This is a genomic window from Pseudoalteromonas sp. MM17-2, from assembly GCF_022347945.1.
GTDB lineage: Bacteria > Pseudomonadota > Gammaproteobacteria > Enterobacterales > Alteromonadaceae > Pseudoalteromonas > Pseudoalteromonas ruthenica.
The window spans coordinates 1-112,660 of sequence record NZ_JAKRFV010000003.1 but is presented as its reverse complement, the minus strand read 5'-3'; the positions used below and the strand labels follow the sequence as shown (position 1 = coordinate 112,660).

The window sequence follows — 112,660 nt, the reverse complement described above, 5'->3', positions numbered from 1 at the left end:
ATGACACGCCTGAGTGTTTAAACCTTGCGATCACAGGAAATGATAGACCTGGTATAGTGCAAGAATTAGCCGCAGTGATACGTCACAAAGGCGCCAACATCACGCACCTGACGTCGAAGCAACAAAGCGCGCCCAACTGGGGTTCGCCCTTATTCAGTGCGGTTGCTACGGTTACCTTGCCAGCGGGAATGCAGCGCGATGTTGTGATCGACGCTCTGGAATCAATCACTCCAGATGTTATCGTTGATATAGAAAGCTAAAAACAATTTGTATCTACTAAGAAGATGACAGCGCTGTTATGTCATCTTCTGGTCATACTGCGGTAATAAATTAATACACTCACGCAGACTCTCTTCTACACTGAGTGTATTATGAAACCGGAACATATTGTTATGCAGGCGAGCTACTACCCCAAAGAGCTCAGTTGGCTTTCTTTTAACGAGCGCGTACTGCAAGAGGCAAAAGATAAAAACAACCCTATCATTGAACGCATTCGCTTTCTGGGCATATTTTCCAACAATCTTGATGAATTTTTTCAAGTGCGCGTTGCTGACGTAAAACGCCGAATCCTGCTGAACAAACTTCCTGATGCAAACTTCGATGAAGATGAAGCCCTGATGCAGCAAATTCAGGACAAAGTACTTAAGCTAGGGCAAGACTTTAACGTTATCTATGATGATATCTTAGTGGCCCTCAACGAGCACAATATTCATGTTGATCGACCCGAGCAACTCAGTGAGTTTCACCAGCAATGGCTGTTAGCATATTTTAAATCTGAAGTATTAGAGCACCTGTCGCCCATTCTGCTTGATCAAAACAAAAACTATTCCGAGCATATCAACGACACCATGACCTATTTATTTGTCGAAATGCGTCATGAAAAAAGCCATTATGCACTGTTGGAAGTACCGACCAACCGACTACCACGTTTTGTGCAATTACCTGCGGAAAAAACCCGCCGCCACAAAACTATCGTCCTGCTTGATGACATCATTCTCTATTATCTTGAACAGGTATTTGCCAGCTTTTTTAGCTTTGACGCCATTCGTGGTTTCGCCATTAAGCTCACTCGTGATGCTGAATATAACCTCGACGATGAAATCGAAGAAGGCCTGTTGGATAAAATGTCAAAAGGTCTAAAACAGCGGCTGCGCTCAGAGCCTGTGCGTTTAGTGTACGACAGTGCCTTGCCCGGGGAGATGCTTAAAGCACTGAGGCGACGCTTGGGGATCACTCGCTATGATGCCCTGATCCCAGGCGGCCGCTATCGCAACTTTCGCGACTTTTTAGCCTTTCCCAATGTCGGCCGGCGCTACCTTGAGAACCGCCCACTGGCAACCATTCGCTCACACACTTTTGATCATTTCACAAGCGTATTTGATGCCATTAGCCATCAAGACATTCTGCTGTATTACCCCTACCATACCTTCAATCACTTTTTGAACTATGTGCGCCAAGCATCTTTCGACCCCGACGTATTACATATAAAGGTCAATATTTATCGCGTTGCCAGTCAGTCTCGGTTAATTGGTGCGCTGGTGAATGCGGCAAAGAATGGCAAGAAAGTCACCGTTATGGTGGAGTTAAAAGCGCGCTTCGATGAACAAAATAATATCCAATGGGCAAAGAACTTGGACGAAGCAGGGATCAAGGTGATCTTTGGCATCCCTTCTCTCAAAGTGCACTCCAAACTGTGCGTGATTCATCGCAAAGAGCACGGGCAGATTGTGCAATATGCACATATTGGCACCGGCAACTTCCATGAAAAGACAGCAAAAATATACACTGACTTTAGCTTATTCACACGCGATCCTGAGATATGTGAAGAGTGCGATAACGTGTTTAAGTTTATCGAGCACAGCTACAAACACTTTAAGTTTAAGCATCTGATGGTCTCACCTGTGAATGCGCGTGAGCGTATCGATGAGTTGATTGATGAGCAAGTAACGCTAGGAAAGAAAGGTCACATTTTTATCAAGGTCAATAACTTAGTTGATAAAGAGTTAATTGATAAGCTGTATATCGCGGCCCAGGCAGGGGTTAAAATAAGGCTGATCATTCGTGGCATGTGCTCTTTGGTCCCCGGCATCAAGGGGTTCAGTGACAATATTAAAATCATTAGTATCGTAGATCGTTTCCTAGAGCATCCTCGGGTGATGGTCTTTGGCAGTGTTGAGCATACCCAGGTATTTATTTCATCCGCTGACTTGATGACACGTAACCTTGATCACCGGGTAGAAGTGGGCGTCCCTGTTTATGATCGCAACTTACAGCAGGTAATCATCGATATACTCGAGCTACAGTGGCGCGATCGCAGTAAAGCCCGTGTGATTGACGCCGAGCAAAGAAATCATTACGTTCGTCGAGGGAACAAGAAAAAAATCCGCTCGCAAATTGCCATTCATGATTACTTAAAGAAATGGGAAAGCAATCGTGCACACCAATGATGTCACTACTTTCGCTGCTGTCGATTTAGGCTCCAACAGCTTTCACTTGTTGCTAGCAAGAGAGGTTGATGGTCGTTTAGAGGTGTTACACAAAGAAAAGCAGCGCGTATATCTTGCCGCAGGCCTTGATAACAACGACTGCCTGAGTGATGAGGCCATAGAAAGAGCGGTCAGCGTTTTACGGCAATTTGCTCGCACTCTCATCGATTTTCCTGCCGCCAACGTTAAGGTGGTTGCGACCTATACCTTACGCCGGGCGCGCAATATCAAAAGCTTCATGCGCCGTACTCGTTCGGTGTTTCCATTTCATATCGATGTTATTTCTGGTCAAGAAGAAGCGCGCCTCATTTATCAAGGCGTTGCCCAACATGTACACCACGAGGGGCTGCGTTTGGTGATTGATATCGGTGGTGGTAGTACCGAGCTGGCCATCGGAGAGCATCACCAACACCTGCGTTTGAGTAGCAGGAACATGGGCTGCGTGAGCTATTCGCAACAGTTTTTTGCTGACGGACGTATCTCAAAAAAGCGCTTTAAACGCGCTATTGTTAAAGCTGAGCAAGAGTTAGAGTCTATCGCGAATAGCTTCACCCAATTAAATTGGCAACATGTACTGGCCACCTCAGGCACAGCGAAAATGCTCAGCGCCCTGTGCCATCAAGGTGACTTAACCCAGCCACTCACCCAATCAGCATTGGCAACCTTGATTGAAGCGAGCTGCAACTCAGGCCATATAGAGCGATTGGAATTTGCCGAGCTCAGCGAAGAGCGGCGACCCACTTTCTGTGGTGGCCTAGCGATTCTTTACGCCGTGATGACGTTTTTTGACATTGATGCACTCACCTACTGTGACTTTTCACTGCGCGAGGGCATTCTTTACGAGCTCACAGAGCTGCACGCGCACAAAGATATACGTGTTGCCACGATAGCCAATATTTCCACTCGATATGTGGTTGACAGTGAACATGCGGCCAATGTCAGTGCCACCTTGCAATGGCTCTTTCCTCATATTGAGCAGCCTTGGCAGTTAACCCATGAGGATGATCTCCCCGTGCTTTTATGGGCAGCTCAGCTGCATGAGGTCGGCTTAAGCATAAACTCATCTGGATTACATAAACACAGTGCCTACATTATTGCTAATAGCCAACTTCCGGGGTTTACCCAAGAGCAACAGCAGTTACTTGCATGTCTTATTCGCTTTTACAGAAAAAAAATTAAGCTCAAAGCGTTGCCTGAGTTTATTGCGCTTCCTTCACTAACGTTGAAGCGCATGATTGCCCTATTTCGCCTTGCTGTATTAATGAATCAAAAGCGCCAAGCCAAGCAAAAGCCTGACTATAAAATCAGCGCAGAAAGTCATGCGCTCACGTTGCAACTTGGCAAGCAGTGGCTGTCTGATAACACCTTGCTCGCTGCCGACCTTGAGGCCGAGCAGCAACAATGGAAAAAGCTAGGGCTAGATTTAAACGTCTTTTAGGCGATTAGCGCTTTGCATCATTTGTTGTAGCGCATTTTGTTCAGTGAGCAGTATTTGCGAAAGCACGTCTTTACAATCTTCAATCTCTGCACGCTCGGTCAGGTACTGATACAGATCGATAACCTGTTGATGTTTTTTGGCTAGGTAGTTTTGTACTTGCTGCTCATCATGGGCCATATCGGCACTTAATGATTCGAAGTCAATCAGCTCTGGATTTTCGGCAAAGTACTCATAGCACCAGGTATTTAACGCGTTAGAGCTGGTTAATATTTTAAAACTAGCAACGTCAGCAGCAAGCTTCCCCTCATACCCACTTAGATAATCTAACAGCATGGCACAGCGCTTATCGCTGCTTAAGCCGAGCTGTTCAAAATTGGCAGCAAGTCGGTTGTGAAATTCCACTGTCCAATCCAGTACATGATTAATCTTTTTAACTTGCATATAGCCTCCTTTAAATAGTGTTTTATACACAGCAAGTTTCATGCACAAAAAAAGCCCGCTGTCACACGGGCTTCTTAATACAATGGGTACCCACTGTTAGGTAATTATTTCACCCTAGGGTGTAAAAGATCCAAAGACCCATTACCAACATGATGGCGTTCTCAGAAAAGCTGACGGCCCCTAGAGGGACTGATTGATTACCACCAACACACGCACAGTTGAGGTCACGCTTATCGATATATACGGCTTTAAATACCGATATGCCGCCAATGAGACCGGCAAAAGTCGCGATCACAGCCGTCGCCCATGGCCATAAGCCACTGAGCATCCCCAATCCGGCGGCAAGCTCTAAAAACGGATAAATGTACCCATAAGCAGAGAGCTTCATGGTCAGTAGGTCATACTGTTTAAAGCCATTAACAAAACTGCCTATATCCATCAATTTTAACAGCGCCAATAAACACAGTGATGCGCCCATAAAGCTCATCACTAAGGTGGTTAATTGCCATCCCATATGCCCAGCGCTTAGCGCAAGGGCGATAGCAAAAGCGGTGCTAAATACTGCAATAACGGGCGTATAGCTTTGCTCATCGTCTTGTTCATCGCTCTGTACACCAAAGTGCTGCTGTAAATCATCGAAGCCGCCAATACGCTCACCATCCAAGATGATTTGCGGTGTAGTGCCAACATCGAAACGAGATTTAATTGCTTGCTCCTCTTCCTTATCGGCAAAAACATGATCTTCATAGTCAACATTCTGGCTATCAAGGAGCGCAATGGCCTTTTCACCAAATGGACAACTCGGTTTGCGATAAATATGATTATTACTCATCTCGACTCCGTGTTTGTGTGTTTTACCCGCCATAAAAAATACACAGCCGGGATAACGATCAGTGTCAGCAACAATGCACTTGCCATGCCACCGACCATGGGCGCGGCAATGCGGCTCATTACCTCACTGCCGGTACCGCTGCCATAGAGTACGGGTAACAGCCCAATAATAATGGTCGCAACCGTCATCATTACAGGGCGCACTCGCAATCCAGCACCGGTTTTAATCGCTTGGCGTAACTGAGCCGGTGTTAATAGCCCATGCTGGAGCTTGGCCTCATCATAAGCTTGATTTAAATACACCAGCATAATCACGCCAATTTCTACGGCGACACCAGCAAGAGCGATAAAGCCCACCCCCACAGCCACCGACAGGTTGAATTGCATTAGGTAAAGCAACCACACCCCACCGATAAGCGCCAATGGCACCGTGCCCATGATAATGGCGACCTCAGCAAAACGACGAAAGTTTAAAAACAACAAAATAGCGATAATAGCGAGGGTCAAGGGCACCACATAACTGAGCTTGGCTTTCGCCCGCTCCATATATTCATACTGACCCGCAAAACGCAGTGAGTAGCCAGGAGGTAACTCCAAAGACTGCTGCAGATAGGCTTTAGCTTCACTGACATAGCTGCCCATATCGACGTTATTGATATCGACAAATGTCCAGCCATTAATGCGCGAGTTTTCGCTTTTGATCCCCGCAGGCCCTGAAGTGACGCGAATGTCGGCAACATCATCGAGCTGTAATTGCACCCCAGTAGGAGTAATAATGGGCAGCCTCCCTAAACTTTGTGGCGAATCACGATAGCTTTGCGGAAAACGCAGGTTAATGGGGTAACGCTGTTGCCCTTCGATGGTTTGCGTTAGGGTTTGCCCCCCTACCGCAGTGGCAATCATGCTTTGCACTTGCGCCATAGACAGCCCATAGCGGCCAAGCAGCGCGCGGTCAAAACGAATATCTAAATAGCGTCCTCCTGCCACCCGCTCAGAGTACACCGAGGCGGTGCCGGGAAAGTCTTTCAATAAACGCTCAATATCCTGACCTATTTCTTGAATTTTATTTAAATCTGGCCCCGCCACTTTGATCCCCACCGGGGTTTTAATACCGGTGGCGAGCATATCGATCCGAGTTTTTATCGGCATCACCCAAGCATTGGTTAACCCAGGAAATTTAACGAGGGCGTCTAACTCTTCCTTAAGCTTATCGATGGTCATGCCCTCACGCCACTGGCTCTTTGGCTTAAACTGAATAAAGGTTTCAATCATGGTCAATGGTGCAGGATCTGTGGCGGTATCAGCGCGGCCTATTTTACCGAATACCGATGCCACCTCGGGCACGGTGCTGATCAATTTATCGGTTTGTTGCAGTAGTTCACGCGCTTTACCGATTGATAACCCTGGATAAGTGGTGGGCATGTACATTAGGTCACCTTCATCCAAAGGCGGCATAAATTCGCTCCCCAGCTTACTCAGTGGGTAGGAGGTTGCCCCACCCACTGCCAGCACTAATAACAAAGCAATTTTAGGGAAACGCAAAACGCCACTGAGCAGTGGCCGATAAAGCGCAACCAATAGCCGGTTTAATGGGTTTTTATTCTCACTGACTACTTTGCCACGAATAAAGTAGCCCATAAGCACAGGGACCACGGTAATAGCAAGACCAGCAGCGGCAGCCATTGCATAGGTTTTGGTGAACGCCAACGGCGCAAACAAGCGCCCCTCTTGGGCTTCAAGAATAAACACCGGCAAAAAGCTCACTGTGATAATTAGCAAGCTAAAAAATAGCGCCGGCCCCACTTCGGCCGCCGACTGCGCAACAATACGCCAGCGGTTATCCTTGTTCAGCGGCTCTCGCTCCATGTGTTTGTGCATGTTTTCTATCATAACAATGGCGCCATCGGTCATTGCTCCAATGGCGATAGCAATTCCGCCCAAGGACATGATATTGGCGTTAATCCCCTGCATATACATGACGATGAACGCCACTAAGATACCCAGAGGTAAGGTAATCACCGCCACCAGCGAAGAGCGCAGGTGAAAAAGAAAGGCCGCGCACACCAATGCCACAATGATAAGCTCTTCAAGCAACTTATCAGCTAAGTTATCAATAGCGTTGCCGATGAGATTTGAACGATCGTATACCGGGACAATTTCCACGCCTTCAGGGAGGCTGCCACGCAGTTCATCTAGGCGCGCCTTAACACCATCAATCGTACGCTGAGCATTCTCACCAAAGCGCATCACCACGATACCGCCTACAACCTCACCTTGACCGTTAAGTTCAGCTATACCCCGGCGCATTTGCGGCCCCAGCGTCACTCGCGCCACATCGCGCAGCAGCAGCGGCACACCATTGTTTTGAATCCCCAACGGCGTTTGCGCTAGTGCGTCAGTAGATTGAATATAACCGGTGGCAGTGACCATATACTCGGCTTCGGCTTGTTCTATCACAGAGGCGCCAATCGCCTGATTGTTATCTTTTACCGCCCGTGCCACCATCGCCACTGGAATGTCGTAGGCGCGCAATTTTTGCGGGTCGAGCTCAATTTGATACTGCTTAACCATGCCACCGACCGTGGCCACTTCGGACACCCCGTGCACCGCTTGCAGTTCGTACTTTAGCAACCAATCCTGAATACTGCGCAGCTCACTTAAATCATGGCTGCCAGTGGTGTCAGTGAGGGCGTAAATGTACACCCACCCGACCCCGGTGGCATCGGGGCCCAGGCGCGGCTGCGCGCTACTCGGTAAGTCTCCCTCTACTTGTGACAAATACTCTTGTACGCGTGAGCGGGCCCAGTACATATCGGTGTCATCATCAAAAATGATGTATACGTAAGAGTCGCCAAAGAACGAAAAACCGCGCACGGTTTTTGCCCCTGGCACTGACATCATGGCGCTGGTAAGTGGAAAGGTGACCTGATCTTGTACCACCTGAGGGGCTTGACCAGGGTAGCTGGTTTTGACAATCACCTGCACATCGGACAGATCTGGAATTGCATCGACCGGGGTGTTCTTTAAGGTATATAAGCCAGCCCCGGTGAGCATCAAGGTCATTAAAACCACTAAGGTACGGTTTTTTATCGACCAATGAATAATAGCCGCGATCATGATGCACCTTCCTGCTCGCTTAGGATCTCAATATCGGTGATCACAAATTGCCCTGCGCGTATCTCAAAACGAAAGCGGACTTGCATACCTTCACTGAGAAAATCAGTGGCCAGCCCAGCATCTAGTTTGAAATCCATGGTCGTCGCTTCGCGATTCCATTTTGCAATCGGACCTCGCGCGATACGCACGGTACGCTCAGCGTGATTAATGGCTTTCACTTCGCCGTACACCCTAGCATAGGCATAATCGCGTTTATCCAAGCGTGCCAGCTCAGCTTGTTTATTTGACTCAGAATCCAGTAAGAACTGACCCGAGGTCACTATTTCTTGGCCAGGCTCTAAGCCAGCGAGAATCTCAACCCATGAATCGGCCACGCGACCGGTGTGCACCGCGACCGATTTAAAGCGTCCATCGCCGAGAGCCAGCACCACACGCTGCCCTTGCGCGGTATTAATTACCGCTTGCTGGGGCACACTCAAGGTCGGGGCGTTATTACTGGCACCAATGACAACTTTGGCAAACATATTCGCCTTGAGCGCACCATTTGGATTTGCAAAGCGCAATCTCACTTGGGCTGTGCGCGTCGTCGTATCAAGGCTGGGGTAGACGTATTCAACGCTGCCACGCCAGCGCATTTGTGGTAAGTAATCCAGCGTCATAACCGCGTCTGCGCCTTCGTTTAAATACGGCAATTGACGCTCATGGACATCGACAATCACCCATACTTGGTCGGTTGCGGCGATATCCATTAATGAATTTTCGGGCTTAACGTAAAAACCTTCGCGCACATTAAGCTGCTCAATCACACCATCTTGTCGCGCATAATAGGTGATATTCTGCTGCACCTTGCGTGTTTCGGTGAGCTCTTCGATAAAGCTGGGGGCAATTTTAAACGCTTTCAGGCGAGCGACTGCGGCGCTGCGCAGCACCTCGTCTTGGCTATTAAGGGCAAGAATAAATTCCTTTTGAGCGTTGACTAAATCAGGGCTATACAAAGTATATAAAGGCTGGCCCTGACTGACTTTCGCGCCTGCAGATTTAACATAAAGCTGTTCAACCCAACCAGCCACTCGCGGGTGCACATGAACCATGGCTTCTTCATCGTAGCGAATATTGCCAAACGATGTAATCGAGTTAACCAGTTGCCGCTTTGACACCTGCGCACTGCGAACACCGAGGTTGTTCTCAACACTGGCGCTAATGGCAATGACGCCCGGCTCATCTTCAGGCTCGTCATACACCGGCACCAAATCCATCCCCATAGGAGATTTCCCCGGACCATCGCGGCGATAGCTGGAGTCCATTGGCGCGACCCAGTAGAGCGGCTGTTTCTCAGCGCTTTGTTGTTCTTCGGTTGATGATGCTGGTGCACCATCGTGACTTACTTGAGTCACACCCCAAGTAACTGCAGCCGCAATACCCATCGCGAGTGCATACTTCACTAATTGTTTCATTTTGCTTACCTAGAAATAGAGATATCAACAGTATGTTGCTGTGCGCCGGACGCACTGGTGCTAGGTCAAGCGATAATAGGGGGTCTAAATAGGCTGGTGGCGAGTCGCGTCGGAGCACGACTCGGTTGTAGATGTGACTTCGTCGCAACAACGGTACTTGCAACAACCATGCTGTTGGCTATGAAAGCTTGCGCATGACACAAACTATCTGGGCAGGTGCACTGCATATCCTGCTCGCAACAGTCATGTTGACTGGGCTGGCTATCGGCCATAACCGCGTGATGCGCCATCATCGAACTCATAGCATCATTTTGCTGTTGCATATGAGTACACTGGCTTTGCACCGACGCACTCACCGGCGTACTAGCTAAAACTAGCAGCAATAAGGTGATGATGTAATGCGTCACTTTCGCCATAGTGAATGAAAGCCTTGGTTAGGTTATTTGCTATGTGTTTGCAGCTCGCGCCGCATCTCTTGGTTAATCAGTATACTTGATATAATCGACATCAGGCAATACGCGAAAAACAACCAAAAACCAATGTGCAGTTGCGCGTTCATATCCACAAGCTGCCCAAAGTGGTCATCAGCATTGCCTCCCAGGTAGGTAATAATTAGCGCTAAAACAAAGACATCGGCCATACTCCACTTACTTAGCAGAGCACTTAGCCAATGTAGCTTTAAACGCCATTGCCGTGTGTTTATCACCATTGCTAATAATTGTAAGCAGGTTTTAAACAGCGGTATAAGCAGTGAAAATGCTCCCACTAATACTGCGACCAGCACGTTGTCATGGTGATAGAGTTCACTCACCGTCCCCCAAATACTGCGCGTTTTGCCGTAGGCGTCTATTTGCCCCTCGAGCTTATCTAGTCCCAGCATTTTTGACAGCATACTGAGCATACGCCGACTCTGCGAGTCGGATTCAGCTACCAAGGCATCCACTGCGGTATTGGCTAGTTGTGACTTTTCAATTTTTGCCTCGATAGTCAACGCCGGCTGAGTAACCGCCACCGCAAGAAGCGCCAAGGACCCAAGCAAAAACAATATGATAACAATGCGACCCACAAATGCGCTCCAAATTTATAACTCAAGGTCAGCATACTGTGTCGCTAGTCGCTAAGCAATTCCATGGTTTTATCGCAGTAAATTCGCGATTGTGACAGCGCTGCATACAATACCTGCGGTTCACTGGCTGGGCGAATGGTTTGCAAAATTTCCTCGGCGAGTGGCCACTGGCATTGTTCGCATGCGTACGCCAAGTTAAGAGCTTGGCCCAGCATTCCTTGGGCATTAAGCAAGGCACCGCTGAGCGCCCCATCAAGGGAGAATTCCTTGGCCAAGTTTTCCAGCGACACATCCAACACGGCATCAAGTACAGATAACAGCCCAAGAAGATAACCCTGCTCTACCATCGCCTTGCCTGCTGGCGACACTAATTCGGCAATAAGCTGGGCACGCATTAACCCGAGCTTAGTCAGCTCTGCGGGTTTTTGGGCGCCTAGTTCTCCCAGTGCGAGAACACGAATAAAGCGACGAATACTTTGCTCACCAAGGTAAGTCACTGCCTGTTGTAGGGAACTGATATTGGCGCGCGTACCACTGAGGCCATTAGCCATTCTTAATATCCGCGCAGTCAACGAAACATCGACACTAATGCGTTTGGCGATTTCTTTGAAATCAATTTCAGCGCTCATGGTTAATTGCAGTAATTCAATTATTACACGCTTGGCAGGGCTAATATTTTTAAATTCCAGCATCGCGGGTTTGGCAAAAAAATACCCTTGTAACAGATCGGCTCCGGCCCCCACTACTGCTTTTGCTTGCTCATGGGTCTCTATGCGCTCAACAATAATTTGTGCTTGTGGATACACCATGCGCAATTTTTTTATCAGCATCACTGTACTGATAAGTTTTGGCTCCATTTCAATTTTAATGTAATCCACCAGCTCTAACAGTGGCTGCCACTTGGGATCTTGATCATAGTCATCCAGTGCAAATCGGTATCCTTTTTTCTTCAAGGCACTGACGACATGAACAAGTTCAGAGACTCCTCGGCTGCGCTCAACAATCTCAATCACCGTGTTATCTTTAGGAAGTAGCTGGGGGATTTGCTCAAGTAATGCGTCTGTGGCCAAGTTTAAAAAAGCAGGTAAGCCGGCACTGACTTTTTCGAGCCCTTGCAACAAAATAAGGTCGAAAAACATGCGACCCGTGGCTTTTGAGTCTCCCATCCCTTGAGGGAAGCAATTTTGTGGCGAATCCCGATAGAGAAGTTCATAAGCAACTAGTTCGCCGGTGCTTGAGAATAGCGCTTGCCGGGCGACATATTGCGCCTCCAGCTGTGAAGGGGTCTGGGAGTCTGATTGTTGCATTTACCACCTGTCGCTAAACTCTTCGCTCTATTACTGATATAACGCTTAATCGGTGAGTTGTCACTGTAAACTTTCACTTTCTTCTTTTCACACCTGCGCAATAGTTAAATTACCACTATGCTAGTTAGTAAATAGCTTAATTTCTTAAAACGAATGCGGTTCTACGTAGTTTGCTTATCTGTCATGGCCTTGCTGATCTCTTCATTGGTCAGTGCCCAACCTTTAAAGTACAATGTCAATGCCAGTGGAAGTTGGTACCCCTATGCTACGCAAAGCGCAAAGCACCCAGGCATTGTTCGCGAATACATCGCGGCAGTGATGAGCGAAGCAGAGATTGCCAGCCAGCATGTCAGCTTGCCACCTAAACGCACCGTTCAGTCCATTCAAGCAAAGCAGCTGGATTTTGAAGTCATCAGTCCCAGTTGGCTTTCCCAAGCGCAGCGCCACGACGAAAAGTTTGTATTCTCTGCACCACTGTTTCCTGTCGATGAGTATCTAGTAGCCCTGACATCTAAAGTACATCAATACCAAACACGCGACAGCATTTTTCGCCAAACAGTGGGGACGGTAAGAGGGTATTACTATCATGATGATGATAGGTTCGAACGTATGGATTTTAATAGCGAACGAGAGTTGATCCTAGCTCTGCATCGAGGTCGCATTGATGTGGCGATCATCGGCGATTTACCGGCTAAATATTGGGCTCATCGTTTGGGTGTTGATATCGTTTTAGGGGCTCGCCACTCAAGCGGACAGATGCATATCCGCTTGCTGCGCGAACATCAGCCGCTATTACCTCGAGTGAATCAAGCAATTGAGGAGCTAAAAAGCCAAGGTTTCTATGAGAAGCTAAAGCAGCGATATATCGCGCTTTACCTGTAAAACATTACCTTTTGTAAGGTTATTTTGGTTATAATTGCCATTTCTCCCTACCAAAAGTTAACTATGAGTATTGAACAGACCCTCAAACAGCGTAGTAATAACACCTGCGAACTATGCGCCAGTCAAGATAACCTCAGCGTCTATGCGGTACCACCTGAAGGCGAAGCCCATTCAGATAAAGCTATTTTAGTCTGTGCCACCTGTGCAGCGCAGCTTAATGGTGATGAGCAACTCAGCGCAACCCATTGGCATTGTTTAAATGACAGTATGTGGAGCCCAATCCCAGCAGTACAAGTTGTAGCTTGGCGGTTGTTGAATCAATTAAGTACCGAGCACGGCTGGGCCATGGACATGCTTGATATGCTGTATTTGGATGAACCAACACAGCAATGGGCTCAGGCTGCCATTGCTGAAGAAGAAGATGTTATTCACCTCGACGCCAATGGCGTGCGCTTAAATGCAGGTGATACCGTGACACTTATTAAAGATCTAGATGTAAAAGGCTCAAGCTTGGTGGCGAAACGTGGCACCGCCGTGCGCAATATCAGCTTGACCTCTAACCCTGAACACATCGAAGGACGTGTAGACGGACAGCGCATAGTCATTTTCACGCAATATGTAAAAAAATAAAAACCCCTCAGTGTCATGGCGATGTACTACATTAAGTACCTATTAATGCATATTTTCTTACACTTTCGTTAGCATTTAAGGAGTTTATGTAATGAGTATGAATGTCACTTTACCCGCCGTGGCTCTGACCACACTTCTACTTGGCGCTTGTAGCAGCTCAGTTGAGCCGCAACAGCAAAATATAGCTCCTGCGGTGCAGAGCAAAACCATGCAGGTTCAGGTTATGTACCGCGACCGCAGTTTGCTTCCGCCTGGGGCTGAGCTAAAGATTACCTTGGCCGATGTTTCCTTGATGGACGCACCCGCAAAAGAACTGGCAAGTAAAACCCTGCCCTTGGAGGGAGCGCCCCCGTATAACGTTGAGCTCACCTTTGACTCGTCTGAAGTAATAGCCAATATGCGTTACAGTGTGAGTGCCAAAGTCACGCGTAATGGCGAGCTACTCTACATTACCACTGAGCACAACGATCCCTTTGGCACCGTGCAGTCACAAAGCCCAATCAAAGTCATGATGGAAAAAGTTGCGAAGCCCGATGTGTCTCTGACTAATACCTATTGGAAGGCCATCACCTTGAAAGGTAACAAGGTACAAGTAACTGAACGTGAGCCGCATATGCAGTTTCACGATGATGGTAAAGTAAGTGGTTACTTAGGCTGCAACAACTTTACTGGCCAATATGTTAAGGGACAACATTTCGGTTTGCGTTTTAAAGCAGTCGCTAGCACCAAGAAAATGTGTACGGACTCGATGGCGCAAGAAAGTGCAATGAGTGAAGCGTTAATGAACACGTTCAGCTACGACATCATGGGTGAAAAACTGGTTTTGCGTGACGAGCAAGGGAGCAACTTAGCCACCTTTCAAGCTGTCTATTTCAACTAAAGAAGCTACTGGGTTAACGCTTATGTTTTAGCACCGCGTTAGCCCTAAATCGCGGCCAGCCTAGTGAAGGTTAGTTGCTCACCTTTAAGTAAGTATCAAGTTTTTTGCCATCTAGGGGCTGCGCATAGTAATAACCCTGCCCTTCGTGACAACCAATGGATTTTAAAAATTGCAGCTGTTGTTCGGTCTCAATGCCCTCTGCAATAACCCGTAAATTCATTCTTTTAGCTAACGAGACCACTAGCTCGGCGATTTCACCGTTATCCTGTTCGGGGATTCCTTTAACAAAAGCTCGGTCTATCTTGAGCCGATCAAAGGGTAACTTGTGTAAGTAACTTAACGAGCAAAATCCAGTGCCAAAATCATCAATCGCCACATCAATACCGTAACTTTTGAGCTCATTAAGCGTGCGTGTAACCTGCTCAAACTCGTCCATAACAACGCTTTCGGTGATTTCCAACTCTATTTTATCACTGGGTACGGCAAAGCGCGCCAAGGTTTGCGCAACGCTCTGAGCATAATCAGACGCTTTAAACTGTGGCACCGAGACATTCACCGATATTTGCATATCAACGCCATGCTGGGCTAGCTCTCGCTGTTTGGCACAGGCCTGTTCAAGCACCCACTGGCCAATCTCTATAATCATCCCCGCGTCTTCAGCCAAAGGCACAAATACGGCCGGAGAAATAAACTGACCTTGTCCTATCGGCCAACGCAATAGTGCCTCACAACCATAAGGCTGCGCCGTTGCCAAATCTACTTGCGGTTGGTACCACACCTCTAGTTTGCCATCTGCAAAGTCTTCCCGTAGGCGTCTTATCATCGCCAATCGATGGCTCACCTGCTCTTCCATTTGTTTATCAAAGTAGCAGTAACTATGGCTAATATCGGCTTTAGCATGGCTTAACGCGATCGACGCTCGCTTTAAGGTGCCCAGCGCAGAGCTGTCAAAATGAGGCTGAGTGCATAATCCGAAGGTAAAATTTAAATGCAGCTGATGCTCAGCCGCGATAAAGGGCGCGCGCAACAACTGTTGTAATTGCGCAAAGGTGAGTTGCTCCTCATTACTTACTACAGCGAAGAGATCTGCGCCAAGCCGCGCTACGACTTGCGCCTGTTGATGCTGCCCTTGCAAACGCTGCGCCACAGCAACTAACAGTAAATTACCAATATCGTGGCTGAGCCCTTCATTGATGTCGGCAAACCGGGCAATATCAATCAGTACTAAATAATCGTGGGCGTTGGTGTTTTTTTGTAAGCGCTCCAAAGCGGCGATAAAGCCGTTACGTGAACATAACCCCGTAAGTGAGTCTTTAAACGCAACATTACGTAACCTCTCCACCAACAGTACGTTGTCGAGGCCTACGCCCACATTGGTCAAAAGTAGGTCAATGTATTGCATCAGCGCATGCTCAATAATGTGTTCACCTTCAAGGCAAATGACATACTGCTGTTGTTTGGCACGAAAGAAAAAGCTCACCGAGTGTTCGTCATGCTGGTGCTGAGCTAATTTAAAACTGGCTTTGACCTGCTCCTTTACAGAGGCCGTTAAAGCGCTTTTATCAAGATGTTGGTGATGCACATTTTGATACTCACCGGTGCCACCATAAACAATCTCCACACCGTCATCATCTAATCCACACACCACCCCTTGTTGCGGACCCGCTGTAAAATGAGCAAGGTGTTTGATCGCTGCGCGACTCAAAGGCAGTAATTGACTAAAATTCAGTATTTGCTCGCTTGCCAGCAGCACTTGGGAAAGGGCATGACTTTGCATAGATAATTGCGTTACCTGCTGGTGCGAGCGCAAGGCCGTTACCATGGTAGTGGCAAGCTTCGAGCGGGTCAGTTCAGTTTTAGTGCGGTAGTCATTAATATCATATTGACGGATGATCTGCTCTTCAGGGGCATAACCTGGCTGCCCTGTACGCAACACAATGCGTACCACGTGATTTTTTAACTCTTCACGCACCCGTTTGGCAACAATTAACCCGGCATCGTCGCTTTCCATAACAACATCAAGTAACACCACCGAAATAAGCGGATTGTCACGCAAAATATCAACCGCTTGCGTACCATTAAAAGCGTGATGAAAGCGCAACCCCTTACCGTTGAGCTCAAAGTTAGACAAGGCTAACTCCGTCACTGAGTGTATTTCAGAGTCGTCATCAACAATGAGCACATCCCAAAACTCTTGGGGTTTAGCCGGCTCCTCGTCAAATTCTTCATTAAGAAAAATAAAATCACTACTTGGCGAAGACATAGCCTTCCTTCGAAACCGTAAACAATCGAATATTCACTTACTTAGATGAGCAATATTCACAACTACGGAGATAGAAAATTAAGTTCTAACAGTATAGTCTAATCTTTTGACTATGCTTTTTGTGTTTCTGCGCAGAGGTACTGTGATAACCCTAGCACGCAATGTAATAAAAACTCTAGTTTTACTCGCGCTCATACTGGTGCTGATTGGCCTTATCGCCAAGCAACATTATCGCGTTGAGCGCAGTATTACTCTGGATGTTCCGAGCGCAGCGATAAAGCCTTGGCTGTGGGATTTAACTCAGTGGCAACAATGGCTAGCGCTGCGCCAATTCGACCAACAAGCTCGTTTAGAAGTCCGTGCGCAAGCCCAGGGAGTTGGCGCTCATTTAGGCTGGCAAGGGCAACGCTCCCGAGGGGAACTAAGTATTGTCAGTGACAGTGCATCTACTCTCAACTATCAATTACTGGTCAATAACGAATACCTTTCGCATGGCCAGTTTCAATTAATCAGTTCAGGGGAGCAGACCCGTATCTTATGGCAGCAACAAGGTGAAATCACCCTACCCGTCATTGGCCCCTATTTAGTCTGGTTTACCGAACATACCCTCGCTAATACCATGACTCATAGCCTAAATAATTTAAAAACAGTGGTGGAATTGGAGCACAAGGATGAGCAGTAAAACCTTCACTGCGCAAACCAAACTGGCGCAACTTATTGCCCAACGAGTTGGTTTTAAGATAAAAAAACAGCGCAACTCTTTACCTGTCCCGGCCCAAGAAGGGGGCTATTCCCGCCAAGGGGCTCGCCCCAGTGGGTTTGTATTCGACCAACGGGTGCCTCTTGCAGAGCGAGCCCTTAAACGTGAAGAGCTCAAGCGCCTAAGACAGCAACACAATATAGAGTCGATTCTCGCCCAGGCCATGCAATACTGCCCAGACACTAAAACTGATGGCTATGTTGACCCTGATTGGTTTGAACGCTTTATGTCGCTTGCCGAAGACTCCGCAACAGCGTCCATGCAGCAGTTATGGGCAAAGATTCTTGCTGGAGAAACACTGGCTCCGGGGACCTTTAGTATCAAGAGCTTGCAAACCCTAAAGCAAATGACCCAGCGCGAAGCATTGGCTATACAAAAAGCCGCTGCATTGTGTGCTCAGCTCGACTTCGATCATTCTCATATTATTTTATTGGGTTATTACAAGCGCCCGTCGTTATTCGACTTACTGCGCAAAGGCAATAAGGAGCAACTCAACTTGGCAAAGGCGGGACTCAGTTACCCGCAAATATTGACCTTGATGGATTGCGCTGTGCTGTATCGCAAAGAAATTGAGTCAGCGAACTTTCGCGCCAAGCAGCAGCTAAAACTGCGCTTTTACGATACCTCATTAACGCTCACAGCCAAAAACAGTGACTTAGTTCTGAGCTACTACAAATTCACCCAAACGGGTGATGAATTAAGGCGGTTGCTGCGTGCCACATTAAGCCCTACGTTTAAGCAAGCAATAGAGCAAGCACTGCAGCGTGACTTCGATTTAGAGTGGTCATAAATACAAAAAAAGCGGCCTGCGCCGCTTTTTCAAAGTTTACTATTTAGAAGTGAACTTGTAGCCCTGCAAAGGGGCCTGAAACATCAATATCAGTATTGATATCATCAACATCATCAAGTTCAATCAACATCGCTCGGTAGCCTGCACGTACAGCCACATCCACCGCTAGATTATCAATAAATTCCCACTGCACGCCGACTTGGTAGTCATGCACGGTACTGTCATCTAATGCGAAAAAGCTGCCCTCAGCAAATGCGCTCAAGCCAGTAAAAGGTAAGCCCACTTCACCGCGACCATACACTAGTGGCACAAACCCTGAGTAATCAACGCGCACAGACGAACTATTGTCGACCTGGGCAACATAAATATCGCCGTCAAACTGTTTCGCGCTCAAACCTAAATCAATCGACACCGCATCGTTATCAAAAATCTCATAGTAAAGCACATAATCGGTATGACTAAGCTCTGCATTGGTCATGATGTTGCTGCCTACAGCAAAATCGACTCCCTCAAATTCAAAGGTTTGGTTAAGCAATGCTCCGCCGCTGATGTCCATCTCGGTGTAACGTAGCTTGACGTTAGGAACCAAAGGAACTGGATGCTCCAATGCTGCGTAGTAGCTGGTGAAGGTTTCATCATCGAAGTTGAAATCTTGCTGCGCATAGCCTTTGCTGCCAAAGCTACCTTCTGGCTCAGCCTGCCAACCTTCGGCCCCCACATAAAGGCCTAACACGGTATCGGCATGGGCCATTGGCGCCATCGCTGCAAGCGATAAACCTGCAGCCACAAAGTATTGTTTCATCATCTACCCTTTTTATCCTTGTGCGAGTAACTCGCTTAACTCAATTAGTGCCGCATTAGCACGAGAAATATAATTTGCCATCACTAACGAATGGTTAGCTACAAGGCCAAAGCCACTGCCGTTAAGCACCATAGGGCTCCACACAGGCTCTTGTGTTGCTTCCAGTTCGCGAATAATTTGCTGGACGCTTACCTTAGCATTTTTCTTTTCCAAAACATCGGCAAAATCGTGCTCAATAGCGTGCAGGAAATGCAGCAACGCCCAGGTAGCTCCCCGAGATTCATAAAACACATCGTCAATTTCCCACCAAGAGGTGCGCACCTCTTGCTGCATGGGTGTATATGTCGCTTGATGTGCTTCGCGATCGCCAGCCAAATCGGTATTAACACGCTCTTGTCCCACGCTGGCGCTGAGACGTTGGCTGAGGCTACCCAAACGCTTTTCAGCCTCTTTTACCCAAGTACGTAAATTATCTGCACGGGCATAAAACTGACTTTGTCTGTCATTACTGTCCGCGATTTGACTGCGGTAGGCAATCAGGTAATCAATGCCTTTTTGATACTCACCTTCGGCACTGGGCCACATCCAAGCAGTGCTACTGATATTAAACTGCGGTTGCGCTTTTTTCAGTGACGGGTGCTCCGTGGATTGCGACTGTGAACGGCTAAAGTCTTTACGCATCGACAACGCTAAATCACGGGTCATCTCCAGCGCTCCGTATTCCCAGGCCGGCATGTTGTCCATCAACACGCTGGGTGGAGCCATATCGTTACTAAGGTAGCCGCCCGGTTTGTCGAGTAATGTTTGCGCGACGTTAATCAACGTCGACGTGGTCACATAACCTGTTACTAAGCGCTCATTTCGTTCGCTCGCTTGCTGTTTTGCCTTTTCTACGACATCGAAGCGATCGGGCTCAATGCTCCAATAAACGGCAATGAGATAAAATAATAAAAACAATGCAGCAATGGCTGCGGCAATCTTTCCTTTATGCTGAGACATAATAACTCCTAGTGATGATGGTGCTGATGTTCATCGCTGTTATTGTCTTGCGACTGTTCAAGCAAGTTATAGATGCGTGCCTGTGTGAACAGACGGTCGCCATCGGCAAAATACAGGGTCATTTTCAGTTGCTCACCGGCTACCAGTTTCTGACTTGGTGCAAATAGCATTAAGTGTAGTCCACCGGGTTGAAATACCTGTGTTTGGTGCGCAGGAACCTGTAACTCTTCAAGCTTACGCATTTGCATCATGCCATTTTTATGTTCATGAGTATGAATCTCCACACGCCCGAGGGTCTCGATCTCGACCTTTTTCAGTACGCGGTCATGATCGCTGTGGTTCATTAACGTAAGGTATCCTACCGAGCTCTCGCTAGCAGGTAAGAAGGTCCGCACCTTGGCTTCACTTACCATAAGTTCGCCATGAGCAGCACTGTGAAAACTGAGCAGTAACGACACTGCACAGATGAGGGTACCTAGGGTTGTACGCAGCATAGCGCTTCCTTGTTATGTTACTTTAACTGTACCCTAATATAGCTTAATGACGCCTGAGTGTCTGTAATAAAATCAGTGTACTAGCCGCAAATAGAGCGTTATTTGCAGCCATGGTTGTACATGTTTATATGGCTAAACCACGATGTGCTCGTCAAACACGAAATGACAAATAAGGTAGATAGCTGCCACCAGCACTGGGGCATTTAAGAACAAGATAACCATCGCTACGCGGGTGAGCCAAACAGGTAGGTTATGACGTTTCGCAAACCCGGCACACACACCCGATAACTTCTTATCCAAGGCATCGCGATAAAAGCGTTGATAGCTAGAGTCTCGCATGGGAATACTCCTATTAGTTTAATTCACTAAGTGAGCATCAAGTTACATGCCAAAACTCATCACATTGAAAAATAAAGGATTTTGATTTGTATCATCTTTATGTAATTAGCAAAATAGCTATTTTTTAGTATATTTAGCAATAAAGTTAGCGGACAAAGCTCAGTGCTGTGACTAAAGTATCGGCCGTAGCATCTTGCTTGTGGCCATTTTCAGATAAATGACGACGGTAACCACGGGCACCTGGCATGCCCTGAAATAACCCCAACATATGCCGAGCAATATGCCAGAAGCGCGCGCCTTGGCGCATCTCGTCATCAATATAGCTAAGCATTTTTTCTGCCACTTGATGGCGGCTCAGTGTGCAACCCTCTAAGCCATATAATGCGGCATCTACTTCGGCCAGTAAGTAAGGGTTACTGTATGCTTCTCGGCCAATCATTACACCGTCAACATGCGCCAAGTGATGTTCACATTCAGCGATGGTTTTAACCCCCCCATTGATGCTGATATGAAGGTGGGGAAAATCTTTTTTAAGCTGATACACACGCGGGTAGTCAAGGGGGGGAACCTCACGGTTTTGCTTCGGGCTCAAACCTTGCAGCCACGCCTTACGGGCATGAATGATAAAATCATCGCAGCCGACCTTGTGAATCGCCTCTATCAACGCCAGCAAGAACTCGTAACTGTCTTGCTCATCAATGCCGATACGGGTTTTTACCGTCACGGGAACGTCAGTGACCGCCTTCATTGCATCCACCCCCTGTGCGACTAGCTCAGGCTCAGCCATTAAGCAGGCGCCAAAGCGACCATTTTGCACGCGGTCCGACGGACAGCCCACATTTAAGTTGATTTCCGCATAACCTCGTTGTGCCGCTAACTTCGCGCAATGAGCCAACTCGTCAGGGTTTGAGCCACCCAATTGCAATGCCACTGGCTGCTCATGCTGGTTAAAGTGCAGATAATCGCCCTTGCCATGGATAATAGCGCCGGTGGTGATCATCTCGGTATATAGCACCGCCTCTTTGCTCATAATACGATGAAAACTACGGCAGTGGCGATCAGTCCAATCCAGCATTGGCGCGACACTGAAGCGACGAAAAGCCGATTGTTGCCAAGAAGGGGTGAGTTGAGTCTGTGTTGTCGCTTCGTTCATAAACCTGTGCCTGCATTACCAAGAAAACCAACGGGCTCTTTGCGCCGAGTTGTGGGCGCGCAATTATACGTCAATCACACCCTGATTGGTATTACCTAAGCCAGTACCGACTTTCACAGCAACCCGCAACTAAAGAGATGCACTGATTTTACCTTTGAGTATTAATGGTTTTTCGCGCAGCTCTGCGCGTTATCAGGGGTGCAGTAATGAAAAGGTAAGTAATATTGCTCTTGTTCAGGAAGGTGTTGGTGCTTTACTGCATCATAAAGTAGCTGTGCGCCCTTACGGCCCATTTCATAAGGGTTTTGACCTATATTCATGGTGCCAAGGCCGCTCGCTAACGCTTGCAATTGCAGTGTTTCAGTATCGGCAGAGATAATCACTCGCTGCTTCTTAGCTAGCTGCTGTTTAAACTCTGTCATCACCTGTTGATAATCAGGATTAAACTGTGCAAAGCCAGCGACGGCAACAAAGATTGTCGGCTGCGGATAACTGATAATGGTGCGTAATTGCTTGAGGGCATCATCGCGACGCCCAGCAGTGAAAAGCGGACAACGAGGATGCTCCAGCCAACCATTCTCACCGTTCAAACGTTTGGTACTCCCTGACAAGGCATAACGCACGCCGTCGATGCGCTTGTTTAAGTTCGGCGTAGTGTGATGTCCCGATTGAATACACAAGGTTTGTAGGTGCTCTCGTTTAAACTGCTTTGCCGCCTCACCAAGTGCCACGCCAAAATCAAAGTTATTAGTGCCCACATAGGCTAAACGATAAGCTTGGTGTTGTGGTGCCAAGTCTGAGTCAAAAGTGATCACCGCAATCCCTTGCTCCTGAGCCTTTTTTAGCGCTCTGTTGACCAAGTGCTGCGAGTCGGTGGTAGACACCAATATGCCGTCCACGCCTTGAGCAACTAAATCTTTCACTACCAGTGCTTGGGTACGAGCGTCTTGGTAGTCATAAGCGCCATCATAAATACAGCGCAAATCGGCTTGGCGCTGGGCAAAGTCTTGGCAACCTTTGAAGGATTGTTCATAAAAGCTGTCGTTCTTGGTTTTGCCTACGACGGCAAAGGTGTACTGGCCATAAGCAACAAAAGACAACATCGCGCAGAGCGCCGAAATAAGCACTAATGCTGATGAGCGAAGATTAAAACAGTGCAAAATAATTCCCAGTACAACTACCCAAGAAACTTTGGTTTAGAGTAGCTCATCCGGCATTAAAGGCAACATTTAGTTCACAAAACAAAAACAACTGCTGATTATTTAAGCCACTGTACTCAAAAGTGAATATAGAATCCACGAGCCAATCAGCCAACCAATAAGTGGTGTGGTGCCCTCAATAATAGCAAATATCAGTCTAGATCATTTTAAGAGCTGCTTTAGCCCAATCGCGCCCTTCGCAAGGCTGAAGCCTTGCCTACAATACACCCGACAAAATCGGTAGGTTGGACTTTAACCCAATCACGTCCTTTGCAAGGCTTCAGCCTTGCCTACAATAAACCCAACAAAATCGGTAGGTTGGGCTTTAGCCCAACACAGATAATCTTGCAACTCAGTATCCAGCATGAGCGATGTCAGCCATGCAAACAGGCGTAATTCGAGATACAGTGCCAGGTCTAACCCGGTAAACGGAATAATCTATGGAACTGTCAGCCTATTTACCCCAGTTATTGTCCATCGCTACGCTAGCAACGATCATGGCTATTAGCCCCGGTGCCGACTTTGTCATGATCACCCGTAATAACCTAGTATATGGGCGTCGTGCCGGTTTTATTCGGCGCTGGGCGTGGGGTTAGCGATTTGGATTCACCTTGCTTATTCCATAGCCGGCGTGGCGCTGCTCATTGCCCAATCGGTGGTGCTATTCACGGTGATAAAATACATCGGCGCAGCTTACTTAATTTACCTTGGCTATCAGAGCCTGCGAGCAAAGCACCATATCGCCTTGGAGCTCGCGCCCAAGGCAGCGCCCAACAAGGCGTTATCCGCCATCTCGGCTCTGCGTCAAGGTTTTATAACTAATGCCCTAAACCCCAAAACCACGTTGTTCTTTTTAAGTATATTTACTCAGCTGGTGAGCGCCGATACGCCCACTGCCATCCAGCTTGTGTATGGGCTTATTATTTCTTTGGCACACTTACTGTGGTTTGTGTTGGTAGCCATGTTTTTAGCCACCCCGCATTTGTACACGCCCTACAACGTTATCAACGGCTTATCGAAAAAACCTTGGGTGTCATATTAGTCGACTTAGGCGTTCGCGTTGCCACACTCATCCAATAAGTAGCTTAGTTTTGGCAGCGGCCGCGAGTTACAGCGCGAAGTAGTCCTTAATGCCACCGAGAATGTTTGTCACCGCCACGGAGCTCAGGATCAGCCCCATGACTCTGGAGATAATGCTTGCACCGCCATCACCAATGAGGTTATGTACGTAGCGCGCCAGCAAAAGTAACAATAACACCACGCCTAAGACGCTAAGCATCATTGATGAGTTAATGGCCTGCTCGACCCAAGTATATTCATTATTACGAGTCATCAGCACCGCCCCTAGCATAGCCCCTGGGCTGGCTATTGATGGGATGGCTAAAGGAAATATGGCGGTTTCTGTGGAGTCGCGCACACTTTTAATTTCCGACTCGGGCTTGCCTTCACCAAAAATCATGGTCAGCGCAAACAGCAGCAGTACAATGCCACCGGCAATCTGGAACGCCGCAAGCGGAATACTAATAGCGTTGAGCAACAACTCACCGACAACGACAAACAGCAACAGTACTAACGCCGATACCAGCACCGCTTTGTAAGCTACTTTGCGCTTAAATGCGGCATTTTCGCCGCGCGTAACGGCAATAAATACCGGCACTGTGCCTATGGGGTCAATTACCGCAAAAAAGAAAATAAAGGTGGCCAGTAATTCGTGCACACTTGCTCCTGAAAATTAAAACAAAATTATACCTCTCTCATGCAGACAGAGATAGTAATTTTTATGCGTCATAGTATGCTAGTATAGGTGGCGTTAAGATGAACGAAGGTTAGCTATGAATGTAGATGCGCTTGTCAGTAAAGCTAAAAGAATGTGCGACAGCAAAGGCGCTCGCTTTACTCCCATCCGTGAAAAAGTATTCCGTTTACTTGCCAGCACTAAAAGCGGTGTTGGTGCGTATGACTTATTAGAGCAATTAAAAGTGACAGAAACCAGCGCAAAGCCTGCGACGGTCTATCGCGCACTGGACTTTTTAGCTGAACAAGGTTTTATTCATAAAATAGAAAGCACCAACGCGTTTATGTTATGCCACCATTTTGATTCAATTCATCCGGTGCAGTTGCTTATCTGCGATCAATGCGGTCACGTAGACGAGCTGCACTCGAGCGTGCTGTCGCATGAGTTAAGTGAGCTCGCCTCACAAAGCGGCTTTAGTGTAAGCTCGCAAACTATTGAAGCGCATGGCATTTGTAAACGCTGTCAATCTTAGTAACAACTTGCTAGGGTAAAACACGTGCTGCAAGAACAGCAAAATTCACCTTCTGCGAACAAAGGTATGGACAATGAACGTCGAGTTTATTAACCCTTTTCTTTCTTCTTTGGTCAATGTGTTGGCCACGATGGCACAAACTGAACTAAAACCGGGTAAACCTCGCGTTAAAAAGGACGAGGTCGCGGCGGGCGATGTGTCAGGGTTAATCGGTATGGTTGGCCCACAAACAAAAGGCTCACTCTCTATCACTTTCGATGAAAGCCTAGCGCTTACCATCATGGAACGTATGCTAGGCGAGCGTCCCAGTGCCATTAATGAAGAAGTGACCGACATGGTTGGCGAAATCACCAACATGGTTACCGGTGGCGCCAAGAACTTATTGGGTGAAAAAGGCTACGACTTTGATATGGCGACACCAGCAGTGGTATCAGGCACTGGCCACACCATTACCCACAAATGCGAAGGAACCACAATTATCATGCCTTTCACCTCAGGTGATGGCAATGCCCACATCGAGATCAGCTTCGACACCTTATGAGTTGGCAACAACACAGCATTACTTTAAGCGCAAAGCGCCGGGGCTTTCATCTAATTGATGAGGAAATTCTGCGCGCGCTGCCGCAAATTCAAGATTATCAGGTTGGCCTGCTGCATTTAATGCTGCAACACACCTCTGCAAGTTTGAGCATTAACGAAAACGCCGATCCCACTGTGCGCCAAGATATGGAAGCGCACTTTAACTGGGCCGCTCCCGAGCGCCAACCTTTTTATCGCCACACCTACGAAGGTGATGACGATATGCCCGCGCACATTAAAGCCAGTACTTTAGGGTGTGAACTCACCTTGCCTATTAGTCATGGCCAGCTGCAGCTAGGCACATGGCAAGGTATTTACCTGGGTGAACACCGCGACCAAGGTGGTTCTCGTCGTATTGTTGCCACCTTGCAGGGACAGCTAATGGCCTCTAAATAGCCTTATTTTTCACGCTATCTACACTGATATGCGCTGTGCACAGACTTTAGCTAAGGTTGGCATGACATAAGGCGGCGTAGACCTGTCACTGTGTAGCAAAGAAAAACGCCAAGGCTCCCCCAGTAATAGCTCTTCATCCTGAGCCCATAATCGCAACTAGGAATATGCGCCGCTGTAACAGCGCTGAAAATAAAAGGCACTCAGTACTTAAGAACGATAACGCCTTGGACCGTATGCAGCATGCGGCTTTCATTGCCCCAATAAGTTGTTGCCTTACAAGCGATTACAAAAACTATACTTTCCTCACTTACACGCTATAGTTATAGCCATTCTCGGATAAAGTAATCAAAAACGGTCCATTATCTTAATAAGGAAATGATCATGTCTGAACAAGCCCCTGAAATCCAAGTCCCCTGTGAGCCTGGTAATGTTTCGGTCCAAGAGCAACTAGAGCTGATCCCAAGCGTTAACGAGCCTTGGCAAACATATGTTGTAGTTAATGGCAGTAAGCAGAATATCAACGGCCAAGACTACCCTATTCTATTCACTAACAACCCAGCTCATGCAGATTTGCAACCGACTCAACATGCTGAATTAGTTGTCACCATCAGTGACAATGATTGGGAGTTTTTTGGTAACGGTGTGGAATACATTAAAAACTACAGCAACTGCAACTACAATGTCGACTCGTCTATCAGTGCCGATAAGAAGCAGCTGACTCTTAAGGTTCATCAAGTAGATACTACGTTTTGTTATGGTAAAGCAGACGACAGCCCTCTTGATCAAGTTATTGAAGTTGCCCCTTCGAGTACTGCTGAGCCATTGAGTATCGGTTTCCGCTTTACTGCGAAAAACACCGCGAACGGTAAATACTATATGTCGCAAGACCCTCGCGTGATAGTTCGCCGTCCAGATGAAGATTAATTAACTCAGTTTACACAGAGCTGAGAGTGGGAGCCGACCATCGCTCTAAACTTTTCAAAATCGCAAAGTGGTTTAAACCAAGGCTGTAAAAACCAGTTTTGGTGGTAACCACTTTTTAAAGCCTCTTCCACATAGTAAAGACTGGAGTTAAAGTCTCCGCCCAGTGCATGCACTAATGCCGCTGTATAACTTAACTCTGATTTATCCTCTGCCAATTTGAAACTATGCTTCAGTGACTTAATAGCTTGCTCGTTGTCACCCAATTGAGCATAGGCCTGCGCATTTTCAGACCACGCCAAGGCCGATTCACGCCCGTTATTTAGCTGTAACAGGCGCTGATACAGCTCTTTTGATTCCACAAGCTTACCGTTGAGCATATTTATGTCTGCCATATTGAGCATCATCCCGGTGTTTTTCGGTGAACTCAACAGCGCTTGCTTGGCAAACTTTTCCGCCATAGGGTAGTTCTGCACCATCATGTAGGCGATAGAGAGGTTTGATAAATCAATGCTGTCACTATTCTCATTGAGTGTTTTGCTGTAGCTTTCTATCGCAGAGGTGAAGTCACCTTCGATTAAAGCAATATCAGCTAGGTACTGGTGAGTTCTTCTATCACTGGGGACTTTTTCAACTAAATCCGCGAGCAGGTTTTTCGCTGACTGAAAATCACCCAGCCAATACAAAACGAGCGCGAGCTTTCTTTGTAACCGCAAATTGGGTCTCAAGCTCAACGCTACTTCTAACTTATCTCTGGCCTGTTTATCTTCACCCTCAGCAAGCAGAATTGAAGCCTCCAAATTCAAAATAGCAGCTTGGTCATGACTCACCTTGGTTAACATATCCAAAGCATGCTTGGCCTCTTCTATTTGCCCCAGCTCTATATTTAGCAGCACTAGGCTTTTGTAGTAGCTGGACAACTTTTTAAATTCACCTGGGGCATTATGGATTGCTGAAATTGCCTGCTTAAGATAGGTTTTTTCATGGGTTGAGTGATACAGCTGCAGCGCAATTTCACGTAAAAGGTTATAACCCTCGACACTGGTTGCACTCTCTTTGACCGTCGCCAGACTTTTATCAAACATCTCCGGCGTTGCTACGTTGTCGACATAAAACAACGTATACATCTCAAATAATGGGCTGTTACTTTTCATTGTTGATAGCGAGCGATACTCTTCACTATCAATGCCCGGGGAAATAAGACGCGCAGTATTGTATTTCGCCACGTCATGTAAATTAGTTGTGCCTGCAATATCTGTCTGCCACTGCATACTCTCCTGCACTTGCCAGTTGGGAGCACGTAGTGTACTTATTTCAACGCTACAGTGGCGTTGCTGACAATCCAACGAGCTGCTAATCAGGGTATCGGCGCCGGTGTAGTCGGCCAGCCTCTGAAAGTAGCTTTTAGGGTCTCTAAATTGATCACTGTCTTGGCCTTGCGCCAACATATTCATTTCTGCGCGGCTAACTAATTGCTGGTCTTGCTGGAGCAGCTGTTGCCACATCGCACTTTGTACCGAGCCTTTCAAAGCGCTTTCATAATGCTTAAATTCATCAGGTAGGTTATATATCTGAGTGGGTAGAATCGCGACCACAGGCTGGTGTAACAGGTAAGGGCGTAGCAAGTAGCCTCCCACCAACACTGCCGCACAGACAAAGGCCATCACAAGGTAACGCCAGCGCAACTTCTTTGCTCTTAATGGTGCGCTTTTCTGCGTGCTATTTGATGGTGTAACCGGTTCTGTTTGCTGCTCTAGAATAGCGGCTTGAACTCGTTGTTGCAGTAACTGCTCAAGCTGTTTGCTAAAAGGGCCTCGGCGCAGATTTAAGCGCGCCACAGGTTTTACGCTAAGCGCTTGGCCTAATAGTGCTTGCAACTGCTGCGGTAATTGCGTAGTGCTGAGATCTAAGTGTTGTCCTTGCAGTATTGCCGCGCTGATATCTTGGCCACCTTGTCCAGCAAAGGGGTGCTCGCCTGTTAGTAATTCAATTGCAACAACGGCAAACGAGAACCAATCGCTGTGGTGACTGAGTGCTTGCCCTTGCAACTGCTCAGGCGACATATAGCCCTTGGTGCCTGCACTTTGACTAACATGGCTGTTACCGCCCACGAAGCCAGCAATACCAAAATCAGCCACTTTGACTTGCCCAGCTTCACTGATCAAGATATTGCTCGGTTTCAAGTCACGGTGAATAATGCTGTTGCGATGCGCGTGCTCTAAACCCTTAGCAATATCCACCAGCATAGCCAGCTTTTGTTCAAGCGTTAACACATGCTGCTTCTGGTATTGCAGCAGGTTTTTACCGCGACAAAACTCCATCACTAAATACTGCTGGCCGTCGCTTTGGCCACAGTCAAATACTTGAATAATATTGGGGTGATTTAAGCGTGCCAGAAAGCGCGCTTCACTAAGGGCGTCTTCGTCTAATTCACTATCACCGCTAGTATTTAGCACCTTGAGTGCCACTGTACGTTCTAGTTTAGTATCGAAAGCTTCGTAGATGGTGCCCATGCCGCCCTGGTACACCACTTTATTCAATTCATAATGAGCAAGCGTGCGCATAGAGTTTACCTAGTTGGAGGATGCGCGTTTAACCGACTCTTCGAGTTGGTGGCCTTTATATATTTCGAAATTACTGGCGCTAAAGCGCACCTTACGTAGTTTACGCTCGATGATACTATCGGCATCCTCTATATGCGCAAGGGCATCGCTAAATTGCTTACGGGCGCGGTGAATTTGAATATTTAGATAGCGAGAATCGATACCCAAATCGCGGGCTATTACTTCAGTTTCGACCCAACCTTGACTGAGCTCATGTACGCCGTTGGCGGCATCTTGAGCCTTGTAACGGGCCAAATTCAACGTCAGATAATGATGGCAACGCTCGTGCAAATCAATTTCCTCACCTGGGCCTCTGACCGTAAGCTCTGCAGACTCTTCATCTAGGGTAAGGTGAAAAATAAAGTTTAAGTCGGCTAACTGGGTATTGCTCACATCGCGCAGCGCTGTGGCTTCTTCCAAATGGCTTAAATGCAATTGATAGCTTCGCTGGCTATCACTGAGCTGATCGTTCTCTATTAAAATAGTGTGATCAAGCATCGGCCCATCCAGGTGCTCAAAGCACCAAAAACCACTTTCACGTTGGTTAAATACGGCTATTTCTGGGGACTCTTCAGGGATAAGGTTATAATTTGCTAAGCAAATAAACTCCGAAGTAGGCTTGGCATATTCATCAAGAACGATCAATAAGTCTTGCGGCTTGTCTAAGTTCGCAACTTTGAATTGCTTGCCATCATTTCCCGGCAGAGCAATCACATCATGAAGCTTAAGCGTTTGGCTGTGATCTTTATCTAAGCGTTTGCTATTAAGCCAAGTGCCGTTACGGCTGAGGTCACGAACCTGCCATTCATTCCCCTGCCATTCAATGATGGTATGAATTTTTGACACGCTAGGGTCGCTAATCAGCGTGTCTACACTGTACTGAAAACGCCCAAAGCTATGGTGGGCGTGCAAATAGATCACATTGTCCGTATCCGCTTCGATAAGGTAAGCCATAATCGCTCCAAGCGCCTTTTGTACCTAATTATTATTATAAGGGATGAGTGGCTTATTCTCTGCTTTTTTCGAACAAAAATAAACAGCTGCTTAACAATCGTGGGAATAGTATCAGCTTGATGCGATATATTGATAACTAACGCGCGGGGTAATATTGCATAGAAGTTCATAAGCGATGGTGTCGGCGCAGGCGGCAATTTCTTCAATGGCTAACTCGCGTCCCCACATAATGGCCTCATCACCCACTGCAACAGCGCTGGGGTTTGGGCCAATATCAACGGTGATCATATCCATAGACACACGCCCAACCAACGGGTAACGCTGCGCGTTTATAAGCACAGGCGTGCCATTTTGAGCATGACGCGGATAGCCGTCTCCATAGCCAATGGCCACCACCGCCAGGTAGGTATCTTTGTCGGCTCGCCAGTGCCCACCATATCCCACTGGCTCGCCCTGGCGTACCGGACGCACGGCAATCACTTCGCTACTTAGCGTCATCACGGGAGTCAGCTGCAGTTGCGCAGAAAAAGTATTTTTCACGGGCGAGACACCATACATCATCAACCCTGGGCGCACCCAGTCACCGTGACTTTGCGGATAATTAATGATGGCGGCAGAATTAGCCAAACACAGCGGCTCAGGTTTATCGGCTACTAAGGTTTGAAATAACTGCAGCTGAGTCTCATTGTAGGCATCCTGATTGTCATCTGCACAAGCAAAGTGAGTCATTAGATTTACTTCATCTTGCACATATGGACAATCTTTCAACCGGCGATAGAAGGTATTGATGCTGTCTGGGTTTATGCCCAAACGATGCATGCCGGTGTCTACTTTTAACCATACTTTAATGGCCCCTGCTAACTGGGCTTGCTCTAGGGCTTCAAGCTGGTATTCGTCATGCACCACTGTTTGGAAGTTATTAGCCAACATAATTTCGATATCGCTGGCTTTAAAAAACCCTTCCAGCAGCACGATGGGCTTAGTAATACCACCGGTGCGCAGGGCCAGAGCCTCTTCAATGCGAGCAACGGCAAAGGCATCGGCATCGGCGAGCTGTTGCGCAATAGGCACTAAACCATGGCCATAGGCATTGGCTTTGAGCACGGCCATTACTTGGCTATCAGGGGCAAGGCTTTTAACACGCGCTAAATTAGCGCGCAGGGCACAAAAATCAATGGTTGCGGTTGCCAACGCCATAGTGGTTAATACTCGTCGTCCATCGCCGGGCCAGCGTAATTATCAAAGCGTGAGTATTGCCCTTGGAAGGTTAACCTGACCTTACCAATAGGACCATTCCGCTGCTTACCAAGGATAATCTCCGCAGTACCTTTATCTGGGCTGTCTTCGTTGTACACCTCATCACGGTAGATAAACATGATTAAGTCGGCGTCCTGCTCAATTGACCCCGATTCACGCAAATCCGAGTTAACTGGGCGCTTATCAGCACGTTGTTCAAGTGTCCGGTTCAGCTGCGAAAGCGCCACAACAGGGCACTCGAGTTCCTTCGCCAGTGCTTTTAATGAGCGCGATATTTCGGCAATTTCTAAGGTGCGGTTGTCCGATAAGCTTGGTACCCGCATTAATTGCAGGTAGTCGACCATGATCATGCTAATGCCACCGTGGTCGCGGGCAATTCGCCGCGCGCGTGAGCGCACATCGGTAGGAGTTAGGCCTGAGGCATCATCAATGTACATTTTGCCTTTTTCAATCAACAAGCCCATGGTTGAGGACAAGCGTGCCCAATCCTCGTCGTCCAGCTGGCCCGTTCTCACCTTGGTTTGGTTTATGCGCCCGAGCGAGGCGAGCATACGCATCATGATTTGCTCTGAGGGCATCTCCAACGAGTAAATAAGCACCGGCTTATCTTGGGTCATCGCCGCATGTTCGGCCAAGTTCATGGCAAACGTGGTTTTACCCATGGATGGGCGCGCTGCAACAATGACTAAGTCCGAGGGCTGTAAACCCGCAGTCATCTGATCAAGGTCAGAGTAACCGGTACTGACTCCCGTAACCCCGTCTTGTGGCGACTGGTAAAGCTCTTCAATTTTATCCACGGTCTTTTCTAAGATAGTGTGGATATTTTGCGGCCCTTCAGTACTTTTAGTGCGCTGTTCAGCAATTTTGAATACTTTGCTTTCTGCAAAGTCGAGCAAATCATGGCTGCCGCGCCCTTCGGGGTTAAACCCGGCTTCGGCAATTTCATTGGCAACACCAATCATTTCGCGGATCACCGCCCGCTCACGCACAATAGCAGCATAAGCGCTAATGTTAGCGGCACTGGGAGTGTTTTTAGCTATTTCACCGAGGTAAGCAAAGCCACCCACACTGTCGAGTTGATTGTTTTTCTCTAACGACTCAGAAATAGTGATCAGATCGATAGGCTGGCTGTCTTCAACCAAGCGCTCCATAGCCTCAAAAATCAGTCTGTGGGTACGCGTATAAAAGTCCTGAGCCACGACCAACTCAGCAACACGGTCAAAGGCCTCATTATCGAGCATTAACCCACCAAGCACGGATTGCTCGGCTTCAATGGAGTGGGGAGGAACTTTTAGGCTATCAACCTGTTTATCTATTTTTGCCATACATACTCAAAAGGCGGGGTGAATGGCTTTATTTTATCGGCTTGGCATCGCAGTGCAACAACTGCTTCGCTTTTTTGCTGACTGGTAAACAAGAAAAATAGCGAGCCCTAAGGGCTCGCCGAGGTTGGGTTAGTTTTTACGTAGGTGGGTGTTGCCACTAATGGTGGTTACTTGCACTTCGGCTTCGCCTTGGCCTAGTGTGAAGTGCAGGCTTTCACCTGTACCATACTTGGCTTCCACGGCTTTATCATCGCTCAGTTCGTTGCGAATATCGCCGCCAGCATGGGCTTCTAAATCAAACCGTGCTGACAGATCGCTGGGTAGGTAGAGGTCTAAATCACCACTGACGCTCTCGGCGCGGATTTGCCCGTCGGCATGAAGCTTCGCCACACGGACCTCAAGCTCGCCATTGACGGTATTAATTTTTAAGCTACCTAGAGCTTGGGCATTGAGCTGTAGATCACCGTTGACGTTTTCAAAGCGGATATCTTCAGCGCGGGTGCTCGATTCCACGTCGCCATTGACTAAGGTCATTTGTAATTGCCCTTGTGAATCAAGGTCGTTGATATCACCGTTGACGGTTTGATAACGGATCTCTCCAGCTAGGTTTACGCCATCAATATCGCCATTGACGGTCTCTAAACTCAACTTGCCCTGTAACTGCTTGGCGTCAATATCGCCATTCACCGTTTCTACACGGGTATCATTGTGCAGTTCACTGACCATCACATCAACGCTCACCCCTTCCATCACTAAGGCACTGGCATGGGGCATGTGTATGGTTAACTTAGACCCCTCGTCATTATCATTATTATGCCCCCAACCTTGATTGTAGCGTTTGGGCATATCAACAATAAAATCAGTACGCTGACCACGGTTCTCAAGGGTATAGCCCTCGGCTTTGTCATCCAGCTCGCCGGTCACTTTAAAAGTGTTTTTATCCCAACCTTTGATAATGACTTCGCCACGTTGGTTATCGATATAAATACGGCCATCCTTTGGCACGTCGAGTTGCTCATCAATTTTTTCGCCAGCGAAGGCCAAAACCGGGGCTAGCGCTAATGTATAAATAATTGCTTTCATTGTTATGCTCCTAAATACGCTGTAATACTGCGCCCTGCTTGGGCTGGTGTACGTTGTTAATTAAATTCAGTTGTTGTTGATAAACCTGCGCGAGCATATTAAGCAAAGCGCGATTGTTAGGTTGTTCTTCAAGCGCAGTTTTGATTGCTTGCTCCGCTTGCTCGAGCTCTTGTAATTGCTGTTGCCAATTATCGGTCAGCGCCGGTTGTGCTTGATACTGCACCAGTAGGCTCTGCTTTTGCTGCTCGAATACATCGCTTATCACTGCGAATTGGTTACTCGGTTGCGAGCCTTGTTGGCTTGGTAAATTGAACCCGATTACGGCGACTAAAATGGCAGCGGCGGCACTACCCAAAGCTGGTTTAAACCAGCTTTTATCGGCTGTATGCGTGTGCGCATTAATACCCTGCTCAATACCGGGCCAAAGATCGCGCTCCGGGCTGATCTCTTTTTGCTGTTGTTGCAGCTGCTGGTTTAGAAACTGCTCAAAATCAGGTTTACTCATGCTCGTACCACTCCTTTAACAGCCCTCGGGCGCGATGATATTGTGACTTTGAAGACCCCACCGCCATATTCATAATCTTGGCTATCTCTTCATGGCGATAGCCCTCTACTGCGTGCAAAACAAAAACTTGTCGTGCCCGTTCAGGCAGCCGCACTATGAGCTGGTCAAGACCGTTAAGCTCATGGCATTGAGCCACTTGCTCATGCTCCATGCCTTGCTCTTCACTGCTTACGACGCGTTGCAGCCAGTTTTTTTGTTTGCGTAAATGGCTAATGGCAATATTACTGGTTACGCGGTGCAACCAAGTACTAAATTGTGCTTTGCCATCAAAGCTATGTATTTTTTGCCACAACTGCACAAACACCTCTTGGCTCACATCCTCCGCCTGAGTGGTGTCAGCCGCCAAACGCAAACACAAGGCATAAACTCGCTTAATATGCTGCTGATACAGCAGGGCAAAGGCCTGCTGATTGCCCTTTTTCACTTGTTGTATCAGTTCTGCCTCGCTTGGCGGCGGTGGTGCGGTTGCCCTTGCCTCTGCGGCATGACCCTGCATGCGATATATCCTGTTGTTGTTATTCGCTTTGTTAATGTATTAGACGCGCACTAAAGTACAAAGGGTTTAAATGGGTTTTAAATTTTTTTATTTATTTTTTTAGCGTGCACTGAAAGTGTAAGGACATTGGATTTTTAGGGCGTATAGGATAATCTTGTGGTGCAAGGAATACGCAGCAATAACGGAGATTCAAGGATGATAGACGAAATACAGCCCAACTATGCCAGCTATTCAATAGACGAACTTGAAGACGCATTAAGGCACGTGGACAGCGAGGCCTACCCGCAAAGAGTGCAAGCGATTAAGCAAGAGCTACAAATCAAACGCGCACAACATACTGCCGCTAAACAAGCTAACACTGAGCACTCAGATAATGAGCAGTTTTTTAAATGCCCGTCTTGCCTTAAGTCCATTAGCTTTTTCTCTAAAGCGGCAAACTCTTGGGGGAAAACCAAAACATGCCCGCATTGCGGCGCGCACTTCGAGGTTCGCATGAACTATGTTGCTTTGGCTATTGCCGTGGTGCCTTTGGTGTTCGTGCATCGCCTGCTATTCATACCGATTTTAGTGGCGATGGGGCTACCTGGCGCTATCGGCATGGGTGTTGTCACCGGCACGGCTATGGCCTTGTCGATGCGCTTTAAAAAGCCCTCTCAGGATTAATTTATGGCAAACGCTCTACGGGAAAACTTATAAAGGCCTACATTTGAATAACATAGCAATCATCGTGATACGCTTGTACCAACGCTTTGTCTCCCCTTACAAAGGATTTCGTTGCGCCCATGCGTGCTTACATAAAGGTGCATCTTGCTCTAACGCCGTCCTTGCCATAGTAGAGCAACACGGCTTTTTCCGTGGTTATGCCAATATCAAAGCACGATTGCATGCCTGTAAATTGGCCCACGCCACACTGCAACTCAACGCTCAAGAAGATAGCAACAAACGCAAAAAGAAAGAAGACCGCCATGACTGCTGCGACCCATCCGCAGCATGTGACGCAGCCAGCTGTGCTGGTAAAGGTAAGCATTGCGACTTAGCCGAGCTACCTTGCAGTTGTTGGCCTTAGATGCAAATACTGGCTTTTACCTCACGCATAGATGCAATGCACTAAAAAGCCCCTTTATAGGGGCTAGATTGGTAGTAGGGATAGTTAAACTCGCTAAGGTGATAGCTCCTCCGGGGTTTTATACTGCCAGCCAAGGAATATCACTCGGCGCTGACCACCTAAATTTCCACCTTGTGACTTTTTCAGCGCGGTGTCGTAATGAATATCACCATCACCACATACACTGACCCTTTTCCCCCGAATGGCGCCGTACAACTCACCACTGGCACCAAACTTTACATTGCTATAGGGTGCATAAATAGTTCCGTACATTTGCCCCGTGCCCGATAGCTCAACACCAAAGTTGCCCCCGCATTGGGTTGCTGTGGAGTTATCTTGATACCCAGAATACAGACTGAAAGGCGGTAGCTTGTTGCTATTAAGTGTTTTCTTGAGCACGTTAACGGGTTGCTGAATTTGACTTTTACCTTGAACAAATAACGTCAAACTTGCACCTTCATTGATATTTAGCGCGCTGTCACCATTGGCTGTAAGCTTGAAATCGCCATTAATGTAAAAAACGACATTTCCCTTTGCAATCGTCAATTCAGCTCCATCAATAGTCAGCTTATCTAGAAAGTATACCGACTCGTATTGCCGCCCCAATATGGAAGTTGAGGTTGGCATGTAGATAGAACCCAAACTATCACGGCCTTGTTCGTCGTCGAATTGTGCATGACTACCCCACCCTGTCACACTAAGTCCCTGACGAGGTAACTTTTGCTGCAGTTTTGCTAATTCAGAGGGCAACGAGTAAGGATCACAGTTGGTGTCTGGGTCTTTAGGGTCGTGGTTAGGATCCGCGCTGTTACTGGCAGGAACAGCGGGAACGGCAACAGTTTGGTGATAAGGCGCACCTTTATAATTAGTGTCGGCGATAGAGTCTTTATTATTTTCTTCCGTGGTATTGTTACCACCCCTAATATATGGCGCCCCTGATAGGTAACACTGCCTTTTGCCAAAATATCCCCGCCAATTCGCGTTTTCGCAGGAAAACCAGGCGGTATCGTATAATCTCCTGAGCTACCGCCACTGACATCAATATCGCCATTGGCATGAACAGTCCCGGATATAAATCCTGCTCCGGTAATGTTGATGTTTCCTGTTGCACGGACATCACCCCACGTGGAAGACCCCCCACTGACAACGATATCCGCATTGGGTGAAATCGTTTTTACATGCGCCTGGGTTGAGGCATTGCTGCGATCGTACTGGCCATTAAGCTGCTGCGAATCATAGCTATCTATGTTCCCCCCCGCTGAATTTAAGACTCCATCACAGCCAACTATGGCGGTGTTAAAAGGGGCATAGCCACCGTTGCTGGTAACGGCGTATCTGGCCACTAAATTAGCCTCTGCTTCACCAGCATAACGCTCTCCTAACGCAGCAATTTCCAGCTCACCCGCGCCATTTTTATTTAGCTGTGCACGATACTTTAGGTCTCCCTTATGAATGGAGCCACTGTGTGCTTGCTCAGTTTGCGCTACGAGTTCGTCAATATCAGCATCAGGGTTTGCATGCAGTTGCTGCTGCACTTTCTCAACCTGAGCAAAAACGGCTCGTTCAGACATCATCCGCGCATTAACTTTCTTCTGAAAGTTGCCACTGAGGCGCTCTTGCACGATGCTGTCTTTTAGTGAAGTAAATACCACCACGCCAGCGACCACGGTTAATAACATCACACTGACTAGAGTGAAGCCCTGCTGTTGCTTCATGAACTTGCTCCATATAGTTCACTTAAAATTAATCGCGACGCTGCAATATCGATTTGTACTTGGCCTCCAAACTGCTGCGGCAGTCCCTGAGGAGTAACATTAATAGTGGTGAGCTTGGTGGTCGCATCATAGCTAAAGCTGAGCGCCGTCACACCGGTCAGGATGTCTTCGCCGCCAGCGCCCATATCACACTGTATACGCCCATCAACCAAGCGGTATTGCTCAATATAATCAGCGCTAGGCGTGGTGCCCAAACACGATAAAACGCCCGCCTGTTGCTGAACCCGCAGCGTACTGCCATCAGCACTGACCACAGGCGAAAATGGGGTTTGTTTAAGGCTGCGAGTAAGCACCTGAGAAGTGAAACGAACCACCTCTTGAGCATTTTCTAGCTCTTTAGTCGCACTTACAGTGCCTTTGATAGTGGCATAAGAAAGCCCAACGCCAGCGATTAAAAAGCTACCTACGGCTAAAGCAACCATTAGTTCAACTAAAGTAAAACCTAAATGAGCGCGTTTCATAAACCACACTCCGCAGCTGAAAGCGTTGGATATTGAGCAAAAATGCGCAACTTAGATTGCAGACCATCATCAAGGCGGCTATCTGGCCATTGCACTTCAATGGCTAAATCGTCGTTAAAATTAGCGGGAAAGGTAATGCTGTAGTCATCAATTTGCGGTGCCAAGGTGGTGTTTTTGAAGTTGCCGTTAAAACCACCGCCATGCTTGAGCGTGCATAAATTTGGCCAGATGCGCTCTGCAGCGTTGTTGGCCTGTACAATGGCCATGGTGTAGTTGAAGCTGCTCGTCGCATACTGCAATGACTTGAGCTGTGCGCTGCCCAGCCCCAACAAGGCAATGGCTGCAATCGCCACCGATACCATAATCTCTAATAACGAAAAGCCAGACTGTATTGCTTTTACACGCATGCTTCACCTTCCTCAGCTAACCAGCTTTGGCCGCTGCGTAGAACGCATAAGCGATAGTCCGTGGTACTGGCATCATTGTCAGTGATCAATATATTAGCGGCGTTGTTAAGCTCACCAGTGATGGCAACAATGCGGTTAGGCAGCGCAATCGTTAGCGAGCTATGTTGCTTGGTAAAAGCTCTTAGCACGGCTTCATTCGCTTCACCTGGGTTGGCTATCACTTGCCACTGTTCGGCTGTAGCGCGCAAATTAATGGCTCGCTCACGCTTAACAGCTTCGCTGCGAGCGAACTTAAACACACTATGAAGTTGGTTCGCGTGATTGACAATGCGGTCTTGCTTTATGAACTGTATATACGACGGCGTGGCGATAATGGCGGCGATAGCGATGATTGCTACCACCACCATTAACTCAACTAAAGTAAAGCCTAGGGCTGAATATCTTCCTTGATGCATTGGGTTAGTTCCCCCAACAATCGTCGTCATCACCACCGCTAGCGCGTTGCTGACCGACTTCGTTGATACTCAGGGTGCCACACTCGTCACCACTCTGTGCAGCTTTGGGAATAGCCCGCAAGGTAAACTTTTTAGCATCATAATGTGCGCCGCCGCTACTAGAGATAGTTGGCTGCGGGGCATACCGCAAGGTGTAATAATCAGATGTAGGGAGGGTAAAGTTACTAGGGTATCCGCCCATACGAGAATATGTACGTTCAAGCACGGCAACAACTTGCAGCATATTTTGCTGCATGTCCGCACGGCGACCTTTTTCCATATACTCGCTGTAGGCTGGCATCGCCACTGCATACAAAATACCGATAATAGCGACCACTATCATCATTTCTATCAGGGTAAAACCGCGTTGTAGCATTCCTTGTAAGCGCATTGTTTTGCCTAGAGTTTTATTAAGACTGGGTTAAGATATAATGACAACGCTGTCAAAGTCAACTTATGGTGTTGTCGCACATTGACAGCCAGCATATCGTGACGAAAAACTTTAATAAAAATATTTTTGTTACTAATCATAAGCTTAAATTAAACCTATTAACTTAATAAAGTAATCAGTAACAAGTGAAAGTTCCGGCTATTAATACTTTTCAACTTAATCGTCCCTAAATTAGATATTAGTAATACAATATCACAATAAACATTTAGTGCAATAACTCTAAATATACTTTTACAGGGTAATCATGCTAATTACGTCTAAACAAACAGGCCTTTCCTTCCACTATCACCTTTAAAGGTGATAGTAGAAATGAATCAGTGTTCATTTTGGCCGAAACGAAAGAAATCGAGCAGATAGGCAGAGCCTGTCAGGTTGAAACCTGACCTACAAAAGTCAACCTTTTTGATTCACGCTGTCGATCAAGACTTTTTGTGGAATGCGCTTGAAACAACGAATAGGACTGCAGGCGGGTATAAGAAAGAACAGCTTCACTGTCGCCGCTTGAGGATGACAAGCTCTGCAAGAAACGAGCAATGTCAACATCAGACAGGCATAAAAAAACCGCGCCTAAGCGCGGTCTTTATAAAGCTAATCGACGATTAAGCTTCAGCAATAACGATCACTTTGATAGAAGCCATCACTTCTGCGTGAACTTGGATTGCTACGTCGAATTCACCTGTTTCACGGATAGTACCGTTAGGTAGGCGAACTTCTGATTTAGCTACTTCGATGCCCGTTGCAGAGATCGCATCAGCGATATCACGAGTACCGATTGAACCAAATAGTTTACCTTCGTCACCAGCTTTAGAAACTAGCGTCACTTCTGCAAGTGCTTCAAGTTTCTCAGCGCGAGCTGTAGCAGCAGCTAGCTCTTCAGCGATTTTCGCTTCAAGCTCAGCACGACGTGCTTCGAAAGTTTCGATGTTAGCTTTAGTTGCAGGAACTGCCTTACCTTTCGGGAACAGGAAGTTACGTGCGAAACCAGATTTAACAGAAACCTGGTCACCTAGGCCACCTAGGTTTGCGATCTTGTCTAGTAGAATAACTTGCATGTCTCTACACCTTTTAAAAACTGTTAATCCGCTGCTTACTTGTGTAAGTCAGTGTATGGAAGAAGGGCTAGGTAGCGAGCACGCTTGATAGCAGTTGCTAGCTGACGCTGATACTTAGCGCTAGTACCTGTGATACGGCTAGGTACGATTTTGCCACTTTCGGTAACATAGTTTTTAAGAGTAGCTAGATCTTTATAATCGATTTGTTTTACGCCTTCCGCTTTGAAGCGGCAGAACTTACGACGTCTGAAGTAACGTGCCATGAGTATTTTCCTCAATTAATTCTTTCAATTTGCTGAGCATGCAGCACCAGTTGACTGAGACCATTTCGGCCTTGGTGGCGGTTTAAAAACCCCCGCACTCGCACTGACTGCTCAACTTGCAAATATTGTGTTGCTGATTGATGCTCCGAACCACTTGCTACCACCTGAATACGCACATAACTTTGACGGTTTAGTTGCGCTTCAACCTGTATTGAACGGTGCTCTAGCACGAAAATACAGTGGGGTACACCGGCCGGGCTTTGACTGAACTTAGGGGCCTTACAAACAGTGCCACCTAATTCGACTAGATTGAGCGCTTGCTCACTAGGCGTTTCAGCCATTACAACCACGCAGAACGATTAAGCTTCAGCAGCTTCTTTTTTCTCTTCTTTTGCAAGAGGAGAAGCTTCAGTTACTGCATCTTTAGTGCGCATAACTAGGTTACGAAGCACTGCATCGTTGTAGCGGAAAGAAGTTTCAAGCTCGTTGATTACTTCAGTAGGTGCTTCAACGTTCATTAGAACATAGTGTGCTTTGTGAAGCTTTTCGATTGGGTAAGCCAGTTGACGGCGGCCCCAGTCTTCTAGACGGTGAATCTTACCGCCAGCTTCAGTGATAGAACCAGTATAACGCTCGATCATACCAGGAACTTGTTCACTTTGATCTGGATGAACCATGAATACGATTTCGTAATGACGCATGGGTATTCCTTACGGTTAATATAGCCTTCCACCGTTTCGGCCGGTCGGTTTAAGGCAAGGAATTAATGTAAAATGGCCGAAATGAGCGCGTATTCTACGCATTGTTGGCAAATTAAGCAACTTAAAAGAAGGCGAATACAGGCAAATTACACCTGATTGATGTGAGGTAATGACATAGAATATGGAGTCAGGCACACACCTTACAATATCAAGGGGGGTGCATGCCTAACTGGCGTTATGCGCTTCGCTGTCTGAGCACTTCAAACAAGCTAATGCCAGTCGCGACCGAGACATTTAGGCTAGATACCGTGCCCACCATTGGAATTTTCACCAGCACATCACAATGTTCACGCGTTAAACGGCGCATCCCATCGCCCTCAGCTCCCATGACCATGGCGATAGGGCCGGTGAGGTTGGCATCAAACAAGGTGGTATCGGTCTCTCCTGCCGTGCCGACAACCCACACCCCCGCGTCTTTAATTTCACGCAAGGTCCGTGCGAGGTTAGTCACTTGCACTAACGGCACCACTTCGGCGGCGCCACAAGCGACCTTTCGTACCGTCGCATTTAACTTCGCCGACTTATCCTTAGGCACGATAACCGCGTGCACACCGGCAGCGTCCGCACTACGCAGGCAGGCCCCCAAATTGTGAGGGTCGGTGATGCCATCTAAAACCAATAAAAAGGGCGTTTGCTCTCGGCTGATAATGGCGTCTAAATCACGCTCGTTATATTGTTTACCTTGGCGGACTCGAGCAATAATACCTTGATGCTGTTCGCCTCGGGCTTTGTCATCCAGCGCTTTACGCTGCATAAACTGCACCGAAATACCGAATTGCCGAGCCTGATTGATCAACGCATTTAGACGCTTATCATCGCGCCCTTTTAAAGCATACAGTTCAATGAAGCGCTCGGGCTCGCGGCTGAGGATGGCTTCGACACTATGAAAACCAAAGATTAATTCGTTACTCACTGGGACTCTCTACTTTTTCGTTTTCTTACGAGCATTTTTACCTGCTCGTGACTTTTTCTTGCTTTTACTGGCCTTTACGTTTTTGCCAGCTGTTGCTTTTTTGTCTTTAGAGGCTTTCTTTTTACCGCCACTTTTCTTACCACCGGGTGTTGGCTTCTTGCCTTTTCCTGGGATATCGCCCGCTTTAAGCTTATCGCGTACCGAAGGCTTTTTAGCCTTGCGCCGAGCATAACGATCGGGCTCTTGTTGCGCCAGGGCAAGATTAATACGGCGCTCTTCTAAAGAAACCGAAGCCACTTGCACCGATATTTTATCACCCATGCGATACACAGTACGACTGTGCTCACCGACAAGGCAATGTTTGGCGCCATCGAAGTGGAAAAATTCATCACCCAGGTTAGCAATATGAACCAGGCCGTCTATTTGCAGGTCATCTAAGCGCACAAACAAGCCAAAATTAGTGACCGACGAGATAACCCCGCCAAAGTGCATGCCAACATGATCTTGCATATACTCGCACTTCAACCAATCAGCGACTTCACGTGTCGCATCATCAGCGCGGCGCTCGGTCATCGAGCACTGCTCACCGAGTTGATCCGCTTCATCATCGTTGTATTCATACTCACCACTGGTTTGCTGCCCTTGCGCTTTGAGTATGGCCTTGATAGCGCGATGTACGACCAAATCGGGATAACGGCGGATTGGCGAGGTAAAGTGCGCATAAGCAGGCAGTGCCAAACCAAAGTGACCAATGTTGTCAGGCTGATAAACGGCTTGCTTCATCGCTCGCAGCAACATCGTTTGAATCAGTCCCAACTCTGGGCGATCGGCTAATTTGTCGATGGCAGCGGTAATCTCCGCTGGCTCGGGAGAATCCCCAAAGGGGTTCTCTATGCCGAGTTCACCAAGGAACTGGCGAAAGTGTCCAAGCTTCTCACTGTCCGGCTCATCATGCACACGATACAAGGCACTGGCCTCGTGCTTTTCTAGTAATCGCGCCGCTGACACGTTCGCTAAAATCATGCATTCTTCGATAAGCTTATGGGCGTCGTTACGCACAACGGGTACTATAGACTCAATTTTGCGCTGCGCGTTAAACACAAACCGTGTTTCCAGGGTTTCAAACTCAATGGCACCACGCTCTTGGCGCGCCGCTTTTAGCGCCATATACATCTGCTGCAAATCTTGCAGATGACCCACTAGGGGCGCGTACTCTTCACGCAATTTTTCATCGCCTTCTAAAATTGCGTGCACCTTGGTGTAGGTAAGGCGGGCATGCGAGTTCATCAGTGCTTGATAAAAACGATAGCCTGAGAGCTTACCGGCTGCGGAGACGGTCATTTCCGCAACCATACACAGGCGGTCGACCTTCGGGTTCAGTGAGCACAAGCCATTGGATAGCACCTTAGGGAGCATGGGAATAACTTGCTCAGGGAAGTACACTGAGTTACCGCGATTAATCGCTTCTTGATCTAAAGGGGAGCCTTTTTGCACGTAATGGGAGACATCAGCAATCGCCACCCATAGGCGCCAACCACCGGACTTTTTGCGCTCACAAAATACAGCGTCATCAAAATCTCGGGCATCTTCGCCATCAATGGTGACCAAGGGCAAATGACGCAGGTCAACGCGCCCTTGTTTGTCTTGCTCTGCCACCTGCTCGCCTAAAGGAGCCACCTGCTCCTCAACTTCTTGTGGCCACTGGTGAGGGATTTCGTGATTTCGCAGCGCCACCTCAATTTCCATACCCGGTGCTAAATGCTCACCGAGCACCTCTGTGACCTTGCCAACCGCATTCATGTGGCGGCTTGGGCTTTGGGTGATCTCAATTTGCACCATTTGGTTGTGGCGCGCGCCTTTTTCTGCCCCAGGGACAATAATGATATCTTGCGTAATGCGTGGGTCTTCTGGCACAACCACAGCCATACCATGCTCAACAAAGTAACGGCCAATGATTGGCGCACGCTCGCCTTCAAGTACTTTCACAATGCGTGCTTCAACCTTGCCACCTTGGCCACGTGAGCCCGCTTTAGCTAACACTACATCGCCATGTAACACGGTGTTCATTTGGTGACGAGCAATAAACCAGTCTTTAGGTTCACCTTCGACTTGCAAAAAACCAAAGCCATCACGGTGGCCAATGACCTTACCTTTGACTAAGCCACTATCATCGGGAATAACGTAGCATTTGTGCTTATTGAAATGCAGCTGCCCTTCACGCTCCATGGCGCGCAGGCGGCGCTTAAAGGCTATTTGACGCTCACTGTCATATACATCCAACTCGGAACAAAGTTGGCTGAAATTAGCAGGCTTAGCGCGTTTTTTAATGTGGTCGAGGATGAACTCGCGGCTGGGGACGGGGTTTTCGTATTTTTGCTGTTCTCTATCGAGGTATGGATCCTGTTTGGTCATTCAATAACTTATACGGTGACTTATGGTGTTATTTTAACCCATATCGGGAAAAGGCAACAGGTAAATACTGTTAAACTTTATTGATCAACGGGTAATCGTGCCCGTGCAACCACGCTATCGGGCATTTTTTGCGCCAATTTACTTAACTGCGCACCAATTTTCTTGTGTAGATTGCGATCTGCAACTTGGGTATGAAACAGCCAGCGATAAGCATCTTCATAGTCGCGTGGACTGCCGTAGCCCTGATTAAACAGCTTTACCAAACGCATTTGCGCTGGCAGGTTGCCTTGTGCAGCGGCTTCACGCAAATACACGATAGCCATGGCTTTATCGGCCTGAACTAAGCGGCCAATATCATAGTAGCGTCCCAGCTGCTCTAACGCCTCGGCTAAGCCCTGCTCAGCGGCTTGGCGCATGTAGTAAACACCTAAGTCCACATCTCGTTCAACGCACACATTGTAAGCGAGCATATCACCGTAGAGGAACTGATAACTGGGCAACTTCATTTTACTCGCGCGCGCGGCAATATCTTGCACAAGTTGGCAATCATCATCCTGCACCCGCTTTAAATGGGCGTTTTTACGTATTAATTTAACCAACTCATCCTGTGTATACAGCTGTACGGCCTCTAACGGCTCTGCCGCATGAGCTGTGGTGCTGAGCACACTGGTCAGTAATAACATGGTTAACAAATGGCGCATGACGCTCCTTTGACGAATCAACTCTCTCATCAATTTATAGCAAAACCAGTGCCAAAATTGGTATATGCAGGCACAAAAAAAGCTGCCGCAGCAGCTTTTTTTCACACCCTACGCTTATTCAGCAAATGGGTTGCGCACAATCATGGTTTCAACACGATCAGGGCCGGTTGAAATAATATCAACCGGAACACCGGTGATTTCTTCAACACGCTTGATATAGTCGATTGCCGCTTTAGGCAAGTCTTCAACACGAGTAACACCGAAGGTGTTATCGCTCCAGCCTGGCATTTCTTCATACACTGGCGTGACTTTTTCGTAGCCTTCAGCAGCAAGCGGTGTGACGTTAGTAACGGTGCCGTCTTCAAGCTGATAACCAGTACAAATATTAATAGTTTCGAGGCCATCAAGTACGTCCAGTTTGGTCATACAGAAGCCTGAGATGCTATTGATTTGTACCGCACGGCGCATAGCCACAGCATCAAACCAACCTGTACGGCGCAAACGGCCGGTCGTAGCACCAAACTCGTGGCCTTTTTCGCCAAGGTGTTTACCCACTGGGTCTTGCTTATCAACGCCATCATAAAGCTCTGTTGGGAATGGACCTGAACCCACACGCGTAGTGTAAGCTTTAACAATACCCAACACATAATCTAGATTCAGCGGGCCAAAACCAGCTCCTGTCGCCACCCCACCGGCGGTGGTGTTAGATGAAGTAACATATGGGTATGTACCGTGGTCGATATCCAGCAACGTGCCTTGTGCACCTTCGAACAGGATGTTGTCGCCTTTTTCACGGGTCTGATCCAATAGCTCAGTCACATCAACAACCATCGATTTCAGGATATCCGCCACAGCCATGGCATCATCAAACGTCTTTTGGAAGTCGACTGGCTCAACTTTGTAGTAGTTTTCTAAAGTGAAGTTGTGGTACTCAAGAATTTCGCGCAACTTATTGGCAAACTGCTCAGGGTTGAACAAGTCACCAACGCGAAGACCACGGCGTGCAACCTTGTCTTCATACGCAGGACCAATACCACGGCCTGTGGTACCAATAGCTTTAGCGCCACGCGCCTTTTCACGAGCCATATCAAGCTCAACGTGATACGGCAGAATAAGCGGACACGCTTCAGAGATAAGCAGACGCTCGCGCACCGGTACGCCACGCTCTTCAAGCATGGTAATTTCTTTCATCAATGCGTCGGGGGCCAGAACTACGCCATTACCGATAACACATTTTACGTTGTCACGTAGCACACCCGACGGGATCAGGTGTAGAACTGTTTTCTCGCCATCAATCACCAAAGTGTGACCAGCATTGTGCCCACCTTGATAACGGACCACTAAAGATGCTTTATCTGTAAGGAGGTCTACGACCTTTCCTTTCCCCTCGTCACCCCACTGGGTGCCTAGTACAACGACGTTTTTACCCATTGCAAATTCACTTAGAAAAAATTAGGCGCAGATTTTATCAGAAAAGCCGGGGGCAGATCACCCCGTTTTGGTTATTTTTTCCGCTAATAGAAAATTCATTGCTAGCTCAGCAAGCTAGACGAGGTTAAAAAGGTGGAACAGAAGCGCGCCAGTGAGGATTAAGATGATACCCACCACTTTCAAGGTGCGTTCATCACTGCCAGCTAGCTGCGCCATGTATGCACGCCACTTTTTTGGAAACAGTGCTGGGCCTAGCCCTTCAAAAATAAGCATAAGCGCAAAGGCGCTTACTAACAATTGCCAGCTCATTAGACTCTCTCAGTGACAAAAAAGCCCCGAGGCGATGGCACTCGGGGCTATTACTGACTATGACGAGATTACTGTGGTTCTGCGTTCTTCATGTACTTGAAGAATTCACCATCAGGCTCAATCACCATCACGTCTTGCTTGTTTTTAAAGGTTTTCTTGTATGCATCTAAGCTACGCAAGAAACCAAAAAACTCAGGGTCTTTGTTATAAGCGTTGGCGTAGATTTTTGCCGCCTGTGCATCACCCTGACCACGTACAGAACGCGCATTACGCTCAGCATCGGCGAGCATAACCGTCACCCGACGGTCCACTGAGGCACGGATTTCTTCCGCTTTCTCTTGACCTTCAGAACGGTGCTCTTTCGCTACAGCGGTACGCTCAGCACGCATACGTTGGTAAATAGAATTACTCACCTCGTCTGGCAGGTTAATTTGTTTAACCCGTACGTCGAGGACTTCAATTCCGAGCTCGCGCGCACTTTCAGAGGCTTGAACCAAAGCTTCTTCCATTAACTCACTACGCTCACCAGAAACAATTTCTTTGATTGTACGCGCACCGAAGTTGGTACGAAGGCCATTGTTTACTTTTTGCTTTAGTAACGTTTCAGCGTAATTTTTATCGCCACGGGTACGTAGGTAAAAATCACTGAAGTTTTGTACTCGCCACTTCACGTAAGAATCAACGATAAGGTCTTTTTTCTCACTGGTTACGAAGCGATCCGGGGTTCCATCTAGGGTTTGAATACGCGCATCGAGCTTACGCACTTGCGCCACGAAAGGCACCTTAAAGTGCAAGCCTGGCTCATACACCACAGCGTTGTCGGTATCGTCCTTTTGTACTTTAGAGAATAACAACACAATAGCGCGCTGCCCTTCTGGTACTACAAACACCGAAGAAAACGAAAGTACTACTGCAGCAATAATGAGGATTATACTAAAATTTCTCACTGCTATCTTCCTCCGTTAAAGCGGTCTTTAGAGAAACGATCATTGCCAGAATTTACTTGGCTGTTACGCGATGCATTGGCACCTAACTTGTTGCGTAAGTCTTGAATGCTATTAGCGCTAGGCAAGGTGATTTTTTGCCCTGACTGATGCTTATCTAGCAGTTTGTCCAGCGGTAGATACATCATGTTGTTGCCACCTTCGACATCAACAAGCACCTTCGTGCTGCTGCCTAGTACTTGCTCCATAGTCTCTAGATACAAGCGTTGGCGGGTCACATCTTTCGCTGCTGCATATTCAGGCAATAGCTTTTCAAAACGAGCCACCTCACCTTGTGCTTCCAAGGTAACGCGTTCACGGTAGCCTTCAGCTTCTTGGGTCATACGCGTTACTTGACCACGGGCACGTGGCTCAATTTCACGGGCATACGCCTCAGCTTCGCGGATAAAACGCTCTTCATCCTCTTGCGCAGCGATAGCATCATCGAACGCATCTTTTACTTCAGCAGGTGGGCGTGAGTCTTTAAAGTTCACGTCGGTCACTATCAGGCCAAGGTTATATGGTTCGATAATGTCGTTAAGCTCATCCCAGGTGTTTTGACGCACAATTTCACGACCTGTAGTGAGTACCTGGTCCATTTGCGAGTGGCCCACAACATAACGTAGAGCACTGTCCAATGCCTGCTGCAGGCTGTGATCAGCGTCAGTTACACTGTACTTGTAAAGATAAGGGTCAACCACACGGTACTGCACTTCAAACTCAACGCTCACGACGTTTTCATCTTCGGTGAGCATAAAACCGGAAGCAGACAGCGAACGCACTGCCTCAATATCAACAGGGATAACACGCTCGATAAAGGTCGCTTTCCAGCGTAAACCGGGCTGTGCAATACGGTCAAACTTACCGAATTGTAGTACCACACCTCGCTCGGCTTCTTTGACGGTGTAGAAGCCACTTAAGCCCCAGATGATCGCAGCAATTACCAGCACGATAAGCAATCCAACGCCGCCTAAACCGCCGTTTTTATTGTTACCGCCTCCTTTTTTACCACCAAACAAGCCACCAAACTTATCGCTGTACTTTTTCAGTACTTCGTCTAAATCTGGCGGTCCTTGGTCACGACCACCTTTATTATTCCAAGGATCTTTGTCGTTGCCATTGTTACCCGGCTCGTTCCAGGCCATAGCCATACTCCATAGTTATCAATGTTTGTTGCTAGGGGTAATGCTATCGCAGCATTACCGTTGTTGTCATACTTAGTCGACAGATTTATGCCCCCAAGTTGACGCAAGAAAATCATGGTTGACGCTACTTTAGCGCATTTTCATGCACTACGTAAGGTAGCCATCAATTTGTTCACCAATTTCCTTTTTCAATTTATTCCATTCACTCATTGGTACGTTTACGCTAAGCAGCCAGTTTCCTTGCTCATCGAAGTCCTCTGAGCTAATGCTATTGAGGTTGTATAACGCGCCGCGAAGCCGCCCTTGTGAAGGGGGCACACGCAAGTCGGCATTAAGCATTTGCTTCGCGAGTAACTCACTAATAGCCTGCTTCAGTAGCTCCATTCCTTGACCTTGCTGCGCCGATAGCCAAACTCGCATCGGTTTGCCTTCATCATCGCGGTCAATGCGCGCCTCAACGTCTTCAAGCTGGTCAATCTTATTGTAGATGAGTAGCTGCGGTATTTCGTTCGCCTCAATCTCTTCTAGTACTTCTTGTACCTGCTCTATATTCTCTTTACGACGCGAGTCTGCTGCATCGATTACATGGAGCTGTAAATCGGCTTCACGGGTCTCGGTCAGTGTCGCTTTAAAGGCCGCGACTAAGTCATGCGGTAAGTGGCGGATAAAACCTACGGTATCGGCCAAAATAACGCTGCCAATATCTGGTACTTCAAGCTTTCTAAGTGTTGGGTCTAAGGTCGCGAACAGTTGATCCGCAGCATATACCTCAGACTCGGTAATGCGATTGAACAACGTTGATTTCCCAGCGTTGGTGTAGCCAACCAGAGAGACACTCGGGATTTCGTTGCGGTTACGTGCACGACGCCCCTGCTCGCGCTGTTTAGCGACCTTATCTAAACGCTTTAAAATACTTTTAATGCGCCCTCGTAACAGTCGTCTATCGGTCTCGAGTTGCGTCTCACCGGGGCCGCGTAAGCCAATACCGCCCTTTTGTCTTTCTAAGTGCGTCCACCCACGTATTAAACGGGTGGAGATGTGCCGTAGCTGCGCCAATTCAACTTGTAATTTACCCTCGTGGGTACGGGCGCGTTGAGCAAAAATATCAAGGATAAGTGCAGTTCTGTCGAGCACACGACATTGACACAACTTTTCCAAGTTGCGCTCTTGTGATGGGCTTAATTCGTGGTTGAATATAATGACATCTGCGTTGTGGGATTTGACAATCTCAGCTATCTCTTCTGCCTTCCCCGTGCCGACGAAAAGCTTCGGGTGCGGTGCCTGGCGACTGCCTTGCACAACCGCCAGACTGCTAACACCTGCAGAAGATACCAACATTTCCAACTCATGAAGATCTTCTCTATCGCCTTCATGGGGAAATTCGATGTGAACTAAGACTGCCTGTTCGCCGGCTTCATAACGGTCAAACAAGCATTATGCTCCTACTGATTTAATAATTCCCTTCTTCTGACTCCGGTGCGTCGAGTCCTTGCGCACCATGAAAATTCACTGCTCGGGCTGGCACAACAGTGGAAATTGCGTGCTTATACACCATCTGATTTACAGTGTTCTCTAACAAAATGACAAATTGGTCGAAAGACTGAATCTTGCCTTGCAGTTTTATGCCGTTAACTAAAAAAATTGAAACAGGAATACGCTCACGACGTAGCGCATTCAAAAATGGGTCTTGTAACGATTGGCCTTTTGCCATTGTTATTTTCCTTCGTTTTAGGTGTTATTATGTATCTAGTTCAGGACTGACTCTAAAGAAAAAAACGTCCCAATAATACTAGCTTAGCGAACTTACTATACGTTGCAAGTTTTCTTGGTCCCCGCTTTCAAGCCACGTTAGGTTCTGCCAACCTCGAAGCCAGGTTAACTGCCTTTTCGCCAACTGACGCGTAGCAGCTACTCCACGAAAAACCATTTCATCATAATCAATTTCACCCGCGATGTAATCCCACATTTGTCTATACCCTACGCAACGAATAGAAGGCAGATCCGGGTGCAAATCCTTCCTGTTATATAGGGACAAAACTTCGTTTTCAAACCCCTGCTCGAGCATTATTTGGAATCTTTTCTCTATACGCTGGTGCAAAACGCGACGATCGCTTGGCGCAATAGCAAATTGATGAACTGGAAACCCTAAGGATTGCGCCTTCGTTTGCTGCAGTTCAGTCATACTCTTACCACTGATACGGTATACCTCTAGGGCGCGATTAATTCGCTGTGAATCATTGGCGTTAATTTTCGCCGCCGCCTGCGGGTCCACCTGCTGTAACTGCTGATGTAACGCCGGCCATCCATGCTCTTTTGCTTCGGCTTCTAGGGCAGCTCGAATGTCTGCATCAGCTTCAGGTAGTGGCGACAGCCCCTCGAGCAAGCCTTTGAAATACATCATAGTACCACCGACTAACAAGGGTACTTTGCCTTGATTATGTAGCTGTTCGATGTGCGCTAGAGCGTCGCGGCGAAAGTCAGCCATGGAGTAGCTCTGTGCCGGGTCAACAATGTCAATAAGTCGATGGGGTGCCAACGCACGTTCTTGCGCATCAGGTTTGGCGGTGCCGATGTCCATCCCTTTATACACCAAGGCGGAATCGACGCTGATCACTTCGGTATCGAAGTGTTGGCATAAATCAATGGCTAAGGCGGTTTTTCCTGAGGCGGTAGGCCCCATTAAACAGATAACGGGCAATGAACTCACAAGGCTTAAACACTTAATTGACTGACGTATTGGGATAGCTCTATTTTAACGGCTTTTTGCTGTAATTGCTGAACAATTTCTGGAGTATTCTGTAACTGTGTCTGCCAAGTTGCAAAGTCATTACCATTGAAATAATTGCTCGGCGTAGATGCCGCAAGCCACGTGAGAAAATCCTGCTGTGAACTCTCAGCCGTCAACTGCGCGCTGAGTATCTGCTCAATTACTCGCTTGGCATCGCTGGCATATAAGCTGCTGGGTAGACGCTTAACCATGGCAAATTGTTTTTCAAGCTGGATATCGAACCCTAACACCGAGAGCCAGGATTGCAGTCCTTGCAAACACGCCAACTCCTTATCTTGCAAGGCCACACGCACAGGTAACAACAATGCGCGACTACTTAGCTGCGCTTCAGCTTCGAGTTGCTGCTGCCAAGCCAGCGGTAACACCTGACGCCAGTGGCTAAGGTGTAACTGCCCTTGCACACTCACTGCACAGTGGCCATCCGTTAAGGGCAGGAGTGACACACTCTCAGCGGCTACATGCACCGCAGGGGCTGACTCTGCCACATGATTAAACTCATGAGCCTGTACTTCACTGATCCCTTGATAAAACTGATTCGCTTGAGCAATACGTTGGGCATCAACAGGGTGCGCTCGCGTGCTCGCTGGCGCTGAATCTCGATAGCTTGAACCAGAGCGACTGGCCGTTCCCATAAACTGCCCCGATTGCTGATTATCAGGACTAGGACGCAATTGCGATTTGGGGTAAGCAGGACTGTCACTGTGAGCAGCAGTTGCGGGTGGTATCGAGGGTTGCGGTATTAGCGTTTGCTCACTGGCCACCAGCTGTTGCACCGCCTGTAAAATAAAGTCATGGACTAATCGCGCCTGATGGAAGCGCACCTCATGCTTGGCCGGGTGCACGTTAACATCAACCTGGCGGGGGTCGACTTCTAGGTAAAGTACAAATGCCGGTACTTGCGCTTGTTGGGTATGTTCTTCAAAGGCTTGACGAATAGCGTGTAAAATCAATTTGTCGCGCATCATGCGGCCATTAACATAGGTATACTGCGGCTCTGTTTGCGTGTGCTGAGGCATAATCCAGCCATGCAAATACAGCCCTTGGTCACCACTTTGTAAATGCATTCCCTGGCTGGCAAAGCCTTTGCCTGCGACCTGAGCAATACGCTTTAATGCACCCGCGTCGTCCGCCGACACTGGTCGATATTGGCGCACTACTTTAGCGTTGTGGGTTAAGGTAATGGCAATATCGAAGCGGCTTAAGGCAATGCGCTTTAGCAGCTCATCAATATGGTTGAACTCAGTTTTTTCGGTTCGTAAGAATTTGCGCCGTGCGGGGGTATTAAAAAATAAGTCTTTAACTTCAATGGTGGTGCCATCAGGATGCGCTGTTGGCTGCACCTGCACGGCCATATCGCGTCCCTCAGCAAAGGCTTGCCAAGCTTCATTTTGCTGGGCAGGCTTGGACTTTAACGTTAGTCGCGATACCGAGCTTATGGAGGCGAGTGCCTCGCCACGAAAGCCTAAGGAGTTAATACATTCTAAATCATCCAGTGTTTTTAATTTACTGGTAGCATGGCGTGAAAGCGCGAGGGTGAGCTCATCTTTGACTATACCCGAACCATTGTCGGTAATGCGGATCAGTTTATGGCCGCCGCGTTCAATATCAACGCGAATACGTGTCGCTCCCGCATCTAAGCTGTTTTCAACCAACTCTTTCACGACAGAAGCGGGACGCTCAACTACTTCACCAGCAGCGATTTGGTTAGCTAATCGCGCCGGTAATATCGCTATACTCATATACGCTCGTTAGGTATTAGGAATGGTTAACACTTGGCCAATGTAGACTGTGTCTGTTTTTAGCTTATTGACGCGTTTAATAGCCCCGACAGAGACGCCATAACGACTGGCCACGACACTTAACGACTCACCGCGACGAATCTTATGTCGTGTTGGGTTTTGTGCCTTAATCGTTGCAAAGAGCGAGTCATCAGGGGGGTTATTACGGTAATAACCACGAATTGATCTGAACACCGCCTTAGCTAGTTTTTCTTGGTGCGCCGCCGTTTTCAGCAACCGCTCTTCTTGAGGGTTGGATATAAACCCCGTTTCCACCAAGATAGAGGGAATATCTGGCGATTTCAGCACTGCTAAACTCGCCGCTTGCGGATAGCGTTTATGCATTTTCGCCACTTTTCGTAATTCTTTGATGGCCTCTTCAGCCACTTTAAAGCCGGTTTTCATGGAGTGATCCATGGACATGTCGAGTAGCGTCTGCGCTAAATATTTTTCGCTGGCCGTGTCGCGAATGGCATCCGCAGCCCCCCCAAGTAATTCAGAGTGTTTTTCCCTATCCTCAATCCATTTACCTATTTCTGAATTAGCCCGGCGCAGAGACAACACCCACACCGACGCTCCTCGCGGCTGTGGGCTGGTAAAGGCATCAGCGTGAATTGACACTAAAAAGTCAGCTTTGCGTTTGCGTGCTTTGGTGCTGCGGTTATTGAGTTTGACGTAATAATCTCCGCTGCGCACCATGTAAGCTTGCATGCCCCGTTCGGCATTAATCAATCGCTCTAAGCGTTTAGCTACTTGCAAAGTGATGTCTTTCTCATAGGTGCCGCTTGGGCCAATAGAGCCGGGGTCTTCACCGCCGTGACCCGCATCGATCGCGATAACAATGTCACGATTGGTTTCTAATACTCTATTTTTTGGTATGTTTTGGGCTTGTTGACCGTCACTTTTATCGTAAAGGTCAATGACTAATCGGTCTTTATACGGCCCAGTAGGAGCCAAAGAAAAAATGACCGGCTTAGTGGCTTTGAGTAACTCAAACACTACTCGAGTAGAACCCGACTTTTTCGGCGTGCTAGGACGGATTTTATCAACAATTTGGTGCTTCTTTTCAATTGCCGGGTAATCTTTACGGTGCGCAGTATTATTGATATCAACGACTAGGCGTAATGGATTCTTCAGCATGAAATAGCTGAAGTCTGGCTTTTCTTGCATATCAAACACCACCCGCGTGCTATCGGGTGATGGCCATACACGCACGTTTTCTATGGTGTTTTTAGCTGCCGCCACTGTTGCCCATACGAGCAATATGGCGCACAAGGTTGCCTTGCTTGCGGTTATGATTATTTTAAGCATTGCCTTTTAACTTTGTTACTACATCAGCGCCACGCTCAGATTTTGCGTCGATACTGATCTCACGCGCTTCCCCTGTATACTCTAGCGTGATTTCTAAATCAGCGCGAGGAATTACCCCCTCACCTTTACTAGGCCACTCCAAAATACACACCGCGCGGTTATCTAAATAATCCCGAATGCCCATGAATTCGAGCTCTTCTGGGTCAGCTAATCGATATAAATCAAAATGATATACTTTGACCTGCGCTAGCTCATAAGGTTCAACTAAGGTATAAGTTGGACTCTTAACCTTACCTTTATGACCCAGCCCTTGCACGATTCCACGAGTGAGCGTGGTTTTCCCCGCCCCTAAGTCACCGTACATATAGATCACCGCACCGTCAGCGATAAGTGGAGCTAGTTGCGCCCCGAATGCGACGGTTGCTTGCTCATCCGCTAAATATTGGTCAAATCGCATGGTCATTATTGCTTACCCTATTAAAGCTCGTACTACTGGAAATAAATCACTGGCGAGCAACCCTTTGCTGCCCTCACTGCTTGCTTGCTGGGCTGCTAAGCCGTGTGCATAAGCTCCCACACAGGCACTGTCATGTGGGCTAACGCCCTGCGCTAGCAACGCGCCAATTATACCAGATAATACATCACCCATGCCGCCACTCGCTAGTGCGTTACTGCCACTGCTGTTAATTGTTAATTTATCAGCGCTACAAATGAGTGTACCCGGACCTTTCAACAGCACTGTTGCTTGGTATGAACGCGCCAACTCCTGCACCTTGGCAAAGCGATTGGCTTCCACCTCAGTAACGGAGCTTTGCAATAATCGCGCAGCCTCTTTGGGGTGCGGCGTCAAAACACAATCAGTGAGTCGCTGTGGATGCTGTGCCAATAGGTTTAATGCATCCGCATCCAGCACTTTTAATCGTTTGTGTTCATAGCCAAGAACCGTGCTGAGCATCTGTTGCGCCCACTGACATTGCCCTAATCCAGGCCCAATAACGACGACGTTGGCTTTTTCCAATAGTGCTGTGAGTTGCTGAACAGTTGCTACCCCGTGAACCATAAGCTCATAGCAACCTTGGCTTATGGTTTGCACATTATCTGGATGGGTCGCCACACTCACCAAACCGGCCCCTGTTCGTAGTGCCGCTTCACTGGCTAATCGCGCTGCGCCCGCCATCCCTAGCCCCCCTGCGACAACTAAGACATGACCGGCATTATTCTTGTGATCGCCTTGGTCTCGAACTGGCCGCTTGCGCATCATCGATGCATGATCATTCAAGCAAGCCACTGCGCTACATTGGCGATAAAAAGCTTGCTCTATAGCCAATGGCGCAAACCATAAGTGACCACATTGAGTTTTAGCACGACCGCTCAATAGACCCTGCTTTAGGGCAATAAACGTCAGTGTATGGTGGGCATTAAAGGCATTATTATGTACCTGCGCACTGTGGGCATCGACCCCGCTGGGGACGTCAATGGCGATACGCATCACCTTAGCGGCATTTACTTTTGCCAATACATCAGCAATAGGTTCCGGCAAAGCACGATTAAGGCCAATGCCAAAGATAGCATCCACCACTATATGATAATGATGTAGATTTGGGTCCTGAACACACTCCCCACCGCTTTGTTTAAAGCGCTCATACATGGTTGCGGCATCTCCCTTTAAAGTATGCACAGCGACCAGCGGCCATACCTTAACATCATACCCTTGTTGGTGTAATTCAGTGGCGACCACAAAGCCATCACCGGCGTTGTTACCGCCTCCACTAAGCACAATAACGCGTTTTTTTTCGTCGTAGTATTGTTGTATCCAATGAGCCACGGTGCTACCCGCTCGGTGCATTAGCTCCTGCATACTCACTCCGCTGTGCTTGGCAGCGGCACCTTCATATTGCTGCAATTGTTGGGGAGTAAATACCAGCTGTGGTAAATTAGTACTGTAATGACTATCCATGGTTTTCACTTTTGCCGAATAACACCATTAATTATCCTGAACTAGCACAGCAAATTAAGCAATGGGCGAGCGAGCTTGGCTTTGCCGATGCGGCTATTTGTGACATAGATCTCAGTGCTCATGAAGCACAATTACAACGTTGGCTTGAGCTTGGCTATCATGGCGAAATGAACTTTATGGCCGAGCATGGCACCAAGCGCTCCCGGCCAGACGAACTGGTACCGGGTACCCAGCGTGTCATTGCGTTAAAGATGCACTATTTACCCCCGGACGCGGGCTTTGCCCGCACCCTGAAAAATCCTCAGTTAGCCTATATCAGCCGTTATGCTCTGGGCCGCGATTATCACAAGCTGATGCGTAACCGTATAAAAAAGCTCGGCCAGCGTATTGCGCAAGTTGCTGAAGGTTTGGGGTTTCGCCCTTTTGTTGACTCCGCGCCGGTGCTAGAGCGCCAGCTTGCGGCTAAGGCTGGCTTAGGCTTTACCGGAAAGCATAGCTTATTGATAGACAAACAAGCAGGGTCATGGTTTTTCCTCGGGGAGCTGTTTGTGGATATTCCGCTGCCAGTTGATGACCCTGACATCCGACAAGCCACCCAAGGAGAGTGCGGCAGTTGCGTCGCGTGCATGACCATGTGCCCCACAGGGGCTATCGTTGAGCCCTATGTGATTGATGCGCGAAAATGTATTTCCTATTTAACCATTGAGCTTAAAGGCGCTATTCCTGAGCAATACCGAACAGCGATGGGCAATCGTATTTATGGCTGTGACGACTGCCAGTTAATTTGCCCGTGGAACCGTTATGGCGAGATCACCGCAGAGTCTGACTTCCATGCTCGCGCCCAGCTTAAAGATCAGCCACTATTGACGCTATTTAGCTGGGATGAAGAGACGTTTTTAACTAATACCGAAGGCAGCCCCATCCGTCGTATTGGCCACCAACGCTGGCTTCGTAATATTGCCATTGCCTTGGGTAACGCGCCCTACGATAGCGCTATTGTAGAGGCGTTAATGGCTAGGTTGAAAGGGGCTAGTGACTTGGTTGCAGAGCATATTCATTGGGCACTCACGCAGCAACAACAAAAGCGTGAGGCACTGAGCGTGACAGTCACGGCACATACAAAGAAAACTCACCGATTGATCCGCGCCGTACAAAAAGGGCTTCCCAGAGACGCAGAGTAATCTCAGAGCGCTCTCTTTTTACCACGTTAGTTGAGCAATTTAGCGAGATCTTGCTCAATGCGAGAAAATGCCGCCTGCAAGTTCTCCACCGACTCCTCTCGGGCCACCGAGCGTTGGATAGTGTCGTCTACCTTTTGGTAGATAAAAGCTTCTTGATCATCGTCTAAGCCCATAGTGGGAATACGCTCCTCAAGCTCCTCTTGTAACGCGCGAAATACTTTTTCATTATCGCTGCGCGTTTGATTCACCGCACTGATGAGCTCACGGAATTGTGCTTCAATACGCGATACCGCCTCCCCCAACTGCGCTTGGCGCGTTTGCAGCGCTTGTTTGGTCATAATGGCGGTGAGTTGCTGCTCGGTCACGCTGACTAAAAAGCATACATGATCGCGAATACGGCCATGCTTCTCGGGTTCTTTCTCTGGCATATTCAGGATCAGTAAGCTCACTTTCTCGTAGTTAACCAACAATCGCTGCGAGAACTCGTGTAAACGCCCCCGGGTTTTTAGCATATCGAAAAGCTCAACGACAATGGGGGAGCACCCTCCACTTAATGAGAAGTGCTGTACGCCGTCATCCAATCGCAACTCAGCATTACTTTGTAAGCCAAAACGGTTTAAACAGCTGAGCAGTTCTTTGCCTAACTCTTGGGGCTCCCAAATTTGCCCAATACGCTCAACAAAGTTGACGATTTCGCCCATTTCGCTGCTATTTGCCATAGCGTTAAAAGCGGTAGATGTGGCATCGTCAACTTGCTTTTGTAAGTCTTCTTGCTCGTCAAGATACCCTTTGAGCTTCATCAACTTTGATTTGAGTTCATCGTGACTGAAAGGTTTAACAATGTAGTCTTCTGCGCCTACAGCGTAACCCTCCATGCGCTCTTCTACCGTGCCCCGCGCAGATACAAACATGACCACAATATCTTCGGTTTCTGGGTTCGCTTTAAGTTGGCGACAGACATCATAACCGTTCATATCTGGCATGCTGACATCAAGCAAAATAATATCCGGCTTAAACTCCCCCACCACCGCGAGGCAAGCTGGCCCACTGTCTACCATTTTCAGCTCAAACCCCTGATCATCGAGAATTTCTTCAATGATTTCTAGATTATATTCTTCGTCATCTACTGCTAATACCCGTTGCACTGTCATCGTATTGACCTTCCCTTATTCAAGCTTGTTATTCTGCCGGCTTATGCGGCGGCGCCTGAGTTTCTTGTGCTTGCTGAACTTTTGGCAAGCTTATTTCTATAATAGTGCCTCCTTTAGGATTTTGCTTAGCATGAATGCGGCCATGATGCAGCGCCACAAACTCTCGGCATATCGCCAATCCTAAACCTGTTCCCCCGGCCCCTCGATTGGTTTGGCTACTTTGGGAGAATTTATCAAAGACATGTTCTAGCTCGTTTTCTGGGATACCTACTCCATGATCAACCACTTGAATTCCCAAGTTGTCACCACCCTCATGTAAGTAAATGTCTATTTCACTTCCTTCGGTGCTAAATTTAAGCGCATTTCCTAATAGATTAGTTATTACTTGAGTTATTTGCGCACCATCGCACTCAATGTGACTATTCACACTGTTATCATGGAGTTTTATATTGATGTGTTTTTCCATCGCCGTGCCAGACACATCGGTAATGCTCGATTCAATCAACTTACAAACGTCAGCTCGGCTCGGGCAAAAAGGAAATTTGCCAACGTCTAATTTCGACAAATCAAGTAAGTTATTAAGTAATGACAGTAAGCGCTCGCCGCTAGTATGAATACGGTTGAGATACTTGCTTAACTTATCAATAGGTGTTTCACCATTGCTCAACTTGTCGAGCCCGAATCGCGAAAAGCTGAGTATAGAATGCATCGGGGTGCGCAGTTCGTGGGACATATTGGCCAGGAACTCTGATTTACTGCGGCTTGCGGCTTCCGCCTGGTCCTTAGCTAACTCCAGCTCCCGAGTGCGCTCCTTGACGCGGATTTCGAGCTCATCTCGCGCCTCTTCAAGTAACACTTGACGTTCTTTTAGATTAGTCACATTTTTAAAGATGACGGCGTAGGCAATCGCACCGTGATAGTCAATTTCACTGAAGGAGCCGACCATAGGGATCAGCCCGCGCTTCGAGGTTTGCACTTCAAGCTCACAGCTATGCTGGTTTAAGCTAGATTTCGAACGCATAGTTTGCAGTAAGGTTTGCTCTGAGCTTGGGCTCAAAAATTGAAACAGGGTGTGCTTTGCGAGCTCAGTTTGATTTAGGTTCAGTAACCTCGCCGCTGCATCATTGGCGTCAATCAGGCTGCCATCGCGGGCAAACAAAATCACTGCGTCAGGGGTGTTTTTGAATACTACGCGTAACAAACTGTCTTTTTCAATGAGCGCATCAACGGTGTCTTGTAACCGCTCAAGTAGCTGCGCGTTGTTACGTTTGAGGAGCTCTGTCTGCCATGCTTTGTGCACCGATTTAAGGACAATACTTTGATCCGCTGGCAGCTCAATGACATCATCCACACCGCTGCGGATCACCTCCAGTAAATTTGCTTTATCTCCTTGGTTTATAAGCAAGATACAACGGCAATGTGATTGTATCCTTTTAACCTGTAAATACACATCACTGCCACTCCCCCCTTGCACTTGGTAATGACAGAGCAAAATATCAATATGTGTTCCGTTGGCAATTTCCAACGCCTGAGTAAGAGAGTGTGCACCGAGTACGCTAATGTGCGCGCCTGTCAGCCACTGCTGGATATGTGCCTGGCTATCTTGTGGACTCACATGAAGCACTTGCGGCAAGGCTATCGACTGCGGTCCGTCAATCTCTAAAATGCTTTCTAATAGCGCACTGATTTCTTTGTTTTCATAAAAAGGATAAATAACCTGAGCTTCAATAAACAGCTTATTGAGCTCGGCGAAGCTTGCAAATACTTCCCCTTGTTCAGCCTTGGGCGCCAATAACGCGACATTACAGGTGCTGAGGGCTTGTTTGAGCTCACAAGCGAGCGCCATGGGAATGCCATGGGCAAGGATATACATATCATAGTCATTGGGCTCCATGGCCTCTAAATTAGCAAAGTGCAGCAGCTCGACCTCACAATCGAGCAGCTCCAGCAGTACTTTAATGCGCATAGCAAGCACTGTTGTTGCATCTATGATCAATATCCGTCGCTTCACCATGCTTTCACCAAGCCCTCTATCCTAGTTTTAAACGTAGACGTACTTTTGCCTAGTTGGCAACTTTATATTCAACTTAAGCCATTGAGCCTAAAGAGGAAACGCTTAGGTTTTCAAACGACTCAGTTGCGCATCTTGCTCTTCAACCAAGGCAATGAGCTCTTTCGATCCCGACCCTGTTTGCTGGGCCAAGTCGGCCAAGTGCGAGGCAGCATCGGAAATGAGCGTTAAATTGCGATTGATTTCTTCAGTGACCGAGCTTTGCTCCTCAGCAGCTGTGGCTATGTGAGTCACTTGATTGGTAATTTCATTCACTTTTTCTACCACTTCATGAAGCGCATCAAACGCGGATGAAGTTTGCGATACAGCGGTATCGGCGCGTGAGACACCCTGCTCTATGATGGTTGATGCACTGCCCACTTCTTGTTGCAAGCGGGTAATAAGCTCACTGATGTCGTCTGTGGAAGCACGTGTTTTCGACGCCAGTGCACGAACTTCGTCAGCCACCACAGCAAAGCCTCGTCCTTGTTCACCTGCTCGAGCCGCTTCGATAGCAGCATTCAGTGCAAGCAGATTCGTTTGCTCGGCAATGGTGCGGATCACATCGAGTATCTGGTTAATGTCATTACTGCGTGAAGCAACCTTACCCACCGCCACATTGGCATCATTGATCTCCGTAGACATGGTTTGTACTTGGTCAACAGCTTGCGACAAACTGTGCTCACTGGCTTGCACCAATTTATTAATTTCTTCCGTTTGCTGTGCTGATTGCTCTGAGGCGCGGGCCACTTCCAACGCCGTGGAGCTCATTTCGTTCATTGCCGTCACTACACTCTCAATTTCAGCAAACTGTTTCTCTACATTTTCTTGGGTTTGTGTGGCCACTTGCGAGGCACTGTCGGCTTGCTCCATGGTTTGTGATGAGAGTTGCTTAAGCTGAGAGATAAGAATACGTAATTTGTCGATAAAGGCATTAAAACCGCTCCCCAAAGCGATAAGTTCGGCGTGCGTATCAACATTCAGCGACTGTGTTAAATCTCCCTCGGCGCTGGCCAAGTTTTCCATACGCATACGAATGGTATCAATAGGGCCTACAATGGTTCGGGTAAGCCAGTACATCATAGTCGCAGCGCCTGCGAGTACCGCAATGGCAACGATAATAAGTACTGACTTCAGCGCATCAGCGTTATCTTCCAAGTTTTGCTGTAACTCCTGAGCGCCCGCCATGGCCAGTGACTCAGGTACTTCAACAACCAAACGCCAAGTAGAGTCGGCTAGTTTTACATCCAGTGGGTAATTAACAACGAATGCGTCACCCACCAGCTCAACGCTTGCTGTACTGTTCTTTATTGCCGCCATAAGTGGTTTATCCACCACCTCAGCAAATGGTTTTCCTAACTGCTCGGTGTAATGGCTACTGCCCACCACCAATCCCATTGAGCTTATTAAAGAGACTTTGCTCTGGCCTTGATAGAGGTTCGCCGAGAGCTGCTCAGTAATTTTCTGAAAAATAGGTAGGTTTAAATCGACTCCGGCTACGCCTAAAAAACGCCCTTGATGAACGATGGGAGCGGTCAGCGAGGTCATCATCTCGGAATACCCTGGCGAAATCTCATAAAGATAGGGCTCCATTAAACAAGGTTTGAGTGTATCTTTCGCACACAGATACCACTCGGCTTCTCGCAACCCCATATCATTGATAGTACCGACATGTTTTTCGCTCGCATCTTCCACAACTTGCTGCTCAATTGAACCACTTTGGCTACGAGTCATATAGATTTCCAAGGAGCCATGACCAGGTACAGAATGTTGGTGGCCGCTGATAAACTGGTTGTCTAAACCGTCATAGGCATTATCTTCAAACTGCGTGTAAACGGAAGATACCAGCTCATTTTGCGCCAATATCGCACGATCTATTCGCTCCACTTCATCCCTGTCCAGTGGTTGGCTTTTTGTACGACCAAGAATCCCAGCTAAGGTATAAGGAATTCGATAAGCTTCATTGATAAAACCAAGGATTTTCTCACCATCTAAGCCGGCCTTAGCCAACAGCTTATCCTCAACCTCTTGGCGCACAAGTACCCTGGATTCACTGGAAACGGCGCTATTACTTTGCTCCAATTGCCACCATAAAATACCAATAAGCAGCAATACAGTGACCAATAAGGCACCACAGCTAGCAAGTAAGAGTTTTTTAGCAAGGGACTGATTTCGCATTACTTCTTTACCTTTTGAACGAACCTGAGATAAAGCTTAGTCGAGCCAGCGAGAATAGGAAACCGCTATCACGAGGTGATGCACAAAAGAGCACCAAAATACATGCAGTCATAGCCACTGCGGTTTAATACATCAACAATGCCAGCTTGGCTGCATGCTTTATACGCGATACATATGGGAATAAAAATGGGTTTTGAGTGTGTTCAGTGAATTGGAGCGGCACACGAGGTTCGAACTCGTGACCTCAACCTTGGCAAGGTTGCGCTCTACCAGCTGAGCTAGTGCCGCTTCATAGTTTGCTCGGGGTTGCGCAGCTGAGCTTGGGCTGCAAACTGTTAGTAACAACAGTAAAAGTTTGGAGCGGCACACGAGGTTCGAACTCGTGACCTCAACCTTGGCAAGGTTGCGCTCTACCAGCTGAGCTAGTGCCGCTTCATTATTTGCTCTGGATTGTACAGCTGAGCTTGGGCTGCAAACTGTTAGCAACAACAGTAAAAGTTTGGAGCGGCACACGAGGTTCGAACTCGTGACCTCAACCTTGGCAAGGTTGCGCTCTACCAGCTGAGCTAGTGCCGCTTCATATGCAACAGCGAGACTGCTACACAGCGCTTAGTTTAAGCACACCGACTAGTGCGGGGTGTTCGTCTTAAGCGGGGCAGGATTTTACAAGAATACCTTGTCTTTGCAAGCCCTTTTTTGCTGTTTTTTTAAATTTTGAACACTTCTGTACGATAAACCTGCAATTCCATAATTGAGTCTTTGATATCGTCCAATGCTAAGTGCGAGCCCTTTTTCTCAACTTTATCCAATACCTCAGGCTGCCAACGTCGGGCCAACTCTTTAATGGTACTGACATCGATGTTGCGGTAATGGAAGAAATTATCGAGCTCAGGCATGTAACGCACTAGAAAGCGACGGTCTTGACCAATGGAGTTCCCACATAAAGGCGATGCGCCTGCGGGGACCCACTGCTCTAAAAACGCCAAAGTCTCAGCCATGGCTTGATGCTCGCTAACCTCGCTTTGTTGGCAGCGTTTAGTCAATCCCGATTTACCATGTTGGTTAGTACACCACGCGTCCATACTGTTGAGTAACTCGTCGCTTTGGTGAATAGCAATCACTGGGCCCTGAGCGAGGATGTTTAACTCGCTGTCGGTAACAATGGTGGCAATTTCCATAATGCGGTCGTGATCGGGGTTCAAGCCGGTCATTTCCAAGTCTAACCAGACCAGGTTTGTTTTGCTTACAGCCATAGTCGTGCGCCCTGCTTCTCTTTCGGTTTGCTGCGATTAGTTATATCATATTAGCTTCATACGCAGACCTAAAGCCTTTTTTACACCGTCCTTATTTACTGCAAATAAGGCAGTGCCAAAGATGGGCATGAACGAAAGAGATTCCGTGGCCAAAAAACAGAAATTGTCGAAAGGGCAAGCGCGACGTATACGCGCTAATCACCAGAAACGCTTACAGCGGGTAAAGTCCGATGCCAGCAAGGCGGCTGAGCTGGAACTTGATAGCCAGAATTTAGGCGCGGCTGAACCGGCTCTCGTTGTCAGCCGCTTCGGTCAGCATGCCGATGTGGAAACAGCGGATGCCGAAGTATTACGCTGTAATATTCGCCGCACGATATCCAGCTTGGTCTGTGGTGACAAAGTGATGTTCCGCCGCGCAAAAGTCAGTGAAGGCGATATCGCCGGAGTGGTTGAGTTAGTAGAAGAGCGCCATTCGCAACTAACCCGCCCTGATTTTTACGATGGTGTCAAAGTGGTGGCTGCAAATGTCGATCAAATTCTGATGGTCTCTGCGGTGGTGCCGGAATTTAGCACACAAATAATCGACCGTTATATCGTTGCGTGTGAGGACATGGGTATTCCGCCTGTGCTGCTTTTGAATAAAGTGGACTTACTCGATGATGAAGACCGTGAGCTATTTGCCGATTACCTCGCTGAGTACGCTCATTTAGGCTATCAGGTGATGATGGTCAGTAGCGAAAGCGGTGAAGGCATGGATACACTAAAGGCAATGTTGGCGGATAACAACAGCATCTTTGTTGGCCAAAGTGGGGTCGGCAAATCAAGCTTAGTCAATGCCTTGTTGCCTGATGCCGATATCCTTACCAAGACCGTATCGAGCAATAGCGGGTTAGGTCAACACACCACAACCGTGTCTCGTTTACATCACCTCCCCAGCGGCGGCAATTTAATCGACTCCCCAGGGATCCGCGAATTTGGCCTTTGGCATTTAGAGCCCGAGCGCGTCGCTTGGTGCTTTAAAGAGTTTCGTCAATATTTAGGCGGCTGTAAGTTCCGTGATTGTAAACATTTAGATGATCCGGGCTGTCTACTGCGAGAGGCTGTAGAACAAGGCGAAATTGCCGACTTTCGCTTTGAGAACTATCACCGCATAATAGAATCAATGGCCGATGGCCGTGCTGGCGCTCGTAATCCACGAGTGTAGCACCCAAAGGCCGGTAACTGGCCTTTACTCTTTGGTTTCGTTACCATTTAACAAATTACAGTGGAATCTACTCAGTGAATTTAGACAAAGTAAAAATCGCTTTTCAATATGCGCTACCAAAACACGGCGTATCACGCTTAGTTGGTAAATTAGCAGCAGCAAAGGCGGGCAAGCTTACCACCTCGCTCATTAAGCTTTTTATCAAGCAATATAAAATTGATATGAGCGAAGCGCAGCATGAGGATCCAAGTCACTACCAGAGCTTTAATGAGTTTTTCACTCGCCCACTCAAAGCCGGTATCCGCCCGCTTTGCGAAGACGACAATATTATCGCTCACCCAGTTGATGGGGCCATTAGCCAACTTGGTGATATTAATGAGGGTCAATTACTGCAAGCCAAAGGCCATCATTATAGTGTTCAGACTTTACTTGGCGGCAACCAAGCCGATGCAGAGCCCTTCTTAGGCGGTAAGTTCGCCACCATTTACCTTGCACCGAAAGATTACCACCGTATTCACATGCCAGTAGACGGCACGTTAAAACGGATGATCTATGTACCTGGCGATTTATTCTCTGTAAACCCATTAACGGCGCAAAACGTGCCTAACTTATTTGCTCGCAACGAGCGCGTGGTGGCGATATTTGATACAGACATTGGCCCGCTCGCGATGGTGCTGGTAGGCGCCACCATTGTTGCCAGCATCGAAACTGTTTGGGCTGGGACAGTCACGCCACCAGCAGGTAAAGATGTATTCAGCTGGGATTACCCAAGCGAAGGAAACCGCGCAGTGAAGCTGAAAAAAGGTGAGGAAATGGGGCGCTTCAAGCTTGGCTCCACTGTCATTCTAGCGTGGGGTGCTAACCAGGCTGACTTTCTTGACGATCAAGTTCCCGAGGCCACCACGCGCATGGGCACAGCGTTTGCGAAACTACGTGACTAGCGACTTACCAAGGATGGTCAAGCTGTATAATTGACCATCCATTCTCGCTACATCTGGCAGTTGCCCCCACACCGAAAATCCCGCCGAGGTGAAAAGCCCGATACTGGGTTTATTATGACTAAATATAAAAGCTAAGAGGTTCTCAATTGCCAGTGTATGGGCATGAGCTTCAACGAAGTTAAGCGCTTTTCGCCCCAACCCCTGCCCTCTTACCGATTCACATAAATAAATGGCAACCTCTACGGTGCCGTCGTAAGCGGGACGGCCATAAAAAGATTTGAAACTCAACCAACCCACAACTCGCTCATCTTGTTTGTAAACGAAAATGGGCCGCTCAGGCGTATGACCTAGAAACCACGAGCGACGCTCCTCAACAGTGACCGGCTCAGTGTCTGCGGTCACCATGCGACTGGCGATAGTCTGGTTATAAATATCTACGATACGAGGCAAATCACTTAATTCAGCGGCTTCAAACATAAATAATGGTTGCTAAAAATGATCATTTACATTGATAGTATCGTACTCTGCGAGACAAACAATGAAAAGGCGACGGTCATGATCCGATTCACTCTCAGCACCCTAAGCGCTGCGTTATTACTGCTTAGCTCTACAGTCCAAGCCAGCGAATGTGGCGATTTCACCGATGTTGAAGTGCGCAAGCTACGCTCAGAGCAAAGCATAAACCTTTGCCAATTTAAAGATAAGCCTTTGCTTATTGTTAATACGGCCAGCAACTGTGGTTTTACACCGCAGTTCAAAGAGCTTGAGCAGCTGCATCAAAAGTACAAAGATCAAGGCTTGGTGGTGTTAGGGTTTCCATCTGACGATTTTTTCCAAGAGGAAGATGACGAAAAAGACACTGCTGAAGTGTGCTACATCAATTATGGTGTAACCTTCACTATGCTCGCACCCACGCCGGTGAGGGGCGACGATGCTCATCCGGTTTTTCAATTTTTGAACGAGCAAACCAGCTCTCCAAATTGGAATTTTTACAAGTACTTAGTGTCAAAGGATAGACAACAGGTGCAACGCTTTAACAGCCGCACAAAACCAATGTCAGAAACGCTTACCCAAGCTGTTGAGCAAGCGCTATAATGACAAATCATTATGTTTGTCTAAACTTAATGGCAGTAAAAAAGGTCCGGCTCACCCACAGCGAAGGGCCTAACAGAATCATGATATTAACAAATGGAGTAACTTATGGCTTTGGCAAGTGCGCGTCATATATTGGTGGATAACGAGGCCCTGTGCCTGGATTTAAAAGATAAGATTGAACAGGGAGAGGATTTCGCAGAACTGGCAAAACAACACTCCATGTGTCCGAGTTCACAAGACGGCGGAGCGCTTGGAGAGTTTGGCCCAGGCATGATGGTACCAGAGTTTGACAAAGTGGTGTTTTCAGCCCCATTAAACCAAGTACAAGGTCCAGTACAAACGCAGTTTGGTTATCATTTACTCGAAGTGACCAGCCGCAGCGATTAAGCTCGCCAAATTTCTATTGCATTGCTTGTAAAGCCTGCTATTTTGGAGCTCAGTTATTGAGATTGTTGCTCACAAGGCAGGTTTTACAATGCAATTGTATGGCTCTGATACCTCCCCCTACGTACGCCGCCTGCGTATTTGGTGCGCCCAGCACACACTTGATGTTCCTTACCAACATATAGATATTTTCTCCCCCGCAGGGCGAGAACTGCTATTACAACACACGCCGGTAGCGAAAATTCCAGTACTGGTCGACGGGCAGCAGAGTATATATGACTCCACTGTAATTTTTGAATACTTAAGCCAAGCCCATCAGCTCAAACCATTGCATTGGGATGAGCGTAACCAACTAACAACTATCAACGCGGCTAACGATTCCGGTGTTGAGCTGCTTTTGTGCCAGCGTTCAGGATTTGACACCACACAAGATACGTTATTTTTTAACCTCCAACATCAGCGCATTAGCCAATGTTTAGGGGTGTTAGAAGAATTACTTAGCAGTGGTAAAATAAAGCATGCTTATGTACTAACCAGCCTATTTTGCCTGTTAGATTGGTTGGCGTTTCGTCAACTCACCGATTTCAGCGTTTATTCGCAATTACATGCGTTTTGGCAACAGTACAGCCGTGAACAACTGGCCCAACAAACCGACCCAAGAAAGGCCGAATAATGAATAATAGCAACGATATAGAAATAGAATCACAACTTGATAGCTTTTGTGAGCAGGTCCGTAAGCAGCAAACATTATGGCTATTGAGCGCCCCTGACGGGGGTGTAGCCAGTGTGACCTCGGCATACGATGATAGCAAAGATGTGCTGCTACTGTGGCACAGCGAAGCGCTGGCACAGCAACAATGCGTCAATGAGTGGCAAGACTACACAGCCATTGATATATCGCTTAGTGAGTATCTTGATGAATTAGCTCCCGCTTTGCATGATGATGGCGTGTGGGTAGGTGTTAATTGGGCTGAAGGTGCTTGCAGTGAGTTAAGTGCCCAATCATTAGTGAATGCACTGACCGACTAAGCTGTGAAAACCCATCTAGGACGGCGGCCATTTTCTGCTATGGAATTACACACCCTGTTTTCAGGGTATGTGTACGGCGACGAAAAACAACCACGCGAGCAAGCCAAGCATTGGCATTTCTGGCTGCCTCTACTGGCCTATTATACCGGCGGCTTTAGTGATGAACTTGGCAGCCTCACTTTGGAAGATGTGCATTTAGGCACTGGCACCGCTTACTTGCATGTGCATACTCATGGCAAAATCAAAGCGCGTAAAATCCCCATCCATCCACACTTATTCTCCTGTGGATTACATGAATATGTACAATGGTTGAAAGATCATGGACATCAGCGTTTACTGTTTGATTTACCTGCAAAATCTGGTCGTTACAGTGAAAAAGCACGAATTTGGTTTTCCGGCGAGGGAGAGCGCGCTGGCTACCTCCAGAAATGTGCTCTGCCTACCGTGGATCAGCACGGCCATAAAACCGCTTTGAGTAGTTTACGTCTAAACTTCGAGCAGCAGGTCCGTATTAGTGCAATGCAGTTAGGCAGTAAAGCTGGGTTTTGTTATCTGCTCGGCCTCAAAGAATACCCACAACGAGAGTTCGCCGATATGCGCTTATTGCAAAAGATAGTCCGAGGGGTGCGCGTTGTGAATGCCCACACCCACTGGCAACGCTTTTGCAATCGTCATTAACTCTCTTTAGCTTTGGCATTACATACCCATGCCAAGGTCTTCTCTGTAGCTAGGTAGCTCACGCGTGTAATGGTGCCTTGGCAATGAGTGCTTAAGTCATGCCATAGCTGCGCTGGCTGAGCATTACCTAACTGTTTCTTATATAATCGATTTTGATTTGCATAAATCACCGTCTGCGCGTCAAACCAGGTGTAATCTTGGACACCTTGTGGCAGGCGAAAGGCTTTGCTCGATACATCATCATCAACTGCATAGGTGGCGAACCAACTCTGCCCTTGTTCCTCAAAGGTGTAAGTGTAAACCCGCAGTGCCGAGTTATAGCTCAGTGTGCGACCAGGGTTATCAACGATGTGTTTGCCCTTTTTGGGGTCTTTAAGTGGCAGATAATGAATGCTATGTGGCTCACCTAAGGCAAAGACCAACACACCTTGCGGCCCCCAAGCGTGATAACCTATGGTCATGCCGTTGTCGAAAATTCGCTGTGGCGCCGTGCCATCTAACGGATAACGCCATAACTTTTGTGCTGCATTCGGTTCGACTACCACGGCAGAGATTGCATCGCCATCAAGCATCATCGTTGGTGAATACTCACTACGATCTTTGCTTTGTGTAACGTTCACTCGGTTGTTGGTGGCAAAGTCGTAAAAGAAGATATCTGTTTGTGATTGCTGTGCTTGAGTCACCGCTTGGGTGTAATACACCCCCTTGGCGGTAAGCCAAGGTTGACTACTGTACCCTGCTTTATCACTGATGGCGGAAACATCAATACCTTGCGAGTGCTCTCGCAAAAGCAATACTTGGCTATCTAACGCCCAAGCTGGCGCCGAGGCAGTGGCGATAAGAGCGGCACTACCAAGCAGTAGATTTTTGAATTTACGCATAATTTTTTATTGTTATTGGCAATCTCCCTATACTAACGTGAATTCACCGTCTCGCAAGTAACTAGGCTTGATTTCACTGCACTGCACCTTTATAAAGGGTATTCTAATTAACAAACGGTTAATCTTATGTCGGCGAAACACCCTATTGTGGCAATTACTGGCTCTTCAGGCGCAGGCACAACCACAACAACCAATGCAATCAAGCACATTTTCCGTGCACTAGACATAAATGCCGCGTTTATTGAGGGTGATAGCTTTCATCGCTATACCCGCCCAGAAATGGATAAGAAGATTCGTGAAGCGGAGCAACAAGGACGCCATATTAGCTACTTTGGCCGTGAGGCCAATGACTTTGAAGCGCTAGAGTCGCTGTTTGCCAATTATGGCGAGACCGGTAATGGTAAGGTCCGTCGCTACCTCCACACCTTTGACGAAGCCGTTCCCTATAATCAGTTACCAGGCACATTCACCCCTTGGCAAGAACTTGAGCAAGGCACAGATCTGATGTTCTACGAAGGCTTGCACGGTGGGGTTGCTGATGAAGACTACGACGTTGCCAAGCATGTGGATTTACTCATTGGCATGGTACCAATCATTAACTTAGAGTGGATCCAAAAGCTGATCCGAGACACATCAGAGCGCGGTCATTCTCGTGAAGCGGTTATGGGCTCGATTATTCGCAGCATGGATGATTACATTAACCACATCACCCCGCAGTTTTCCCGCACCCATATCAATTTTCAGCGAGTGCCAACGGTAGATACCTCTAACCCCTTTAGCGCCAAAGATATTCCATCTTTAGATGAGAGTTTTGTGGTGATCCGTTTTCGCGGCATAGACGATGTCGACTTTCCTTATTTTCTGCAAATGATTGAAGGGAGCTTTATGTCACGCATGAACACGCTGGTCGTTCCTGGTGGCAAAATGGGCTTGGCCATGGAGTTACTGTTAACGCCTCTGATCAAGGACCTGCTAGTGAAAAAGCGGGCCCTTGAACATTTAGCGCCGATGGATTTGCCTATTTGAGTGATCGCTACGCGTCAGGCAGGTTACGACCGTAAAAGATTTCTTGAATCTCACGGTTGAGACGCGTGCGGATCTCTTCAATCTCTTGTTGCTCTAACTCATCGGTGGTAACGCCGAATAGATAGGTGTTCAGGTCTGTCTCTTTAAGCATCATTTTGGTGTGAAACAAGTTTTCTTGATACACATTCACATCCATCATCTGATAGAGCTCTTTGGTATCCTCTGTCATGTAATTTTGGATAGAATTAATGGCATGGTCGATATAATGCTTCACGCCATTAACGTCGCGAGTAAAGCCACGGACGCGATAGTCTATGGTCACAACGTCGGATTCTAACGAATGGATCAAGAAGTTGAGCGCTTTTAATGGCGAGATCACGCCACAGGTCGATACTTCAATATCGGCCCTAAAAGTGCAAATCCCATCATGAGGATGAGCTTCCGGATAAGTGTGTACACATATATGACTCTTATCCAAGTGCGCCACGACAGAGTCCGGTAACGGGCCTGGTGTTTCCTCGCTATCAAAGCTTTGTTCATGCACTGGCTCTTCAGAAACCAAGATAGTCACACTCGCGCCCTGTGGGTCATAATCCTGACGCGCCACGTTAAGAATATTGGCGCCGATTATGTCTACGACTTCACCTAAAATATCAGTGAGGCGGTCAGCACTGTATTGCTCGTCAATGTACTCAATGTACTCTTTACGCTGCTGCTCTGTTTTGGCATAGCAGATATCGTATATGCTGAAGCTTAAACTTTTGGTTAAGTTATTGAAACCATGAAGTTTAATTTTATCGAAGGGTTTGTTCACTATAAACCAACCTTAAAACCTAGTCGCTAAAAGCCGCATCGGGGCCATAAAAGAGCGCGGATTTTAGCCCAATTTGGCCCCTTGAAAAAGCACTTTTTAAGCGATTTCTTGTACTTCAAAACTATGCGTGATTTGCACTGATTTTTCCAGCATCAATGCCACCGAGCAATACTTTTCCGCAGACAGTGAAACAGCGCGTTCAACATGCTTCTCACTGACCTCTTTGCCACTTACAACAAAGTGTAGGTTAAGCTTAGTGAACACTTTTGGGGCTGATGGCGCGCGCTCGGCACTGAGCTGAACTTGTACGTCACTCACTTGCTGTCGAGCTTTCTTTAGAATGCTCACCACATCAACCGAAGAGCAAGCTCCAGCTGACATAAGAACCATTTCCATCGGTGAAGGGGCATGGCTATCACTGCCAGTATCGAATACTACATTGTGGCCAGAGTCAGATGTGCCGATGAAGGTATCACCCTCTACCCATTTTACTTTCGCTTGCATGTAAACCTCTTATTGGTAATAAGTTTACAGCGATTGTAAATGAGGCTACCGGCAATGCAAAGTTTAAACGATGCTTGCCCTTGGTACGCAAAGGTGACGGTTTAGGCCGATACGCGAGCGACGGCGTTATCAAATAAGTTTTTAATCAACCCGGCAAACTCGTCAATAAACTCGCGCTGCTCTTTCGTTACAGGTTGATTAGTGACACTACTGAGAACTTCTTGAAGGTCGTACACAATGCCGTCGACTTCACGTACGATTTGACTGCGCTGCTCGGTATCGAGCTCGGTGTGCTGCTGACAGATGAGCATTACATGCTCGGCGATCACATCTTCTATAAGCTCCATGACCGTCGGCGCATCAGGAGCGACCTCACCGGACTTCTCAAACAACGAGAGGTTTTGCGTGAGGTACATGATGAGATCATCATAGCCTTGTCTGTCGAGAACCATTAAACACCATTAACTTCTTATAAATCTTTCTAGATTTAAGCAGAAACTTAGCCGAAAAGCTAGGACTTACGATGCTTTTATAGCCACTTTGAAGTGCTTGCTTAGCACTAAAAAAAGCAGCCGAAGCTGCTTTTTTATGACCCAAATAAAGTCGCTATTAGTCGAGGCTCAGCCCTGGGCTCAACTTTTCAGGAAGCGTTACTTTCTCAAGTTCCACAGAAGCAACTGGGTAGGCACAGTAATCTGCTGCGTAGTAAGCACTTGCACGGTGATTGCCTGAGGCACCAATGCCACCGAAAGGTGCTGCGCTCGATGCGCCCGTAATTGGACGGTTCCAGTTAACAATACCGGCACGGATGCGACGCAAGAAGTATTCATAGTCTTGCTCACTGTCGCTTAACAGGCCTGCAGATAAGCCATAGGCTGTATCATTGGCTTTGTTAATGGCGTCATCAAACTCCGTGTAACGGAATACTTTCAAAAGTGGTCCGAAATGCTCGTCATCAGGGAAATCACTAACATTGCTACATTCCAAGATTCCAGGAGTCACAAAGCCCGTGCCCGCTGTATGTTTAAGCTCTACTAACACTTCTGCACCGAGCTCAACCAGTTGCTGCTGCGCCGCAACCAGGCCCTTTGCCGCTGCTTCGGAAATCATGGACCCCATGAACGGCTGTTCTGGTGCGTCATAGACGTCCACTTTAATGTTCTTAGTCGCCGTAATTAACTGAGCAAGAATCGCATCGCCTTGCTCACCCTCAGGCAAGAATAACTTACGGGCACACGTACAACGCTGTCCAGCAGAGATATAGGCTGATTGCAAAATATCATGTACTGCTGCTTTTTCATCGCTTACATCCTTAACAATGAGAGGGTTATTACCACCCATTTCCAACGCTAAGATTTTACCTGGCTGACCTGCGAATTGCTCATGTAACACGTGGCCTGTGCGCGATGAACCGGTGAAGAATAGACCGTCGATACCTGGGTGAGAAGCTAAGGCTTTACCCGTTTCAACTTCACCCTGAACGAGGTTAATCACCCCTTGTGGTAACCCAGCTTGCTGCCATAATTTTAAGGTAAATTCCGCCACTGCTGGGGTCAGCTCTGACGGTTTAAAGATCACCGTGTTACCCGCTAACAGTGCTGGGATGATATGTCCATTTGGTAGATGACCCGGGAAGTTATATGGGCCAAATACAGCAACCACGCCATGTGCACGGTGGCGAATAACAGCCTTACCTACTGGCATTGGGTTTTCTACTGTGCCAGTGCGCTCATGATAAGCACGCTCTGAGATGCCTGCTTTGCCAATCATCGCGGCTGCTTCTGTGCGCGTTTCCCATAATGGTTTTCCGGTTTCTTGAGCAATGATCAGTGCCAGCTCTTCGCTGTTTTCTTTAAGTTGCTCAACGAAGGCTTTAACCACCTCTAAACGCTGCTCTATGGTTTTATCTGTCCAAGGAATAAACGCTTCTCGCGCTGCCTTTACCGCTGCATCAACTTGCTGAGGTGTGGCACTGTTTGCTTGCCAAATCACGTCGTTGTTCGCTGGGTTAATGGAATTGAAGGCCTGGCCTTCACCTGCTGTCCATTGACCATTAATGAATTGAGCTAAATGAGACATTGCTTGCTCCTTATAATGCTGCCACGCTAACGTGCTCGCCTGCTTTAACCTTTAAAGCATCCGCCGTTGCTTGGCTTAGTGTGATATGTTGTTCGCCGTCGTTGTATTCGCATTCAATAACCACAGCACGATAGTCTTGCAGGCCTTGGTTCGCTACTAATACCGCTTGCTCACCTGGGTTATCTGCAATAACCACTTCACGTAACGAGCTGTTTGCGATAGTACGAATGTTATCAACTTTCGCTTCAACCGTCGGTCCGGCATCGAAAATATCGACATAACCATTAAAAGTGAAACCTTCACTTTTTAACAACTCAATGGCAGGGCGAGTATTGCTGTGCACTTCCCCTACCACCTGTTGTGCCTCTTTACTCAATAAGTTGACGTAAATCGGATATTTTGGCATCAACTCAGCGATGAATACTTTCTGGCCAATGCCGGTGAGGTAATCAGCAGTCGGAAAATCCATTGAGAAAAAGTGCTCTTCCAACCACTGCCAAAATGGGCTATCGCCATTTTCATCAGACACGCCGCGCATTTCTGCAATAACGGTATCGGCAAAGCGTTGTCGGTGCTGATTAATAAACAGCATACGTGACTTCGATAATAGTTTGCCGTTGTATTTTTGTCGGTATTTTTCCTTCAAGAACAGCGTACACAGCTCTGTTGCACCGGTATAGTCATTACATAAAGTAAGAATATCAACGGCTTTATACACTCCCAAAGTGCGTGAAGAATGAATCACTTTGCTGAGATGGTAGTGGTAAAATGCATCATCTAGACCCACTGCAGCTTCAATGCCACAGGTTCCCGCAATTTCACCGGTTTCACTGTCTTCCAATACGAATAAATAGCCTTCGTCTCCAGCCTTTTCAGTCGGCTTCGCGAATGACTGTACGGAGCGTGCGATTTTATTCTGCAGCAACTCTTCATTTAACGGTAAGGATGTAAAACCATGGCCCGACTCTTCGGCCATGATCAATAAATCCTGATAATCATCTTGTTGGATTGGGCGAAGAATCATCATCGACTCGCTTACTCCCTAAAGGTTAAATACCAAAGGAGCCCGCAACCTCGCCGAGAAGGCAAGGTGGAACTCCAGCAATTTACTTACTACAGGATGGGGTTTTGTAGCCCCAGGCAGGTTAGACTAGGCTTGCTACCGCTTTTTCAAAGCGCGCCATGCCTTCACGGATATCGGCTTCAGGGATCACTAAAGACGGTGTGAAGCGTACTACATCAGCACCCGCAACAAGCGACATCAACCCCTGCTCCATACTCGCGACTAAGAATTCGCGTGCACGACCTTTGAATTTATCGTTAACAACTGCACCTAACAGCAAGCCCTTACCGCGAATTTCAGAAAATACGTCGTATTTAGCATTGATGTCGTTAAGTAGCGATTTGAATAACGCTTCTTTTTCTTTAACACCGGCCAGTACCGTGGCGTCGTTTACGGTGTCAAATGCCGCTTCGGCTACCGCACAAGCAAGTGGGTTACCACCATAGGTAGAGCCATGTGTACCCGGCTTAAGGTGCTGTGCAATCTCTGCCGTGGTTAACATTGCGCCGATAGGAAAACCACCACCGAGCGCTTTTGCTGAGCTTAGAATGTCTGGCGTCACGCCAAGACCTTGGTAAGCGTAAAGCTCGCCGGTACGACCTACACCTGTTTGCACTTCATCAAAAATAAGTAAAGCATTGTGCTGGTCACACAGTTCACGCACACCCTCAACAAATGCTTGCTCCGGCGCGATAATACCGCCTTCACCTTGCAACGGCTCCATCATCACCGCACAGGTATTATCGTCAATCAGCGCTTTGAAGCTTTCCAGGTCGTTATAGTCGCAGTGAACGACGTCACCCGGTTTCGGGCCAAAGCCGTCAGAATACGCAGCCTGACCGCCTACGGTCACGGTAAAGAAGGTGCGCCCATGGAAACCTTTGTTGAAGGAGATAATTTTCGATTTGTGCTCACCGTGCACATCGATTGCCCAACGACGTGCCAGCTTTAGTGCGGCTTCATTGGCTTCAGCGCCAGAGTTAGCAAAATACACTTTGTCAGCAAAGGTGTTGTCGGTCATTTTCTTTGCTAAACGCAAGGCTGGTTCATTGGTCCAGATGTTAGACAGGTGCCAAATTTTTTCACCTTGCTCTTTCAATGCGTTGACTAAGGCTGGGTGACAATGGCCCAAACAGTTAACCGCAATACCACCAGCGAAGTCGATAAACTCTTTGCCTTGCTGGTCCCACACCCGCGAACCTTCGCCGCGTACAGGGATAACCGCTGAAGGGTTGTAATTAGGTACCATTACCTCGTCGAATAAAGCGCGATTAACTGTCATTTCATTTCCTCACTGAGTATTACTTTTGTGTCGCATCTAAAGCACGCCGACAGGCGGGACACGAAAAGCGATAAATACGGCCTACTTTTAAGTAGCGCAGTACACTAGTTGATATCCCATTATTTCAGAAAAAGACCTTAAAGTCTCATGCAAAGCTTTCATGCAGCCCTTGAAAACAAAGGCTTTGAGGATAGTTTTTCATAATCAGTGAATAACTATCTTGGTATTCTTTTAGGAAATTGAACTATAGCTTATGCGCAGCACCGAAAGAGCCCAAGGAGTGAATAATGAATGAATATACGCAAAAAAATTTACAAAAAATTTTCAGTTAGCCGTCAATTTGCAGTGCTAAATTGTGCAAATTGGTCTTTTCTAGGTGTTGGACATGGTCACTTTGCAGACCCACATAATTGAACCACAGGGTGCGCTCGTCATCTTCAATAAGTTGATGCTCGTGCAGCATCAAATATTGACTGTAGCAGCTGGCATGCACCAAAACCTGCGCCAAGCCAGACTGCTCACTAGCTTCGACCAAAGCAAAATCATCCAGCAATGCGTTAAGGGCAATATAGCGAAAGCCCATTTTTTCGACCAATGAGCGGGTGATCTCCAACGAGCGCTCAACGAAAAGGTTACGTAAATACAGTGGATCAGGCTCGATAGCAATGAGCGCATCATGGAGACGCTTGTTGCCTTCATCTCGTGCCAACGTCACCTTACGTTGCCAAATCTGTTGGAACAAACGTAAATACAGTCGTGTTAGCGCGACCCGGCCTAAATCCAAGAACAACGCAGCGATATACGCACTGTATGGATTAAGACCCTGTAGTTGAGCCAGCTCATACGCCGCTATCGCTCGACTCATTGCTGATTCGCGTAACTTACGCTTCAATAAACTAAAAGGCTCAGTGCTGTGTGGCAACCAATGGCGCATAGCGTAAGTAGGAATGGTTAGGCGGAGGTTATCTAAACCCAAATAGCGAATCGCCAACGCGGGGGTGTCAATCTTCACACCACGATTGGCTCGCTCTTGGCGATACTGAGGTAAGTTCACTAAGGTAACGAGTTCTCGCCCGAGCCAACTCAAATCATTAACGAGCGGCTCTAAGCGGCCAACGCTCGCCGCTTTTGCGCCTAGGATATCTAAAATAGTGGGGACCGCATCTTGGATACCTAACACTTCGGAATATAGGTTATCAGCATTGTGGAGCTGCTCATTGATTGCATTCTCAATGATCGCGTGTAATTTGGTACTGACTTTGGCGGTGAACTGCAGCTTTTCTGAGCTTTGTTTTTGCCGTTGACTGTGCGCCGCCTGCTCGACCTCCAATAAGGTCCGCTGCTTAAGAGGTTTACCATATTGAATATCAAAGGTTTTAATAAAACCTATTTGTTGCTGCGCAAAGCTATGCCCTAACAGCAAGTCATTAAAACGCTGTTCTAGGGCATCCACACGTTGGCGAATTTGCTCTGTTTTAGTCACCATAATTACTAAGTTATACCACTTCTATATTTTTGCTGCGTTGAGGCTGCTAACGCTTATAAGCCCTAGTACCTGTGAATGAAGTGCTGCAACATCGTGAGCCCATGTTCAGTTAGAATGGCCTCAGGATGAAATTGAATGCCCTCCAATGCCTTAGAAGTATGAACCAAACCCATGATTTCATCCATGTTTTCGTGCTCATCTTGTGTCCACGCCGTAATTTCTAAGGATTCTGGCAGAGACGCTGGGGCCACCACTAAAGAGTGGTAACGACATACTTCGAAATGCTGCGGCAACCCCGCAAATACGCCCTGTTGCTTAGTATAGATGGTTGACGTTTTTCCATGCATAACTTGCTTGGCACGCACCACCTGGGCCCCCATAGCTTGGGCGATACTTTGATGCCCCAGGCAAACTCCTAAAATAGGAATATGTCCGGCAAAGCGACGCACCGCATCCACACAAACTCCCGCTTCATTGGGACTACAAGGGCCCGGTGAAAGCACGATATGTGCTGGGTTTAACGCTCGGATCTCAGCCAGAGTGAGCTCATCATTGCGCTTTACCAGCACTTCTTGGTCAAGGCGCTGGAAATACTGCACCAGGTTAAAGGTGAAGGAGTCGTAATTATCTATCATCAATAACATGGAATCTTCCATTAAAAAGCCAAGCTCTCGCGCTTGGCTTTTGTGATCATTTACACTGGCAAGCCATCTATGGGCGTGGGATAAACCCTAATGCGTCATACACCGCTTTCAAAGTGGGGGCAGCTTTAGCACTGGCTTTCTCAGCCCCCTCTTTCATGATCTTTTCAAGCAGTGGCTGATCTTCACGGATCTCCTTGAAGCGCTGCTGAATTGGTTCAATCATACCAACCACCGCTTCAGCAGTATCTTTCTTCAAATGCCCATACATTTTATCTTCATATTCAGGGACTAACTCATCAATGCTACGCTTGGTCGCCACTGACAATAAGGTCAACAAGTTAGACACCCCGGGCTTTTCTTCGCGATCGAAATAAATACGCGCCTGCTCATCGGAATCGGTCACCGCTTTTTTCAGCTTCTTCTCTATTTTCTTAGGTTCATCCAACAGCATGATGTAACCATTAGGGTTATCATCCGACTTTGACATCTTTTTCAATGGATCTTGCAAGCTCATTACCCGAGCCCCAAATTCTGGGATATATGGCTCAGGAATTTTAAAGACCTCACCATATAGGTTGTTAAAGCGGGTCGCGATATCACGGGTTAACTCTAAGTGTTGCTTTTGGTCTTCGCCAACAGGCACTTGGTCAGCCTGATATAAAAGAATATCAGCCGCTTGTAATACCGGGTAAGAAAACAACCCAACATTGACATTGTTAGCATACTTGGATGATTTATCTTTAAATTGGGTCATGCGGTTAAGCTCACCCATTTGTGCGTAGCAATTTAGCACCCATGCCAATTGGGCATGCTCTGGCACTTGTGATTGCACGAATAACGCTGACTTCTGTGGGTCGATACCGCATGCGGTGTACAGAGCAATGCCATCTAATACTCGCGATTTTAACACCTCTGGCTCTTGGCGAATGGTGATGGCGTGCAAATCAACAAGCATAAAGTAACTTTCATGATGCTCTTGCAAGCTAAGCCACTGGTTAATGGCGCCAACGTAATTGCCTATTGTCATACCACCGGTTGGCTGAATGCCACTTAACACTACGGGTTTACTCATGATGTTCCTTTATTACTGATCAATTAATGGTCGTGATTATATCTAAGAATTGGTCACAGAGGTACTGTGGATTGTATTGCCTTAAATCTTCGCCTTGATGATAGCCATAGGTAACTGCAAGGCAATCCATTGCGGCTGCCTGCGCAGCCAATAGATCAGATTTGGAGTCTCCGATCATAAGGCAGTCCTTAGGTGCAACGGCTAATTGTTCGCTCGCACTCAAAAGCGGTGTCGGGGCCGGTTTCTTGTCGCCGTCATCGCCACATATAACAACATCGAAATGGCTGGCAATGGCCATTTTCTCTAACAGCGGCAAGGTAAAGCGACGCGCTTTATTAGTCACCACAGCTTTGGGAATATGTGCAAATGCAGCAAGTACCGTTTCTACATGGGGATAGAGCGCGCTATGCTCAGCGACTACCGCTTCATAATGGCTGAAAAACAGCGAGGTCGCTCGCTCTATATCTGCAGCGCTTAGATAAGGATTCACCGCCATGTCACCGCTTAGTAGCCGTTTCACTAGCATCTCAATACCATTGCCTACAAACTGACGCACCATAGTTTGCGAGACAATGGGCCGTGCTAAATCAGTTAGCATCAAGTTGCTAGCAATATACATATCCTCAGCGCTATCCACTAAGGTGCCGTCTAGGTCAAATAGCAGCGCTTGATACTTCACGCCTGCACCTTTGCCAATTGGTCGCGCATTTGCGTAATCACCGCTTTATAATCGGGTTGGTTGAAAATCGCCGAACCAGCCACGAACATATCAGCGCCGGCTGCTGCAACTTCAGCAATGTTATCTACTTTTATGCCGCCATCCACCTCCAAGCGAATATCACGGCCGCTGGCGTCAATTAACGCACGGGTCTGGCGCAGCTTTTCTAGTGTATGGGGAATAAAGCTTTGGCCACCAAAACCTGGATTCACCGACATCAGAAGAATAACGTCCAGTTTATCCATCACATGCTCTAAAATATGCAAAGGTGTTGCGGGATTGAGGACCAGTCCGGCTTTACAGCCCTGTTCTTTGATTAACGCTAAGCTTCTATCAATGTGCTCACTGGCTTCGGGGTGGAAGGTAATAATACTGGCACCGGCTTGTGCAAACTGCGGAATTAAACTATCGACAGGCTTAACCATTAAGTGCACATCAATCGGTGCACTAATACCAAAATCCCGTATCGCTTTGCACACCATAGGGCCAAAAGTAAGGTTGGGAACATAATGGTTATCCATGACATCGAAATGAATCACATCGGCTCCACCCGCCAATACGCGTTCTACTTCATCACCGAGGCGAGCAAAGTCGGCTGCTAAAATAGACGGCGCTATCAGGTAATCTTTCATATTACGGCTCCTTTGAACTTAGCCGTTACTTTAACGGAAAACAGACGAGCGTGTCAGCTTAGTAAATTAAGTTTGCGAACTTTGCTGCACAGATAAGTGAAAAGAAACAATAATTTAAAAACAAAAATTAACATTAATTAAACATAAGACCCTTGTTTTTAAAGAAAAAGTTTTGTTTTTCAGTTAATATTCAGTTGTTTTTTTAATCAATATTGAGTAAGCTCTGATTAATACTAATGGACTGGAGATGGATATGTTTGGCCTTACAACTCGTACACTGCTTGTAGCAGCCGCTGCATTGGGTGTTACAGTCGCTGCCTTCAGCATAAACAGCTCAGTACAAGCGCAACAAGTGGCGTTGGAACAATGCCAATGTAATGGCTCCGCCTCTACCTATGACATCGATATGAAGCAAGCCTGTAACCACCAAGCCCAACAGTCTTGGTTCGCATGGTTAACTGGCGACAGCCGCAGCGCACAATTTCACTACCTCGATTTACTCGAACTATTGACCCGCGACGACAACAAGTCTCGCCAATTCTCAAGCAAATCTTACTAAGTCACGACTCTACTTATGTGGTCGCAACTGCAAAGCGTTATCGCCGCATTTTTTGGGGTTCAAAGTAATGCCAAGCGTGAGCATGACTTTAAGCACCATAATCCAAAAGTGCTTATTGCTATCGCTATCGTATTATTTATCGCCTTTATTTTAGGCGTGCTTGGTTTGGTTCAATTGGTATTGCCGGCCAGATAAATACATCGCCATCAACTCACTTACCTTATTGCGAGCATGTCCCTTGGGGCTAATTGTGCGCTTTACATTCAGCACATCAATACTGGCTTGTTCGTATATTTTGCGGGTCCAAAGGGTATCATGGTTAGAGATCAACACCGAAGTGTTACTTACTCCCGCAGCTTGCTCCGCTAAATTGGCAAGGTTAGCCTGATCATCAAGATTAAAACCACCTTTTGCATAAGAGGTGAACGATGCGGTTTTACTTAATGGCACATAAGGGGGATCGCAGTACACCACTGCATTTTTTGGCAACTGGGCAAAAACATCTTTATAGCTCAAGCAAGTAAATGTCGCTCGCTGCGCCTTTTCAGCAAAGAAGTACATTTCCTTCTCTGGAAAATAGGGCTTTTTGTATTTGCCAAATGGGACGTTAAAAATACCTTTTAGGTTGTAGCGACACAGGCCATTGTAACCATGGCGATTCATGTACAAAAATAATATGGCACGCTCGTAGGCATCGCGACTGGCATTAAACTGTTTGCGCAAACCATAGTAAATATCAGCATCATTATTGACCGCACTGAATAACTTACGAGCGTCACTGATAAACTCATCAGGGGCGTGGGTTAATTCACGGTAAAGGTTAATAAGATCAGCGTTGATATCATTGAGCACATAATGATCAAAGTGCGTATTAAGAAACACCGAGCCGGCGCCAACAAAAGGCTCGACCAGTGTCGTAGCGCGATTGCCCGTCAGCGCCTGTGCGGTATCTAAGCGCTTGGCAATATCATCTACCAAGCTATATTTGCCGCCCGCCCACTTCAGGAAAGCACGGGTTTTCTTTTGCATTAAATCACTTGCTCATCGGTTATGAATTAAATATCACAGCATCGCGGCGGGCGATGTTAACGCAAGATTCTACCGCAACTCAGGGTTAGGTTGCGAGTCTATCTCTGCTTTTATCTTACTGATTTGCTTTGCGTAGGGCTCTAAACTAGGCAGTAGCTCTGCAATTTCTATAAGCTGTGCATCAATTGCGCTTCGACTAGCAGGCTGTGCCCAAGTCAGAATATGCCATCCTTTATCAGCGCGTTGATAATGACGTACTTTTTTCTCGAGATTATGGCGAGCAATATACGTCTCCACCTGCTGCTCGTTAGACATCACGGTTAGTTGCCATAACCATAAATTATCATCTTGGCGATTATACCAGTGATGATCATATGGCAGCGTGTGGCTATTGGTCGGTACGCTCTGTCGCTGTTCAGGCTCGGCTTCCTCTACTGGCTGTGCCTGCTCTGTAGCCGCCTGCGCGGCTGGCTGTTGCAGTGCTGCAACCACGGCTTGAGTATCATTTTCTAGCTTTTCAGCGATGAGATTGCCGTCACTAGCTTGCTCAGGCTGCTGCATGTTGTCCTCATGTGCGCCCTGCGAGGGTTGTTGCTGCTTTGCAAAGACCGCATCATTAGCAACCGCCGGCGCATTCTCGCTTTGTGGCAGCATGACCGTTAGTTCATCACGTTGATAAACCAAGCCAATAACAATCAAAATAACAACAATCATGGTCGGCACGAGCCACCATCGCCGGGTTGGCTTTGCCGTGTGTTTTGGCATCTGCTGTTCTTGGTGCCACTGTAACAATAATGCAGGATTGCCGTGGCATTGACGCACGAATTCAGCAAAAATGGGGTCTTCTGCCGGTGGTAAGGTCTTATAAAAGCTTTGCATAAGACGCATGCTTTCCGAATCGGACAGCGGCTCTAGATGAATGTCTACCGCGTTTTCAAATAGTTCTGCGCGCGAAGATGCACAGAGAATATACAGAGCGCCTGGCGCTGTTTTCGCAAGCTTTTCTAACTCAATGATCAGTTCCTGCGATAGCTGTTTGGCGTTATCTATAACCCAAAGTAACTGTCGCTCCCCCTGCTCCTTTACTAAACGGTAGAAGTTATCACTGAGGGGCTCGTTTACATCCACCAAAGGATAAGAAAAGCTATGCTCCAACAGGTGAGTCACCACATCTTCGTCCCGCGTCTTAGCGCCAACTTCAATATAGGCCTTACTAAAGGGTTCGTAGTGGTCGGTTACAAAGTGCTCTAAAAGGTAGCTTTTACCGAATCCTGGAGCGGCAACCAAATGAATAAGGTTTTGCCCATAGCTAAATTGCAGCGCGATGCGCTTAGCTAAGGCTGCTCGCGAGGGAAGTATTTGCGATTGCATTAGCGTGAAAACAAAGTATCTAACTCGGCCTCTGATACATCATCGATAAGTTCACAGCGACCAAAAGCCGTAGGAAGAATAAAACGTATGCGGCCCGCCTTATTCTTTTTATCTTTTCTCATATGCGCGATAAAGTCTTGGCAGCTCATTTGCTCTGGCGCGCTGGTTGGTAAATCATAATTCGCTAATAAAGTCACAATGCGCGTTAATTCTTGTTCACTAAGCCAACCACGCATCACGGCTAACTTCGCTGCTAATACCATCCCGGCGGCTACGGCTTCACCATGTAACCACTGGCCATAGCCCATGTGTGCTTCGATAGCATGACCGAAGGTATGACCGAGATTGAGCAGAGCACGCAGGCCTGCTTCTTTCTCATCTTGGGCGACAATTTGTGCTTTAATTTCACAGCAACGGTGGATAACTTGCGGTAACAACTGCGGGTGCTGTGCCTTGATTTCATCACTGTGCTGTTCTAGTTGTGCAAATAAATCGGCGTCATAAATTAGCCCATATTTGACCACTTCCGCCATTCCTGCAGCAAATTCTTTGCTCGGCAAAGTGTTGAGCACACGATTATCAATAAATACCGCTTGCGGCTGGTAAAAAGCGCCAATCATATTTTTCCCAAGGGGATGATTAACGGCTGTTTTGCCACCGACAGACGAGTCGACTTGCGATAACAGAGTCGTTGGAATTTGTATAAAGTCGATGCCGCGTTGATAACACGCTGCAACGAAACCGGTAAGGTCGCCAATGACACCTCCGCCTAGCGCTAGCAGGCAAGTGTCACGCCCACAATTGTGCTCAAGCAAAAACGCATTTAAGCGCTCGAACCATTGCAGCGTTTTAAATTGCTCACCATCAGGCATCACGAACACTAATGGCTGGTGTTCATGCAAGGTATTTATGAGGATATCTAGATACAGCGGGGCGATGGTTTCATTGGTGACAATAACTGGTCGATTTTGACCTAAGAATGACCCTAGGCGCTCAGAATCACGCAGTAAATTATCACCAATGAAAATGGGGTAACTGCGCTCACCTAGTTCAACATTAAGTTCCAGCATGCGCAATTCTCCCTGGTTTATTTAGAAATCAAGCTTCTCAATGATTTGGTTAGCGACCACTTTGGCGCTTTGCTCGTCGGTGCGAACCGTGAAGTCAGCCACTTCTTGATAGAGCGGGTTACGCTCCTCAGCTAGACGCTCTAACACGTCTTGTGGATCTTCTTTAGTTTGCAGTAGCGGACGACGTTTGTCGCGCTGGGTGCGAGCCACTTGCTTTTCGATTGGGGTTTCTAGGTACACTACGATACCACGTGCAGACAGTTTGTTGCGTACTTCTTTACTGACTACAGAGCCACCACCCGTTGCAAGTACAATACCTTGAAGCTCGGTTAAATCAGTGATCACAGTCTCTTCGCGACGACGAAAACCTTCTTCGCCCTCAATATCGAACACCCACGCAATATCAGCACCAGTGCGGCGCTCAATTTCGTTATCTGAGTCATAAAACTCAAGGTGTAGTTGATCTGCGATGTGACGACCAATTGTGCTCTTGCCGGCCCCCATTGGGCCTACTAGAAATATATTACGTTTCTCAGCCATATTTTTTAGTACAAACGAACTCTAAAATTTGAATTAAAAACCCCGCCTCGCGACTGGCCCCAAAATCAAGGGGGAGATTATCTCAGTAATTTATGCCTGTTTTCAAGCATAATACAGTAAATAATTACAGTAGGCGGTCGGTCACGGAAACAGCCCTCGGGAAGTAGTGTAGATGCCCTTCACCGAGAGTGAGCTGTTTTAGCCAAAGATGTAGCTAGGCTATTTGATCACTTTTAAGTGACTGCCTTTTTTGCCCTTACTCTTGTCTTCCTGACTGGTTTCACGGCTAGCTTGTGGGTTTGGATTGTCAATGGCCTCCAGTCCAGGCTGCGGTTCAGGCAACTCTTCAGACTGTGGCTGTGAAGGCGTTACACCTGAGCGTTCTTGCTCTTCGTAGGTTTCATCCTGAGTAAACACCGTCCCTTCACCGTTTTCCCGTGCATATATCGCTAACACAGCGCCCATTGGCACATAGACCTGCATCGGCTGACCGCCGAATCGAGCATTAAATGTCAGCAGAGCGTTGTCCATTGAGAACTGAGTAACCGCGCTTGGGCTTATATTCAACACAATTTGTCCATCTTGAACAAACTGAGTAGGCACTTGCACGTTGGGAAAATCGGCGTTAACAACCAAGTGCGGTGTGCACTGGTTGTCAACAATCCAATCGTAAAAGGCGCGTAGCAGATAAGGTCTGTTAGGCGTCATTATAGACGAATCTCACGTTCGGCTTCGGTTAGTGATGCTTGGAATGACTCACGCTCAAACAAACGAATCATGTATTCTTTTAGCTCTTTGCTACCAGCACCTTCTAAGCTAATGCCTAGTTCAGGTAAACGCCATAATAGTGGCGCAAGGTAACAATCAACAAGACTAAACTCTTCGCTCATAAAATAAGGCGCTTCGTTAAAGATAGGAGCCACAGCAAGTAATGCTTCGGTCAATTCTTTACGCGCTTGTTCAGCATCACTGCCACCGGCATAAATTTTCGCTGCCAGTGAGTACCAGTCTGTTTCGATACGGTGCATCATCAAGCGACTACGACCACGCATGACTGGGTAAACAGGCATTAATGGAGGATGTGGAAAACGCTCATCCAGATATTCCATAATGATGTTCGCTTGGTATAAACCAAGTTCACGATCAATCAGAGTGGGTACAGTGCCATATGGGTTAATCTCGTGTAACGCTTCTGGCAAGTTATCCTTCTCCGCCAAGTGGATATCCACGCTAACTCCTTTTTCCGCCAAGACAATACGAACTTGGTGGCTGTACATACAATTAGCACCGGAAAACAGCGTCATTACAGGGCGTTTATTGGCAGCAACGGCCATGCCTACCTCCATCAAAAAATCACAAAGTACAAAATACTTTTGCGTCATGGCCCAAAATTTGAGCAATGACTTTAAACGGCAATAGGGGCATGTTGCCCCTATTGAGTTAACTGGTTGAATATTCTAATTAATGAACATCTCGCCAGTATTCTTTCTTCAAAAAGAAAGCGAGGATAAACAGAATCACCAAAAAGCCGATGACCTTAATACCCAGCGCCTCTGAATCTAAGCGCGAAGGCTCACCTACATACGCCATGAAGTTTGCTAGGTCGCGGGCAGCTTGGTCGTATTCATCGACACTCATTTCCCCGGTCCCATCGGTCTCAGTACCCACTACTTTTTGTACTGTTTTACCATTTTGCTCAACTTCTTGGTAAATTGGCGTTGGTAGACCTTGCAACTCTTGCAACACGTGCGGCATACCTACTGATGGGAACACTACATTGTTCACACCAAAAGGACGCGACTCATCTTTATAAAACGACTTTAAGTACGTATAGATGTAGTCAGGTGACTTAACACGTGCGATTAAGGTTAAATCCGGCGGAGCCGCACCAAACCATTTCGCTGCATCTTCTTCACCCATCGCATTTTTAATATGGCTACCTACTTTTGAACCATCAAAAATAAGCGTCTCTTCGCCGATTTCAGTAGGAATACCGATATCGCGGAAGGTACGCTGGTAGCGCTGATACTGCATTTGGTGACAACCAAGGCAGTAGTTCATGAACAACTTAGCACCACGCTGTAATGATGCCTGGTCCTTTAGGTCAATGTTCGCGTCTTGCAGCGGCATCGAAGGACCTGCTGCCATCGACAAAGTAGGCAGCAATGCGAATAAACCGATAACTAGTTTCTTCATCATTTCGTCAACCTCTCTGGCAATGGCTTGGTTTTCTCGTTTTTACTGTAGAAGAACAGTAACACAAAGAACATGAAATAGGTCACCGTACAAATCTGCGACAGAATTGTTTTGAAATCAGTTTGAGGTGTTGCACCAACCCAACCAAGAATAACAAAGGTCACAACGAACTGCGCAATATTCAATTTGTGGAAACCACAACGATAGCGAATAGAGCGTACGCGACCACGGTCAATCCAAGGTAGTAAAGCTAACACCACAATAGACGCGCCCATAGCCACAACACCCAGTAGTTTATCTGGAATTGCACGCAGGATTGCGTAGAACGGCGTGAAGTACCATACCGGGAAAATATGCTCAGGCGTTTTCAGCGGGTTCGCTGCTTCAAAGTTTGGTGCTTCCAAGAAGAAGCCGCCCATCTCTGGCGTAAAGAACACGATGTAAGAGAAAATAATCAAGAAGCCAACCACACCAACAATGTCTTTCACTGTGTAGTAAGGGTGGAACGGTATTGCATCGACAATATCTTTCTTATCGGTGTAGTACTCGTGGAATTTGAATTTCGCTTTGTCTTCTTCCGCAACAGTGCCTTTTTTACGTTTAATATCGATACCGTCAGGGTTGTTTGAGCCCACTTCGTGCAGCGCAACAATGTGTAAGAACACGAGAATAACGAGCACTAATGGCAGCGCGATAACGTGCAATGCAAAGAAACGGTTCAACGTGGCACCAGAGATAACATAGTCACCACGGATCCACAGTGTTAGATCATCACCAATAACCGGAATCGCACCAAACAGTGAGATAATAACTTGAGCACCCCAGAATGACATCTGACCCCATGGTAATAAGTAACCCATGAAGGCTTCAGCCATTAATGCTAGGAAGATAAACATACCAAACAACCACAATAGCTCACGCGGTTTTTGATATGAACCGTAGATCATGCCACGGAACATGTGCAAATAAACCACCACGAAGAAGGCAGAAGCCCCTGTAGAGTGGAGATAACGCAGTAGCCAGCCGTATTCAACATCACGCATGATATATTCAACGGAAGCAAAAGCACCTTCAGCAGAAGGTACAAAGTTCATGGTCAACCAAATGCCCGTGACGATTTGGTTTACTAGCACGAGCATGGCCAATGAGCCAAAGAAGTACCAGAAGTTAAAGTTTTTCGGTGCTGGATATTGTGCGATGTGCATATTCCAGACGCGAGTCATGGGAATACGTTCATCAATCCAATTGATAATATTACCAAACATTATGCTGCCCCTTCGCCTTTTTCACCACCGACCAAAATCGTGGTGTCATCAATGAAGTAATAAGGAGGGATCTCAAGGTTCAGTGGAGCGGGAACCGATTGGAATACTCGACCTGCCATATCAAACTTAGAACCGTGACATGGACAGAAGAAACCATCATCAGTACCTTCCACTTTCTCGCCAAAGCCACCTTGTAAGAAGCTAGGAGAGCAACCTAAGTGAGTACAGATACCCACAGCGACAAAGATATCGTCTTTGCGAGAACGCATTGGGTTCTTAGCAAATTCAGGCTGTTGTGGTTCCTCAGATTGAGGATCACGCAGCTGATCTTCGTGCTCTTTAAGTTGTTTTAACATGTCAGGCGTACGCGAGATAACCCATACAGGTTTGCCTCGCCACTCAACACGGATTAGTTGTCCTGGCTCAATCTTCGAGATATCAACTTCTACGGGAGCACCCGCAGATTTAGCTCTCTCACTTGGGTTCCAAGACGCGATAAAAGGAACAGCAGCTCCAACCGCACCAACACCACCTACAACAGAGGTAGCTATGGTTAAAAAGCGGCGTCGGCTGTTGTCTACAGGCGCATTGCTCATCCACTTATCTCCACTATGATTCTCAACACTTGCTATATTGAGAACATCAGTTACAGCAGGTTAATTTTTGAAGTTACAAAATAGAAGCGATCATAAATAAAAGCCTTGATTAAAACAAGGTTATTCATTGTCTCACCGCCAATAAACACCGCCATTATTGCCATGCAACTTTTTACGGCATAGATCAGCGTGAACGATCATATCGCGGTTACTTGCTGGTGACGGTGACAAAGATCAATATCGGTTCAGCAAAGTATTAAAAATCACTTCATCGGTTTATTTGCCACGCAATTGTAGCAAAATTTTATCAAAAATAGTGGCGCGATGGGCATTAAATGAGGGAAATAATAGAAAAATATCAAACTTTAAGGCAGTAACGGGGGAGATGACACTTTATCATTGCCTAAAGTAAAAAACCCGGTTTGCCAAAGCAAAGCCGGGTTTTGAAATTCTGGATACGTAAAAAATTAACGCTTCGAGAATTGAGTGTTCTTACGTGCTTTCTTAAGACCCACTTTCTTACGCTCAACTTTACGAGCATCGCGAGTAACAAAGCCAGCTTTACGAAGGTCTGAACGAAGTGACTCGTCAAACTCCATAAGCGCACGGGTAATACCGTGACGGATTGCACCAGCTTGACCTGTAGAACCACCACCTTCAACAGTGATGTATAGGTCAAACTTTTCAGTCATTTCAACAAGCTCTAATGGCTGACGAACAACCATGCGAGACGTTTCACGACTGAAGTATTCTTCGATAGAACGTTGATTAATTACGATGTTGCCAGTGCCTGGGCGTAGGAATACGCGAGCACTTGAACTTTTACGACGACCTGTACCGTAGTATTGATTTGCCATGACTGTGCTCCTTAAATGTCTAGAACCTGAGGCTGCTGTGCAGCGTGATTGTGCTCAGTACCTGCGTAAACTTTAAGCTTACGGAACATTGCACGGCCTAGAGGACCACGTGGCAACATGCCTTTAACCGCTTTTTCAATGATCATCTCAGGCTTGCTAGCTTGAAGTTTCTCAAAGTTAGTAGACTTCAGGCCACCTGGGTAACCAGTGTGCGCATAGTACATTTTGTTCTGAGCTTTGTTACCAGTTACAGTAACTTTGTCAGCGTTGATTACGATGATGTAGTCACCAGTGTCAACGTGTGGAGTGTACTCTGCTTTATGCTTACCGCGAAGACGACGAGCGATTTCAGTAGCGATGCGACCTAAAGTTTTACCTTCGGCGTCAACTACGTACCAGTCACGTTTTACTGATTCTGGTTTAGCAACAAACGTTTTCATTCTAAAAATCCAATGTTTTCAATTTTAAAACCACAGGCAGTTTATTAACTGCCGCTCTACTAATGCTTTAACCCCTTCGAGTTTAAGACTTGATACTGTAAATAGTGGCTAAGCTAAATACAGTGATAGAACGCAACGTGGCAGGCGCGGGAGTATAGCAGTTTGAAAATCCCTTGGCTACCGCCGCGCTGATTTTTTATGCAGTGATAGGGGCTGTAAAAACGAACCGACTAGGCTAAATGAGGGCGCTCCAGATATTCGCGTGATTGCATCTCTTGCAGTCGGCTGACACAGCGTTTGAACTCAAAGTTTAAGTTCCCTTGAGTATAGAGCGCTTCAATGGGCGCTTGTGCGGAGATAATCAGCGTCACATTACGCTCATAAAACTCATCGACTAACGCAATAAAACGACGCGCAGCGTCATCATTGTGTTGCCCCATTTGTTTCACATTAGCGAGTAACACGGTGTTATAAAGGCGGGAGATTTCCATATAATCCACTTGCGAGCGCGCACTTTCACACAGTTCGGCAAAATCAAACATCACAATACAGTCACTGACCATGCGTGTTTGAATCATCCGCCCTTCAATTTCAATGGCCTCGTTTGCTCTGCCCGGCTCGGGTGATAGTTGCTCGAAATAAGCAAATAGGTTTTGATCCGCTTGCTCATCAAGCGGACTGTGAAAAATTTCCGCTTGCTCAAGGGTACGTAAGCGATAATCAACGCCGGAATCGACATTCACTATCTCGGTATTAGCCTTTACCAACTCAATTGCGGGCAGGAAACGTGCCCGCTGCAAACCATTTTTATACAGCTCATCAGGCACAATATTAGACGTCGCAACTAATACAATCCCTCGCGCAAACAGCGCTTCCATCAGGCCACCTAATAGCATGGCGTCAGTGATATCCTGAACAAAGAACTCATCAAAGCAGATGATGTCGGTTTCGGCTTTGAGCTTATCGGCCACCACCAACAGCGGGTTTTTAACATCTTGTAATTGCTTTAGCTCCTGATGCACGCGGTGCATAAACCGGTGAAAATGCACCCGCATTTTACGCTCAGTCGGTAGAGCCTCGTAAAAGGTATCGACCAGATAGGTCTTACCACGCCCTACTCCTCCCCAAAAGTAAAGCCCTTTGATGGCCTTCGTGCTATCCTTGGCAAACAGCTTAGAGAAAAAACCGCGCGGCTTTTCAGGCTGAGCAACAATGTCATCATACAGGCGTTGCAGGTGACGCACCGCGTTTTCTTGTGCTTCATCATGGAGGAAGTCATCGCGCTGTAAATCTTGTTGATATTTTTGCCAAGGTGTCATGGTGATAGGAGCAATACTAGGGATTAATTTTCGCGCTATCTTAACACGGCTGACAACAAAGCGTATATTTGACTCAGTAAAGTTTTCAAAAGGGGAAATTTATGTATACCACTACTTGGCTAGGTATCGTAATTATTGTTGCTGCATGCAGCTTTTTTGTTGGCAGCTGGATGACTAAACGCCGCTTCAAACAGGGCGAATTAGAAGAGCAAGCGCAACAAGCGCAAAATGACCTTGAGCGTTACCGTCAAGATGTCGCTGATCATTTAGATAACACCAATAAATTGATCGCTAAGCTCAAAGAAAACTACGAACAGTTAGTTAACCATGTACAGCAAAGCGACCACTTATTAACTGCAAAGCAAGATGTTGATTTAAGCCAGCCTTTCTTCTCAAAAGAAACCACTGAGCAACTGCATGCGTCTTTAAATCAGCGTCCCGAGCGCCAGCCTACTCGCAGCGTGCACGACAGTCAGCCAACCGATTATGCCAGCGGCGAATCAGGGTTATTTAGTGGTGAGCAAAAATCTAACGATAAGCAACCTGCCTGATAAATAGGCAGTTATTTATCTCTTGAGGAACTAAATTAACGACCCCATAGTCTGTATAGGAAATAGCTTTATAGGTATCGGGCTGCCATGCAGCCCCTGTATTGTGGAGTTTGCCCAGACTATGAAAATGAAGTTATCAATCATCAGTGCCGCTATTTTATCGGCCACTTTACTTGCTCAACCTAATATCTCTCATGCCAAGCTGCCCGTCGCGGTAGATGGACAGCAGTTACCTACGCTTGCACCTATGCTCGAACGCGTCACTCCTGGCGTAGTGAGTATTCGTGTATCCGGCTCAAAAGAAGTGCGTCGCCGTGTCGATCCGTTTGACTTCTTCTTTGGGCGCCCCCAACCTCGTTCACAAAAGCGTCCATTTAGTGGCCTAGGCTCCGGTGTCATCATCGACGCCGATGAAGGATATGTAGTGACGAATAACCATGTTATCGCCGATGCCGAGGAAATGGTGGTGACCTTAGAAGATGGTCGTGAATTCGAAGCGACGCTCGTCGGCGCTGATAAAGAATCAGATATCGCGCTGTTACAAGTCGATGGCGAAGACCTTACTGAAGTCAAACTCGCTGACTCTGACAAGCTCCGTGTTGGTGACTTTTCTGTCGCTATCGGTAACCCATTTGGTTTAAGCCACACAGTCACTTCAGGTATCGTCAGTGCCCTAGGGCGTAGTGGGCTGAATATCGAAGGCTATGAGGACTTTATTCAAACCGATGCGGCTATCAACCAAGGTAACTCAGGGGGAGCGCTAGTTAACCTCAAAGGTGAACTAATCGGTATTAACACTGCTATTTTAGGTGCTTCCGGTGGTAACGTTGGTATCGGTTTTGCCATCCCCTCTAATATGATGAAAAACTTAGTCGATCAGATTGTTGAGTACGGACAAGTGCGCCGTGGTTCATTGGGTGTTTCCGGGCGCACATTAGATGCGGGTTATGCCGAGGCCTTGGATCTCGATGTTAAACAAGGTGCAATGGTTGAGCGCGTCGTTGAAGACTCAGCTGCCGAGAAAGCAGGCATCAAAGCCGGCGACGTTATCATCAGCGTCAACGGTGACGACATTAAGAGCTTTGCTGAATTAGCCGGCAAAATTGCTACCCTAGGCGAGGGCAAGGAAGTGGAAATCGGTATTTTCCGTGATGATGAAGAAATCGAGTTAGACGTGACCTTAGCCGCAGCCGACAATGTTACAGAGGAAGCCGCCGAAATTCATCGCGCCTTAGCCGGTGCAGAGCTTGAGTCCGGCAAACGTAACGGTATCAAAGGGGTTATTATCAATTCGGTAGACCCCCGTTCCGTTGCTGCCCGACTGGGCTTGGAAGAGGGAGACATTATTACTCAGGTCAACCGTGAGCGGGTAGAAACCGTGCGTGAACTTGCTAATCTAATCAAAGATATTCAAGGTAATATTGTGCTGGTAGTACGCCGTGGCAATAGCACCTTCTTCGCGCCTATTCAGTAACCCCTGCTGTGCTTTAACAACATTCAACAGCGGCGCCCTTGCCGCTGTTGTCGTTTATGTGCCATCATTGCCTAAGCTTATAAATAAATAATAATTATTATCTCGTGCTGAAAAAGATTAAGTTCGCCTTGCTGCCGCTATTAAGTGGTCTGGGTATCGCCTTTATTATTGTGCTCGCCACTCCGTCTTTGCGTGATGCTTTGCTCCCCATTCTCTCCGCTGATGGCTTTACTGGCTCACATATGAGCTACGCCAAAGCGGTACGCCGTGCTGCGCCCGCAGTGGTCACAGTGTATTCTGAGCGCATCTCGACTCAGCCACGTTACATGCAAAGGCAGAACACCGTATCTGAACTTGGATCAGGCGTACTAATGAGTCCAGACGGCTACATTTTGACTAACTACCATGTCATTAATAATGCTGATTTAGTCGAGGTCATTCTTGCTGATGGACGCCGTTTTAGTGAGGTGCAGTTAGTAGGGTTTGATACCGTTACTGATTTAGCATTATTGAAAGTAGCGGGGGAGAATCTGCCAGCTATCCCGGTTGATAATGACTTCAAACCTCAGGTTGGCGATGTGGTGCTGGCTATTGGTAACCCCCTTAACTTAGGGCAAACCATTACTCAGGGGATTATTAGTGCCACCGGAAAGCAACGAGTAACCGACAGCTCCCACAGTAGCCTGCTACAAATGGATGCCGCGATAAATGTCGGTAACTCAGGCGGTGCCTTAGTGAATTCTCATGGCGACTTGGTTGGCATTACCTCAGCACAGTTTAAAACCCGAGCGAACCTCGATATTCAAGGGATCTTCTTTGCTGTTCCCTACTCTCTCGCTAAGGATGTTATGGATAAGCTTATTCGCTATGGTCGGGTTGTGCGTGGCTACATGGGCATGGATGTAACCGCTGTCGATCAGCAAGGTCGGGAAGTCACTAATAACCATATGGCCATCGCCGGTATGCGTATCAATAAAATGGACCCACTCGGGCCGGCGTGGCGAGCTGGTATCAAAGAAGGCGATATTGTCGTCAGCATGGGCGGGCATTCGGTGAGTAATATCCAACAAACACTGGAGCGCATCGCCAACACCGAACCGGGGACTGAACTTGAGGTAGAACTCTATCGTGATGGTGAGCCACACACCTTGACGGTCACCGTCGCTGAACTAGAAACCCGGTTATAATCGAACACACCCACATTACCATCTAAAAAGGCCGCTATCAGCGGCCTTTTTCTATTACCAAGTCAATAGCGAGACTACTCACTCACACGTTTAATATTGGCACCAAGCGCGCTGAGTTTGTCTTCAATATGCTCATAACCACGATCAACATGATAAATGCGGTCAACACGGGTTTCACCACTGGCAATGATCCCGGTTAAGATCAAACTTGCAGAGGCCCGCAAGTCGGTCGCCATAACCCGTGCGCCAGTCAATTTAGGACTGTCGCCACAAATTGCAGTATTCCCTTCAAGGCGAATATTGGCTCCCATGCGCTGAAGTTCAGGTACATGCATAAACCGGTTTTCAAAAATAGTTTCCGTGATTGTGGCGCTGCCATTAGCAACCACATTTAGCGCCGTAAACTGCGCTTGCATATCCGTAGGAAACCCTGGGTGAGGTGCGGTTTTAATATTCACAGCTTTGAGCTCACGACCACGCATATCTAAGTAAATGCTGTTGTCGGTCACTTCAACAAGTGCATTCGCCTCACGCAGTTTTTCAATAACTGGCTCAAGGCTATGATAGTCAGTGTTTTTGCATAACACGTCGCCTTTTGCCATGGCTGCTGCAACTAGGAATGTTCCGGTTTCTATACGATCCGGTAAAATCGCATGTTCACACCCTTGCAAACGCTCTACGCCTTGCACTTCGATGCGACTGGTTCCTGCTCCGCTGATTTTAGCGCCCATGTTATTCAAGTACTTGGCTAAATCGCTAATCTCCGGCTCACGCGCCGCGTTTTCGAGTACCGTCTTACCTTGTGCTAAGGTTGCCGCCATCAACAGGTTTTCGGTTGCGCCCACACTGACGGTATCCATAAAGATTTCCGCACCTTGCAGCCGACCTTCGACATGGGCGTTAATGTACCCATTTTCAACCTCAATGGTTGCTCCCATACGGCGCATACCTTGAATATGAATATCCACAGGTCGTGCCCCAATGGCACAGCCACCGGGCAGAGAAACTTGAGCTTGGCCAAAGCGCGCAAGTAAGGGGCCTAAGGCCAACACCGATGCGCGCATTTGCTTTACTAAGTCGTAAGGAGCAAGCACCTTATCGACAGAACCACCATCGATCAGTAATTGCTCGTCTTGCCAACGAACTCCTGCGCCTAATTCTTTCAACAGCGCTTCGGTGGTATTGATATCCCGCAGCTTAGGAACATTGCTAAACGTGCTTTGTGAATCAGCCAGCAGCGCTGCGAATAAAATTGGCAATGCTGCATTTTTAGCACCAGAAATGGTGAGCTCACCGCTCAGCGGTGTGCCGCCTTGAATAATAAAATGGTCCATGCTGATTCCTAATTACTGCGGAAGGATAAACTTACGTTCGCGTTGCCATTGCTCTGGCGTAAAAGCGCGAATAGAAACCGCATGAATGGTGCCGTCTGAGATTTTTTCCATCAGTGGTTTATAAACAAGCTGTTGCTTTTTCACTGGTGTGAGCCCATCGAAGCAGTCACCCACGGCAATTACTTGGTAATGGGTCCCTTCTACTTTTACGATTATCTCTTCAAGACCTAGCTCTTGTTTTAATAAAGCTTCTACTTGACTGCTTTGCATCACTCTCACTCAAAAATACTTTCGACCTGTCCCAACTGCATAAGTTTATGCAACTGCTCAGGTATATGGTTTAGTTGTAACTGGCGCCCTTGGCGTTGCAGTTGCGACGATGCCTGAATAAGCCACGCTAAGCCTGCAGTATCGACTCGCGTCACTTCGCTCAAATCGATTTCCACTTGCTCTTGGCCTTGCACAAGCTGCTCACTTAAGCGTTTATCGGCAACGCTGTGGCGAGTTAACTCACCGGCAATGGCAAAGTGCTGTGGCTTAATTTGCTTCAGCGACAGCTTACTCATCGACACCATCACCTCGAAATTGCACAGGTAACTGGCTTTTCTTATCTAGTAAATCAATCACGTGCTCAATACCTTCTTGGCGCAAAATACCGTGTATTTCGCTTTGCTTGGCATCAAGCAAACTGATGCCTTCGGCGATCATGTCATAAGCACGCCATTGGTTGTCGTTATCCTTACGCACTTTGAAGCCAATATCAATGTCTGGTTTGCCTGGGTCCTTAATGGTTGTCTTTACCACAACCACATTCGCATCACCAACATCACGAGGCGCAGCAAACTCGACCTTTTGGTTCGTGTACTGCGTAAACACCCCAGCATAGGTGGTTACCAAGTAGTTTTTGAAGACATCAATAAAGCGCTTTATATGGGCTATCGCCTGCTTCTTCTCTTCGGGGTCTTCGATACTGCGCGCTTTTTGAATATAGCTTGCGAGCATACGATAAGACGCATACTTATAGTCGATATAGGGCAACAGCTCTTCTTCGACAATGACCTTTAGGTATTCTTTATCGGCTTGAATTTTCTGTTGATCGCGCTCAACACGCTTAAAGGTGTTATCAGCAACCTGACGCACCATTTTATAAGGTTCACTTAAATCCACCTCTTGTGCCTGTAAGCTAGAAGTGGCGGCCAAGAGTACGGCAGTTAAAACAATGAACAGCTTACGCATAATCATTACTCGCTACTTTGATTAAATAAAAACTGGCCGATAAGCTCTTCTAAAACCAAGGCTGATTTGGTGTCAGTGATCATATCGCCATCCTTGAGCGCTTTCGTTTGTACGCCAAATACGGCATCTATCGAAAGCTCATCCTCGCTTTGTGCCTGCGCCACTTCATTGCCTAAACAATTTTGCTGTGCCGAGTCACTCGCTATGACCGGGGAAATACCCAAATACTGCTCACCGAGTATGCCCGAGGTTAATATCGATACCGATGTGGCATCGGAAAACTTACACTCATATTGGTTGTCGATGGCCATTTCAACCACAGGAACAAATTCACTGGGGTGCACTTGAATGCCCTCAACACGGCCAACCACAACGCCACCGACTTTAATCGGAGCGCGTGTTTTCAATGATCCTATATTTTCAAACTTAGCCTGCAATGAATAAGTGCCATTACTACCAGCTAATCCCGCATTGGCGACCTTTAAAGCCAGAATTGCCAGCGCCGCCACACCAAGAGTGACAAAGAAGCCGACTAAAATTTCAATTTTTCTCGAATTCATGGTGTTAATCCTTTAGCCGCCAAACATTACGGCGGTCAAAATAAAATCGAAGCCAAGAACGGCTAATGATGAATGCACAACGGTTTCTGTGGTCGCTTTACTGATCCCCTCAGAGGTCGGGATACAGTCATAGCCTTTGTATAGGGCTATCCAGGTTACCAACAAGGCGAAGACAAAGCTTTTAATCAGGCCGTTGAGAACGTCTTTTTCGAACGACACTTGCGCTTGCATAATAGACCAGAAGCTGCCTCTATCTACGCCAAGCCAATCTACGCCCACTAAATGTGCGCCGATGATGGCAATAGCAGAGAAGATCAGCGCAAGCAGCGGCATACTAATCATGCCGGCCCAAAAGCGTGGTGAAATGACGCGCTTTAGCGGGTCTACAGCCATCATTTCTAAACTCGTTAACTGCTCGGTGGCTTTCATTAAACCAATTTCGGCGGTTAACGCGCTGCCAGCGCGACCAGCAAATAACAGCGCCGTCACCACCGGCCCTAGTTCGCGTAATAGGCTCAAAGCAACCAGTGGCCCCAAGCTATCTTCTGCGCCGTAATCAACTAATACGGTATAGCCTTGCAGAGCTAAGACCATGCCAATAAACAGCCCTGACACCAAAATAATAATTAGTGACTGAAAACCCACCATATACAGCTGTCGAATTAGTAAGGGCGTGCCTTTGCGCACATTAGGAACACTAATTAAGGCACCCAGCAACATCTGTGTAGCGCGCCCCATCGACGCGAAACGGCTTAGACTTTTATGTCCAAGGCGTTGCCACAAATTAAGCAGCGACTGCATCATGACAACAACTCCTGTTCATAAGGCTCAGCATCAAAGTGAAAAGGAACTGGCCCATCGGACAGCCCTTGCAGAAACTGCCGCACTAAGGGCGATTCATGTTCGCGCATTTGTGCCGGGCTGCCACTGCCAATCACCCCTTTGTCGGCGAGAATAATCACGTGGTCGGCGATACTCAACACCTCTTGCACATCGTGGGTAACAATCAAAGAAGACAACCCCAACACTTCGTTGAGTGATTTAATTAGCCGCACTAACACGCCCATTGAGATGGGGTCTTGTCCGGCGAAAGGCTCATCATACATGATAAACTCAGGGTCTAGGGCTATCGCGCGAGCCAAAGCAGCGCGGCGTGCCATCCCCCCGGACAACTCAGCAGGCATTAAATCTTTTGCGCCACGTAAGCCAACCGCTTGTAGTTTCATTAACACCACCAAGCGAATTAACTCCTCACTGAGTTCAGTGTGCTCTCTAAGAGGAAAGGCGATATTGTCATACACCGACATATCGGTAAACAGCGCACCACTTTGAAACAGCATGCTCATTTTTGTTCGCGCTTGATAAAGCGCCGAACGTGACATGCTTGGAATGCTATTGCCTTGAAATAAAATATCGCCCGAATCGGGCTTTAATTGCCCACCAATCAGCCTGAGCAAAGTGGTTTTACCTATACCACTTGGGCCCATAACAGCAGTGATCTTCCCTTTCGGAATGGTAAAGTCCATATTTTGATAGATAACACGCTCTCCGCGCGAGAAGGTAACATCCTTGATTTCTACTATTGGTTGCGACAAGTCGCTCTCCCGCTCATTTCTATCATTAGACCTCGTATTTTAAAGTTTTTTTACGCTGAGGGAAAAAAGATTCTGTAAATTTTTGTAAGCCCGTTCAAATTCCTGCTCAGTGGAACACCTAAACACACGGTTTTCTTACACAAACACAGCCCAGTTTGTTACTATCTGCGCCAAGGTTTCACTTACATCAATGGCTCATTAATCATGCTCACCTCTTTCGCCATTCTAGTCGCTGGTTTTGTCGCCCTAGTATGGAGTGCGGATCGTTTTGTTTATGGCGCAGCTGCGCTGGCACGCAACTTAGGGGTGCCAGCCCTAATCATCGGTTTGACTGTGGTCGCAATGGGGTCGTCGGCACCAGAGATGATGGTATCAGCTTCTGCTGCACTGGCAGATAAAACCGATACCGCTGTCGGCAACGCTGTTGGTTCAAACATTACCAATATTCTCTTGGTGTTAGGTATTACTGCTTTGCTACGCCCACTTTCAGTGTCCTCCATTACACTAAAGCGCGAAATGCCCATTGTGCTCGTGGTGTCACTGATTGCATGGTATATGTTTACCGATAATTATTTCTCTCAGCTCGAGGGGTGGTTATTGGCGTGCGGTTTTGTCACCTTTATCGTTTTTTTGATTGTTATTTCACGCAATCAAAAAAGTAATGATGACGATCCCTTAGTGAGTGAAGTCTGTGATGAAATACCCAGTGGGGTGAGCAACAAGTCCGCACTGATTTGGTTGATTATCGGGATGGCGATGCTGCCCATCAGTTCGCATTTTATTGTCGACTCAGCAGTGGACATAGCCCAGTATTTTGGCCTTTCTGATTTAGTCATTGGGCTTACCATCATTGCCATTGGCACTAGTTTACCGGAACTTGCTGCTTGTGTGGCTGGGGTGCTGAAAAATGAAGACGACTTAGCACTGGGCAACATTGTCGGCTCGAATCTATTTAATATTCTCGCTGTCCTATCCATCGCCGGTATTTTAAACCCATCGGTTATCGACCCCTCCGCCGCTAACCGTGATGCATTAATTATGATTGCGGCAACGGTGGTGCTTATTGCCATGAGTTTGAACTTTCGTGGCGCGCGGCGTATCAACAGAATCGAGGGCGGCTTTTTACTAGTCGCATTTTTTGCCTACCAAGGATATATTTTTAGTCAGTTAGCCTAGAGTAATAGTATGAGCCAAAGCTTTATTGCCACCGCACAACGGGTTTTAGAAATAGAACAAACCGCTTTGCAGGAGTTACATCAGTATTTAGACGCACAATTTATTCAAGCGTGCGAGATGATCATGGCTTGTAGCGGCCGAGTCATCGTTATTGGCATGGGTAAATCAGGACATGTTGGTAATAAAATTGCCGCGACCCTTGCAAGTACCGGCACTCCAGCGTTTTTCGTGCACCCAGGTGAGGCCAGCCATGGTGATTTAGGCATGATCACTGAAAATGACATCGTTATGCTCATTTCTAACTCTGGCGAAACGCACGAAATTGTGAGCATTATTCCGGTAATTAAACGTATTGGCGCGCCCATGATTGCCATGACCGGCAATCCTCAATCAAGTATGGCCACCTTAGCTGATGCCCATATATGTATTAAAGTATCGCAAGAAGCCTGCCCGCTGGGTTTAGCCCCCACCGCAAGCACGACAGCAACCTTGGCAATGGGCGATGCACTCGCTGTTGCTTTATTAGAAGCCAAAGGCTTTACCGCCGATGACTTTGCCCTCTCCCACCCCGGCGGTAGCTTAGGTAAACGTTTATTACTGACCTTGAATGATGTTATGCATAGCGGCGATGACGTGCCACGCAGTCACCAATCACAAAGTATTAAAGAAGCCTTGTTAGAAATCTCAAGCAAAGGCTTAGGCATGACCGCTGTTGTCGATGATAATGAGCGACTGGTAGGGCTATTTACCGATGGCGATTTACGCCGTGTATTGGAGCAGCGAGTGGATATTCACAACACCGCGCTGATTGAGGTAATGACTCCAAACTGCACCACAGCCGATGCTCATATGCTGGCGGCGGAAGCACTGAAAATTATGGAGCAAAAGCGCATCAATGGACTCATTGTGACCGATCACGAGCAACGTCCCATTGGCGCGCTGAATACGCAAGACTTATTGCGCGCGGGGGTGATTTAGTGTTGTTTTCAGAGTTATACCAAGCCATAGACGAAGACGCATGGCAACGTGCACAGCGCACTCGATTGTTAATTTGCGATATTGATGGCGTGTTTTCAGATGGCCGTATCTATTTAGGCAATCAAGGCGAGGAATTAAAGGCCTTTAATACCAAAGACGGGTTCGGCATTAAAGCGTTGCTCAATGCGGGTGTTGAAGTTGCTGTTATCACCGGGCGACAATCACAGATAGTACAAACGCGAATGCAAAGTTTGGGTGTCCCCCACATTTATCAAGGTAAAGAGAATAAGCTCGAAGCCTATGCACAGTTAAAACGCACATTAAACCTAAGCGATGAGCAAATAGCCTACATTGGTGATGATGGCCCTGATTTACCGGTGATGGAGCAAGCCGGGTTCGCCGTAGCGGTTAATGACGCTCACCCACTGGTTAAGCGAATAGCCCATTACAGTACCTTGCTACCGGGCGGTTTTGGTGCTGTGCGTGAGCTCACAGATTTGCTGATGCTGGCCCAAGGACATAGCCTGGGAACACAGGGAAGTAGCACATGAACGCAGCGAGAGCGCTCATATCACTGCTATTTATCGTCGCGATGGCGTGGCTTTGGTACCCTTATTTTATGAAGTCGACAGATGATGGTGTCGCTCAGCAAGACCATATTGCCACACCCGACTATATCGCAACTGGGCTAAGTCAGACTAGTTATAACGATCAGGGTGAGTTAAGCCACACCGTTTATGCTGAGGAAATGGAGCTGTATCAAGAGCTCGGGTTTACGCATTTCACCAAGCCAGTATTTACCTTATATGGTGAAACAGAAAATTGGCAGGTAAACGCCGATGAAGCGACTTTATACAACAACAACATTTTGATCTTGGAAAATAACGTCACCGCCACCAACTTAAAAGAAGGGGCGATGATTGAGAAGGTCAGCGCTGAGGCCATCCAAGTTGATATAGATAGCCAGCGCATGGAGTCCGAGCAGGCTGTAGTATTAAGTGGCCCGAATATGAAGATCACCGGGCAAGGCTTGAAAGCAGACCTCAATACAGAGATAGTTGAATTAACAGAACATACGCGAACAATATATTATGACCAATAAAATCAGTGCATTAATTACATCCATCGCAATTGGCTTATGCTCTGCCAGCGCTACTGCTGAGCAAATCACCGCCAAGGAAGTGTTAATTGATGCCGACAAACAACAAGCACTGATCAAAGAAAATATCACTATTTTTGATAAGAACGTGCATATTGTTCACGGCAAACGGGAAATAAAAGCTGACCGCCTTGAGGCTCACCGTCGTCCAGAATTGGGTGATAACAAGCAATTGCTCGTAGCCACCGGCTCACCAGCTGTGTACACCGAAGTGATGGAAGATGGCACTGAGATTTCTGCACAGGCGCTGGAAATTCGTTATGACGTCGCCTCTGAGACCCTTAAAATTCAAGGTGATGCTAAGATTGCCATGGCCGACCAGCATATCGTTGCCGAAACCATAAGCTATGATATTGCCAAACAGCTGATCACCGCCGAAAAGGATGAAAACTCCAGCACACGAGTGCGCACAACATTAACACCACAAAGTGACGATACGCCGGAGAAAGAGCAATAATGGCGACTCTTAAAGCACAAAAATTAGCGAAAAGCTATAAAGGCCGGGAGGTCGTCAAAAGTGTGGGCTTAGAAGTGCAAGCAGGTAGTATCGTCGGCTTGCTCGGCCCTAATGGAGCCGGTAAGACAACTACTTTTTACATGATAGTTGGCTTGGTACCCAGTGATAAAGGCACCATCAGTATTGATGATGAGGATATCACCTTAATGCCGATGCACTCTCGTGCGCGCTTAGGTATTGGTTATTTACCGCAGGAATCATCTATTTTTCGAAAGCTGACAGTTTTTCAAAATTTGATGGCCATCCTAGAAACCCGCAAGGGCTTAAGCAAAGCAGAGCGTGAAAGCGAGCTTGAGGGCCTGCTTGATGAGTTTAATATACAGCACATTCGAGACTCACAAGGAATGGCGTTATCTGGTGGCGAACGTCGCCGGGTAGAAATAGCGCGAGCATTGGCGGCAAACCCCAAGTTTATCTTGTTGGATGAACCTTTTGCTGGTGTCGACCCTATTTCAGTGTTAGATATAAAGAAAATCATAGAGCATCTGCGCAATCGTGGCATTGGTGTATTAATCACCGACCACAACGTGCGAGAGACCCTAGACGTATGTGAAACCGCATACATTGTTTCCCATGGCGAGCTCATTGCTTCTGGCACTCCAGAGCAAGTTCTTGCCGATCAAACGGTTCGCGACGTCTATTTGGGTGAGCAGTTTAGATTATAACGATTAAAGGATTGTTAGAGATACATGAGGCAATCATTACAGCTGCGCCTAGGCCAGCAATTAACAATGACCCCACAATTGCAGCAAGCGATTCGCCTGTTGCAGCTCAGTACTTTGGATCTCCAACAAGAAATTCAAGAGGCGTTGGACGCCAACCCTTTACTTGAAGTTGAAGAAGACAATTACGCCGACAATAACGACAACCAAGAGCAAAAAGAGTCGACGTCCGACAACCAAAATAACGACACCGCCGAGACGGCCAGCGCCAGTAAGGATGAAGTTGAAAGTGCTGATGCCATGAACAACGAGTCCATCAGTGAAGACTTGCCCATGGATGTGTCTTGGGATGAGTATATTAGTGCGGCTCCCGTTGCCTCCTCTGGGCCTATGCCAGAAGATGAGTCTATCTACCAAGGCGAAACCACCGAGTCGTTACACGATTATTTAATGTGGCAGCTGCAATTAACACCTTTTAGTGCCACCGACGAGGCCATCGCCACAGCCATCATTGAAGCCATCAATGACAACGGCATTTTAACGGTCAGTTGTGAAGAACTGCTGGAAAGCTTGAATCATGATGAACAAGACGATGGTATCGAGCTCGATGAAATTGAAGCCGTTCTTAAGCGTATCCAACTCTTTGATCCTGTAGGAATTGGTGCGCGTTCTTTACAAGAGTGCTTGTTGATCCAGCTCAAGCAATTTGACCCACAAACCCCTTGGCTTGAAGAGACCAAAGAGGTAGTTTTTAACTATATTGATTTGCTTGGTAGTCGTGACTATCGCACCTTGATGAAAAAGACTAAGCTTAAAGAAGCGCAGTTAAAAGAGGTGATGACACTGATACACAGTTTAAATCCGACTCCTGCAGCCACGATTGTGCGAGAGCAGTCAGAGTATGTGATTCCAGATGTATCAGTGAAGAAAGTTAAAGGCCGCTGGGTGGTTGAATTAAACCCAGATAGTATGCCTAAGATCCGCGTTAACGATCACTATGCATCAATGTCGCGAAGCTGTAAGTCGCAAAGTGATAGTCAATTTATTCGCTCGCATTTACAAGAAGCGAAATGGTTTATAAAGAGCTTGGAACAACGCAATGATACGCTACTTAAAGTAACTAATTGCATTGTTCAACAACAACAGGCATTCTTTGAACATGGTGAAGAGGCAATGAAGCCAATGGTGCTTAATGACGTTGCCGAAATGGTGGAAATGCATGAGTCAACGATTTCCCGTGTGACCACCCAAAAGTATATGCATACACCACGGGGTATTTTTGAGCTGAAGTACTTTTTCTCCAGCCATGTTACAACCGAAAACGGAGGTGAATGCTCGTCCACAGCGATTCGAGCATTGATCAAAAAGCTAGTAGCTGCGGAGAATCCTGCTAAGCCGTTGAGTGATAGCAAGATTGCCGACGTACTAGCCGAGCAAGGAATTAAAGTGGCTCGGCGCACGATAGCTAAATATCGTGAATCGCTAGCCATTCCACCGTCAAATCAGCGTAAAAGTTTGATATAGACGTTAGACAAGAAGGAAAATGCTTATGCAACTAAATCTTACCGGTCGTCACGTAGAAATCACTGATTCTCTTCGCAACTATGTGAATAGCAAATTTGCAAAATTAGAGCGTCACTTTGACCATATAAATAATGTGCATGTCATTCTTGATATTGAAAAACTAACACAAAAAGCAGAAGCTACTCTTCACGTTAACGGTGGTGAACTGTTCGCAACCGCAGAGCACCAGGATATGTATGCGGCGATCGACGGCTTAATTGATAAGCTCGATCGTCAAGTGATTAAACATAAAGAGAAATTATCTCGTCACTAACATGAACCTAGATTCACTCTTTAGCAAGGACTGCAGCAAAGCTGCGGTCCTTTTTAATAGCAAAAAAAGAATGCTGGAATACCTCTCTCAGGTGGCACATCAGCACAGTCCTCACCTCAGCGAGCAATCGGTACTTGATGCTTTGCTGACCCGCGAAAAGCTGGGCAGTACCGGTATAGGTAAAGGCGTTGCTATTCCGCATGGCCGTCTCGATAGTATCGACAGTACCATTGCCATTGTTGTAACTAATCGCGAAGCCATTAACTTTGATGCCATTGATAACCGTCCGGTGGATATCTTTGTCGCACTTTTAGTGCCGGCCAATGAGACTGAACAACACCTGAAGACCTTAGCGACAATTGCTGATAAACTAAAAGACAAACAACTGTGTAAACAACTGCGTTCAGCCAGCAGCGATCAAGAGCTTTATCAATTGATCGCCGACTAATGCGCGCCGTATTGATTCATGGTGTCGTTTAAATGTGCGTCTTGGGGTAAAACAAGGAGTTGTCGGATGGAACTTATCATTGTCAGTGGTCGCTCGGGTTCTGGAAAATCAGTCGCGTTACGGGTGCTCGAAGACCTTGGGTACTATTGCGTAGATAACATCCCGGTTATTTTACTCCCCTCTTTGGCGCGCAGTGTTTCGGCAAATTATGACAAAATTGCCGTCAGTATCGACGTGCGCAATTTGCCCAAAGAGCAGCATGAATTTAACGACATTCTCGCTTATCTGCCTGAGTTTGCTAAGCCTTCGCTGTTTTACCTTGATAGTGACGAACAAACGTTGATTAAGCGTTTCTCTGAAACTCGTCGGCTACACCCCTTATCAATGCAAAATATGACGTTGGATGTCGCTATTCGTGAAGAGAAGCAGCTTCTTGATGTACTCATCTCCCACGCCGACTTTATTATTGATACAACTGAGCTCAGCGTTCACCAGTTGGCGGAGATGATCCGTGAAAAAGTGCTGGGTAAAAAAGACAAGCAATTACTGATCACCTTTGAGTCTTTTGGGTTTAAACATGGCATTCCAAAGAATGCTGATTATGTGTTTGATGTGCGGTTTCTCCCCAACCCCCACTGGGAACCTGAACTAAAGGCGCTCACAGGGTTAGACCAACCCGTTCAAGACTATTTAGCCAGTCACTCAATCGTGCAAAAGTTCACTTGGCAGATCCAAACTTTTGTACAAACTTGGTTACCGCACTTAGAGCGTAATAACCGTAGTTATTTGACCATTGCTATTGGCTGTACAGGGGGTCAACACCGCTCAGTGTACCTTGCCCAAACCTTGGGAGAGCGCTTTTTAGATACCTATCCGAATGTGAAAATTCGCCATCGAGAGCAGGAAAAATAGTGATGGTTGAAGGTACTTTTATTATTCAAAACAAGTTAGGCCTACATGCTCGTGCAGCCTCACAATTGGCGCAACTGGCGATGAATTTTGATGCCCAAATAACGCTATATCAAGGTGATAAGAGCGCACAGGCCGACAGTGTCTTGGCTTTACTGCTCCTTGAGAGCGGCAAAGGTAAGGAAGTGCGCGTGCAGTGTGAAGGCCCTGATGCCGATGCCGCGTTAGCAGCTATCGGGGCGCTCATTGCAGAAAAGTTCCACGAACAAGAATAACCCTTAGGCATTTACTTTTGCTATCATTGATTTAGTTAGGTTAAACTAATCAACGGCTTGTAAGCGCTTGCTTGCACGCTATTTCCCACCCCATTTTTTGTATTTAAGGGATGCCTATGCCAGAAGCCTATGAACAAGATTACCCGCTGCAACAACTTCAAGAAGTCACCGAAGCTCTTAATAGCGGCCAGTTTGTTCATGTACGCAGGCTTCTCGCCAAAACTGCGCCCTGTGATACCGCATTATTATTAGAATCATCGCCCCATAAGACACGTTCTAAACTATGGGCGCTCGTCGACCCTGATGTCCAAGGTGATGTACTTGAAGAGCTCTCTGAAGATGTACGCCTGAGCATTATCTCACGCATGGAGCCTGAGCATATCGCCGCAGCGACAGAGGACATGGACGATGATGACTTAGGGGAAGTATTACGAAGCTTACCAGAGCCCGTTTATAAAGACGTTATTGAGGCGATGGATATTCAAGATAGAGACCGTGCAACTACGGCTCTGTCTTACCAAGAGCGCTCAGCTGGGGCGCTGATGAATACCGATACAGTGACTATCCGTCCCGATGTCTCTGTTGATGTGGTCTTGCGCTACTTACGCCTCAAAGGCGAGTTACCTGAAGGCACCGATGAGCTCTACGTAGTCGATAAAAATAACTGCTTTTTAGGCTCAATGCCATTGAGCTCTTTGCTAACCACCATGCCAGATGCCATCGTGCGCGACATCATGGATGAAGAGTGTGAGTCTATTCCAATCACCATGGATGAGTCTGAAGTGGCACAGCTGTTCGAGCGTCACAACTGGATTTCGGCCCCTGTGGTCGACGATCAAGCGCACTTACTTGGGCGTATTACCATTGATGATATCGTCGATGTTATCCGTGAAGACGCTGAACACAGTTTACTGAGCTTAGCCGGTCTAGATGATGAAGAAGATACCTTTGCACCGGTATTTAAAAGTACTCAGCGGCGCTCCGTTTGGCTTGGAGTAAATTTATTGACCGCTATGCTGGCCGCATTTGTGGCGAGCTTTTTCGAAACCACCTTGGGTATCTTGCCATTTTTAGCCGTGCTCAATGGTATTGTGCCGTCAATGGGGGGCGTGGCCGGCTCGCAAACGCTGACCTTGGTTATTCGAGGCCTCGCACTTGGCCATATTAACGCCACCAACCAGAAATTTATACTGACCAAAGAGCTGGCCATCGGGGCCTTGAATGGGGTGCTGTGGGCCTTGCTTATCGGTAGCGCCATCGCGCTTTGGAAATGGGATTTAACAATCGGTTTAGTGATCGCCTTTGCGATGTTTATGAACCTCCTCGCTGCGGGTATTGCTGGTGCGGTTATTCCCTTAATTCTGAAGAGAATGAATATCGACCCGGCGCTCGCCGGTAATGTAGTGCTGACCACAGTTACCGACATCGTAGGTATCTTCGCATTCCTTGGAACCGCAACTTGGTTCCTTATTTAGAAGAATTAGTGAAGGGCAGCTGACGTAACTGCCCTGCAAAATACTCTCTACATTGAAGAATCAATTGCTACAATCTCAGCAATTAGTTTTGTATTTACAACATTACTAGAGTCTTCATCATTACCAAATGAAGCTATCGACTGTGTCAGTAGCTCAAAATGAGATTCCTGTCCCAACTTCTCTCGCGCTAAATTCTCTATCCAATCACCTGTAACTGTCAAACCTGTATGGAATACCATTTCCTCAATACGGTAGGCTGAATTTGCTAATGCGCCTTGGATCACTATCTGACTGTCCTCACCATTGTTTGCATCGGCCACCACCACAACCATATTGGAGCCTTCTTTGCGCAAACTGATGTCAGCCAGTTCAATACCTTCACCAAAAACCAACCTGTCGACTTGGTTATATCCTCGACCATTGTCC

General features: G+C 47.3%; 125 protein-coding genes and 3 tRNA genes (1 of these 128 cut by a window edge). 42 read left to right on the top strand and 86 right to left on the bottom strand.

What is annotated here, in order from left to right:
* The 3 genes from MHM93_RS03810 to MHM93_RS03800 all read left to right on the top strand — a co-directional run.
* Positions 1-260 carry the 3' portion of an ACT domain-containing protein gene (locus MHM93_RS03810; RefSeq protein WP_022945406.1) on the top strand. The gene continues 241 nt to the left of window position 1, outside the view, so the window shows 260 of its 501 coding nt (coding positions 242-501); its start codon lies beyond the left edge, outside the window; the stop codon is at positions 258-260.
* Positions 261-371: 111 nt separating this feature from the next.
* On the top strand, positions 372-2,447 hold the full coding sequence (ppk1, locus tag MHM93_RS03805; RefSeq protein WP_239448115.1) for a polyphosphate kinase 1: 2,076 nt from the start codon (positions 372-374) through the stop codon (positions 2,445-2,447).
* On the top strand, positions 2,434-3,924 hold the full coding sequence (locus MHM93_RS03800; RefSeq protein WP_239448114.1) for an exopolyphosphatase: 1,491 nt from the start codon (positions 2,434-2,436) through the stop codon (positions 3,922-3,924). Before ppk1 ends, MHM93_RS03800 begins: the two co-directional genes overlap by 14 nt.
* Here the strand turns inward: MHM93_RS03800 and MHM93_RS03795 are convergent.
* The 7 genes from MHM93_RS03795 to MHM93_RS03765 all read right to left on the bottom strand — a co-directional run bounded on the left by MHM93_RS03795 (position 3,910) and on the right by MHM93_RS03765 (position 12,140).
* Positions 3,910-4,365, bottom strand: a complete 456-nt coding sequence (locus MHM93_RS03795) for a hypothetical protein (protein WP_026111172.1) — start codon at positions 4,363-4,365, stop codon at positions 3,910-3,912. The two genes, MHM93_RS03800 and MHM93_RS03795, sit on opposite strands and share 15 nt — an antisense overlap.
* A gap of 109 nt (positions 4,366-4,474) precedes the next feature.
* Positions 4,475-5,197, bottom strand: coding sequence for a glutaredoxin (locus MHM93_RS03790; RefSeq protein ID WP_239448113.1), 723 nt, complete (start codon positions 5,195-5,197; stop codon positions 4,475-4,477).
* On the bottom strand, positions 5,194-8,313 hold the full coding sequence (locus MHM93_RS03785) for an efflux RND transporter permease subunit (RefSeq protein WP_239448112.1): 3,120 nt from the start codon (positions 8,311-8,313) through the stop codon (positions 5,194-5,196). The genes MHM93_RS03790 and MHM93_RS03785 overlap by 4 nt, the downstream gene beginning before the upstream one ends.
* On the bottom strand, positions 8,310-9,767 hold the full coding sequence (locus MHM93_RS03780) for an efflux RND transporter periplasmic adaptor subunit (protein ID WP_239448111.1): 1,458 nt from the start codon (positions 9,765-9,767) through the stop codon (positions 8,310-8,312). Before MHM93_RS03780 ends, MHM93_RS03785 begins: the two co-directional genes overlap by 4 nt.
* A 65-nt stretch (positions 9,768-9,832) precedes the next feature.
* Positions 9,833-10,183 carry a hypothetical protein gene (locus tag MHM93_RS03775; protein ID WP_022945399.1) on the bottom strand — a complete coding sequence of 117 codons (351 nt, stop codon included), beginning with the start codon at positions 10,181-10,183 and terminating at the stop codon, positions 9,833-9,835.
* Positions 10,184-10,206: 23 nt separating this feature from the next.
* A complete protein-coding gene (locus tag MHM93_RS03770; protein WP_239448110.1) occupies positions 10,207-10,833 on the bottom strand; it encodes a paraquat-inducible protein A in 627 nt (208 codons plus the stop codon).
* 44 nt (positions 10,834-10,877) lie between these two features.
* Positions 10,878-12,140, bottom strand: coding sequence for an HDOD domain-containing protein (locus MHM93_RS03765; RefSeq protein ID WP_239448109.1), 1,263 nt, complete (start codon positions 12,138-12,140; stop codon positions 10,878-10,880).
* A gap of 183 nt (positions 12,141-12,323) precedes the next feature.
* Here MHM93_RS03765 and MHM93_RS03760 point away from each other — a divergent pair, with 183 nt between their 5' ends.
* From MHM93_RS03760 to MHM93_RS03750, 3 genes are all read left to right on the top strand, one after another.
* Positions 12,324-13,022 (top strand): transporter substrate-binding domain-containing protein, encoded by a 699-nt coding sequence (locus MHM93_RS03760; RefSeq protein WP_239448108.1) that lies wholly within the window; start codon positions 12,324-12,326, stop codon positions 13,020-13,022.
* A 63-nt stretch (positions 13,023-13,085) separates the two neighbouring features.
* A complete protein-coding gene (locus MHM93_RS03755; protein WP_239448107.1) occupies positions 13,086-13,652 on the top strand; it encodes an alkylphosphonate utilization protein in 567 nt (188 codons plus the stop codon).
* Between the two features lie 91 nt (positions 13,653-13,743).
* Entirely contained in the window at positions 13,744-14,532 is a 789-nt protein-coding gene (locus MHM93_RS03750) for an META domain-containing protein (RefSeq protein WP_239448106.1), read from the top strand.
* A gap of 70 nt (positions 14,533-14,602) precedes the next feature.
* Here the strand turns inward: MHM93_RS03750 and MHM93_RS03745 are convergent, their stop codons facing one another.
* A complete protein-coding gene (locus tag MHM93_RS03745) occupies positions 14,603-16,795 on the bottom strand; it encodes an EAL domain-containing protein (RefSeq protein ID WP_239448105.1) in 2,193 nt (730 codons plus the stop codon).
* Positions 16,796-16,937: 142 nt separating this feature from the next.
* On the opposite strand from MHM93_RS03745, the gene MHM93_RS03740 reads away from it, so the two are divergent.
* Both MHM93_RS03740 and MHM93_RS03735 read left to right on the top strand, forming a co-directional pair.
* Entirely contained in the window at positions 16,938-17,477 is a 540-nt protein-coding gene (locus MHM93_RS03740; RefSeq protein WP_239448104.1) for an SRPBCC family protein, read from the top strand.
* Positions 17,467-18,345, top strand: a complete 879-nt coding sequence (locus MHM93_RS03735; RefSeq protein ID WP_045979212.1) for a TIGR03899 family protein — start codon at positions 17,467-17,469, stop codon at positions 18,343-18,345. Before MHM93_RS03740 ends, MHM93_RS03735 begins: the two co-directional genes overlap by 11 nt.
* Positions 18,346-18,388: 43 nt before the next feature.
* On the opposite strand, the gene MHM93_RS03730 is transcribed toward MHM93_RS03735, so the two are convergent.
* The 6 genes from MHM93_RS03730 to MHM93_RS03705 all read right to left on the bottom strand — a co-directional run bounded on the left by MHM93_RS03730 (position 18,389) and on the right by MHM93_RS03705 (position 23,292).
* Positions 18,389-19,147 carry a TIGR04219 family outer membrane beta-barrel protein gene (locus MHM93_RS03730; protein ID WP_239448203.1) on the bottom strand — a complete coding sequence of 253 codons (759 nt, stop codon included), beginning with the start codon at positions 19,145-19,147 and terminating at the stop codon, positions 18,389-18,391.
* Between the two features lie 12 nt (positions 19,148-19,159).
* On the bottom strand, positions 19,160-20,146 hold the full coding sequence (locus MHM93_RS03725; RefSeq protein WP_239448103.1) for a DUF2333 family protein: 987 nt from the start codon (positions 20,144-20,146) through the stop codon (positions 19,160-19,162).
* A gap of 8 nt (positions 20,147-20,154) precedes the next feature.
* Positions 20,155-20,640, bottom strand: a complete 486-nt coding sequence (locus tag MHM93_RS03720) for a copper chaperone PCu(A)C (RefSeq protein ID WP_239448102.1) — start codon at positions 20,638-20,640, stop codon at positions 20,155-20,157.
* A 132-nt stretch (positions 20,641-20,772) separates the two neighbouring features.
* Positions 20,773-20,979, bottom strand: coding sequence for a PspC domain-containing protein (locus tag MHM93_RS03715; protein WP_022945387.1), 207 nt, complete (start codon positions 20,977-20,979; stop codon positions 20,773-20,775).
* A gap of 145 nt (positions 20,980-21,124) precedes the next feature.
* Entirely contained in the window at positions 21,125-22,132 is a 1,008-nt protein-coding gene (gene dusA, locus MHM93_RS03710) for a tRNA dihydrouridine(20/20a) synthase DusA (protein WP_239448100.1), read from the bottom strand.
* A 161-nt stretch (positions 22,133-22,293) separates the two neighbouring features.
* Complete coding sequence (locus MHM93_RS03705) at positions 22,294-23,292, bottom strand: substrate-binding domain-containing protein (RefSeq protein ID WP_239448098.1); 999 nt, start codon at positions 23,290-23,292, stop codon at positions 22,294-22,296.
* Positions 23,293-23,771: 479 nt separating this feature from the next.
* Between MHM93_RS03705 and MHM93_RS03700 the strand changes: the two genes are divergently transcribed.
* Positions 23,772-23,927, top strand: coding sequence for a hypothetical protein (locus MHM93_RS03700; protein WP_239448097.1), 156 nt, complete (start codon positions 23,772-23,774; stop codon positions 23,925-23,927).
* Positions 23,918-24,373, top strand: a complete 456-nt coding sequence (locus tag MHM93_RS03695; protein WP_239448096.1) for a LysE family transporter — start codon at positions 23,918-23,920, stop codon at positions 24,371-24,373. Before MHM93_RS03700 ends, MHM93_RS03695 begins: the two co-directional genes overlap by 10 nt.
* A gap of 66 nt (positions 24,374-24,439) precedes the next feature.
* On the opposite strand, the gene MHM93_RS03690 is transcribed toward MHM93_RS03695, so the two are convergent.
* Positions 24,440-25,048 carry a MarC family protein gene (locus MHM93_RS03690; protein ID WP_138587774.1) on the bottom strand — a complete coding sequence of 203 codons (609 nt, stop codon included), beginning with the start codon at positions 25,046-25,048 and terminating at the stop codon, positions 24,440-24,442.
* Between the two features lie 115 nt (positions 25,049-25,163).
* Here MHM93_RS03690 and MHM93_RS03685 point away from each other — a divergent pair, with 115 nt between their 5' ends.
* The 4 genes from MHM93_RS03685 (at position 25,164) to MHM93_RS03670 (ending at position 27,497) form a co-directional block, all read left to right on the top strand.
* A complete protein-coding gene (locus MHM93_RS03685; RefSeq protein ID WP_022943883.1) occupies positions 25,164-25,598 on the top strand; it encodes a transcriptional repressor in 435 nt (144 codons plus the stop codon).
* Between the two features lie 73 nt (positions 25,599-25,671).
* Complete coding sequence (locus MHM93_RS03680; protein WP_022943882.1) at positions 25,672-26,139, top strand: chemotaxis protein CheX; 468 nt, start codon at positions 25,672-25,674, stop codon at positions 26,137-26,139.
* Positions 26,136-26,573, top strand: coding sequence for a secondary thiamine-phosphate synthase enzyme YjbQ (locus tag MHM93_RS03675; RefSeq protein WP_130144470.1), 438 nt, complete (start codon positions 26,136-26,138; stop codon positions 26,571-26,573). Before MHM93_RS03680 ends, MHM93_RS03675 begins: the two co-directional genes overlap by 4 nt.
* A gap of 381 nt (positions 26,574-26,954) precedes the next feature.
* Entirely contained in the window at positions 26,955-27,497 is a 543-nt protein-coding gene (locus tag MHM93_RS03670; protein WP_022943880.1) for a DP-EP family protein, read from the top strand.
* Positions 27,498-27,502: 5 nt separating this feature from the next.
* On the opposite strand, the gene MHM93_RS03665 is transcribed toward MHM93_RS03670, so the two are convergent.
* The 7 genes from MHM93_RS03665 to MHM93_RS03635 form a co-directional block, all read right to left on the bottom strand.
* Positions 27,503-30,058 carry a serine/threonine-protein kinase gene (locus MHM93_RS03665; RefSeq protein ID WP_239448095.1) on the bottom strand — a complete coding sequence of 852 codons (2,556 nt, stop codon included), beginning with the start codon at positions 30,056-30,058 and terminating at the stop codon, positions 27,503-27,505.
* 9 nt (positions 30,059-30,067) lie between these two features.
* Positions 30,068-31,051, bottom strand: a complete 984-nt coding sequence (locus tag MHM93_RS03660) for an FHA domain-containing protein (protein ID WP_045979202.1) — start codon at positions 31,049-31,051, stop codon at positions 30,068-30,070.
* Between the two features lie 111 nt (positions 31,052-31,162).
* Positions 31,163-32,248, bottom strand: a complete 1,086-nt coding sequence (gene alr / locus MHM93_RS03655) for an alanine racemase (protein WP_239448094.1) — start codon at positions 32,246-32,248, stop codon at positions 31,163-31,165.
* 5 nt (positions 32,249-32,253) lie between these two features.
* Positions 32,254-33,633: a replicative DNA helicase gene (dnaB, locus tag MHM93_RS03650; RefSeq protein ID WP_022945637.1), complete on the bottom strand. Its 1,380-nt coding sequence runs from the start codon at positions 33,631-33,633 to the stop codon at positions 32,254-32,256.
* A 129-nt stretch (positions 33,634-33,762) separates the two neighbouring features.
* Positions 33,763-34,716 carry a DUF4097 family beta strand repeat-containing protein gene (locus MHM93_RS03645; protein WP_239448093.1) on the bottom strand — a complete coding sequence of 318 codons (954 nt, stop codon included), beginning with the start codon at positions 34,714-34,716 and terminating at the stop codon, positions 33,763-33,765.
* Positions 34,717-34,726: 10 nt separating this feature from the next.
* Entirely contained in the window at positions 34,727-35,221 is a 495-nt protein-coding gene (locus MHM93_RS03640; protein ID WP_239448092.1) for a hypothetical protein, read from the bottom strand.
* Entirely contained in the window at positions 35,214-35,777 is a 564-nt protein-coding gene (locus MHM93_RS03635) for a sigma-70 family RNA polymerase sigma factor (protein ID WP_239448091.1), read from the bottom strand. The genes MHM93_RS03640 and MHM93_RS03635 overlap by 8 nt, the downstream gene beginning before the upstream one ends.
* 195 nt (positions 35,778-35,972) lie before the next feature.
* On the opposite strand from MHM93_RS03635, the gene MHM93_RS03630 reads away from it, so the two are divergent.
* Together MHM93_RS03630 and yidD are read left to right on the top strand one after the other, a co-directional pair.
* Positions 35,973-36,440: a hypothetical protein gene (locus tag MHM93_RS03630; RefSeq protein WP_239448090.1), complete on the top strand. Its 468-nt coding sequence runs from the start codon at positions 35,973-35,975 to the stop codon at positions 36,438-36,440.
* Positions 36,441-36,483: 43 nt separating this feature from the next.
* Positions 36,484-36,843, top strand: a complete 360-nt coding sequence (gene yidD / locus MHM93_RS03625; protein WP_239448089.1) for a membrane protein insertion efficiency factor YidD — start codon at positions 36,484-36,486, stop codon at positions 36,841-36,843.
* Positions 36,844-36,936: 93 nt separating this feature from the next.
* Here yidD and MHM93_RS03620 read toward each other — a convergent pair whose 3' ends face one another.
* The 24 genes from MHM93_RS03620 to MHM93_RS03505 all read right to left on the bottom strand — a co-directional run bounded on the left by MHM93_RS03620 (position 36,937) and on the right by MHM93_RS03505 (position 58,274).
* On the bottom strand, positions 36,937-37,578 hold the full coding sequence (locus MHM93_RS03620) for a collagen-binding domain-containing protein (protein WP_239448088.1): 642 nt from the start codon (positions 37,576-37,578) through the stop codon (positions 36,937-36,939).
* Between the two features lie 38 nt (positions 37,579-37,616).
* Entirely contained in the window at positions 37,617-38,597 is a 981-nt protein-coding gene (locus tag MHM93_RS03615) for a hypothetical protein (RefSeq protein WP_239448086.1), read from the bottom strand.
* Complete coding sequence (locus MHM93_RS03610; protein ID WP_239448085.1) at positions 38,594-39,118, bottom strand: type II secretion system protein; 525 nt, start codon at positions 39,116-39,118, stop codon at positions 38,594-38,596. The genes MHM93_RS03615 and MHM93_RS03610 overlap by 4 nt, the downstream gene beginning before the upstream one ends.
* Positions 39,115-39,525, bottom strand: a complete 411-nt coding sequence (locus MHM93_RS03605) for a prepilin-type N-terminal cleavage/methylation domain-containing protein (RefSeq protein WP_130144452.1) — start codon at positions 39,523-39,525, stop codon at positions 39,115-39,117. Before MHM93_RS03605 ends, MHM93_RS03610 begins: the two co-directional genes overlap by 4 nt.
* A complete protein-coding gene (locus MHM93_RS03600) occupies positions 39,516-40,010 on the bottom strand; it encodes a GspH/FimT family pseudopilin (RefSeq protein WP_239448083.1) in 495 nt (164 codons plus the stop codon). Before MHM93_RS03600 ends, MHM93_RS03605 begins: the two co-directional genes overlap by 10 nt.
* Positions 39,985-40,410 (bottom strand): type IV pilin protein, encoded by a 426-nt coding sequence (locus MHM93_RS03595; protein WP_151173488.1) that lies wholly within the window; start codon positions 40,408-40,410, stop codon positions 39,985-39,987. Before MHM93_RS03595 ends, MHM93_RS03600 begins: the two co-directional genes overlap by 26 nt.
* Before the next feature lie 659 nt (positions 40,411-41,069).
* Positions 41,070-41,522, bottom strand: coding sequence for a 50S ribosomal protein L9 (gene rplI / locus MHM93_RS03590; RefSeq protein WP_022945626.1), 453 nt, complete (start codon positions 41,520-41,522; stop codon positions 41,070-41,072).
* A gap of 35 nt (positions 41,523-41,557) precedes the next feature.
* Positions 41,558-41,785, bottom strand: a complete 228-nt coding sequence (gene rpsR / locus MHM93_RS03585) for a 30S ribosomal protein S18 (protein ID WP_022945625.1) — start codon at positions 41,783-41,785, stop codon at positions 41,558-41,560.
* 11 nt (positions 41,786-41,796) lie between these two features.
* The gene (priB, locus tag MHM93_RS03580; protein ID WP_022945624.1) at positions 41,797-42,126 is read right to left on the bottom strand and encodes a primosomal replication protein N; all 330 of its coding nucleotides are present in this window, start codon (positions 42,124-42,126) and stop codon (positions 41,797-41,799) included.
* Positions 42,127-42,144: 18 nt separating this feature from the next.
* On the bottom strand, positions 42,145-42,486 hold the full coding sequence (gene rpsF, locus MHM93_RS03575; protein WP_022945623.1) for a 30S ribosomal protein S6: 342 nt from the start codon (positions 42,484-42,486) through the stop codon (positions 42,145-42,147).
* Positions 42,487-42,721: 235 nt separating this feature from the next.
* Positions 42,722-43,459, bottom strand: a complete 738-nt coding sequence (rlmB, locus tag MHM93_RS03570) for a 23S rRNA (guanosine(2251)-2'-O)-methyltransferase RlmB (protein ID WP_022945622.1) — start codon at positions 43,457-43,459, stop codon at positions 42,722-42,724.
* 9 nt (positions 43,460-43,468) lie between these two features.
* On the bottom strand, positions 43,469-45,871 hold the full coding sequence (rnr, locus tag MHM93_RS03565; RefSeq protein WP_239448081.1) for a ribonuclease R: 2,403 nt from the start codon (positions 45,869-45,871) through the stop codon (positions 43,469-43,471).
* A 77-nt stretch (positions 45,872-45,948) separates the two neighbouring features.
* Positions 45,949-46,554: a tetratricopeptide repeat protein gene (locus tag MHM93_RS03560; protein WP_235045749.1), complete on the bottom strand. Its 606-nt coding sequence runs from the start codon at positions 46,552-46,554 to the stop codon at positions 45,949-45,951.
* A 132-nt stretch (positions 46,555-46,686) separates the two neighbouring features.
* The gene (locus MHM93_RS03555; RefSeq protein WP_239448079.1) at positions 46,687-48,003 is read right to left on the bottom strand and encodes an adenylosuccinate synthase; all 1,317 of its coding nucleotides are present in this window, start codon (positions 48,001-48,003) and stop codon (positions 46,687-46,689) included.
* 114 nt (positions 48,004-48,117) lie between these two features.
* Complete coding sequence (locus MHM93_RS03550) at positions 48,118-48,312, bottom strand: DUF2065 domain-containing protein (protein WP_239448077.1); 195 nt, start codon at positions 48,310-48,312, stop codon at positions 48,118-48,120.
* A gap of 68 nt (positions 48,313-48,380) precedes the next feature.
* Positions 48,381-49,259 carry a protease modulator HflC gene (hflC, locus tag MHM93_RS03545; protein WP_022945617.1) on the bottom strand — a complete coding sequence of 293 codons (879 nt, stop codon included), beginning with the start codon at positions 49,257-49,259 and terminating at the stop codon, positions 48,381-48,383.
* A gap of 2 nt (positions 49,260-49,261) precedes the next feature.
* The gene (gene hflK, locus MHM93_RS03540; RefSeq protein WP_022945616.1) at positions 49,262-50,440 is read right to left on the bottom strand and encodes an FtsH protease activity modulator HflK; all 1,179 of its coding nucleotides are present in this window, start codon (positions 50,438-50,440) and stop codon (positions 49,262-49,264) included.
* 147 nt (positions 50,441-50,587) lie between these two features.
* On the bottom strand, positions 50,588-51,871 hold the full coding sequence (gene hflX / locus MHM93_RS03535; protein WP_022945615.1) for a ribosome rescue GTPase HflX: 1,284 nt from the start codon (positions 51,869-51,871) through the stop codon (positions 50,588-50,590).
* A gap of 19 nt (positions 51,872-51,890) precedes the next feature.
* Positions 51,891-52,151, bottom strand: a complete 261-nt coding sequence (hfq, locus tag MHM93_RS03530; protein WP_022945614.1) for an RNA chaperone Hfq — start codon at positions 52,149-52,151, stop codon at positions 51,891-51,893.
* Positions 52,152-52,229: 78 nt separating this feature from the next.
* A complete protein-coding gene (gene miaA / locus MHM93_RS03525; protein ID WP_082079304.1) occupies positions 52,230-53,147 on the bottom strand; it encodes a tRNA (adenosine(37)-N6)-dimethylallyltransferase MiaA in 918 nt (305 codons plus the stop codon).
* A 5-nt stretch (positions 53,148-53,152) separates the two neighbouring features.
* The gene (mutL, locus tag MHM93_RS03520) at positions 53,153-54,967 is read right to left on the bottom strand and encodes a DNA mismatch repair endonuclease MutL (protein WP_239448075.1); all 1,815 of its coding nucleotides are present in this window, start codon (positions 54,965-54,967) and stop codon (positions 53,153-53,155) included.
* Positions 54,968-54,976: 9 nt separating this feature from the next.
* Positions 54,977-56,317: an N-acetylmuramoyl-L-alanine amidase gene (locus MHM93_RS03515; RefSeq protein WP_239448073.1), complete on the bottom strand. Its 1,341-nt coding sequence runs from the start codon at positions 56,315-56,317 to the stop codon at positions 54,977-54,979.
* Positions 56,310-56,780 (bottom strand): tRNA (adenosine(37)-N6)-threonylcarbamoyltransferase complex ATPase subunit type 1 TsaE, encoded by a 471-nt coding sequence (tsaE, locus tag MHM93_RS03510; protein ID WP_239448071.1) that lies wholly within the window; start codon positions 56,778-56,780, stop codon positions 56,310-56,312. Before tsaE ends, MHM93_RS03515 begins: the two co-directional genes overlap by 8 nt.
* 6 nt (positions 56,781-56,786) lie before the next feature.
* Positions 56,787-58,274, bottom strand: coding sequence for an NAD(P)H-hydrate dehydratase (locus MHM93_RS03505; protein WP_239448069.1), 1,488 nt, complete (start codon positions 58,272-58,274; stop codon positions 56,787-56,789).
* A gap of 11 nt (positions 58,275-58,285) precedes the next feature.
* On the opposite strand from MHM93_RS03505, the gene queG reads away from it, so the two are divergent.
* Positions 58,286-59,455, top strand: coding sequence for a tRNA epoxyqueuosine(34) reductase QueG (gene queG, locus MHM93_RS03500; protein ID WP_239448067.1), 1,170 nt, complete (start codon positions 58,286-58,288; stop codon positions 59,453-59,455).
* A gap of 26 nt (positions 59,456-59,481) precedes the next feature.
* Here queG and MHM93_RS03495 read toward each other — a convergent pair whose 3' ends face one another.
* From MHM93_RS03495 to orn, 7 genes are all read right to left on the bottom strand, one after another.
* Positions 59,482-60,606: a response regulator gene (locus tag MHM93_RS03495; protein ID WP_239448065.1), complete on the bottom strand. Its 1,125-nt coding sequence runs from the start codon at positions 60,604-60,606 to the stop codon at positions 59,482-59,484.
* A 28-nt stretch (positions 60,607-60,634) separates the two neighbouring features.
* Positions 60,635-62,620 carry an ATP-binding protein gene (locus tag MHM93_RS03490; RefSeq protein ID WP_239448063.1) on the bottom strand — a complete coding sequence of 662 codons (1,986 nt, stop codon included), beginning with the start codon at positions 62,618-62,620 and terminating at the stop codon, positions 60,635-60,637.
* A gap of 102 nt (positions 62,621-62,722) precedes the next feature.
* The gene (locus MHM93_RS03485) at positions 62,723-64,834 is read right to left on the bottom strand and encodes a methyl-accepting chemotaxis protein (RefSeq protein ID WP_239448061.1); all 2,112 of its coding nucleotides are present in this window, start codon (positions 64,832-64,834) and stop codon (positions 62,723-62,725) included.
* Positions 64,835-65,046: 212 nt separating this feature from the next.
* Positions 65,047-65,122, bottom strand: a tRNA-Gly gene (locus MHM93_RS03480).
* A gap of 68 nt (positions 65,123-65,190) precedes the next feature.
* Positions 65,191-65,266: transfer RNA gene (locus MHM93_RS03475), tRNA-Gly, on the bottom strand.
* A gap of 68 nt (positions 65,267-65,334) precedes the next feature.
* Positions 65,335-65,410: transfer RNA gene (locus MHM93_RS03470), tRNA-Gly, on the bottom strand.
* A 131-nt stretch (positions 65,411-65,541) separates the two neighbouring features.
* Positions 65,542-66,087 carry an oligoribonuclease gene (gene orn, locus MHM93_RS03465; protein WP_053909858.1) on the bottom strand — a complete coding sequence of 182 codons (546 nt, stop codon included), beginning with the start codon at positions 66,085-66,087 and terminating at the stop codon, positions 65,542-65,544.
* A 145-nt stretch (positions 66,088-66,232) separates the two neighbouring features.
* On the opposite strand from orn, the gene rsgA reads away from it, so the two are divergent.
* Both rsgA and asd read left to right on the top strand, forming a co-directional pair.
* Positions 66,233-67,291, top strand: coding sequence for a small ribosomal subunit biogenesis GTPase RsgA (gene rsgA, locus MHM93_RS03460; RefSeq protein WP_138587796.1), 1,059 nt, complete (start codon positions 66,233-66,235; stop codon positions 67,289-67,291).
* A 74-nt stretch (positions 67,292-67,365) separates the two neighbouring features.
* A complete protein-coding gene (asd, locus tag MHM93_RS03455) occupies positions 67,366-68,232 on the top strand; it encodes an archaetidylserine decarboxylase (protein ID WP_045979179.1) in 867 nt (288 codons plus the stop codon).
* Here asd and MHM93_RS03450 read toward each other — a convergent pair.
* Positions 68,221-68,709: a GNAT family N-acetyltransferase gene (locus tag MHM93_RS03450; RefSeq protein WP_239448059.1), complete on the bottom strand. Its 489-nt coding sequence runs from the start codon at positions 68,707-68,709 to the stop codon at positions 68,221-68,223. The two genes, asd and MHM93_RS03450, sit on opposite strands and share 12 nt — an antisense overlap.
* Positions 68,710-68,787: 78 nt before the next feature.
* On the opposite strand from MHM93_RS03450, the gene MHM93_RS03445 reads away from it, so the two are divergent.
* From MHM93_RS03445 to MHM93_RS03425, 5 genes are all read left to right on the top strand, one after another.
* Entirely contained in the window at positions 68,788-69,327 is a 540-nt protein-coding gene (locus MHM93_RS03445; RefSeq protein ID WP_022945600.1) for a glutathione peroxidase, read from the top strand.
* Between the two features lie 105 nt (positions 69,328-69,432).
* Positions 69,433-69,714, top strand: coding sequence for a peptidylprolyl isomerase (locus MHM93_RS03440; protein WP_022945599.1), 282 nt, complete (start codon positions 69,433-69,435; stop codon positions 69,712-69,714).
* An 88-nt stretch (positions 69,715-69,802) separates the two neighbouring features.
* On the top strand, positions 69,803-70,384 hold the full coding sequence (locus MHM93_RS03435; RefSeq protein ID WP_239448057.1) for a glutathione S-transferase family protein: 582 nt from the start codon (positions 69,803-69,805) through the stop codon (positions 70,382-70,384).
* Entirely contained in the window at positions 70,384-70,740 is a 357-nt protein-coding gene (locus MHM93_RS03430) for a DUF2750 domain-containing protein (RefSeq protein ID WP_239448055.1), read from the top strand. The genes MHM93_RS03435 and MHM93_RS03430 overlap by 1 nt, the downstream gene beginning before the upstream one ends.
* A 3-nt stretch (positions 70,741-70,743) precedes the next feature.
* Positions 70,744-71,418, top strand: coding sequence for a hypothetical protein (locus MHM93_RS03425; RefSeq protein ID WP_235419505.1), 675 nt, complete (start codon positions 70,744-70,746; stop codon positions 71,416-71,418).
* Here the strand turns inward: MHM93_RS03425 and MHM93_RS03420 are convergent.
* Complete coding sequence (locus MHM93_RS03420; RefSeq protein WP_239448053.1) at positions 71,415-72,299, bottom strand: hypothetical protein; 885 nt, start codon at positions 72,297-72,299, stop codon at positions 71,415-71,417. The genes MHM93_RS03425 and MHM93_RS03420 overlap by 4 nt on opposite strands.
* 126 nt (positions 72,300-72,425) lie before the next feature.
* On the opposite strand from MHM93_RS03420, the gene MHM93_RS03415 reads away from it, so the two are divergent.
* On the top strand, positions 72,426-73,325 hold the full coding sequence (locus tag MHM93_RS03415) for a phosphoribulokinase (RefSeq protein WP_239448051.1): 900 nt from the start codon (positions 72,426-72,428) through the stop codon (positions 73,323-73,325).
* Positions 73,326-73,332: 7 nt separating this feature from the next.
* Here MHM93_RS03415 and speD read toward each other — a convergent pair whose 3' ends face one another.
* The 11 genes from speD to rpe form a co-directional block, all read right to left on the bottom strand.
* A complete protein-coding gene (gene speD / locus MHM93_RS03410) occupies positions 73,333-74,139 on the bottom strand; it encodes an adenosylmethionine decarboxylase (RefSeq protein ID WP_130147193.1) in 807 nt (268 codons plus the stop codon).
* Positions 74,140-74,235: 96 nt separating this feature from the next.
* Entirely contained in the window at positions 74,236-74,643 is a 408-nt protein-coding gene (locus tag MHM93_RS03405) for an OsmC family protein (RefSeq protein WP_022945592.1), read from the bottom strand.
* 101 nt (positions 74,644-74,744) lie between these two features.
* Positions 74,745-75,095, bottom strand: a complete 351-nt coding sequence (locus MHM93_RS03400) for a DUF3802 family protein (protein WP_022945591.1) — start codon at positions 75,093-75,095, stop codon at positions 74,745-74,747.
* 157 nt (positions 75,096-75,252) lie between these two features.
* Positions 75,253-76,722, bottom strand: a complete 1,470-nt coding sequence (gene astD / locus MHM93_RS03395) for a succinylglutamate-semialdehyde dehydrogenase (protein WP_239448049.1) — start codon at positions 76,720-76,722, stop codon at positions 75,253-75,255.
* Between the two features lie 10 nt (positions 76,723-76,732).
* On the bottom strand, positions 76,733-77,749 hold the full coding sequence (astA, locus tag MHM93_RS03390) for an arginine N-succinyltransferase (RefSeq protein ID WP_239448046.1): 1,017 nt from the start codon (positions 77,747-77,749) through the stop codon (positions 76,733-76,735).
* A 118-nt stretch (positions 77,750-77,867) separates the two neighbouring features.
* The gene (locus MHM93_RS03385; protein WP_045979171.1) at positions 77,868-79,067 is read right to left on the bottom strand and encodes an aspartate aminotransferase family protein; all 1,200 of its coding nucleotides are present in this window, start codon (positions 79,065-79,067) and stop codon (positions 77,868-77,870) included.
* Positions 79,068-79,395: 328 nt separating this feature from the next.
* Positions 79,396-80,553, bottom strand: a complete 1,158-nt coding sequence (locus tag MHM93_RS03380) for an HDOD domain-containing protein (RefSeq protein WP_239448044.1) — start codon at positions 80,551-80,553, stop codon at positions 79,396-79,398.
* Positions 80,554-80,615: 62 nt separating this feature from the next.
* Entirely contained in the window at positions 80,616-81,197 is a 582-nt protein-coding gene (locus MHM93_RS03375; protein WP_239448042.1) for an aminodeoxychorismate/anthranilate synthase component II, read from the bottom strand.
* Positions 81,198-81,264: 67 nt separating this feature from the next.
* The gene (gene trpS / locus MHM93_RS03370) at positions 81,265-82,269 is read right to left on the bottom strand and encodes a tryptophan--tRNA ligase (RefSeq protein WP_239448040.1); all 1,005 of its coding nucleotides are present in this window, start codon (positions 82,267-82,269) and stop codon (positions 81,265-81,267) included.
* A gap of 19 nt (positions 82,270-82,288) precedes the next feature.
* The gene (locus tag MHM93_RS03365; RefSeq protein ID WP_239448038.1) at positions 82,289-82,948 is read right to left on the bottom strand and encodes an HAD-IA family hydrolase; all 660 of its coding nucleotides are present in this window, start codon (positions 82,946-82,948) and stop codon (positions 82,289-82,291) included.
* Positions 82,945-83,619: a ribulose-phosphate 3-epimerase gene (gene rpe / locus MHM93_RS03360; protein ID WP_022945583.1), complete on the bottom strand. Its 675-nt coding sequence runs from the start codon at positions 83,617-83,619 to the stop codon at positions 82,945-82,947. The genes MHM93_RS03365 and rpe overlap by 4 nt, the downstream gene beginning before the upstream one ends.
* Positions 83,620-83,872: 253 nt before the next feature.
* Between rpe and MHM93_RS03355 the strand changes: the two genes are divergently transcribed.
* Together MHM93_RS03355 and MHM93_RS03350 are read left to right on the top strand one after the other, a co-directional pair.
* Positions 83,873-84,178 (top strand): hypothetical protein, encoded by a 306-nt coding sequence (locus MHM93_RS03355; protein WP_239448037.1) that lies wholly within the window; start codon positions 83,873-83,875, stop codon positions 84,176-84,178.
* A 15-nt stretch (positions 84,179-84,193) separates the two neighbouring features.
* The gene (locus MHM93_RS03350; RefSeq protein WP_022945581.1) at positions 84,194-84,373 is read left to right on the top strand and encodes a DUF2970 domain-containing protein; all 180 of its coding nucleotides are present in this window, start codon (positions 84,194-84,196) and stop codon (positions 84,371-84,373) included.
* Here the strand turns inward: MHM93_RS03350 and MHM93_RS03345 are convergent.
* From MHM93_RS03345 to zapE, 12 genes are all read right to left on the bottom strand, one after another.
* Entirely contained in the window at positions 84,329-85,207 is an 879-nt protein-coding gene (locus MHM93_RS03345; RefSeq protein ID WP_022945580.1) for a Dam family site-specific DNA-(adenine-N6)-methyltransferase, read from the bottom strand. The genes MHM93_RS03350 and MHM93_RS03345 overlap by 45 nt on opposite strands.
* Positions 85,208-85,276: 69 nt before the next feature.
* Positions 85,277-86,578: an AAA family ATPase gene (locus MHM93_RS03340; RefSeq protein WP_239448035.1), complete on the bottom strand. Its 1,302-nt coding sequence runs from the start codon at positions 86,576-86,578 to the stop codon at positions 85,277-85,279.
* Complete coding sequence (gene aroB / locus MHM93_RS03335) at positions 86,578-87,648, bottom strand: 3-dehydroquinate synthase (RefSeq protein WP_130147173.1); 1,071 nt, start codon at positions 87,646-87,648, stop codon at positions 86,578-86,580. The genes MHM93_RS03340 and aroB overlap by 1 nt, the downstream gene beginning before the upstream one ends.
* A 21-nt stretch (positions 87,649-87,669) precedes the next feature.
* Positions 87,670-88,188 carry a shikimate kinase AroK gene (gene aroK / locus MHM93_RS03330; protein ID WP_022945577.1) on the bottom strand — a complete coding sequence of 173 codons (519 nt, stop codon included), beginning with the start codon at positions 88,186-88,188 and terminating at the stop codon, positions 87,670-87,672.
* 219 nt (positions 88,189-88,407) lie between these two features.
* Positions 88,408-88,896, bottom strand: coding sequence for a ClpXP protease specificity-enhancing factor (locus tag MHM93_RS03325; protein ID WP_022945576.1), 489 nt, complete (start codon positions 88,894-88,896; stop codon positions 88,408-88,410).
* On the bottom strand, positions 88,896-89,522 hold the full coding sequence (gene sspA / locus MHM93_RS03320) for a stringent starvation protein SspA (protein ID WP_022945575.1): 627 nt from the start codon (positions 89,520-89,522) through the stop codon (positions 88,896-88,898). Before sspA ends, MHM93_RS03325 begins: the two co-directional genes overlap by 1 nt.
* 127 nt (positions 89,523-89,649) lie before the next feature.
* A complete protein-coding gene (locus MHM93_RS03315) occupies positions 89,650-90,387 on the bottom strand; it encodes a cytochrome c1 (protein WP_239448033.1) in 738 nt (245 codons plus the stop codon).
* Positions 90,384-91,649, bottom strand: a complete 1,266-nt coding sequence (locus MHM93_RS03310) for a cytochrome b N-terminal domain-containing protein (protein WP_045979164.1) — start codon at positions 91,647-91,649, stop codon at positions 90,384-90,386. Before MHM93_RS03310 ends, MHM93_RS03315 begins: the two co-directional genes overlap by 4 nt.
* Positions 91,649-92,245, bottom strand: a complete 597-nt coding sequence (petA, locus tag MHM93_RS03305) for a ubiquinol-cytochrome c reductase iron-sulfur subunit (protein ID WP_022945572.1) — start codon at positions 92,243-92,245, stop codon at positions 91,649-91,651. The genes MHM93_RS03310 and petA overlap by 1 nt, the downstream gene beginning before the upstream one ends.
* 467 nt (positions 92,246-92,712) lie before the next feature.
* Complete coding sequence (gene rpsI / locus MHM93_RS03300; RefSeq protein ID WP_022945570.1) at positions 92,713-93,102, bottom strand: 30S ribosomal protein S9; 390 nt, start codon at positions 93,100-93,102, stop codon at positions 92,713-92,715.
* Between the two features lie 11 nt (positions 93,103-93,113).
* Complete coding sequence (gene rplM, locus MHM93_RS03295; protein ID WP_022945569.1) at positions 93,114-93,542, bottom strand: 50S ribosomal protein L13; 429 nt, start codon at positions 93,540-93,542, stop codon at positions 93,114-93,116.
* Between the two features lie 230 nt (positions 93,543-93,772).
* The gene (gene zapE / locus MHM93_RS03290; protein ID WP_130147171.1) at positions 93,773-94,861 is read right to left on the bottom strand and encodes a cell division protein ZapE; all 1,089 of its coding nucleotides are present in this window, start codon (positions 94,859-94,861) and stop codon (positions 93,773-93,775) included.
* Positions 94,862-94,962: 101 nt separating this feature from the next.
* Here zapE and MHM93_RS03285 point away from each other — a divergent pair, with 101 nt between their 5' ends.
* The 3 genes from MHM93_RS03285 to MHM93_RS03275 all read left to right on the top strand — a co-directional run bounded on the left by MHM93_RS03285 (position 94,963) and on the right by MHM93_RS03275 (position 98,073).
* Entirely contained in the window at positions 94,963-95,412 is a 450-nt protein-coding gene (locus MHM93_RS03285; protein WP_045979162.1) for a YhcB family protein, read from the top strand.
* Between the two features lie 121 nt (positions 95,413-95,533).
* Positions 95,534-96,886: a DegQ family serine endoprotease gene (locus MHM93_RS03280; protein WP_239448031.1), complete on the top strand. Its 1,353-nt coding sequence runs from the start codon at positions 95,534-95,536 to the stop codon at positions 96,884-96,886.
* A 104-nt stretch (positions 96,887-96,990) separates the two neighbouring features.
* Positions 96,991-98,073: a trypsin-like peptidase domain-containing protein gene (locus MHM93_RS03275; protein ID WP_022945565.1), complete on the top strand. Its 1,083-nt coding sequence runs from the start codon at positions 96,991-96,993 to the stop codon at positions 98,071-98,073.
* A 74-nt stretch (positions 98,074-98,147) separates the two neighbouring features.
* Here the strand turns inward: MHM93_RS03275 and murA are convergent, their stop codons facing one another.
* From murA to MHM93_RS03240, 7 genes are read right to left on the bottom strand one after another with little or no spacing between them, the layout of a single operon-like run.
* A complete protein-coding gene (gene murA / locus MHM93_RS03270) occupies positions 98,148-99,407 on the bottom strand; it encodes a UDP-N-acetylglucosamine 1-carboxyvinyltransferase (protein ID WP_022945564.1) in 1,260 nt (419 codons plus the stop codon).
* A 12-nt stretch (positions 99,408-99,419) separates the two neighbouring features.
* Positions 99,420-99,677: a BolA family protein gene (locus MHM93_RS03265; RefSeq protein WP_026111196.1), complete on the bottom strand. Its 258-nt coding sequence runs from the start codon at positions 99,675-99,677 to the stop codon at positions 99,420-99,422.
* Positions 99,678-99,682: 5 nt separating this feature from the next.
* Positions 99,683-99,973 carry an STAS domain-containing protein gene (locus MHM93_RS03260; protein WP_239448029.1) on the bottom strand — a complete coding sequence of 97 codons (291 nt, stop codon included), beginning with the start codon at positions 99,971-99,973 and terminating at the stop codon, positions 99,683-99,685.
* Positions 99,966-100,643, bottom strand: a complete 678-nt coding sequence (locus tag MHM93_RS03255) for an ABC transporter substrate-binding protein (protein ID WP_151173507.1) — start codon at positions 100,641-100,643, stop codon at positions 99,966-99,968. The genes MHM93_RS03260 and MHM93_RS03255 overlap by 8 nt, the downstream gene beginning before the upstream one ends.
* Positions 100,644-100,648: 5 nt before the next feature.
* On the bottom strand, positions 100,649-101,203 hold the full coding sequence (gene mlaD, locus MHM93_RS03250; RefSeq protein ID WP_239448028.1) for an outer membrane lipid asymmetry maintenance protein MlaD: 555 nt from the start codon (positions 101,201-101,203) through the stop codon (positions 100,649-100,651).
* A 12-nt stretch (positions 101,204-101,215) separates the two neighbouring features.
* Positions 101,216-101,995: a lipid asymmetry maintenance ABC transporter permease subunit MlaE gene (gene mlaE, locus MHM93_RS03245; protein ID WP_026111194.1), complete on the bottom strand. Its 780-nt coding sequence runs from the start codon at positions 101,993-101,995 to the stop codon at positions 101,216-101,218.
* Between the two features lie 8 nt (positions 101,996-102,003).
* Positions 102,004-102,798: an ATP-binding cassette domain-containing protein gene (locus MHM93_RS03240; RefSeq protein WP_239448026.1), complete on the bottom strand. Its 795-nt coding sequence runs from the start codon at positions 102,796-102,798 to the stop codon at positions 102,004-102,006.
* 204 nt (positions 102,799-103,002) lie between these two features.
* On the opposite strand from MHM93_RS03240, the gene MHM93_RS03235 reads away from it, so the two are divergent.
* From MHM93_RS03235 to mgtE, 12 genes are all read left to right on the top strand, one after another.
* On the top strand, positions 103,003-103,974 hold the full coding sequence (locus tag MHM93_RS03235; RefSeq protein ID WP_239448024.1) for a calcium/sodium antiporter: 972 nt from the start codon (positions 103,003-103,005) through the stop codon (positions 103,972-103,974).
* 9 nt (positions 103,975-103,983) lie between these two features.
* Positions 103,984-104,952, top strand: a complete 969-nt coding sequence (locus MHM93_RS03230) for a KpsF/GutQ family sugar-phosphate isomerase (protein WP_022945556.1) — start codon at positions 103,984-103,986, stop codon at positions 104,950-104,952.
* Positions 104,952-105,503, top strand: a complete 552-nt coding sequence (kdsC, locus tag MHM93_RS03225) for a 3-deoxy-manno-octulosonate-8-phosphatase KdsC (protein ID WP_239448022.1) — start codon at positions 104,952-104,954, stop codon at positions 105,501-105,503. The genes MHM93_RS03230 and kdsC overlap by 1 nt, the downstream gene beginning before the upstream one ends.
* On the top strand, positions 105,500-106,054 hold the full coding sequence (lptC, locus tag MHM93_RS03220) for an LPS export ABC transporter periplasmic protein LptC (RefSeq protein WP_022945554.1): 555 nt from the start codon (positions 105,500-105,502) through the stop codon (positions 106,052-106,054). The genes kdsC and lptC overlap by 4 nt, the downstream gene beginning before the upstream one ends.
* Positions 106,044-106,568, top strand: coding sequence for a lipopolysaccharide transport periplasmic protein LptA (gene lptA / locus MHM93_RS03215; RefSeq protein ID WP_022945553.1), 525 nt, complete (start codon positions 106,044-106,046; stop codon positions 106,566-106,568). Before lptC ends, lptA begins: the two co-directional genes overlap by 11 nt.
* Entirely contained in the window at positions 106,568-107,293 is a 726-nt protein-coding gene (gene lptB / locus MHM93_RS03210) for an LPS export ABC transporter ATP-binding protein (RefSeq protein WP_022945552.1), read from the top strand. The genes lptA and lptB overlap by 1 nt, the downstream gene beginning before the upstream one ends.
* A gap of 24 nt (positions 107,294-107,317) precedes the next feature.
* Positions 107,318-108,814 (top strand): RNA polymerase factor sigma-54, encoded by a 1,497-nt coding sequence (locus MHM93_RS03205; protein WP_239448020.1) that lies wholly within the window; start codon positions 107,318-107,320, stop codon positions 108,812-108,814.
* A gap of 25 nt (positions 108,815-108,839) precedes the next feature.
* Positions 108,840-109,127 carry a ribosome hibernation promoting factor gene (hpf, locus tag MHM93_RS03200; RefSeq protein WP_022945550.1) on the top strand — a complete coding sequence of 96 codons (288 nt, stop codon included), beginning with the start codon at positions 108,840-108,842 and terminating at the stop codon, positions 109,125-109,127.
* 1 nt (position 109,128) lies between these two features.
* On the top strand, positions 109,129-109,575 hold the full coding sequence (gene ptsN / locus MHM93_RS03195) for a PTS IIA-like nitrogen regulatory protein PtsN (protein WP_239448018.1): 447 nt from the start codon (positions 109,129-109,131) through the stop codon (positions 109,573-109,575).
* A 66-nt stretch (positions 109,576-109,641) separates the two neighbouring features.
* Positions 109,642-110,487 carry an RNase adapter RapZ gene (rapZ, locus tag MHM93_RS03190; protein ID WP_239448016.1) on the top strand — a complete coding sequence of 282 codons (846 nt, stop codon included), beginning with the start codon at positions 109,642-109,644 and terminating at the stop codon, positions 110,485-110,487.
* A complete protein-coding gene (locus tag MHM93_RS03185; RefSeq protein WP_165381105.1) occupies positions 110,487-110,759 on the top strand; it encodes an HPr family phosphocarrier protein in 273 nt (90 codons plus the stop codon). Before rapZ ends, MHM93_RS03185 begins: the two co-directional genes overlap by 1 nt.
* A 116-nt stretch (positions 110,760-110,875) precedes the next feature.
* Positions 110,876-112,234, top strand: a complete 1,359-nt coding sequence (gene mgtE / locus MHM93_RS03180) for a magnesium transporter (RefSeq protein WP_022945546.1) — start codon at positions 110,876-110,878, stop codon at positions 112,232-112,234.
* 47 nt (positions 112,235-112,281) lie between these two features.
* On the opposite strand, the gene MHM93_RS03175 is transcribed toward mgtE, so the two are convergent.
* Positions 112,282-112,660, bottom strand: a 379-nt coding sequence (locus MHM93_RS03175; RefSeq protein WP_239448014.1) for a hypothetical protein, incomplete at its 5' end; no start/stop codon positions are given.

Excerpts from the sequence above, each read along its gene's own strand:
- MHM93_RS03435 (WP_239448057.1), top strand. The coding sequence starts at position 69,803 with ATGCAATTGTATGGCTCTGATACCTCCCCCTACGTACGCCGCCTGCGT.
- rapZ (WP_239448016.1), top strand. The coding sequence starts at position 109,642 with ATGGAACTTATCATTGTCAGTGGTCGCTCGGGTTCTGGAAAATCAGTC.
- rnr (WP_239448081.1), bottom strand. The coding sequence starts at position 45,871 with ATGACCAAACAGGATCCATACCTCGATAGAGAACAGCAAAAATACGAA.
- MHM93_RS03315 (WP_239448033.1), bottom strand. The coding sequence starts at position 90,387 with ATGATGAAGAAACTAGTTATCGGTTTATTCGCATTGCTGCCTACTTTG.
- MHM93_RS03340 (WP_239448035.1), bottom strand. The coding sequence starts at position 86,578 with ATGCAATCGCAAATACTTCCCTCGCGAGCAGCCTTAGCTAAGCGCATC.
- MHM93_RS03550 (WP_239448077.1), bottom strand. The coding sequence starts at position 48,312 with ATGAGCTGGCAATTGTTAGTAAGCGCCTTTGCGCTTATGCTTATTTTT.
- MHM93_RS03515 (WP_239448073.1), bottom strand. The coding sequence starts at position 56,317 with ATGCTTAAAATAATCATAACCGCAAGCAAGGCAACCTTGTGCGCCATA.
- MHM93_RS03235 (WP_239448024.1), top strand. The coding sequence starts at position 103,003 with ATGCTCACCTCTTTCGCCATTCTAGTCGCTGGTTTTGTCGCCCTAGTA.
- MHM93_RS03700 (WP_239448097.1), top strand. The coding sequence starts at position 23,772 with ATGGAACTGTCAGCCTATTTACCCCAGTTATTGTCCATCGCTACGCTA.
- MHM93_RS03730 (WP_239448203.1), bottom strand. The coding sequence starts at position 19,147 with ATGAAACAATACTTTGTGGCTGCAGGTTTATCGCTTGCAGCGATGGCG.
- MHM93_RS03660 (WP_045979202.1), bottom strand. The coding sequence starts at position 31,051 with ATGGCTTACCTTATCGAAGCGGATACGGACAATGTGATCTATTTGCAC.
- MHM93_RS03755 (WP_239448107.1), top strand. The coding sequence starts at position 13,086 with ATGAGTATTGAACAGACCCTCAAACAGCGTAGTAATAACACCTGCGAA.
- rpe (WP_022945583.1), bottom strand. The coding sequence starts at position 83,619 with ATGAAAGATTACCTGATAGCGCCGTCTATTTTAGCAGCCGACTTTGCT.
- MHM93_RS03685 (WP_022943883.1), top strand. The coding sequence starts at position 25,164 with ATGAATGTAGATGCGCTTGTCAGTAAAGCTAAAAGAATGTGCGACAGC.
- MHM93_RS03715 (WP_022945387.1), bottom strand. The coding sequence starts at position 20,979 with ATGCGAGACTCTAGCTATCAACGCTTTTATCGCGATGCCTTGGATAAG.
- MHM93_RS03720 (WP_239448102.1), bottom strand. The coding sequence starts at position 20,640 with ATGCTGCGTACAACCCTAGGTACCCTCATCTGTGCAGTGTCGTTACTG.
- MHM93_RS03310 (WP_045979164.1), bottom strand. The coding sequence starts at position 91,649 with ATGTTTGGTAATATTATCAATTGGATTGATGAACGTATTCCCATGACT.
- MHM93_RS03355 (WP_239448037.1), top strand. The coding sequence starts at position 83,873 with ATGTTTGGCCTTACAACTCGTACACTGCTTGTAGCAGCCGCTGCATTG.
- MHM93_RS03445 (WP_022945600.1), top strand. The coding sequence starts at position 68,788 with ATGATCCGATTCACTCTCAGCACCCTAAGCGCTGCGTTATTACTGCTT.
- MHM93_RS03680 (WP_022943882.1), top strand. The coding sequence starts at position 25,672 with ATGAACGTCGAGTTTATTAACCCTTTTCTTTCTTCTTTGGTCAATGTG.
- mgtE (WP_022945546.1), top strand. The coding sequence starts at position 110,876 with ATGCCAGAAGCCTATGAACAAGATTACCCGCTGCAACAACTTCAAGAA.
- alr (WP_239448094.1), bottom strand. The coding sequence starts at position 32,248 with ATGGCGTTGGCAACCGCAACCATTGATTTTTGTGCCCTGCGCGCTAAT.
- priB (WP_022945624.1), bottom strand. The coding sequence starts at position 42,126 with ATGGCTGAAACGCCTAGTGAGCAAGCGCTCAATCTAGTCGAATTAGGT.
- tsaE (WP_239448071.1), bottom strand. The coding sequence starts at position 56,780 with ATGACCATGCGATTTGACCAATATTTAGCGGATGAGCAAGCAACCGTC.
- orn (WP_053909858.1), bottom strand. The coding sequence starts at position 66,087 with ATGGCTGTAAGCAAAACAAACCTGGTCTGGTTAGACTTGGAAATGACC.
- MHM93_RS03630 (WP_239448090.1), top strand. The coding sequence starts at position 35,973 with ATGATAGACGAAATACAGCCCAACTATGCCAGCTATTCAATAGACGAA.
- MHM93_RS03440 (WP_022945599.1), top strand. The coding sequence starts at position 69,433 with ATGGCTTTGGCAAGTGCGCGTCATATATTGGTGGATAACGAGGCCCTG.
- MHM93_RS03325 (WP_022945576.1), bottom strand. The coding sequence starts at position 88,896 with ATGACGCCTAACAGACCTTATCTGCTACGCGCCTTTTACGATTGGATT.
- MHM93_RS03640 (WP_239448092.1), bottom strand. The coding sequence starts at position 35,221 with ATGAGTAAACCTGATTTTGAGCAGTTTCTAAACCAGCAGCTGCAACAA.
- MHM93_RS03230 (WP_022945556.1), top strand. The coding sequence starts at position 103,984 with ATGAGCCAAAGCTTTATTGCCACCGCACAACGGGTTTTAGAAATAGAA.
- lptB (WP_022945552.1), top strand. The coding sequence starts at position 106,568 with ATGGCGACTCTTAAAGCACAAAAATTAGCGAAAAGCTATAAAGGCCGG.
- MHM93_RS03350 (WP_022945581.1), top strand. The coding sequence starts at position 84,194 with ATGTGGTCGCAACTGCAAAGCGTTATCGCCGCATTTTTTGGGGTTCAA.
- MHM93_RS03400 (WP_022945591.1), bottom strand. The coding sequence starts at position 75,095 with ATGGTTCTCGACAGACAAGGCTATGATGATCTCATCATGTACCTCACG.
- MHM93_RS03790 (WP_239448113.1), bottom strand. The coding sequence starts at position 5,197 with ATGAGTAATAATCATATTTATCGCAAACCGAGTTGTCCATTTGGTGAA.
- MHM93_RS03780 (WP_239448111.1), bottom strand. The coding sequence starts at position 9,767 with ATGAAACAATTAGTGAAGTATGCACTCGCGATGGGTATTGCGGCTGCA.
- MHM93_RS03645 (WP_239448093.1), bottom strand. The coding sequence starts at position 34,716 with ATGAAAGCAATTATTTATACATTAGCGCTAGCCCCGGTTTTGGCCTTC.
- MHM93_RS03405 (WP_022945592.1), bottom strand. The coding sequence starts at position 74,643 with ATGCAAGCGAAAGTAAAATGGGTAGAGGGTGATACCTTCATCGGCACA.
- MHM93_RS03595 (WP_151173488.1), bottom strand. The coding sequence starts at position 40,410 with ATGCGCTTACAAGGAATGCTACAACGCGGTTTTACCCTGATAGAAATG.
- astA (WP_239448046.1), bottom strand. The coding sequence starts at position 77,749 with ATGATGATTCTTCGCCCAATCCAACAAGATGATTATCAGGATTTATTG.
- MHM93_RS03265 (WP_026111196.1), bottom strand. The coding sequence starts at position 99,677 with ATGCAAAGCAGTCAAGTAGAAGCTTTATTAAAACAAGAGCTAGGTCTT.
- MHM93_RS03795 (WP_026111172.1), bottom strand. The coding sequence starts at position 4,365 with ATGCAAGTTAAAAAGATTAATCATGTACTGGATTGGACAGTGGAATTT.
- trpS (WP_239448040.1), bottom strand. The coding sequence starts at position 82,269 with ATGAGTAAACCCGTAGTGTTAAGTGGCATTCAGCCAACCGGTGGTATG.
- MHM93_RS03765 (WP_239448109.1), bottom strand. The coding sequence starts at position 12,140 with ATGCAACAATCAGACTCCCAGACCCCTTCACAGCTGGAGGCGCAATAT.
- MHM93_RS03665 (WP_239448095.1), bottom strand. The coding sequence starts at position 30,058 with ATGCGCACGCTTGCTCATTATGAATTGAATAAAGTGGTGTACCAGGGC.
- MHM93_RS03505 (WP_239448069.1), bottom strand. The coding sequence starts at position 58,274 with ATGGATAGTCATTACAGTACTAATTTACCACAGCTGGTATTTACTCCC.
- aroK (WP_022945577.1), bottom strand. The coding sequence starts at position 88,188 with ATGGCTGAGAAACGTAATATATTTCTAGTAGGCCCAATGGGGGCCGGC.
- MHM93_RS03260 (WP_239448029.1), bottom strand. The coding sequence starts at position 99,973 with ATGAGTAAGCTGTCGCTGAAGCAAATTAAGCCACAGCACTTTGCCATT.
- MHM93_RS03670 (WP_022943880.1), top strand. The coding sequence starts at position 26,955 with ATGTCTGAACAAGCCCCTGAAATCCAAGTCCCCTGTGAGCCTGGTAAT.
- MHM93_RS03750 (WP_239448106.1), top strand. The coding sequence starts at position 13,744 with ATGAGTATGAATGTCACTTTACCCGCCGTGGCTCTGACCACACTTCTA.
- MHM93_RS03745 (WP_239448105.1), bottom strand. The coding sequence starts at position 16,795 with ATGTCTTCGCCAAGTAGTGATTTTATTTTTCTTAATGAAGAATTTGAC.
- sspA (WP_022945575.1), bottom strand. The coding sequence starts at position 89,522 with ATGGCCGTTGCTGCCAATAAACGCCCTGTAATGACGCTGTTTTCCGGT.
- MHM93_RS03495 (WP_239448065.1), bottom strand. The coding sequence starts at position 60,606 with ATGACAGTGCAACGGGTATTAGCAGTAGATGACGAAGAATATAATCTA.
- hflK (WP_022945616.1), bottom strand. The coding sequence starts at position 50,440 with ATGGCCTGGAACGAGCCGGGTAACAATGGCAACGACAAAGATCCTTGG.
- petA (WP_022945572.1), bottom strand. The coding sequence starts at position 92,245 with ATGAGCAATGCGCCTGTAGACAACAGCCGACGCCGCTTTTTAACCATA.
- MHM93_RS03615 (WP_239448086.1), bottom strand. The coding sequence starts at position 38,597 with ATGAAGCAACAGCAGGGCTTCACTCTAGTCAGTGTGATGTTATTAACC.
- MHM93_RS03415 (WP_239448051.1), top strand. The coding sequence starts at position 72,426 with ATGTCGGCGAAACACCCTATTGTGGCAATTACTGGCTCTTCAGGCGCA.
- hfq (WP_022945614.1), bottom strand. The coding sequence starts at position 52,151 with ATGGCAAAAGGCCAATCGTTACAAGACCCATTTTTGAATGCGCTACGT.
- ppk1 (WP_239448115.1), top strand. The coding sequence starts at position 372 with ATGAAACCGGAACATATTGTTATGCAGGCGAGCTACTACCCCAAAGAG.
- lptC (WP_022945554.1), top strand. The coding sequence starts at position 105,500 with ATGAACGCAGCGAGAGCGCTCATATCACTGCTATTTATCGTCGCGATG.
- MHM93_RS03205 (WP_239448020.1), top strand. The coding sequence starts at position 107,318 with ATGAGGCAATCATTACAGCTGCGCCTAGGCCAGCAATTAACAATGACC.
- MHM93_RS03560 (WP_235045749.1), bottom strand. The coding sequence starts at position 46,554 with ATGTTATTACTGACCAGTGTGCTCAGCACCACAGCTCATGCGGCAGAG.
- MHM93_RS03430 (WP_239448055.1), top strand. The coding sequence starts at position 70,384 with ATGAATAATAGCAACGATATAGAAATAGAATCACAACTTGATAGCTTT.
- hpf (WP_022945550.1), top strand. The coding sequence starts at position 108,840 with ATGCAACTAAATCTTACCGGTCGTCACGTAGAAATCACTGATTCTCTT.
- MHM93_RS03375 (WP_239448042.1), bottom strand. The coding sequence starts at position 81,197 with ATGTTATTGATGATAGATAATTACGACTCCTTCACCTTTAACCTGGTG.
- MHM93_RS03280 (WP_239448031.1), top strand. The coding sequence starts at position 95,534 with ATGAAAATGAAGTTATCAATCATCAGTGCCGCTATTTTATCGGCCACT.
- MHM93_RS03450 (WP_239448059.1), bottom strand. The coding sequence starts at position 68,709 with ATGTTTGAAGCCGCTGAATTAAGTGATTTGCCTCGTATCGTAGATATT.
- MHM93_RS03775 (WP_022945399.1), bottom strand. The coding sequence starts at position 10,183 with ATGGCGAAAGTGACGCATTACATCATCACCTTATTGCTGCTAGTTTTA.
- rpsF (WP_022945623.1), bottom strand. The coding sequence starts at position 42,486 with ATGCGTCATTACGAAATCGTATTCATGGTTCATCCAGATCAAAGTGAA.
- MHM93_RS03610 (WP_239448085.1), bottom strand. The coding sequence starts at position 39,118 with ATGAAACGCGCTCATTTAGGTTTTACTTTAGTTGAACTAATGGTTGCT.
- MHM93_RS03555 (WP_239448079.1), bottom strand. The coding sequence starts at position 48,003 with ATGGGTAAAAACGTCGTTGTACTAGGCACCCAGTGGGGTGACGAGGGG.
- rpsR (WP_022945625.1), bottom strand. The coding sequence starts at position 41,785 with ATGGCACGTTACTTCAGACGTCGTAAGTTCTGCCGCTTCAAAGCGGAA.
- rplI (WP_022945626.1), bottom strand. The coding sequence starts at position 41,522 with ATGCAAGTTATTCTACTAGACAAGATCGCAAACCTAGGTGGCCTAGGT.
- mlaD (WP_239448028.1), bottom strand. The coding sequence starts at position 101,203 with ATGAATTCGAGAAAAATTGAAATTTTAGTCGGCTTCTTTGTCACTCTT.
- MHM93_RS03380 (WP_239448044.1), bottom strand. The coding sequence starts at position 80,553 with ATGGTGACTAAAACAGAGCAAATTCGCCAACGTGTGGATGCCCTAGAA.
- rpsI (WP_022945570.1), bottom strand. The coding sequence starts at position 93,102 with ATGGCAAATCAATACTACGGTACAGGTCGTCGTAAAAGTTCAAGTGCT.
- MHM93_RS03345 (WP_022945580.1), bottom strand. The coding sequence starts at position 85,207 with ATGCAAAAGAAAACCCGTGCTTTCCTGAAGTGGGCGGGCGGCAAATAT.
- MHM93_RS03490 (WP_239448063.1), bottom strand. The coding sequence starts at position 62,620 with ATGGTGAAGCGACGGATATTGATCATAGATGCAACAACAGTGCTTGCT.
- MHM93_RS03420 (WP_239448053.1), bottom strand. The coding sequence starts at position 72,299 with ATGCGTAAATTCAAAAATCTACTGCTTGGTAGTGCCGCTCTTATCGCC.
- murA (WP_022945564.1), bottom strand. The coding sequence starts at position 99,407 with ATGGACCATTTTATTATTCAAGGCGGCACACCGCTGAGCGGTGAGCTC.
- dusA (WP_239448100.1), bottom strand. The coding sequence starts at position 22,132 with ATGAACGAAGCGACAACACAGACTCAACTCACCCCTTCTTGGCAACAA.
- MHM93_RS03605 (WP_130144452.1), bottom strand. The coding sequence starts at position 39,525 with ATGCGTGTAAAAGCAATACAGTCTGGCTTTTCGTTATTAGAGATTATG.
- MHM93_RS03725 (WP_239448103.1), bottom strand. The coding sequence starts at position 20,146 with ATGTCTCAGCATAAAGGAAAGATTGCCGCAGCCATTGCTGCATTGTTT.
- ptsN (WP_239448018.1), top strand. The coding sequence starts at position 109,129 with ATGAACCTAGATTCACTCTTTAGCAAGGACTGCAGCAAAGCTGCGGTC.
- MHM93_RS03485 (WP_239448061.1), bottom strand. The coding sequence starts at position 64,834 with ATGCGAAATCAGTCCCTTGCTAAAAAACTCTTACTTGCTAGCTGTGGT.
- astD (WP_239448049.1), bottom strand. The coding sequence starts at position 76,722 with ATGTCTCATTTAGCTCAATTCATTAATGGTCAATGGACAGCAGGTGAA.
- MHM93_RS03735 (WP_045979212.1), top strand. The coding sequence starts at position 17,467 with ATGAGCAGTAAAACCTTCACTGCGCAAACCAAACTGGCGCAACTTATT.
- lptA (WP_022945553.1), top strand. The coding sequence starts at position 106,044 with ATGACCAATAAAATCAGTGCATTAATTACATCCATCGCAATTGGCTTA.
- MHM93_RS03785 (WP_239448112.1), bottom strand. The coding sequence starts at position 8,313 with ATGATCGCGGCTATTATTCATTGGTCGATAAAAAACCGTACCTTAGTG.
- MHM93_RS03675 (WP_130144470.1), top strand. The coding sequence starts at position 26,136 with ATGAGTTGGCAACAACACAGCATTACTTTAAGCGCAAAGCGCCGGGGC.
- MHM93_RS03285 (WP_045979162.1), top strand. The coding sequence starts at position 94,963 with ATGTATACCACTACTTGGCTAGGTATCGTAATTATTGTTGCTGCATGC.
- zapE (WP_130147171.1), bottom strand. The coding sequence starts at position 94,861 with ATGACACCTTGGCAAAAATATCAACAAGATTTACAGCGCGATGACTTC.
- MHM93_RS03600 (WP_239448083.1), bottom strand. The coding sequence starts at position 40,010 with ATGACGACGATTGTTGGGGGAACTAACCCAATGCATCAAGGAAGATAT.
- MHM93_RS03255 (WP_151173507.1), bottom strand. The coding sequence starts at position 100,643 with ATGCGTAAGCTGTTCATTGTTTTAACTGCCGTACTCTTGGCCGCCACT.
- aroB (WP_130147173.1), bottom strand. The coding sequence starts at position 87,648 with ATGCTGGAACTTAATGTTGAACTAGGTGAGCGCAGTTACCCCATTTTC.
- dnaB (WP_022945637.1), bottom strand. The coding sequence starts at position 33,633 with ATGGCAAAAATAGATAAACAGGTTGATAGCCTAAAAGTTCCTCCCCAC.
- MHM93_RS03385 (WP_045979171.1), bottom strand. The coding sequence starts at position 79,067 with ATGACAGTTAATCGCGCTTTATTCGACGAGGTAATGGTACCTAATTAC.
- MHM93_RS03635 (WP_239448091.1), bottom strand. The coding sequence starts at position 35,777 with ATGCAGGGTCATGCCGCAGAGGCAAGGGCAACCGCACCACCGCCGCCA.
- mutL (WP_239448075.1), bottom strand. The coding sequence starts at position 54,967 with ATGAGTATAGCGATATTACCGGCGCGATTAGCTAACCAAATCGCTGCT.
- MHM93_RS03760 (WP_239448108.1), top strand. The coding sequence starts at position 12,324 with ATGGCCTTGCTGATCTCTTCATTGGTCAGTGCCCAACCTTTAAAGTAC.
- rplM (WP_022945569.1), bottom strand. The coding sequence starts at position 93,542 with ATGAAAACGTTTGTTGCTAAACCAGAATCAGTAAAACGTGACTGGTAC.